The organism is Micromonospora costi (genome assembly GCF_003626655.1).
Lineage (GTDB): Bacteria > Actinomycetota > Actinomycetes > Mycobacteriales > Micromonosporaceae > Micromonospora > Micromonospora costi.
Map to the genome: position 1 here is coordinate 2230867 of NZ_RBAN01000001.1, position 114423 is coordinate 2345289.

The window sequence follows — 114423 nt, forward strand, 5'->3', positions numbered from 1 at the left end:
GTCTGGAGCAGCCGCTCCATGACCACCTGGGCCCGGGCCGAGTCGAGCGTGCCGACCAGCGGCACGGCGACCACGCCCTCCCAGAGCTTCACCACCGGCGTGGAGAGTTCGAGCAGCTGCTCCGCCTGGTCGGCGATCAGGCTCTCCCGGGTGCGGACGAAGCTCTCGAAGGTGAACAGGCCCATCTGGTCGATGAGGCCGGCGAACGCCACGTAGTCGCGCAGCGCGCCCTCGCCACCCCGGGCCTCGATCAACTCCAGGAGCGCATCCTTGAGGGCGAAGACCGCGATCGCGGTCTCGGTGGCCGAGAAGCCCTGCCGGGCCCAGCCCCGGGACAGTTCGGCGAGCACCGCGCGCAGCTCGGTGGCGTGCTCGGTGTCCAGGTCGATGGTCCCCTGCTCGCCGGTGGCGACCAGGGCGCGGTGCAGTTCCTCGAGCTGCCGGCGCAGCTCGGCCTGGCTGAGCCGGCCGCGGAGCGACGCTGCGACGATCTCCGTCCAGCGCTTCGTGACCTGCTCGGCGTTGTCCCTGAGCAGGGCCGCGAGCCGGCCGCTCGCCTCGGCACCCAATGCCATTACCAAACCCCCCTCGACCCGGACCGGCCGGACTCTATCACCGGGGCCTGCCGAACTACTTGCTCTGAGGCAACGGAATGACGAGAGCCACCAGATGACCGCTCCCGTTCTGCCTCAGACCCCGATCGTGGGATACCGTTCCACCGATAACAGGAGGTCTGGCGAATGTCCTTGACGGTGCACACGGAACAACGCGGCGACATGGTCGTCGTGTCGGTCGCGGGCGAGCTGGACATGGCGACCGCACCGCAACTGCAGGACCAGATCACCGACCTGCTCGACAAGGGGCGCAGCCGTCTGGTGTTCGACCTGGCGGAGGTCTCCTTCTGCGACTCGACCGGGCTGTCGGTGTTCGTACGGGCCAAGAACAGCTGCGACGAGGCCGGCGGCGTGGTCCGGCTGGCCGCCCCGCAGCGCGGGGTGCTGCGCATCCTCGAGGTCAGTGGCCTGGTCGAGGTGCTCCAGACGTACCCGACGGTCGAGCAGGCCGTCGCGGGCGATCCCACCCCGGCCTCCTCCTGACCGGTTCCGCTCAGCGCTCGTCCTCGATGTGCCGGGGACGGGCGATCACCATGCCCGCGGCCGTCTGCGCCGCGAGCGCGACGACAAGGAAGCCGATCGGCACGGTCCAGCCGCCGGTGGCCTGGTAGAGGATGCCGACCAGCAGAGGGCCGACGGCCGCGATCAGGTAGCCGGCGCCCTGGGTGAACGCGGAGAGGGCCACCGTGCCCTCCGTGGTCCGCGCCCGCATGCCGATGACGGCCAGGGCCAGCGGGAAGGCGCTCTGCCCGATCGCCAGCAGCACCACCCACAGCAGCGCCCCGCGGTGCGGCGCCACCACGATCCCGAGGTAGGCGATCGCCATCGCGGCGGAGAGCGTCAGCATCAGCGGGCGCAGCGAGCGGAGCCGGCCGGCGTACGTCGGCATGAGCAGCGCGATCGGCACGCCCAGCGCGGTCACACCGGCGAGCAGCAGACCGGCCTGCTCCGGCGCGAACCCGGCGTCCCGGAAGAGCTGGGCGAGCCAGCCCATGATCGCGTACGCGCTGAGCGACTGGGTCCCGAAGTAGATCGCCATGGCCCAGCCGAGCCGGGTCCGCGCCGGGCGGATCCGTGCCGGGGCGGACCCGGCCGCCGTCGCGGTGCCGGCCCGCCGGGCCGCGCCGCCCCGCAGCGCCAGCGGCAGCCACGGGAGTACGGCCACCGCGGCCAGCCCGGCCCACACAGCGAGCCCGGCCCGCCAGGAGCCGAGCAGGTGGGCGATCGGCACGGTCGTGGCGGCGGCGGCCGCCGCGCCGGTGGTGAGCGTCATCGAGTACGCCCCCGTGACCAGCCCGATCCGGTGCGGGAAGTACTGCTTGACCAGCAGCGGCAGCAGGACGTTCGCCACCGCGACCCCGGCCAGCGCCACGGCGCTGCCGGCGAAGAAGACCACCGTGGAGCCGGTGCCGACCCGGAGCAGCTGCCCGGCGGCGAGCAGGACCATCGCCACCACCAGCAGGCGGGCGGGCGGGTTCCGGCGGACCAGCCGGGGGGTGAGCGCGCCGAACACGCCGAAGGCGACGGCGGGCAGGGTGGTGATGACGCCGGCCATCGCCCCGGAGAGGCCCATGCCGTCGCGGACCTCGTCCAGCAGGGCGCCGAGGCTCGTGATGGCGGCGCGCAGGTTGAGCGCCACGAGCAGCATGCCGACCAGCACCAGGGCGGCGCCGGCCACCGGGCTCGACGGGCTGGTCGCAGACGCGCCCGGGCCGGCTGGAGCTGAGCCCGGGCGGGCCGGAGCTGACCCTGGGTCGGCCGCTGGAGGAACGAGCGTGGGGTCAGCGGTGCCCGTGGGTGGCGGAGTCATACCGTCGAACCTACAATCATGGGATGAATTTGGGGCCGGTGATGTAACCAGTGCCACGATCGGCAGATTCCCCACCCGTGCCCCCGCGCGGCCAGCGGATACGCGAGACGATCGCCCAGCTCAGGGAGCGGATCCTGGCCGGCGAGTGGCCCGTCGGCAGCCGCATCCCCACCGAGCCGCAGTTGGTCGCCGCGCTCGGGGTCGGGCGCAACACCGTCCGGGAGGCGGTCCGGGCGCTCCAGCACGCCGGGGTGCTCGAGTGCCGTCAGGGCTCCGGGACGTACGTGGTGTCGACCGACGAGCTGGCCCCCGTCGTGGCCCGCCGGCTCACCGACGACCGGATGACCGAGGTGATCGAGGTACGCCGCGCCTTCGAGGTGGAGGCGGCCCGACTCGCCGCGCTCCGGCGTACGCCCGAGGACCTGGCCGCCCTCGACGACGCGCTCGCGGCCCGCGAGGCGGCGTGGCGCGGCGGCCGTGCCGAGGAGTTCGTCGAGGCCGACCTCGTCCTGCACCGGGCGGTGGTCGCCGCCGCGCACAATCCCATGCTCGCCGAGCTGTACGCCTCGGTCGGCACCGCCCTGCGCAGCAGCCTCGCCCAGGCCATGGGTGGGGCCCTGACGCCGGAGCGGCACGTCGACCACTCGCGGATGGTGGACGCGATCCGGGCCGGCGATCCGGAGCGGGCGGCCCGTGAGGCCGGGGCTTTCCTGGAGCCGCCGGCCGGGGCATAGGTTGTCCCGGACGGAAAACCGGACAGCACGGGAGTGCGGATGCTCAAGGGCTTCAAAGACTTCATCATGCGCGGAAACGTCGTCGACCTGGCGGTCGGCGTCGTCATCGGTGCCGCGTTCACCGGCGTGGTCACCGCCTTCACCAACTCGTTCCTGAAGCCGATCATCAAGTTCGTGGGCGGCGGCGAGGATCAGTTCGCCGGGGCCTGGGAGATCAGCAAGGGCAACCTCGTGACCTGGGCCGATTTCCTCAATGCCCTGATCACGTTCCTGCTGACCGCCGCGGTGCTCTACTTCCTCGTGGTGTTCCCCATGAACAAGCTGGCCGAGCGGCGGCGCCGGGGCGAGGAGCCGCCGCCGGCGGCGCCCAGCGAGGAGATCAAGCTGCTCACCGAGATCCGAGACGCGCTGGTCGCAGCCGGTCACCGGACGCCCGGCCAGCAGCGCGGAGCGCTCGACGACGTGCTCGGACGGCGGAACGAACCCCCCATGCCGCGCTGAACCCGGCAACGGCACACCGGCCCCTGTGGGATTCCCGCAGGGGCCGCACATTCTCGTACGTGTGTTCGATAGAGTCCGCGCATGGAGCAGCGAAAGCACTGGTGGAACGGGAAATGGGGGCGGCTGGCGCGGCGGGACGTGTTCCTGCGCGTCGACGCCGACCGGTGGCACGTCGAGCAGCGGGCCGGCGGCGCCGAGGGGATCTCCCGTTTCTACGAGTACGGCAGTGCGGACGAGGCCGAGGAGACGGTCCGGGCGTTGCTCGAAGGCACCGACACCTGGCGGGAGCTATCGCCCCGGCCGCCCGGCGGGCGGTGGGACCGGGACGGCGTTTAGCGGCGAGCCACCCCGGGAACCGGCGCTGAATGGAGCAGAAGGGCAACCAGCAGGCGACCATCTCCCGGATCACCACCGGCATGCCGGTGATCGATGCCGACGGTACCGAGGTCGGCACGGTGGATCTCGTCCAGCGGGGTGACCCGAACGCGGTGACCGTGCAGACGCCGACGACCGACCCGGGCAGCAGCCTCGACGAGCTGATCGAGTCGACCGCGGTCGAGGAACCGGACGTGCCGGCCGACGTCGCGGCCCGGCTCCTGCACGGCGGGTACCTGAAGGTCACCACCGAGTTGAGCGACACCGGCGCGGTCTACGTACCGGCCGACTGGATCGCCACGGTCACCGACGGCCAGGTACGCCTGGACGTACCGGTCAGCGACCTACCCGAGGAGGAGTAACCCCGCCCTCCCCGTGACCCCGCCCCGTCCGACGGAAGCCCGGTCGATGGGAGCCCCGGCCGACGGAAGCCCCGGCCGACGGAAGCCCGGTCGATGGGAGCCGTGACACGGGGATTCCCGGCCGGGCGGGCCACGGCAGCGGTGCCGGGCCGGGTCCCCGGCATCTGCGCCAGCCGTGACCGCAACCCGTCATCGCGGAGACTGTCGAGCTGCCCCATTTCTGGGGCAGTTCGCCATCGCATCCTCACGCCGTACCCCCCCACCCCGCCGATCATGCAGTTATGGTTGGCGATTAGTTGCTGTATAGCCCTTTTATCCACCACCACAACTGCATGATCGGCGGGGTCGGGAGGCAAGGGCGGGGCTGGGCTGGCGTGCGGCACCATGCCCACGCCTCACGAACGCCGAGCGGGCTCTGGGTTGCGTGCCCCAGATCTGGGGCAGCTCGACAGTGCGCAGAGACCGGACCCGGTCGCCCGGTCGCCCGGTCGGACCACGTAGGTCACTGGGCCTGAGGTAGCCGCACCGGTCACGACTTGGTTTCGGCGAGGCGGGTCAGCGTCGGCTCAGCAGCGACGAGTCCGGGTCCGACGTGGACCCGGACGGCCCCGCGGACCCAGCAGGCCCCGTAGACCCTGCCGGACCCGCGGACTCGGTGGCCTCGGTGGGCCCGGGCTCGGTGGGGCCACGGGAGGCGGTGGTTCGGCGGCGGAAGAGCAGGAGCATCAGGCAGCCCGCGACCAGTCCCCAGAAGGCGCCGCCCACGCCCACGAGGGTCACCCCGGAGGCGGTGACCACGAACGTCACCACGGCTGCCTCGCGTCCCTCCGGCTCGGTCACCGCCGAGGCGAGCGCGGTGGCCAGCGCCCCGAGCAACGCCAGCCCGGCGACCGCCTCGATCAGCACGGGTGGCGCGGTCGTCACCAGCGCGGTGGCCACCCCGGCGCCCAGCCCGAGCAGTGCGAGCCCGCCACCGGCGGTCACCGAGGCGATCCACCGGCGGTCCGGGTCGGGGTGCGCGTCCGGGCCGGCCGCCAGGGCGGCGGTGATCGCCGCGAGGTTCACCCCGTGCCCGCCGGCCGGTGCGGCCAGCAGAGCGGCCAGCCCGGTGGCGCGCAGCGCGGCGCCGAACGGCGGCCGGTAGCCGTAGTTCACGAGCACCGCCATTCCGGGCACGTTCTGCGCGGCCATGGTGACCAGGAACAGCGGCAGCGCCACCCCCACGAGGGCGGACACGTTCCAGGCCGGCGCGGTCAGCTCGACCGACGGTCGCAGCCCGACCGCGCCCAGACCCGTGCCGCGGGCGGTCACGGCGATCGCCACCACCGCGACCACCAGGGCGCCGGGCACCGCCCAGCGTCGGGCGTACCGGTGCAGCAGCAGCCAGGCGACGACCACCGGGCCGGCCAGCCGGGGCACCTCGACGAGGGCGCGTACCGGCGCCGTGCACAGTGGCAGCAGCACACCGGCGAGCATCGCGCCGGCGACCGGCTTCGGGATGGCCGCCACCGCCCGGCCGAGCGGCGGGATGAGGCCGGCCGCCACGATCAGCAAACCGGAGACGAGGAACGCGCCGACGGCGACCGGCCAGCCGCCGGGCACCGGGCCGGTCGCCACAAGGAGCGCCGCACCCGGCGTGGACCAGGCGACGCTCATCGGCAGCCGGTGGCGCAGCCCCAGCCAGGCGGCGGCGAGCCCGGACGCCACGCAGAGCGCCAGCAACCCTGAGGCGGCCTGCCCGGCGTCCGCCCCGGCGGCGCGCAGCCCCGCGAGGACGACCGTGAACGAGCTCGCGAAACCGACCAGCGCGGTCACCACGCCAGCCAGCACCGGCTGGACACGTCCCGCCAACGCACACCTCCCAGGCCGGGCCCGTTCCGTTTACGGAACGATGGTCTGTAGCACCATAGCGGGGTGCCCCAGCCGCCACCAGACCGCCGCCCCCTCGACGCCGACCCCGCCATGATCGGCGCCCGGGTACGCGGCCTGCGCGAGGAGCGGGGAATCTCGCTCTCAGCCCTGGCCCGGCTCGCCGGCATAGGCAAGGCGACCCTCTCCGGCCTGGAGAACGGCACCCGCAACCCGACGATCGAGACGCTCTACGCGGTCACCGCCCAGCTCGGCGTGCCGCTGGCCACGGTGCTCGCCGAGCCGGCCGCCACGCCGACCGTGCACGGCGCCGCGGTGCACGCCACCCTGCTCGAGGTGTTCGCGGACGCCGACGCCACCTACGAGCTGTACCGGATGCGGGTCGCCCCCGGCCCGGGGCAGCTCTCCCCGGCGCACCAGCCCGGTGTCACCGAGCACATCACGGTGTTCTCCGGTGTGCTGCGCGCCGGGCCCGTGGACGCTCCGGCGACCGCCGCGGCGGGCGGGTACCTGCGCTGGACGTCGGACGTGCCGCACAGCTACACGGCGGTCGGCGACGAGGAGGTCGCCGCCAGCCTGCTGCTGCGCTACCCGCGCGCCTGACGAGAGCGGCGGAGCGCCGACCGCCGCCGGGGACGGTCAGCCGTCGACGGGCGCGGGCGTCGCGAGCCGATGCCGTACGGCCCAGAGCGCGACCTCCGTCCGGGACGACGAGCCGGTCTTGCGCAGCAGATTCGACACGTGCACGGTGACCGTCCGCACCGAGATGCCGAGCGCCTTCGCGGCCTGTTTGTTCGACATGCCGGCGACCAGGCAGCCGAGCACCTCGATCTCGCGGCCCGTCAGTTCCGCCTCCACCGGACCGGACTCCGCCGTTCGTGACGACGACCCCCGTGACGACGACCCAGGCAGTGGCGACACCGCAGTCCGTGACGACACCGCCGGCCGGGGTGCCGGCGCCGGCCGGAGCAGCGACTCGGGACCCTGGCCGGAGTGCGCGGCGAGCAGCTCGGTCAACGCGTACGGGTTGCCGCCGGTACGCCGCCAGACGGCGGTCACCAGCCGGGCGGGCGGGGGCGGCCCGCCGTACACCTGGGTCAGCACCTCGGCGACGTCGGCCGGGCGCAGCGGCCCGAGGTGCTGGCGGACGGCGCCGCGTACGCCGCAGAGCCGGGACAGCGCGCGGACCGCGAGGTCCGGTGCGAGCGCCTCCGCGGCGGGCCGGGTCGCCACCACCAGCAGGGCGGGCAGTTCGGCAGCGGTGGCCAGCTCGCCGATCAGGTTCAGGCTGGCCGGGTCGAGCGCGTGCAGGTCCTCCACCAGCAGGACGGCCGGCCCGGCGCCGACCAGCAGGCGGACGGTCCGCACGGCGAGACGCAGCAGGGCGCCCGGCGCGTACCGCTCGCGGGGCGCGGTGGGGTGCTGCGCCAGCCAGGCGAGCGCGTCCGGCGGAAGGTCGAGCCGGGCGGTGTCCCGCCCGCTGAGCACCGCGGCGAGCCAGTCGTAGGGGGCGGGGCTGTGCACCCGCGCCGTGCCGGAGAGCACCACGGCCGGGCGCGGGGCGAAGGCGTCCAGGGCGGCGGCGACCAGCAGACTCTTGCCGACGCCCGCGCCGCCGGTGATCACCGCGACGGTCGGTGCGGACCGCTTTCCGGCCACCACGGTGGACCACGCCCGGTCGAGCTCAGCCAGCTCACGGGCGCGCCCGACCATGGACACCGGCATCATTCCCCAACCCTACGCAGTAGTGCGTAGAGACGCGGGTGGGGTGTTCTTGGCAAGCTAGTCGCATGACGTTGATCCTCCGCTCGGCCATCCTCAACGACATCGGTCTGGTCCGGACCAACAACGAGGACTCCGCCCTCGCCGGTGACCGGCTGGTCGCCGTCGCCGACGGCATGGGCGGCCTGCCCGCGGGAGAGGTGGCGAGTGAGATCGTCATCCGGATCCTCGACGAGCTGACGCCGCCGACCGACCCGGACCCCGCCGCGGACGCGCTGCGCGCCGTCGTGAGCACCGCCAACCAGCGCATCCACGCCGCCATCACCGTCGACCCAGCGCGCGAGGGCATGGGTACGACGCTGACCGCCGCGCTGCTGGCCGGCGACACGCTGGTCCTCGCGCAGGTCGGCGACTCCCGCTGCTACCTGCTGCGGGACACGAAGCTGACCCAGCTCACCCGGGACGACACGTTCGTGCAGGCGCTGGTCGACCAGGGGGCGCTCACGCCCGAGCAGGCCCGCCACCATCCCCAACGATCCCTGGTGACCCGCGCCGTGCAGGGCGCGGACAGCACGCCGACGATCGGCACGCTCACCGTCCAGGCCGGTGACCGGCTGCTCCTGTGCAGCGACGGCCTCTCCGACTACGTGGAGGACGAGGCGATCGCGGTGACCCTCGGCGCGTACGGCGACCGGCAGCTGTGCGGCGAGCAGCTCGTCAAGCTCGCCCACCAGGCCGGCGCGCCGGACAACGTGACCGTGGTCGTCTCCGACGTCACCCTGGTGGCGTGACCGTGGGCGTCCGCCGGATCAGCTCCGAGGAGCGTCTCACCACCAGTTTCGCGCTCGGGGCGTACGCCTTCGAGGCGTCGCCGCGCAGCGCGCGCCGGGCCGAGGAGTTCCGCGGCTACCTGCCCTACAACGAGGGCAACCGGACGCTCATCGCCGAGGAGGACGGCACCACGCTGGCCGCCGCCACGGCAATTCCCATGCGGCAGAACCTGCGCGGCGCCGTGTTGCCGATGGCCGGTGTCGCCGGGGTGGCCAGCCACCCGCTGGCCCGCCGGCAGGGGCACGTACGCACGCTGCTGCACCAGCTCCTCGACGAGATGCGCGACGAGGGGCACCTGCTGACCGCGCTGTACCCGTTCCGGCCCAGCTTCTACGCCCGGTTCGGCTACGTCGGGCTGCCCAAGCCGCGTACGGTCACCTTCTCCCCGGCCGACCTCGGGCCGCTGCTCGGCGCCGACCTTCCCGGCGAGGTGGGCTGGGAGCGGATCGGCGCGGGGTACAAGGCGTGGCGCGAGTTCACCGAGCGCTGCCTGCGCGACCGGCACGGTTTCGCGCTCTTCCCCGACTACCGGGCCGCGCAGCTGCGCGACCTCGACGAGCGCTGGCTGCTGACGGCTCGCGTCGACGGGGTGGTGACCGGTGCGGTCACGTACCGGATCGACGACCACGGCGGCGAGCTGATCGCCGACGACCTGCTCGCCGACGACCCGTACGCCCGGTCGTTGCTGTTGCAGTTCTTCGCCCGGCACGTCGACCAGGTGGAGCGGGTCAGCGTCGGGGTGGCCGCCGACGAGCTGCCCGAACTCTGGCTCACCGACCTGGACGTGCACGTCGAGGCGCGGGTGGCCCGGCCCGGCTCGTCGGCTCCGATGGCGCGGCTGCTCGCGCTGGACGCGCTGACCGGGCTGCCGGCCGGCCCGGGCCGCGTACGGGTGGAGCTGACCGGTGACCGGTGGCTGGCCGGGGCGCACCTGCTGGACGGCACGACCGGTTCGCTGGAGCTGCGCGCCGCGACGGCCGGCGGCGCCACCCCGGCCGGTAGCGCCGCGCCGGCCGCCACGCTCACGGCCGCCGGACTGTCCGCCCTGGCGTACGGGGTGCTCGACCCGGTCGAGGTGCACCTGCGCGGGCTCGGTGACGTCCCGGCGGAAGCGGCCGCCGAGCTGCGCCGGATCTTCCCGCGCCGGGTCCCGTACCTGTTCGCCGACTTCTGACCGGCGATCTCCGGTTTGCCGCCGTCCACCCGGCGGGTACGGTCCCGGAGTGCCGGAGTGGTTGCAGGCGGGGGGCTGGGGGCTGCTGGCCGGGTCGGCCCTGCTGCTCGGGGCGGCGGGCGGCTGGTACGCCCGCGTGCCCCGGTGGATGATCGCGTCGATCATGGCGTTCGGCGCCGGCGTACTGCTCTCCGCCGTCTCGTTCGAACTGATCGCCGACGCGCACGAGCGGGGCGGGATCCTGCCGACCGCCCTCGGCGCGGCGGGCGGCGCCGTCGCGTACACCCTCGCCAACCTGGCCCTGGCCCGGCGCGGCGCGCGGCACCGAAAGCGCTCCGGCGACCGGCAGCCGTCCGAGAAGGAGCTTCCCGGTTCGGGCTCGGCCATCGCGATCGGCGCGGTGCTCGACGGCGTACCGGAATCGGTGGTGATCGGCGCGAGCCTGCTGGCCGGCAACGGGGTCAGCGTGGTCACGGTGGCCGCGGTGTTCCTCAGCAACGTGCCGGAGGGCCTGTCCAGCGCGGCGGGCATGCGGCGGGCGGGCCGCAGCGGGCGGTTCGTCTTCCTGCTGTGGACCGGGATCGCGCTGCTCAGCGGGCTGTCCGCGCTGGTCGGTCGGGCAGCGCTCGGCGACGCGCCGCCGGCCGTGCTGGCCGCGATCACCGCGCTCGCCGCCGGGGCGATCCTCGCGATGATCACCGACACGATGGTCCCCGAGGCGTTCGAGAACGCCCATCTGCTGGTCGGGCTCATCACGGTGGTCGGGTTCCTCGGCGTACGCCCTCTCGCTCCACTGAGCGGCGATCGGCACCGCGCGGTATGCGGCCGCTTTCGGCACTGCGCGCTGCGCGATCCTGCCCGGCCCCGCGCGGTGCGCAACCCGCGGCCGGCATCGATCCGGTCGCGGTCGGCTTAGCTTCGGGTTAAGCCAGCCCGGCGCGGCGCTGTTATGCCCCGTCCGCTCCTAGCATCGGTGCGTGCGCGCCAAGCCCGTCCTCGTCCTGCTCGCCCTCGGCGTCGCAGTGGCCGGCCTGCCGGCCTGCGGCTCGGGTGACCGCGGCGCCGCGCCGCCGCCCTCGGGCACGCCCTCGGCCACCGCCGGTTTCCCGACCGGCGAGCAGGCGGCGGCCCCGGTGGCCCGGACCGGGCTCGGCGGCCCGGGCGCGAGCCCGTCGCCGTCGCGGCGGCCGGCCACCACGTTCCGGGCCGGCAACCCGGCCGGTCGCGCGTCGGTGCCGGCGGAGGCGCGGGCGGTGGACACCTCCCGACCGACCCGGACCGTCGGCACCGGCACCCCGGCGAGCTGCACGTCGGCGGCCGTGGTGAAGGCCGTCGCGGCCGGCGGCGTCATCACGTTCGACTGCGGGCCGGACCCGGTGACGATCCGGATGACGGCCACCGCGAAGGTGCGCAACGCCAACGGGCCGAAGGTGGTGCTCGACGGCGGCGGCAAGGTCACCCTGAGCGGGCAGGGCAAGCGCCGGATCCTCTACATGAACACCTGCGACGAGGCACAGGGCTGGACCACCTCGCACTGCCAGAACCAGGACCACCCGCAGCTCACCGTCCAGAACATCACCTTCGCCGACGGCAACTCGACGGGCGAGCAGGCCGAGGGTGGCGGCGGTGGGGCGATCTTCGTACGGGGTGGCCGGGTCAAGGTGGTCAACAGCCGGTTCGTCAGCAACCGCTGCGACCGGACGGGGCCGGACCTGGGCGGCGCGGCGCTGCGGGTGCTGAGCCAGTACGACAACAAGCCGGTGTACGTCGTGAACAGCACCTTCGAGAAGGGTTCGTGCGCCAACGGCGGGGCGCTGAGCGGCATCGGCGTCTCGTGGACCGTGCTGAACAGCCTGTTCACCGGCAACGAGGCGATCGGCAACGGCGCCAATCCGGCGAAGGCTGGCACGCCCGGCGGCGGCAGCGGCGGCGCGATCTACTGCGACGGCAACCGGTTCACGGTGCGGATCGCCGGGACGGTGATCGAGAACAACCGGGCCAACGAGGGCGGCGGCGCGATCTTCTTCGTGAGCAACGACCGCACCGGCACCATGACCATCGAGAACTCCACGCTGCGACGCAACCGCAGCGGCCAGTTCGAGACGCGCGGCTACCCGGGGATCTTCTTCCTCGGCGCCCGCAACCCGTCCACCCCCGGCTCCCGCCTGAGCTGACCGGAGGCCGCCTCCGCCCGCGCGCCCTCGCTGGGGTTCGGTGGAGCCGGGCGGGGTCGGGCGGGGTCGGGCGGGGTTGGACGCGTTGATCATGAAGTTATTGCCCGCTGCTTCGGCGTGTCGCGGCAACAACTTCATGATCACCGGCGCCCGGCCCGGGTCGGGTGCTCAGTAGGGGTTGGTGTGGCCCGCCGGAGTGCCGCGGAGGAGGGCGCCGGGGCGGCCCGGCAGGTCGGGCGCGCCGGACATCGGCGGGCTCGCCGTGTGGGCACGTTCGGCCATGCCGGCGAACAGTTCCTTCAGGGCACTGAGGGCGTCGACGCGCGGCTGCCAGCCCAGCTCGCTCTCGGCCCGCTCGCTCGACATCAGCGGCACGTTCAACGCCAGCTCGACCCAGCCCCCGTCGACCGGCTGCAACCGGGCGCGCCAGCTCAGCGCCGCCGCGACACGCAGCAGCGGTGCCGCGACGGGCACCGTCCAGCCGTGGAAGTGGCGGGCAACCAGCTCCGGGGTCAGCACCGGGTCCGCGGCCAGGTTGAAGGCGCCGCGCGCGTCACCCAGGACCGCCCGGGCGTACGCCTCGGCGACGTCGTTCGTGTGCACCGCCTGCATCCGCAGCCGGCGGTTGGTGGGCACCAGCGGGATCCGGCCGTACCGGAGCAGCCGCACCGGCGCCAGCGGCCCCAGGAAGTAGCGGCTGATCTCCGTGGCGGCGTCGCGCTGGAAGTTGAGGCCGGGCCGCATCCGCACCACCCGCAGCTCCGGATGCTCCCGCTCGGCCCGGTCGAGCAGGGCCTCCACCTCGGCCTTGTCCCGGCTGTACGACGACGCGGCCACCCCGGTCGCCGGCCAGCGCTCGCTCACCGGATGATCCTTCGGGCCGGGCGCGTACACGCCGACCGACGACGCGTACACCAGGGCCGGCACCCTGGCCCGGACCACCGCGTCGATGACCGCGTGGCTGCCCCCGACGTTGGTCCGGTGCAGCACCCGCTGGTCGTGGCTGGGCTGGATCTGCCAGGCCAGGTGCACCACCGCGGCGGCGCCGGCGAACACCTCGGCGAGTTGGTCGGCCGCGCCGGGCAGCCCGACGTCGCAGGAGTGCCACTCCACCTGGTCGTACGGCTCACCGGCGTCCGCGCCGGGCAGCCGGCGGGCCACCCCCGCCAGCTCGACTCCCCGCTCCCGGCGCAGCCGACGCAGCAGGGCCGTTCCGGCGTTGCCGCTCGCACCGACCACCACGATCCGCATGTCCGCCCCGTACCCGCCCAGACCGCCCCTATACGTGCCCCATTGGTGGGTTGCCGTCAGGGACGCGGGGCGTGGCGCACCCAGCGATGCTTCTCGTCCCGGCGGCGGCCCTCCGTGGCGGCCAGGCAGCGCGGGCAGATCCGGCCGACCGCGTCCGCCGCGGTGAGCACATCCGTCGAGGAGAAGTCGAACCGGACGTGCGGAAAGCGGCGCAGTCGCGTACGGCTCAGCGGCAGCCCGCAGACGGTCTGGTTCTGCCCCGGCAGCCAGGCGTGCACCTCACCGCCCGGCGCCCGTGCCCCGTCCGGGCCGATCTCCTCGCTCGACGCCGCCACGGCCGGCGTGCTGGTCAACCGCATGTCCGGTCAGTTCCCCCGGCCGGTCGGTGTCATGCCTGGCGGCGGGCGGGTACGGCGCTGCCGGTACGGACACCCCCGGGTCCACGTCGAGGCGGCTTGGGAGGCGGTCCGGTAACCTGAGCGCGCGGGCCGCTAGCTCAATGGCAGAGCTGTGGACTTTTAATCCATAGGTTCAGGGTTCGAGTCCCTGGCGGCCCACCCATGGCACGTGAACTGGGAGAACGCGAAACCGGACGGGCATACGCGAACCGCCTTGGCAATCGCGCCGTGACCTGGGGGAACGTGGACGTCCGAGTGGCGCGCCCGTCGTCGTGCGCTGACGGCTGCTACGCCTCCGGGTTGGGCCCGGCTCGTGCAAGCGGTCCCGAAGCGGCGTCCCGGGATTTGTTTCTGGCGCTGCGCCGACGCCGGCCGTACGCTCGGTGGGCTGCTGGCGCCCTGACTGAACTGGTCCCGCGCCATATCCGCGCCGTGAGCGGACGTTTCTTTGTGGCAGTCTTCTGTCCGTGTCGCAGATGCCCGCATCGGAAGTCACCCTCTCCGCCGCTGATATCGCGAATCTGCTGTGCGAGCAGCATCCCGACCTCGCCGGGCAACCGGTCAGGCTCCTCGCGCATGGCTGGGACAACGTGATGGCCAGAGTCGGCGATGACCTGTTGGCGCGGCTGCCGCGTCGCGAGGCTTCGGCTCAACTGGTGGTGGCCGAGCAGGTATGGCTGCCAGTGCTGGCCCCGCACCTTCCGCTGCCGGTTCCTGTCCCGATCCGAACGGGGGCGCCTTCGAGCACCTACCCCTTTCCCTGGAGCCTGACACCGTACTTCCCCGGCGTTCCTGCGGTGTCCGACACGGGTAAGGATGCCGACGTCGCCCATGCCGCCGTCGCAGGTGCACTCGGAAGGTTCCTGGGTGCGCTGCATCAGCCCGCGCCGCCGAACGCGCCTCGGAACACATTTCGTGGCGTGCCGTTGGCTGACCGTGAACACGTCGACAGCCGCAACGCGTCCGCGGTGGCACGCGTCGAGGACGTCACGCACCTGCTCGAGGCGCTGGAGGCCGGACGTTCAGCACGCAGGTGGGCGGGCCCGCCCGCGTGGCTGCACGGGGATCTTCACCCAGCCAACCTCCTCGTGCATGACGGGCGGGTCCGGGCCGTCATCGACTTCGGCGACATCACCTCTGGCGATCCTGCGACGGACCTGGCGGTGGTCTGGATGCTCCTGCCCAGCCACGTTCGCGAACGCTTCTGGTCCGCCTACGCCTCGACCGCGACGCACGTCGACGGCGAACTCGTTCTTCGCGCACGAGCCTGGGCAGCCGCCTTCGCCCTAATATTCCTGGCGCATTCGGCGGACAACCGGCAGATGGCCGCGATCGGGAGAACCACATCCCAGGCCCTTAGAGACGACGGCTGATTTGAGCGAACGTCCGGGAACGTCGGTCACCAGTTGCCGGTTCGGGTGAGTTGGCGTGACATTGCCATGATCATGGCAATGTGGATCATGGTCTTGTGGCGGCCGGGCGTGGTCTCATAGTCGCGTGCGCAGCGGCGATGCTGCTGATCCAGGCGAACGTTCTCCCTACCGCCCACCAGCGCGGCAGTACGACGAAGCCCGGCTCGGTGCGTTTGACGATCTGGACGGTCAGGTACAGGACGTTGCGGGCCCAGACGAGCAGCGCCCGGCGCATCCGGCACCGGCCAAGACCCAGAGCGATGGATCAATCTCGCGGCGCTGTGGCCGGTGACCAGCGGTAAGCGGGCCAGGGCATGCGTCGGCGTACGGCTGATAGCGTCACGATCGGCCCCTGAGCTGCGGAAATGCGGTTCGGATTCTGCCACATTGAGTCCACATCAGGCGTCATCTATCCATGCAGCAGACCCGGCCGGGGCGGGTGACCGCGCGTGGACAAGTCGGCTCAAAGGCACGAAGCCAGTCAGACCAAGGGTCACACGCACGGCCACCAGACCACAGCCCGGCACGATCAGGCTGCGACAGCGATCCTCACAGTCAGCCCAGGATCGCTCGGATGACCGCGGTGCGCCCGTCCAGTTCCAGCAGGTGTACGACCCACCCTCCCGGGTCGGGCTCGGCTCCGGGTTGGTCGCATCCGACTCGCCCGCCGCCGTCGGCGTGTACCGCCACACTGCATCCGGGCCCTGCCATGAAGCCGCCACCGCCGCCCAAGCCATTGGCGCGGGTCAGTCGCACCCTCACACCGCCATCCTCCACGGAGGACGACACCGTCCACCCGGCGAGCGGGAATTCGACCGAACCGGAAAAGGACACTTTGCAGTCACCATCGGCACACGCCGCGTACTTGGTGCCGCCCCCGCTCGGCGCCCCCGTCTCCTGTGGCGCTTTGGGCTTCTGTGTCGTTGTGGGCTTCTGCGGCGCTTCGGCCTCCCGTGACCCGTCCACCGTGGGGGAGGACGATGCGGAAGGGTCGGCGTCACGGGTACTTGGGGAGGAAGCGGCGTGGGAGGCGGTCGCGGTAGCGGCGGTGTCAGGGCCCGACCACCTGGCATCGGCGGACGATTCCGCCTTGGAGTCACAGCCGGCCGCGCCCAAGACCAGCAGTAACGCCCCGACCGCTGTGCGTTTCACGAAGGAAATTCGGCAATGCTGCACGCGCGGAGTCTAGCGGCCGACTGTGCCGGAGCCTGGTCAGCGGCGGCTGATCCAGTCCAGGACGAAACACTCCCCGCCACCCTGGCGGTCGGCTCCGGTAGGAGTTCGACACGGAGGACGAGGATCACGCGATGGCACGGCGTCCCGTCCAGGCCAACGGCGGCCGGCGGCGCGGACAGCCGGGAGTCGGCCGGCCACCCAGCGGCCGAGGTGAGGCCCGGGAGGTCAGCCACCGAGGCGGGCCTGGTAGTCGCTGCGGCTGATCGCGTGGATGGCGACGGGTTGGTTGTGCTCCGGTACGACGGTGGTGAACTCGTACGAGAGTCCCAGCTTCTCCATGACCCGCGCCGATCTGATGTTCTCGACGTGGCGAATGCTGATGATGCGGTCCAGGCCTCGGTCGACGAAGCCGAACCGCAGGGCAGCACTGGCCGCCTCCGTGGCGTAGCCATGCCCCCAGGATCCTCGATCCAACCGCCAGCCGATCTCCACAGCGGGCATCACCTCCGGCAGGAACTCGGGTACCGCGAGCCCAGCCCAGCCGATCACCGCACCGGTCTCGCGAACCTCGACGGCGAACAGGCCATATCCCCGCTCTTCCCAGTGGCGCCTCATCTTCTGCAAGCCTTCGGCGCTCTGCCGACGGTCGCGCACCGAGCCATCCAGGATGAAGCGCATGACCTCCGGGTCGGCGTTGATGGCCGCGAGGGCGTCGAGGTCGTCGTCTCGCCAGCCGCGTAGTAACAACCGGTCGGTCCGCAGGGTGGTCATCGGACCATTGTCGACGCCGCGCGTTCCGGTCCGAGCAGTGAGGTCGAGATCAACGGGTGTGGTACCAAGCCGATGGTGGCCCGGCGCGGACCGGGCGCAGGCATGACAACTGTCACGGGTCCATTCACGACTGACGACACTTATGGCCGGACCTCGGCGCACCTAGCGTCAAGAGCATGACGAACGCGAACTCCCTCGAGCGGACCAGCTGGCAGATCTCCCTCATCGGCGGCCACCGGCAGCGCGGCGCCGCGGCCGCCAACACCGTGGTCGTCACCCCCATCGGTGGCGCCGACGTCGACCTCACCGGCGCGGACCTCGCGCCCGTGACGACCCTGACGAAGGTCTCGCTCGCCGGCGGCGTGAAGCTCCGGGTACCCGCCGAGACCAACGTGCGGATCGAGGGCTTCCACCTGTTCGGTGGGCGCCGGGTCGAGCCGGGCAGGCCGTCGCCGTCGGACCCGGTCGTCCGCGTCCGCGCGTACGGCATCTGGGGTGGGGTCCAGGTCAGGCGCGCGTGACCATGCGGACGACGGCGGGCCGGACAGCCGGGAGCCCGGCGCCCCGGCCTGATGGCCGAGGCACCGGGCTCCAGCAGTACGTCAGTAGCGGATCACGCCCGCGTCGACGACGGCCTCCTCGCCGCCGGCCAGGGTGAAGTAGTCGCTGCGGCCGTACTTGTTGTAGCCGCCGGTCTGGTTCAGGTAGTAGACGACGTCGGAGTCGGGCGAGCTGATGAAGCTGTACGGGTCACGGATGTAGAACTCGGTCTGGTAGGTGCCGGGCCGCACCGTCGCGGTGTACGTGCCGTCGGCGTTGACGGTGGCCACGGCACCGAAGCCCTGGCCGCCCACCGTGATCTGGTAGATGCCCTGCTCGCCGGGGGGCGCGCCCGGCTCGTCGGCGTCGCGGACGCCGTCCCGGTCGCTGTCCACCCAGACGGTGCCCCGCACGGTCGCCGGCTGGAGCACGGTGACGCGGGTGCGCAGGGTGTTGTTGTCCAGGTTGGTCTCGGGGGTGGTGGTGGACAGGGTGGCGGTCAGGTCGATCACGTCGCCGGGCTCCGCGCCGGAGATGGTCGCCGCGATGTCGATGCCGGCGCTGTTCTCGCCCGGACGCAGGGGCGCGTGGGTGCAGCGCCAGCCCGGCTGGCCGGCGGCCAGGTCGTCACCGAAGTCGCAGGCCCAGCCCTCGGTGGTCTCGCTGTAGCGGACGGTGCCGGCGGGCAGCGGCACGGTGACGGTCAGGTCGCCCGACGGCGAGGTGCCGTCGTTGATGACGTACGAGCTGAGGCCGGTCACCTCTCCGTTGATCTGCTGCTCCTCGCGTGACTCGCTGAGGAAGTGCAGGTCCACGGTGCCGGGGATGTAGCGCAGGCTCGCCTGGGCGGTGTTGTTGGCGGTGGAGGACTCGGCGCCGCCGCTGACCACGGCGGTCACCACCACGTCGTCGCCGACCGTGCCGGCGCCCACGCCGAACGGGATGCGCAGCGGCTCGGCGGCCTCGCCGGCCGCGAGCGGCGCGTGGGTGCAGATCGCGGAGTCGCCGTACGTGCAGCTCCAGCTCGGCGGGATGACGAACCCGTCGGTGAACCAGGTGCCGCTGGAGAGGGAGAGCACCAGGGTGATGTCCTGGCTGGCCCTGGTGCCGCTGTTCGTGAGGTCGACGGTGACGGCGGACGAGCCGCCGGTGTCGGGGACCTCGGTCGGGGCGAGGCTCGCGCCGACCACCAGGTCGGCCCGGGGCGGGGCCGCGCTGGCGGGGGTGGCGGCGAGCAGGCTCACCGTGGTCACGGCCAGTGCGCTCCCCGCGAGCCCGCTGAGCCAACGAACGCGGTGTCCGGAGGTGGAGGACATTGGATCCTTCCGTCGGAGGGACGAGCCGGGCCCTGCGGCCCGGCGCGGACAACAGCTGATCTTCGTTGTCCGCTCTGTTGAGCGCGGCGGGATCGACGACTGTTACTCGTATTCGAACATATGATCGGTGATGCCGGTCACACCTGAGGTCACCGCCCGCCACATCGAAAATCGCCGCCTACTCCCGAGGTATATACGCGAGGTATACCCTCGGGGTATGGTCTCGGCATGAGTGTTCCCATGGCCCTTCTCGGCCTGCTCGACCGCGAGCCCAGTCACGGTTACGACCTCAAGCGCGACTACGACACCTTCTTCAGCCGGGGCAAGCCGCTGCCGTTCGGCCAGGTCTACGCGACCCTCGGCCGCCTCGTGCGCGACGGGAAGATCGTGGTCGGCGAGGTTGAGCCGGGTGTCGGGCCCGAGCGCAAGCGGTACGTCATCACCGAACGCGGCGCCACCGAGGTCGACTCGTGGCTCACCGAGCCGGTCGAGGCCGAGCCGAACCTCCAGACGGTGCTGTTCACGAAGGTCGTGCTGGCGCTCATGCTCGGCCGGCCGGCCGAGGAGTACCTCGACCGGCAGCGCGCCGCGCACCTGCGCCGGATGAAGGAGCTGACCGACATCCGGCGCGGCGGTGACCTGGTCGACACGCTGCTCGCCGACCACGGCCTGTTCCACCTGGAGGCCGACCTGCACTGGATCGACACCACGGTCGCCCGGTTGGACGCCCTCCGGGAGGCGGTGACGCGGCGATGAAGGCGGTCGAGGCACGGGACGTCGTCCTCAACTTCGGTGAGACGCCGGCGCTGCGGGGCGCCAGCGTGGCGGTCGCCCCGGGCGAGATCGTCGCCATCATGGGCCCGAGCGGCTCCGGCAAGTCGACGTTGCTGCACTGCCTCGCGGGGATCCTGGTGCCGGACGCCGGTGAGATCCACTTCGACGGCCACCGGATCGACACCCTGAGCGAGGGCCAGCGCAGCGCCCTGCGCCGGGACCAGTTCGGGTTCGTGTTCCAGTTCGGCCAGCTCGTGCCGGAGCTGACCGCCGAGGAGAACGTCGCGCTGCCGCTGCTGCTCGGCGGCGTCAAGCGGGCTGCCGCGCTCAGGGAGGCGAGGCCGTGGTTCGCGCGGCTCGGCCTGGACGGGCTGGAGCAGCGCCGGTCCGGTGAGCTGTCCGGCGGGCAGGCGCAGCGGGTGGCGCTGGCCCGGGGGCTGGTCGCCCGGCCGGGGGCGCTGTTCGCCGACGAGCCGACCGGCGCGCTGGACTCGCTGACCGGGGAGCAGGTCATGGAGCTGCTGGTCTCGTCGGCCCGCGACCAGGGTACGACCGTCGTCCTGGTCACCCACGACGCCCGCGTCGCCGCGTACGCCGATCGCCAGGTCATCGTGCGCGACGGCCGGGTGAACGCGCTGGTGCACTCATGATCCGCTTCGCCCTGCGGCTGTCCCTGGCCGGTGGCCGGGAGGCGGCCGGCCGGCTCGTCATCATCGCCACGGCGGTGGCGCTCGGCGTGGGTATGCTCCTCGCGACGCTCGCCGGGATGAACGCGGTCGACGCGCAGAACGGGCGCTACGCGTGGCTCAACACGGCGGTCGAGGCGTCCTCTCCCGACGCGTCGGCCGATCCGATGTGGTGGCTGATCCGGGAGGACTTCCACCAGGGACGGTCCATCGGCCGGGTCGAGGTCGCGGCGCTCGGCCCGGACGCGCCGGTCCCGCCGGGCATCCCGCGCCTGCCCGGTCCGGGCGAGTTCTACGTCTCGCCCGCCCTCGGCGAGCTGCTGAGCAGCACGCCGGCCGCGGAACTCGGCGACCGCTTCCCCGGCCACGAGGTGGGCACGATCGGTCGGGCCGGGCTGCCGTCCCCCGATTCGCTGCTGATCGTCATCGGCCGCACCCCGGCCGAGCTGGAACCGCTCGGCGCGCAGCAGGTGACGCGGATCATGACGGTCTCCCCGAGCCAGTGCAGCAACGGGTGCTACGTGGGGATCAACCGCGACGGCATGGCGCTCGTCCTCTCCGTCGTGGCGGCCGCGCTGCTCTTCCCCGTGCTCATCTTCATCGGCACCGCGACCCGGCTGGCCGCGACCCGCCGCGAGCAGCGTTTCGCCGCCATGCGGCTCGTCGGCGCCACTCCGCGGCAGATCTCCGTCATCTCGGCCGTGGAGTCCACGATGGCCGCCGCGGCGGGCACCCTCGCCGGGTTCGGCCTGTTCTTCGCGATCCGGCCGGCACTCGCGGCGATCCCGTTCACCGGGGAACCCTTCTTCACCGCCGACCTGTCCCTCACCGTCGCCGACGTCCTGCTCGTCGCGCTCGGCACCCCGCTCGGCGCCGTGGTGGCGTCCTGGCTGGCCCTGCGACGGGTGCAGATCTCGCCGCTGGGCGTGAGCCGGCGGGTCACGCCGAAGCCGCCGCGCGCCTGGCGGCTCGTCCCCCTGGTCGCCGGGCTCGCCGAGCTGACGTACTTCATCGGCCGGCGTCCCGCCACGACCAACGGGCAGCTCACCGCGTACCTGTCGGGGTTCCTGCTGATCCTCGTCGGGCTCGTGCTGGCGGGGCCGTGGCTCACCATGGTCAGCGCGAGGGTGCTGGCCCGCCGGGCCGGCCGACCGGCGACGCTCATCGCGGCGCGCCGGCTGGCCGACAACCCGCGCGCCGGGTTCCGGTCGGTGAGCGGGTTGATCGTGGCGCTGTTCGTGACGAGCGTGGCGACCGGCACGATCACCACGTACGTCGCCAACCGGGGTGAGCCGCGCACCGACTCGGTGGCCGCCACCTCCCTGTCGAAGTCGTTCCGTCCCGAGGACGGCCCCCCGCCCACCGCGGAGCAGATCCCGGCCGAGCTGGCCGCGATTCCCGGAGTCCGCAGCGTGACGCTGGTGCACACCAACCCCGATCCGGACGGGTGGCGGGGCGTCGTCACCTGCGCCGAGCTGGAGCGCCTGGCCGTGTTCGGCAGCTGCCCCGCAGGGGCCCGGGTCGCGAGCGTGACCGACGACCTCATCGGCATGCGCGCGTTCGACCTCACCAACGACACGTACGTCTGGGACGCCGCCGACATCGACCCGGCGGCGGTCGACCGGCAGCCGATCCTGTCGGTGGTGGTCGACACGACCAGCCGCTCGGCGTTCGAACGGGCCCGGACCACGCTCATCGACGCGTTCCCGGCGGGCCGCTACCCGGTCAGCACGGCCGAGTGGGAGTCGAGCTCCGCGCGGCTCATGAGGCAGTTCCAGCAGCTCGCCAACGTGGTCATGCTGGCCAGCCTGCCGATCGCCGGGTGCAGCCTGGCGGTGAGCGTGGCCGGCGGGTTGAGCGACCGGAAACGACCGTTCAGCATGCTCCGGCTCACCGGCGTACGGCTGCGTACCCTGCGCCGGGTGGTCGCGCTGGAAACCGTGACGCCCCTGCTGCTCGTCGCGGCGGTGGCGATCGGGATGGGCCTCCTGGCCGCGCACCTCTTCCTGCGGGCGCAACTGGACTACACGCTGCGGGCGCCGGAGACGTCGTTCTACCTGATGGTGGCCGGTGGGCTGGCCGTGTCGCTGGGGATCATCGCCTCGACGCTGCCGCTGCTGCGCCGGATCACGGGCCCGGAGACGGCCCGCAACGAGTGAGCGCGGACGTGGCGGTGTCCGCGTGCGCGGGACACCGCCACGTCGGAAGTTAGTGCTGGTCGAGCCAGATCACGATGCCGGTCAGGCCGGTGAGCACGGCCGCGACGCCCGCCCGGACGGCGGCCGCGCAGCGGTCGGCCGTGAACGAGGCCGGGTCGTACGTCGAGGACATGCCGAGGCCCTCGCCCCGGAACGACGCGCCGGACCAGTCGGCCGCCGTCACGTTGTACGTGGGCTCGGCCAGCTCCGCGCCCACCACGAGGAAGTGCTGCGACAGGTGGTTCGGCGTGACCATCGCGAGCGCGTCGATGAGGTCGTTGCCCGCGGTGACGATCAGGTCGGGATGCATCTTGATGGCCCCGTCGATGCTGGCCACGAAATCGTGCGCGTCCTTCGGGACCACCGTCCTGAGGTCGACGTCCTCGGCCTCGGCCCAGTCCTTCACCGCCGCCACGAGCGCCTTCGTGGGGGCGTCGTCGCCCGCGGTGAGCAGCACCACCCGGTAGTCCTTCGGCGGGTGGACGCCGTCCCAGGAACCGGGCCGCGGCGTGACGGTCCCCTCGGGCTTCGGCGGGTCGGAGGGGTCGACGAACCCGGGGCCGAGCGAGCCGACGGGGGTGGGTGTGGGGCGCGGCCGCGACCAGTCGTCGCCGGAGCTGCATCCGGTGACCAGCGCGACGACCGCGGCCAGCGTGGCAACGGCCCGAAGCGGGGGGCGCACGTGGTGGTCCTCTCGAGGCGTGGCGGGGAGGTGCTGCTCCTTCCTATCCCACTTCGCGTCGCCGTCCACCGGCCCGGGGCTGACCTGGCGTTTTGTTCTTGAGCGGTTCGCCGACCGACCGGTTCCCGTTCACCCGCGGCATGCACCGTGCACTGGCCTAGTGGAGGAAAACTCGCATGCCGCAACGCGTACGCACCACCCTTGCCGCCGCCGTGGGGATCGCGGCGGCGGTGATCACCGTTCTGACCGCCGCGCCCGCGCTCGCCCACGGGTTCACGTCGACGGTGTACGCCGACGTCAGCTCCGGGGACCCGGGCCACGTCCGGACGAAGCTGGAACTCGAGTACGACCTGTTCGTCGTCTCGGCCGCCGACCAGGAGGACGACGACCCGCTGTTCCGGCAGGGCCAGCCCGCCTTCGAGGATCGCGACGGCCCGGCCATGGCCGCGGCGCTGAACGCCCACCAGAGGTCGACCATCGAGTACGTCCGCAAGCGCTTCTCGGTCACCTCCGAGGGTGCGGACTGCACGCCGACGCAGGTCGGCACGTTCACGATCGGCCAGCGCGAGGGTGTGCCGTACGCGAACCTGCTGCTGGACTGGGCCTGCCCCGAGGCCGGCGACGCGCACGCGGTGCGGAGCGGGCTGTTCCCCGACGGCGAGGACTACGTCAAGGGCACCAAGACGATCGTCACGTACGAGATCGACGGGCGCTCGGGCAGCGCGGCGCTCGACGCCGCCCACCCCTCCTTCTCGACCGCCCAGTCGTGGCACCAGCGGTTCTGGGAGTTCTTCCGCCTCGGTGCCGAGCACCTGCTGGGCGGCATCGACCACATCCTGTTCCTGCTGGCGCTCATCGCCGGTTCCCGCCGCCTGCGGGAGATCGTGCTCGCGGCCACCAGCTTCACCCTGGCGCACTCGGTGACGTTCATGCTCGCCGCCCTCGGCGTGGTCGACGTGCCCGGTGCCGTCGTGGAGCCGATCATCGCGCTGTCCATCGCCGTGGTGGCCGGCTGGCACCTGTGGCGGCTCTGGCGGCGCGGCGACCACGCCGGCGACCTGGAGACGCCCGGGCACAGCCATGTCAGCCTGGACCGGGCCGGCTGGATCCGGCTCGGGGTCGTGTTCTGCTTCGGCCTCGTGCACGGCCTGGGCTTCGCGGGCGCGCTGGGGATCGACGAGGCGTGGTCGTGGACGCTGCTCTGGTCGCTGCTCGTGTTCAACGTCGGCATCGAGGTCGTTCAACTGGCCATCATCGCGCTCGTGTTTCCGCTGCTGATGGTCCTGCGCCACCGCGCGCCGGCGGTTGGCCGCTGGGCCACCGGCGTCATTTCAGCGGGCGTATCCGTTATGGGCCTCATCTGGTTCGTCCAGCGCGTGTCGGGATCCTGAGGTTGGCTCAGGTCTTCCGGCAAGAGCAACGATTCCGCCGGATCGGCTTCATGATCGGTTCATCAAGCGGCGAAACGTTGAGGTCGCTCTCGCTACAGCTCTCATCCGGAAAAGGACGGAAATTGATGAGATTGAGCACCTCAGCGCAGGCCCGTGGGCTTGCGCGCCGCCGCGCGGCCGTCGGGGCCACCGCGGCACTCCTGGGCCTCGGCCTGGCCCTGGGTAGCGGTCTGGGGACCGCCGCCAGCGCCGCCGACGCCTCCACCTACAACGGCATCATCCTCGGGGTGGGCGCCAACGAGACCCAGCGGATCGTCACCTGGTACACCTCCGCCGACACGGCGCAGAAGGTCCAGGTCGCTCCGACCTCGGCGATCGTCAACGGCGAGTTCCCGGCGGACGCCATCACGTTCGACGCCGTGGGCGGCGCGAACATCGCGACCAGCGGCGGCTTCAACCGCCACGCCACGATCACCAACCTGAAGGAGAACACGGCCTACTCGTACCGTGTCGGCTCCGAGGGCAACTGGTCGACGGCGTACGCGTTCAAGACGCAGGACTTCGAGGGCAACTACGACTTCCTGTTCTTCGGCGACCCGCAGATCGGGTCCTCCGGCGACACGCTGAAGGACCAGGCCGGCTGGGAGGAGACCCTCAAGGTCGCCACCGGGGCCAACCCGAACGCCGAGCTGCTGGTGTCGGGCGGTGACCACGTCGAGACCGCCAACAACGAGACGATGTGGACGTCCTTCCTGGCGCCCGACCAGCTGCGCCAGTACCCGCTCGTCGCCACCATCGGTAACCACGACGTCGGTGGCAAGGCGTACGAGCAGCACCACTTCACCCCGAACACCGACCGGTCGGCCCCCTACTACAACGGGGACCCGTCGACGCGGTCCGGCGGTGACTACTGGTTCATCTACAAGGACGTGCTGTTCATCGACCTGAACAGCAACAGCTACGCCAACCCGTCGGACGGGTCCCTCGGCGGCGACGCGGCCCACGTCGCGTACGTCACCGACGTGATCAACAAGCACGGCTCCGAGGCGAAGTGGAAGGTGCTGGTCTACCACCACTCCATCTACTCGCCGGCCACCCACGCCACCGACGGCGACAACGTGCAGCGGCGGAAGGACTTCACCACCGCCTTCTCCGAGCTGGGCGTCGACCTGGTCCTCCAGGGACACGACCACAGCTACTCCCGTAGCTACTCCATCAAGAACGGGCAGAAGGAGAACCCGGCCGAGCAGCCCGGCGCGGCCGAGGTGTTCCCGGGCCCCGGAGGCGTCATCTACGTGACGGCGAACTCGGCCTCGGGCTCGAAGTACTACGACATCAAGAAGCCGAACCCGACCGACACCAACCCGCACGGCAACGGGCCGGACCCGCTGAACCCGGACAGCTACTGGTACAACTCCGTGCAGAACCAGGAGCACGTCCGCAGCTACGTCAAGGTGCAGGTCCAGGCCGACAAGCTGGTCCTGGAGAACCTGCGCAGCGGCACCTGCGCGGCGCCGAACGCGGCGGTCGAGAAGGGCCTCTCCTGCACCAACACCCCCGAGGGTCAGCCGATCGGCTCGATCGTCGACAAGGTGACGGTGCACCCGTACCACGGCAACGGCCAGGACATCCAGGTCAACGTGCCGACGGCCGCCCCGGGCGAGTTCGGCTGGACCATCGACGGTTACAACGGCCTCGTGGACCTGGGCACCGCCCAGGAGCACAACGGCCAGTACTTCGAGGCCACCGGCACGATCAACCCGATCCTCGTGTCGGACAGCCGCCGCACGCTCGCCCCGTGGTCGATCTCGGCCAGCGTGAGCGACTTCCGCGACGGTGACAAGACCATCGCCGGCTCGTACCTGGGCTGGACGCCGCAGGTGGTCCAGGCCGGTGCCGGCGCCGAGGCCGGTGCCGCCGTCCTCTCCGCGTACGACGACCAGGGCAAGGGTCTGTCCGTCGCGCGCGGCCTCGGTGCGGCCGACCAGGGCCACCCGAAGGGCACCGCCAAGCTCGGTGCCGACCTCGACCTGAAGTTCCCGAACGAGGTCGACAAGGGTAGCTACCGCGCCACCCTGACGATCACTGCCCTGAGCAGCTGATCGGAGCCGTTCCCGGCGGGGTAGGCGTCTTCGGGCGCCTACCCCGCCCCTGCTTCCGACCCTCCCAAGATCACCTCCCTCAAGGATCCGAGATGCACGCGCCCGCAACGCGCTGGAAGACCACCACCGCCACCCTCCTCCGTACCGCCGCCGCGGCCCTGCTCGCCGCCGTGGTGGCCACCGGCGTGAGCGCCGGCCCCGCCCTCGCGGCAGGCGGCGACGTCGCCTGGACGGTCCGGACGGCGTCGAACAGCTACGGCGCCGCTCGGTCCAGCTACAGCTACTCCGTCAACCCCGGCGGCACGATCTCCGACGCGATGGTCGTGGCCAACCGTGGCCCGGTCCCGCTCAACCTGTCGGTGTACGCCGCCGACGGCTTCACGACCGACGCCGGCCAACTCGACCTGGTCACCAGGGACGCGAAGTCCGTGGCCGTCGGCGCCTGGGTACGCGCCGACCGCGCGAGCGTGGCGGTCCAGCCGGGGAAGACCGTCCAGGTGCCCTTCTCCGTCACGATCCCCGACAACGCCACGCCCGGCGACTACGTGGGCGGCATCCTCACCTCGCTGACGCAGCCCGACCAGGCGCAGGGCATCAACGTGGACCGCCGCCTCGGTATCCGCATCAAGCTGCGCGTCGGCGGTGAGCTGAAGCCGACGCTCGCCATCGAGAACCTGCACGTGTCGTACGCCGGCACGGTCAACCCGTTCGGCACCGGCGACGCCACGGTCACGTACACGATCCACAACACCGGCAACGCCGCGCTGTCGAGCACCCAGAAGGTGTCGGTCTCGGGCCCGTTCGGGTCGCTGCGGGCCTCGGCGAGCGAGATCCCGGCGTCGCCGGAGCTGCTTCCGGGCGAGAGCTGGAAGGTCACGGTGCCCGTCCACGACGTGGCGCCCACGGTCCGGCTGGCCGCCACCGCGACCCTCACACCCATGCTCACCGACGCGTCGGGCTCCGTCACGCCGCTGAAGCCCGTCGAGACCACCGCGCACGGCTGGGCCGTGCCGTGGACGCTGACGGTGCTGGTCGTGGTGCTGATCGCGATCGTGGTCGCGGCGATCCTCCTGTCCCGCCGCAACCGTGAGCGGCGCAAGCAGCGCGAGGACGTCCGCGTGCAGGAGGCCGTCGAGCAGGCGCTGCGCGGCCAGACCGCGTAGCCGGGGACGGCGGCGGTGCCCGGGACAGCGGCGGACCGCTGTCCCGGGCACCCGTGCGTAGCTAGCGGAGGCTCGTCCAGAAGGCGTACTCGTGGTCGCGGGGAAAGTCCGTCGCCGTCCAGCGCCCGGAGGTCAGCGACTGGACGTACGGGCGACGCTGCGTGAACGCCTTCCAGCCGCCGTCGCCGTGGCCGTTCGGGTCGCCCGTGGCGGCGAAGCGCGTCCAGGCGCCGATCAACCGCTCGGCGAGCCGGTCCTGCGCCGGGGTGCGCGGTGCGAAGAGGTCCATGTCGAACAGGTACGCCAGCTCGGCCATGTGCTGGGCCCTCCACGGGAAGCTCGGTTCCGCGTAGCCCGCGAACCACGGCGTGTCCTCCTCGGCGAACTCGAACATGTACGTCGTCGTCCACCTCGACAGCAGCTTCGCCAGGTCGTACGTCGGAGTCGCCCAGGACTGGTCGGTGGCGACGGTGGCCAGGGCCAGCCCGGCGGAGTCGCCGTAGTCGGCGAGGGGGTAGCGGGCCAACACGGCGTCGGCGTCGGTGCCGTACTGGTCGCGGATCATCGGCTCGTACGCCTCGGCCGGGATCGGCGCGCCGCCCGGGTTCACCTCCTGCCCGCCGTACCGGCCGTTCTCCTCGTCGTGGTTCACCCCGACGAGGACGGGGACCCGGTTGAACCGGCCTGTGCGGAACGCCTCGGCCGGGTCGAGCGGCAGCAGCGCCGTGCCGGACACCGGGCGGGGCTCGCCCCACGGGCCGTACGCCTCCAGCAGCTCGGCGACCGTGGTCTCGTCCGACCGGAGGCACCCGGCCACGTCGGCCACGTCGGCGCACCCGACCGCCGCGATCACACCGGCGCTGTCCGCCTCGGCCTCGGCACGGGTGCGGGACCCGCCGGTCACGCACGGGCCGCTCTGGATGACGGCCCGGTCGAACAGACCCGCCGACATCGGGGACGCGAGGTGGTCGCAGACCGCGGCGCCGCCACCGGACTGACCCATGATCGTGACGTTGCGCGCGTCGCCGCCGAACTCGTCGACGTTGGCGCGTACCCAGCGCAGTGCCGCCTGCTGGTCCTCCAGTGCGAGGCTGCCGGACCCGTAGGCCGTGCCGGCGTCGAGGGCCGGGTCGGTGAGGAACGACATGATCCCGAGCCGGTAGTTCATCGACACCACGACCGCGTCGGCGGCGAGGCGGTCCGGCCCGTACATGTCGCCGGTGCCGTACATCAGGCTGCCGCCGTGGATCCACACGATGACCGGCAGGTCGTCGCCCTTCCGGCCCGGGGTGGTGACGTTCAGGTAGAGGCAGTCCTCGTCGTCGCTGGGCACGCCGACCGGCAGGCCGACGGGCTGCGCGCAGGCCGGACCCGGACGGGTGGCGTCGCGGACCCCGGTCCACGCCTCCGCGGGCTCCGGTGACGTCCAGCGCCCGGGCGGTGCCGCGTACGGGATGCCCTGGAAGGCCCGCAGACCACCGTGGACGGTGCCGCGGACCGCGCCCTTGTCGGTGTGGACGACGGCGCCGCCACCGGGTGCGGCGCTCGCCGGCCCGCTCGCGCCGGCGGTCGCCACGGTCAGCGCGGTCAGGAGCGTGGCCGCGAGGGCCCGCCGTGGGAGGGACGTGTTCATGGTGGTTCTCCTGCCTGGTCCTGGGACCGGAGGGGACGTTGGGAAGAACCGTAGGGCAGATTTGGGCAAGCGCGCAAGACGTTCGCCTAAGGCGATCGCCTAAGTCGTTCGATCCAGAGGCTTGCTAGCCTGTCGACCATGGGAAATCGCGAGGCCCTGCTCGCCGGGGCGCGGACCTGTCTGCTCGACAAGGGCTTCGACCGCACCACCGTGCGCGACATCGCCACCGCGGCGGGCGTCAGCATGGCGGCGATCGGCTACCACTTCGGTTCGCGGGAGAACCTGCTGTTCCAGGCCCTGTTCTCGATCCTCGACGAGTGGGGTGACCTCTCCGGCCGTGCGCTCGTGCCCGACGGGGCCTCCGACGCCAGCCCGGCCGAGGCGTACGAACGGATGTGGGACGACCTCCTCGCGCAGGCCCGCGCCCACCCGAAGATGTGGCTCGTCTCCATGGAGCTGTTCATGCAGGCACAGCGGCAGCCCGACCTCCTCCCCCACCTCACCGACGGGATCCGTCAGGGACGCAGCGGAATGGCGGCGATCCTGGAGAGCGTCCCCGAGTCGGACGTGTCGGAGCGCTCCGTACGCACCCTCGGCATGGTCCAGGTCGCGCTGATGTCCGGCGTGGTCATCCAGATGCTCTCCGACCCCGAGAACGCGCCCACCGGCGCCGACGTCGTGGCGGGGCTGCGCGCGCTCGCGCGGATCACCGGATAGGACGACCCGGCGGCCGGCCCTGTCGTTGATCTGGCTGCACCCCCCGACTCGCGCGGCTCACGGTGGGGGCACCGACCGTCGAGGAGGACGCCGATGACCCGTCAGCGGGAGACCGTGCCGGTCGATCCGGAACTGTTCCGTGCCGTCTACGACTCGCCGGCCGCGCTGCCGGGCCGGCACCGCTGGACCACCCCCGAGTCGGACGTCCGGCGGCTGGAGAAGCTGCTGGGCATCCCGGCGCGCAGCATCGGCGCCCCGCTCTGGGTCAGCGGCGACGATCCCGACTGCCCCAAGTGCGGCCGGCGGCTGACCTGGTACGACATCGTCTCGTCGGCGCTGAAGGGCGTACACGACCGGACGATGATCGCCATGGTGATCCTGGGCGACCGGAAGTACGTCAACACCGAGGTGCCCGACGCCATCCCCGGCGTCCGCTGCGCCGACTGCCACACCGCCATCGACGGGCTGCGCAGCTTCAAGTGCCACAACTGGGCGTACGCCTTCGAGGCGCTGGAGAAGGTCCGCGAGCGGATGAACGGCGGGCTCACCGCGGAGTGAGCGTCAGCCGGCGGCGCGCCGCGGAGGCCGCCGACCCGGCGGGCAGGGCGGCTCGGGGCCGGGATCGGGCACCGGAGGCATCGGTCGGGTGACCGGCGACGCGCCGACGCGGACCCGCTCGCCGTGGTGCCACAGCTCGACGGCGTCCTCCGGCCCGGCGTCCGGCAGCTCGTACCGGGCCTGTTCGCGGGTGAGCGTGACCCGCAGCCGGTGGCCGTGCCAGCGCAGGTGGAACGCGAGCCGGTCGATCCGGTCCGGCAGCCGCGGGTCGAAGGAGAGCACCGCCCGGTCGTCCCGCATCCCGCCAAAGCCCTGCACCAGCGCCAGCCAGGCGCCGGCCAGCGAGGCCAGGTGCAGACCGTCGGCGGTCTTGTCCCCGAGGTCGGCCAGATCCTGGAGGACCGACTCGGCGAACAGGTCGTACGCCATGTCGAGGTGCCCGACCTCGGCGGCGAGCACGGCCTCCGGCGCGGCCGACAGGGACGAGTCGCGGACCGTCCGGGGCTGGTAGTAAGCGACGTTGCGGGCCTTCTCGTCGGCGGTGAACTCGCCCGGGCAGCGCAGCATGGCCAGCACCAGATCGGCCTGCTTGACCACCTGCCGCCGGTACAGCTCCAGGTACGGGTGGTGCAGCAGGAGCGGGTAGTCGTCCTCGGCGGTGTCCGCGAAGTCCCACTCCGGCTGCCCCGTGAACCCGGCCGACTGCTGGTGCACACCCCGCTCGTGGTCGTACGGGACGGCCATCGCGTCGGCCGCGTCCCGCCAGCCGGCCACCTCGGCCGGCTGCACGCCGAGGCGCGCGGCCACGTCGGGATGGCGTTCGGCGGCGTCCGCCGCGCCCCGCAGGTTGCGCCGGGCCATGAGGTTGGTGAACACGTTGTCGTCGACCAGGGCGGTGTACTCGTCCGGGCCGGTCACGCCGTACAGGTGGAAGCCGCCGTCCGCCGCCCGGTGGCCGAACCCGTGCCACAGCCGCGCGGTCTCCACCAGCAGTTCCGTGCCCACCTCGGCGAGGAAATCGGGATCGCCGGTGGCCGCCACGTACCGCAGGACGGCGTCGGCGATGTCGGCGTTCAGGTGCAGCCCGGCGGTGCTGGCCGGCCAGTAGCCGGAGCACTCCCGCCCGCCGATGGTCCGCCACGGGAACGTCGCGCCCGCGAGCCCCAGCTCGGCGGCCCGCTCCCGGGCCTCGGGGAGGTGCGCGTGGCGCCACCGCAACGCGGACCGGGCGACCGCCGGCGCCAGGTACGTGAGCACCGGCAGCACGTAGCCCTCGGTGTCCCAGAGCACGTGCCCGTCGTAGCCGTTGCCGGTCAGCCCCTTCGCGGGGATGGTCCGGTCGCCGTCCGGCCGACCCGCCTGGAGCAGGTGGAAGATCGCGAACCGGGTCGCCTGCTGGAGTTCGGGGTCGCCGTCGAGTTCCACGTCGGCGGTCCGCCACGCGGCGCTCAGCACCGCTCGCTGCGCGCCCAGCAGGGCGTCGAATCCGTCCGCGCGTGCCGCGTCGGCCTCGGCGACGACCAGGTCGGCCAGCTCGTCCGGGGGCATGCCCGCCACGGGTGTGCATTCGTACGCGGCGAACTTGGTCAGCCGCAGCCGCTCGCCGGGAGCCAGCCGGCCGGTGAGGGTCAGCCGCAGCCGGTCCGGTGTGCAGTCGCCGTCGGTGCTGACCGTCGGCGGGGCGTCGACCAGGTGGGCGACCGCCACGGCGACGCGCTGCGCGCTGCGGTGGGTGCGGTGCACGAGCACGCCGTCGAGTCCCGCAGAACGGCGGGCCTCGGCGGTCAGCGGATCCTGGACCACCGACGCGGCGCGCGGGTCGTCGGAGTGTTCGGGCACGTGCTCGTTGGCCAGCAGGTCCGAGCAGATCCGCAGCTCGACCGCCGCGTCCAGCGGTTCGACCTCGTACCGCACGGCGGCCACCGGTCGTCGCGGCAGCGAGACGAGCCGGGTGCTGCGGACGCGTACGCCGTGCCCGCCCGGCGAGATCCAGACGGTCTCCCGGCGCAGCACGCCGGCCCGCAGGTCGAGCACCCGTTCGTGGGTGACCAGGGTGCCGGTGCGCACGTCGAGCGGCTCACCGTCGACCCACAGCCGGATCAGCGCGGCGTTCGGCGCGCTGACCACCGTGTCGCTGTGCTGCGGGAACCCGTACCCGTCCTCGGGGTAGGCGACGTCGCGGCGCTCGTAGAAGCCGTTGAGGTAGCTGCCCGGCGTCCCGTACGGCTTCCCCTCGTCGAGGGTGCCGCGCCAGCCGACCCAGCCGTTGCCCAACGCGAAGATCGATTCGGTCTCGGCGAGCCGGTCCAGGTCCGCCGCCGTACGCCGGATCCGCCAGCTCTCGTCGCCGTCGGATGCCGTCGCGCCGGGACTGCCGGCCGTGGCGGTGCGGTGCACGCAGCCTCCCGTGGTCGCGTCGTGTGGTGCCGTCCACCTCCACGGTGAACGCGGGTCGGACGAAGGTCAGGTGGATGTCCTGCCCTTCGTACGCGGCGGTGGAATGCCGGCGAACCGTACCTTTCTCCCAGGTGAACGGAGTATGAACGAACGGTGAGGTGAGTCATGGTGGAGATCGGCACGACCGGCGTACCGGAGATCAGCGCCGACTGGTACCAGGACATCGTCGACGTGGCGGCCGACAGCCCGCAACCGGTGCAGTGGTTCGCGGCGCACTTCACCGAAGGGGCCATCCTGCTGCTCGGTGCGCTGCTGCTGGTCGCCGCCCTCGTCCGGCTCCGCGGCGGACCGCGGGACCGGGCGTTCGCGCTGGTGTCGCCGGTGCCGGTCGTCCTCGCGTACGCGTGCAGCGAGTGGCTCAAGACCGTGGTGGACGAGGATCGGCCGTGCCGGGCCGCCACCCGGGCGATCATCGCGGGCACCTGTCCGCCGCACGGCGACTGGTCCTTCCCGAGCAACCACTCCACCATCGCCGGGGCGTTGGCGGTCGCCACCCTGCTGCTGTCGCGCCGGCTCGGGCTCGTCGCCCTTCCGCTGGCCGCGCTCGCCGCCTTCTCCCGCACCTTCGTCGGAGTGCACTACCCCCACGACGTGGCGGCCGGCGTACTGCTCGGTGCCGTCGTGGTCCTGGTGCTGCTCCCGGCGCTCGCGCGCCCGGCCGCGGAGGTGCTGCGCCGCCGATCGGGCGCCGACCGGCCCGTCCCGGACACGCTCGCGGGTCCGACCCGGCGCTGAGCCGTCCCGCACGCACTCGCCGCGCCGGCCCGGTTCGCGTGCGCGCCGGGCCACGCCGAATCGGTTGACAGGCCCGCCGACATGGTGCATATTCAACTCACGGGTTGATTAACCGAATGGTTGAGAAGGGCGGACGTGGTGGACCGGCTGAGCGAACTGTTCGGCGCCCTCGCCGATCCCACGCGGCGAGCCATCCTGGCTCGGCTCGCGGAGGGTGAGGCGACGGTCAACCAGCTCGCCGAGCCGTTCCCGATCAGCCTCCAGGCCATCTCGAAGCACCTGAAGGTGCTGGAGCGGGCCGGGCTGATCACCCGCGGCAAGGAGGCGCAGTGGCGACCGTGCCGGCTCGACGCCGGGCCGCTGCGCGAGGTGGCCGACTGGATCGCCGACTACCAGCGGTTCTGGGAGCAGCGCTACGACCGGCTCGGCGACTACCTGCACCAGCTTCAGAGGGACGAGACGAAACCGGAGGAGTGAGATGATCGACGACCTGACGGTGACCATGCCGTCCGACCTGGAAATCAAGATGGTGCGCGTGTTCGACGCGCCGCGCGCGCTCGTCTTCGAGGCGCACACGAAGTGCGAACACCTCAAGCACTGGTGGGGCCGGGGCAACCCGCTCGACTGCGAGGTCGACTTCCGGCCGGGCGGCACCTACCGGTTCGTCGAGCACGCGCCCGACGGCGAGGCGTACGCGTTCCACGGTGAGTACCGGGAGATCCAGGCGCCCGAACGGATCGTGCAGACCTTCGAGTTCGAGGGCATGCCGGGTCACGTGTGCGTGGAGACCCTGGAGCTGACCGAGGAGCAGGGCCGGACGACGGTCACCAGCGTCACCCGGTTCGACACGAAGGAGGAGCGCGACGGCATGGCGTCCTCCGGCATGGCGGACGGCGCCGCCGAGTCGTACCGGGCCCTGGCCGCCTACCTGGCGACGCTCTCCTGACCCAGCGCGGACGCCGAGGCACGGTCGCTCCCGAGGCACGCCCTACCGGGCGGCCAGCAGCAGGGCGGCGACCGTGCCGAGCACCAGGAACGGGCCGAACGGCACGTGGCTGGACCACCGGGCCCGGCGGGTCAGCAGCAGCGCGAGGCTGACCAGCGCCGCGAACCCGAGGGCGAGCAGGAGCCCGGCCACCAGCACCGGCCAGCCGTACCAGGCGAGCAACGCGCCCACGCCGAGCGCCAGCTTGGCATCACCCAGCCCGAAGCCCCGCGCGCCGAGCAGGAGCGTGGTGGCCGCGAAGAAGAGCCCCAGCCCGAGCCCACCGAGCCCCGCGCGTACCCAGGAACCCTCTCCCGACCCGGTCAGCGCGGCGAGCCCGAGCAGCGCCCAGACACCAGCCGCCGCCGGCCAGGTGAACCGGTCCGGCAGCCGGTGCACCGCGACGTCGACGAAGCAGAGCGGCACCGCCCAGCCGAGCCACCAGGCCACCGCCGCCAGCTCCGCGAGGGGCGGGCCGAGCAGCACCAGCACGGCCGCCGCCGCGAGGACGGCAAACTCGACGGTGGCCGGCGGCGCACCCACCCGACCTCCACACCGGCCGCAGCGCGCCGCCGGGCCGAGCGCCGGCCACGGCGCCCGAAGGGCGACGGCAGCGCCGCAGGTGGAGCAGCCGGCCTGGGGTGGCGCGTGCGGGGGTACGGCGTTCCGCAGCACCGCGAGCCGGAGCGGTGGCGCGACGGCGAGCGTCGCCAGCACTCCCGCCGCGCGGGGCGCCGCCTTGATGTCCGCCACCTCGTCCGCCCGGCGCGCGGCCGGCCCGGTCAGCGCCACGGTCGCCCCCTCCCCACGCCACCCGAGGCGCCGAGCGCGAACACGGACGGTAACTTAACGATCGCTCCGGAGTAGCGGATGGCGCGGAAAGTGACGTCACGCCGCACCGCCCGAAGCTGCGACCCGCACCGGCCGTCGGCCGTGGCCCGCGCCGGTCCGCGCCCCCACCGGCCGCAGGACGGATCGGGCCAGATGCCACGAGCAGGTCGAAGCGCCTCCGCCTTCCGGCCGGGGCGGCGTCCGCCCCTCCCCGGTCCGGGCGGCCCGCCCGGCCCGAGCCTCACCCCTCGACGTCCGCCCCGGCCCGATTCCGGCGTCGCCACCGCGCCACCACCACCTGTCATCACGCAGAGTGTTCGCATGAATTACCTCTGTTGCATCGGCGGACGTCAGCCTATGCTCGCCCCTTGGGTGCGACGCAAGCCTCACCGACAAGATGGGACGACACCGAACTTCGCTTTTGTAAAAGATCCGTAACGGTAAATGCGGCAGCGATTCCCCTGGCTCCGGATGTGACCATTCGGGCGCGCTTCCGCATGCCCGGCGGCCGACGACGAGGTTGCCGCCGGTCGCCACCGAGGAGGCACGGCGGTGCGAGGACGGCAGCTCAGCCGGGCGGCAATCTGCCTGATGACAGCCGCGACAGCGGCATCGACGACGGCCTGCGGCAGCGGTGGGGAGGCGGCGGTCCGGCCACCGGCCCCGCCGGCCGGCGACGTCGCGGCGCACCGGGACGGCGACGAACAGGCCGCGAGAAAAGCCGCGCTCGACGCCTATTCCGGCTATCTCGCCGCATCCCGTACGGCGAGTCGGCGCAGCGATCCACACGCCCCGGAACTGTCCCGGTTCCTCGCGGATCCGCTGTTGACGCGCGTCCGAGTGGCAATTCGGGAGACCAAGGAGCACGGCGCGATGCGTATCGGGACGTTGACGTCGGACCCCACCGTGACGGCGGTCAGCCTCGACTCCGTACCGGCCACGGTGGAGATCCAGGACTGCCTCGACGCGACCGGGTACCGGCTGGTCTACGTCAAGGACCGCCGGGTGGTGCCCGGCAGCGCCGGGAAGCGGTACCTGGCAACCGCCACCGCCACCCGCTACCCCGACGGGCGCTGGCTGATCAACTCCGGCGCCGCGCATCGGGACCAGCCGTGCTGACCTGGGGAGGAAGGGGTGCTCCGGCCCGACCCCCGGGGGCCGGAGCACCCCGCCGGGCGAGTCCGCCGCTGCCGACCACCGCACGCCGGCGCGTCCCGCTCGTCGCGGGCCTCGGCCTGACGGTCGCGCTGGTCGTGGCCGCCATCGCGCCGGCGACCGCCGCCCTCCGGGTCGGCCCGGGCGCCGAGTGCCCGCCCGAACAGCACGACTGCAGCGTCTGGGACGACGACCCGGGCACGCCCGGAGGACCGGGAGGTGGCGGGGACAACGGCGACGGAGGCGACTCCGGCGGGGGCGGCGGCACCGCGAAGTGCCAGTGGAACGGCCGCCCGGTGAAGTGCTACGACGACCTGCTCGGCTGGTTCGACAACGGCACCGGCTGCTACGCGAAGCCGCTGGAGTCGCCGCCGACGCCCGCTCCCGAGGGCAAGGAGTGGTACCTGCTCACCTGCAACGGCGGTGACCTCGGCGCCCAGCGTCCGGAACTGCTCGACGGCCCGCCGCCCGGCTACGGCGCCCCGCCCGACCCGGAGGAACTGGCCCGGCGGGCGCTCGCCTCGATCCGGCTGCTGCCACCGCGCATCGCCGTCGCACCGCGTCGCGCCAACGGGCCGGGCCTGGTGGGTCTGCCGGTCTGGATGTGGGCCCAACGGGACCCGGACGATGGCGCGAAGAACTACTTCGGTCCGCTCCACGCCCGCGCCAGCGACCGGGGGCTCACCGTCTCCATCGAGGCGAAGGTCGACCGCGTCCTCTGGAACATGGGCAACGGTGAGACGGTCCCCTGCGACGGCCCGGGCACGCCGTACACGGTGAACGGCCCGTACGCCGGCAAGCCGTCGCCGGACTGCGGCTACGACAGCGGATACGCGAAGGCCGGCACCTACACGGTCAGCGCCACCACGCACTGGACGGTGCGGTGGTGGACCGGCGACGGGGTCGAGGGCGACCCGATCACGCAGACCCGGACCAGCGGAACGGCCTCGATCCAGATCAACGAACTTCAGGTGGTGACGCGATGAGCGCGACGGACGGACGGACCGGGACGGCGGTGGCACGGTGAGCCTGGCGACGCGTAACGGGACCGGCCCGGTCGAGGCGCCGGTCAACCCGCCGAAGGTGGTCCGGCAGCGCCGCATGCGCCCCGGCCTGCTGGGCCTTGCCGTGCTGCTCATCGCCCTCGGCGGGCTCGGCGCCGCGTTCGCGGTCACCTCGGTCCGCGCCACCGGGACCTACCTCGCGGTGGCCCGCCCCGTGGAGGTGGGCCGGCAGCTCAGCGCCGACGACCTGGTGCCGGTGCAGGTCGCGGGCGGGCAGGGGCTCTCCCCGGTGGCCGCCGCCCGGCTCGACGAGGTGGTCGGCAAGCGGGCCGCCGTGTCGCTGACCCCGGGCACCCTGCTCACGATGGCGCAGCTGACCGACGACCCGCTGCTCGGCCCCGGCCAGCAGCAGGTGGCGCTCGGCCTCGACCCCGCCGAGGTGCCCGCCCGGCAGTTGCACCCCGGCGACAAGGTGCTGCTCGTCAGCACGCCGGACGACGACGCCAGCGGGTCGGCCGGCTCGGCCGGCACCCGGTTCTCCGCGACGGTGATCGACACGAGCACGTCCGACACGGACGACGAGGTGGTGGTCTACCTCGCGCTCGCCGTACGCGACGTGCCGGCCGTGGTGGCGCTGAACGCGCAGGAGCGGATCGCCGTCGTGCTCACCGGGGCGGCCTGACGATGGCGATCATCGCGTTGGTCTCCGCGAAGGGCTCGCCGGGCGTCACCACCACGGCGCTCGCCGCGGCGCTGACCTGGCACCGCCGGCTGGTCCTCGCCGAGTGCGACCCCGCGGGCGGCTCGATCCTCGCCGGCTTCCTCGGCGGGGCGCTCGACGGTCCGCGCGGCATCGGCGAACTGGCCGTGACCGAGCTGCGCGACGGCAACCTGGAGACCGCGTTCTGGTCGCAACTGGTCGACCTGGACGCGCCCCGCCGGGAGCGGCTGCTGCTGCCCGGGGTGGTGGACCCCGCCCAGTCGGGCAGCGTGACGCCACTGTGGCAGCGGTTCGCCGACTTCTTCACGGGGCTGGAGCGGGGCACACCCCCGTACGACGTGCTGGTCGACTGCGGCCGGCTCCACGTACTCAACCCGCCCTGGCCGCTGCTGCGCGCCGCGGCGGTGGTGCTCGTGGTGACCGGCTCCGAACTGCCCGACCTCTCCGGCGCGCGGGCGCTCGTGAAGGCGATCGAGCGGGACTTCGCCGAGCACCGGGTGCCGCCGGGCAACCTGCGGCTGCTGCTGGTCGGCGACGGGCACACGCGCGGCGAGATCAGCCGAGCGCTGCGGCTGCCGGTGATCGCGCGGCTGCCGCGCGACGCGCGTACCGCGAGGGTGCTCGCCCTCGGCGGGAACGTGCGGGCCGGACGCCCGCTGATGCGCGCGGCGGCCGCGCTGGAGGTGCCGGTCGGCGCGCTGCTCGACCGGCGCCGGGCGCGGCTCGCCTGGCCCGTCGGGCAGGGGGTGCCGGATGCGCTTTGAACCCGTCTCCACCGACCCGCGGGGGCAGCAACCCGCCCCCACCTCCACCGCGCCGCCGCTCCCCCCGGCGAACGGGTGGCACCAGCCATGGCCGGGGTCGCCCCCCGCGCCCGCCACCGCGCCGGCCGCGGAGGCGCCGCCCCGCCCGCGGGTCGACTTCCAGGCGGTACGGGACCTGCGCCGGCAGTTGACCGAACGGCTCACCCTCTGGCAGCGCGGGCGGGAGTTCACGGTCGACGAGGAGGACACCGAGCGGGCCCGGCTCGCCGTCGCCGTGGTGGCCGAGTACGCCGACTCGGTGCGCCGGGCCGGTACGCCGATGCCGGCCGGCGAGGAACGGTTGCTGCTCGACCAGGTGACCGCGGAGCTGGTCGGGCTGGGCCGGCTCCAGACCCTGCTGGTCGACGACACCATCGAGGAGGTGCACATCCTCGGCTGCGACCAGGTGCGCATCACCCGGCACGGCGGCGGCGTCGACTGGGGCGAGCCGATCGCCGACAGCGACGCCGAGCTGGTCGAGATCCTCCAGGCGGCGGCCCGCCGGGCCGGGGCCACCGAACGCTCGCTCTCCACCTCGAAGCCCACACTGGACCTGCAACTGCCCGACGGCAGCCGGCTGGCCGCCGTGTTCCTGGTCAGCCACCGGCCGTACGCGGTGATCCGCAAGCACAACACGCTCGACGTGAGCCTCGACGACATCGCCGGTTCCCGGGCCGACCTCGACGAGATGATCGACCCTCTGCTGCGCGACTTCCTCCGCGCGTCCATGCGGGCCGGGCTGAACATCATGGTGGCCGGGCTCGCCGGGGCCGGGAAGACCACGGTCATCCGCGCGCTCATGAGCGAGATCGCGCCGGACGAGCCGTACGTGCTGCTGGAGGAGAGCCGGGAGCTGCTGCCGGCCCGCCGGCAGGCGCGGCACCGGGCGGTGATGAGCTTCGAGGCCCGCGAGGGGCACGGGGAGCGCGGTCTGGACGGCCGCCCGGCCGGCGAGGTGACCATCGCCGACCTGATCCCCGTCTCGCTGCGGATGGGCGTGCTGCGGATCATCGTGGGTGAGGTCCGGTCCCGGGAGATCGTCCCGATGCTCCAGGCCATGACGACCAGCCGCGGCTCGATGTGCACCATCCACGCCCGTACCCCCGCCGGGGTGGGCGAACGGATCGTCGAGCTGGCGCTGGCGCACGGCCGGGAGATGACCGTGGACCAGGCTCGCCGGATGGCCGCCAACGCGCTGGACCTGATCGTGTACGTGACGGTGGAGGACGAGACCGCCATCGGCGGGCGCAAGCACCGGTTCGTCTCCCACGTCGAGGAGGTGATCGGGGCCAGCGACAACGGCCGGATCACCACGACCACGGTGTTCGGTCCCGGGCCGGACGGCCGGGCGGTCCCCCGCCACCTGCCGGAACGCGTCCGCGACCAGTTGCTCCGGGTCGGGTACGACGCGCGGCTGCTGACCCGGTGGGTCGAGGCCGGCACCGGCGCCTGGCGACGGCCCCGGCAGACCCGACTGGCGCGGCGGTGATCGGCGTGCCCGTCGGCATCGAACTCGTCGCGGTGGTCTCCGGCGCCGCCTGCGTGGCCGGCATCGTGCTGGCGGTCGTGGCCCTGGTGGGCACCCACCGGCCGCCCGGCCGCGCGCCCGGCGGCGGGCAGGGGCTGAGCCGCCTCTGGAACGGGTCGGGCGGCACCCCACGGGAGCGGCGCAACCACCAGGCGCTGCTGGTCGGCGCGCTCGCGGCCGGCGCCCTGGCGTTCCTGCTCACCGGCCTGCCGGTGGTCGGCCTGCTGGTGGCCGTGGCGGTGCCCGGCACACCGTGGCTGTTCAACGTGGGCCGCGCCGAGCAGCGGGCCATCGCCCGGGTCGAGGCCGTCGGCGAGTGGACCCGCCGGCTCAAGGACGTCTCCGCCACCGGGCAGGGACTGCAGCAGTCGATCGTCCACACCGTCGGCACCGCGCCCGAGGAGATCGAGGAGGAGGTACGCCTGCTCGCCGCCCGGCTCCAGGCCGGCTGGCTGGCGCGTTCCGCCCTGCTCGCGTTCGCCGACGAGATCGGCGACCCGGTCTGCGACCAGGTGGTGGCGGCGCTGATCCTGCACCTGACCGACCGGGGCGACCGCCTCGGCGACGTGCTCGGCGCGATCGCCGCCGCCGCGTCCGCCGAGGTGGCGACCCGGCGCGAGATCGAGGCGAAACGCACCCAGCCCCGGTTCGCGGTCCGTTTCCTCACCGGGATGACCCTCGCCACCCTCGTCTACGGGCTGCTCAACACCGAGTACATCCGCCCGTACGGCACGCCCACCGGGCAGATCGTGATGGCCGTCCTCGGCGCCGCGTTCATCGGCCTGCTGGCGTGGGTGCGCGCGATGAGCCAACCACGCCGGCCGGCCCGCTTCCTACCCGCCGCCGACCCGGAGGAGGCGATCGCGTGAGCGTTCCGGTGATCCTCAACTGGCATCTCGGCATCGCCGTCGGCGGCGGCGCGGCCGTCGGGTTGGGCGTGTTCCTCGTCGTACGCGAACTGGTGCCGGCGGCCCCCGCGCTCGGGCCGGCGCTGCGGCGACTGCACCAACCACCCGGCACCGGCCCGCTCGCCGCACCGGGCGGCCGGCGACTGGAATGGCTCAGCGGGGTGTCCCGGTGGCTGCGCCCTCCGCACCGGCAGCTCGCGCTGATCGACCAGACCCCCGAGCAGTACGCCCTGTCGGTGCTGCTCTCCGCGCTGGTCGGGCTGGCCATGCCGACGCTGCTCGGGGTGGCGTGTTTCGTGCTCGGCATCCACCTGCCGGTGGTGGTGCCGGTGCTGGGCAGCCTCGGCGTGGCCCTGGTCGCCGCCCTGCTCGCCCACCGGTCGGTGCTGGCCCGGGCCGCGCAGGCACGGGACGAGTTCCGCCAGGCGGTCTGCACGTACCTCGATCTCGTGGCGTTGCAGCTCTCCGCCGCGCACGGGCCGGTGCAGTCGCTCGAACGGGCCGCGGCGGTCTGCGACGGCTGGGTCTTCGACCGGATCGCGGAGGCGCTGCGGATCGCCCAGATGCAGATGCACTCCCCGTGGGACGAGCTGCGGGATCTCGCCGACCGGATCGGCATCCCCGAGCTGGGCGACGTGGGCGCGATCATGCGCTCCTCCGGGAGCGAGGGCGCGCAGGTGCACGAGACCCTGCGCAGCCGCGCCGACTCGCTGCGCGACCAGATCCGTACGGACAACCTGGCCCGCGCCGAGGCGGTGACCAGCCGCCTCGACATCCCGGGCGCGCTGCTCGTGTTCGTCCTGCTCGGCTTCGTCGTCTACCCGTTCATCGCCCGTGTGTGACCCGACCCCGAAGGAGCCACGCCATGCCCCTCTTCGCCTACCTGCACGTCGCCGTGACCACACGGCTGGCCGAACTGCGCCGCGCCGGCGAGCGCGGTGACAGCCCCGTCCCCACCGCCGTGATCATCTTCGGCCTGGTCTTCGTGGCGACGATCGTCACCGGCCTGGCCCTGAGCAAGGCACGGGACTGGATGAACGCCATCCCGAACCACACCAACCCGAAGTAAGCGGCATGCGTCGAGCCGCTCCCCGCCGGCCACACCGGACGGCCGCCGCCGTACGGCGGTGCGCGGCGCCCGCCGGCGTACGGCTGAGCGTCGCGGCCGTCGGTGGGCCGCCTTGCGTGGCGGTCGTCGCGGCGCGGCCTCGCGTAGCGGCGGGCCGCGGGCCTGGGGGCGGCGCCGGCCGGCGGGTGACGGGCGCGGCCGCACGGCGGCTGGCCCGTGCGGCGGTACGACGCCTCGCGGCGGGCGGCCGCGACCGTGGCGCCAACCCCGTCGAACTGGCCGTGGTGATGCCGCTGATCCTGGTGCTGCTGTTCGCGTCGGTGCAGGTGGCCGCCTGGTTCGTGGCGCGCTCGACGGCGTTGAACGCCGCGCAGAGCGCCGTGAACGCCCAACGGGTGTACGAGGCCCCCGAGGGCGCTGGCGTGCAACGGGCCACCCGCTTCCTCCGTACCTCCGGAGACTGGCTGGTGGGCTGGGACCGGCCCGGGCCGAGCTGTCAGCGCACCGCCACCGAGGTGACCTGCACCGTCACCGGGCGTTCCCTCTCGGTCATCCCGCTCGTGACCTTCCCCGTGACGCAGACCGCCCACGGGACGGTCGAACGGTGGACCACGTCGTGAGCCGCGACGCCGCGCGCGGGTCCGTCTCCGTCGAGGTGGCGGTGCTCGCACCCGCCTTCATCGCGCTGATCGTGCTGGCCGGGGTGGCCGGCCGTTCCGCGATGGCGGCCGAGGCGCTGGACACCGCCGCGCACGATGCCGCGCGAGCCGCCTCGATCTCCCGGGACGAGCGCACCGCCCGGACGGAGGCCCGGGACGCGGCCCGCCGGCAACTGGACTGGCGCGGGCTGGCCTGCACCGGTACCCCGCAACTCCAGATCAGCGGGACGGTGGACGGCCAGCCGGCGCGCCTCGACACCGTTTTCGGCAGCGGGCCCGGCCAGGAGGCGACGGTCACCGTCCAGGTCAGCTGCACGGTCTCCTACCGCGACCTGCGCCTGTCGATCCTGCCGGGCATGCCGCGCTACGACCGGGTGTCGGCGAGCTTCACGTCGCCACTGGACCGCTACCGGAGCCGCCGATGAACGCCACCACGGGCCGGGACGCGGGACGGGTGAGCATCTTCCTCGCCGTGGCGATGGTGGGCGTACTCGCCGTCATCGGCCTCTCCTTCGACGGGGCCGGTCAACTGCGCACACTGCAACGCGCCGACAACCTGGCCGCCGAGGCGGCCCGGGCCGGCGGGCAGGCGATCGACCGGGCCACGGCCATCGCCGGCGGCCCGAACCGGATCAACCAGCAGGAGGCACGCGCCGCCGTGGCCGACTACCTCGCGGCCGCCGGCACCACCGACCACACGGTCAGCTTCCCGGTCGTCGGCGGCGAAACGCTGGTCAACGTCCAGGTCACCATCACCTACCGCCGGTCGATGCTCGGCCTCTTCGGCTTCGACGACACCGTCTCCGTCACAGGTGAGGCGACCGCACGGGCCCTCACCGGAGCAGCGTAGGAAGGAAGGCAGCCATGGGTCGCTCGGCCGTACGCCGGATCGGACGCGTCCTCACCGGGCTCGGCGCGCTGATCGTGCTCTGCGCGGTGCTGGTGGGCGCCCCCGTCGCGCTGCTCGCGTTCGCCGGCAACCCGCTCCCCGACCACGTACCGACCCTCGCCGAGATCGGCACCGCCCTCACCAGCCGCGACGACGGGCAGCTCTTCCTGCGGGCCCTGGCGCTGGCCGGGTGGTTCGGCTGGGCCACGTTCGCCCTGTCGGTCCTCGTCGAGCTCGGCGCCCAGGCGGTGCGCCGGCCCGCACCCCGGCTGCCCGGCATGGGCCGACAGCAGCGGGCCGCCGCCGTCCTGGTCGGGTCGGTCGCGCTGATCGTCGCCACCGCGCCGGCGGCCAGCGCCGCCGTGGCCACCACCCAGGTGTACGCAGCACCGGCCACGGGGTACGCGCAGGCGGCTCCGGCGGCGGTGCCGTACGCCGCGGGCCCCGTCACGTACGCCGCGGGCCCGACCGGGCTCGCCGCCGGCCCGGTCGGGCTCGCGGTCAGCTCAGGCTCGGCGGCCCTCGCTTCCGGCCACGCCGCGACGGATGCCCCGACCGCGCGGGACGCACCGCCGGACTCCGCCGTCTACCGGGTCGCGAAGGGCGACTACCTCGGCGCGATCGCCGAACGCTACCTGGACGAGTTCTCCGACTACCGGGACCTGGCCCGGCTCAACCGGCTCGCCGACCCCGACCGGATCCGCCCGGGACAGCTGCTGAAACTCCCCGAACAGGCCACCGATCGGGGAGTCCGCCCGCACGCCACCGGCCGCCTGGTCGACCGTCCCGCACCGGCCCCCGAGCGGGCGACCCCGGAGCGCGACACTCGCCCGACGCCGGCACCGGCCACCGCCCCGCCAGCCGGTGAGGAGCCGGAGCCCGGGTCGCCGGACGGCGAGGCGCCGGCCATGACGGTCGGCGCTGCGCGGGTCACCGAGCCGGACCGGGTGAACCGTCCGCTCGCGGTCTCCGCAGTACTCGCCGTGGCGAGCATCGTCGGCGCGCAGATCGGGGCGGTGCTCGGACTGCGCCGCCGACCGGCCCCGGCGGGCGGGGTCAGTGGCGGCCGGCCGCGTACCGCCGGACGGGTCGGTGCGGCGGCAACCGGGTCCGCACGTGCGCTGCCGAGCGGCCAGGCGGGGGCTAACGCGCAGGCGGCCGGTGAGCTACCGACGGGGCGGCACCGGCGGGACTGACGCGACCCGCCCCGAGCGTGTCGGCCAACCGAACCCGGGCCGGGCTCGACGGAGGCGGGCGCCGGACGCCGGACGCCCACGATCGACTCGACTTCCTTGAAGTCGCGGCATCCGACCCGGCCGGACACCGCGAGATACGCGCAACCCGAGTCGATCACCCCGACCGACGGACCTGATCCACACCAGAACGCCGATACGGCGGCATCCAGGACGCGGGGACACCGCCACATCGGCGAAACGGAGTCGATCAACCGGCGGACCGGCGGGCGGCGGTCAGGGTAGGCGGGCCTCCAGCACGCCGTTGCGGATCCGCGTGGGCAGGACCTGCCCGTCGTTGCCGGACGGCCCGTGTACGACCTCGCCGCCGTTGAGCCGGAACGTACTGCCGTGCCACGGGCACACCACACAGTCGTGCCCGTCGATCTGTTGCACCTCGCCCTGGCCCAGGGGGCCGCTCTGGTGCGGGCAGCGCTCCAGCATGACGGTGACGTCGTCGCCGTGCCGGTACAGGATGACCGACACGTCGTCGATCTCCCGGGTGATCAGCTGCCGCTGCGGCAGGCTCGCCATGTCGCCCAGCTCGTGCCAGCCGGCGCTGATCAGGTGCAGCTCGGAGATGCTCTGGTTGACCTGCGCACCCTGCTTGTACGCGAGGTGCCCGCCGATGTAGGCGCCCATGCTCGCGGCGCTGAGCCCCGCCATGCCGAGCGTCCGCCCGAGGCGGTGCCGGCCGGAGAAGCGCGCGGCCAGCGAGCCGGCGTAGAGGCCCACCGCGACGCTGTTGGCGGCCGCGTGCACCAGCCCGACCCGGCGCTGGTCCGGGGAGAGTGCCGCCCAGTCGTTGAGCCCGGCGACCGCCGCGGGCACCGCGCTCACCGTCCCGACGGCGGTGAGCGTGGTCGCGGCGCGACGTTGCCCGGGCATCACGTCGAGGACCGCCGCGCTGATCCACGCGCCCACCGGCACCTGCACCATGGCCGGGTGCAGTGGATGGCCGAGGGGGACGCCGTGCAGCAGATCCTTCAACCACTGCGGGCGCAGGGTCGCCAGCACGGCGCGCTGCAGCCGGTCACCCACTCGGTCCAGCCGGGAGTTCTGCTCGATTCTCGTCAATAGGGCTCGCACGGGTACCGACTTCCCGCCAGGGGCGACGGCAAACCGGGCGGGAGGCAGATAACCCGATTGAGCGACCCACACCCGACACGCCGGCCGCGACCACCGGCAGGCACGGTCCCGGCCGTACCGGAGACACGCCGGACCGGCACCGGACGGGCAGCCCAGCGCCACACCGGCGACACCCCGGACCAGCACCGCAGCGGCAACGCGCCGGGACCAGCAACGCGCCGGCAGGGCGGCGGCGCACGCCGCCAGGCCCGCGAGCCTGGCGCGCCGGCGGCACGCCGGGCATGCTGTGCCGATGGGCGTACGGGTCGAGCGCGCCGGACCGGTCATCACCGTGATCCTGGAGCGGCCGGAGGCCCGCAACGCCGTCGACGGGCCGACCGCGCGGGCCCTCGCCGACGCGTTCCGCGCGTTCGACGCCGACCCCGACGCGGCGGTGGCGGTGCTCTGGGGAGCCGGCGGCACGTTCTGCGCGGGCGCCGACCTGAAAGCCATCGGTACGCCGCGCGGCAACCGGGTCGAGCCGGACGGGGACGGTCCGATGGGCCCCACCCGCATGGCCCTCAGCAAGCCGGTGATCGCGGCGATCTCCGGGTACGCGGTCGCGGGCGGTTTGGAGCTGGCGCTCTGGTGTGACCTCCGGGTCGCCGAGTCCGACGCGGTGCTCGGGGTGTTCTGCCGCCGCTGGGGGGTGCCGTTGATCGACGGGGGCACCGTACGGCTGCCCCGGTTGATCGGCGAGAGCCGGGCGATGGACCTGATCCTCACGGGCCGCCGGGTGGCGGCCGAGGAGGCGTACACGATGGGGCTGGTCAACCGGCTCGTGCCGCCCGGCGCGGCGCGGACCGCGGCCGAGGAACTGGCCGCGGAACTCGCCCGGCACCCGCAGACCTGCCTGCGCAACGACCGCGCGGCTGTGCTCGCCGGCGCGGGGCTGCCCGAGGCGGCGGCGATGGCGACCGAGCTGGCGTACGGGATGGAGTCGCTGGCGGTGGACGCGGCGGCCGGGGCGGCCCGGTTCTCGGGCGGGGCCGGCCGGCACGGCGCACCGGCCACCTGACGCCGCCCGACACGGCCCGCCGGCGCCGGCGCCCCGATCAACGGGCGGACGCCGCCGGGAGGGTGGGTCCTCCCGACGGCGTCCGTGGTGGGGATGGTCAGTTGCGGATGATGGTGAAGGTCGAGGTCGTGTTGCGGATGTCCTGGTCGTTGTCGCTCAGTCGGAGGTTGGTGAAGGTCGCCGAACCCACGGCCGGGCCCTGGCCGGGCTCCGGCATCTCGTTGACCCAGATGCCGATGCCGGACTTGGCGTCGAACGCGTCACCGCTGCGCCGCGCCCCGGAGATCGAGACGTTGGTGAAGACGGTGTCGGTCACCGGGTTCTCCGGCTGGCTGCCGTTGTACTTGGTCTGGAACATGATCCCGGAGTACGTCGGGTCGACGATGTCGACGTCCGAGACGCGGATGCCGCGGAACTCCTTCGACGCCGAGAAGACCCAGATCGCCGGGAACGTCTGCGCGCCCCAGAAGTGGCCGCCGGACCGGATCAGGGAGATGTTCTCGAACCGGGTCGGCGGGCTGGCTCCGAACCCGATGAACGGGTAGCCGAAGTCCAGCGAGCTGATCGTGATGCCGGAGTACGTCAACTGGTCCGCGATGTAGAGGTTGCGGAACACGTTGTCGTAGCCGCCGTACACCGCGATGCCCGCCGCCCGCCACGTCAGCGTGGCGGTCAGGTTCTCGAACACGTTGCCGTGGTTGCCGGTCGACGCGCCCTGGTCGGTCGCGGAGAAGAGCGCGAACGCGTCGTCACCGTTGGACCGGCCCTCCGAGTTGGCGACCCGGTTGTTGGTGCTGCCGTTGGTCATGTTGACCGCGTCGGCGAAGGTGTTGCGGAACCGGCTGTTCGTGATGGTGAGGCCGCTGACGCTGACGCCCCAGTACGCGCAGACGGTGTGCTCGACCCAGACGTTGTCCAGGGTCATGTTGTCGACGTCCTTCAGCTCACCCCAGACCTTGCCCGGCCCGTCGATGCGGTTGGTGTAGTTGCCGAAGAAGGCGAGGTGCTCGAAGGACGAGCCGCTGGCCGAGGACTCGACCCGGAAGCCGGCGTCGGTGTTCTGCTGGGAGGCCGGCGTCTGGAAGCGGGTGTACCACATGCCCGCGCCGACCACCTTGACCGCCTTGCCGTACACCTGGAACTTCTGCGCGGTCTCGTACGTGCCGGCCGGCAGGTAGACGCCGACGAGGGTGCCCGTGGTGTCCATCCGGACGGCGTCCAGGGCGTTCTGCACATCCTGGTGGCTGAACCCGTTCGGCACCCGGTACCGGGCCGGGTCCGGGTTGGCCCGCGGCGCCACCTGCTCCAGGTTGATGAAGTCGATGGCGTACGTGGTGCTGTTGGCCGGGTCCTTCTGGAGCCGGATCCGGCTGCCGGCCGGGATCGTGGAGTCCAGCAGGACGTTCGCCTCGTCGTAGAGGTGCCGCGGCGGGCCCGCGCTCGGCGAGTCGCTGGGGCCGGCCTCCGCGCCGTACAGCCAGATGTGCTTCGAGGTGAGGCTGATGGGCTTGTGCAGCACGCCGTTGACGTAGATGTTCAGCGTCGAGTTGATCCCGCCGCCGCCCGGCGCGTCCGGGATGGAGAAACGGGTCACGAGGGCGTTGGCCGCCGCCTTGGTGGTCCACTCGACGTACGCGCCGGTGGTGTTGAGAGTGACCGCCCGCCGGCCGGACGCCTCACCGGCCAGGTCGCCGATGGTCCGGTTCGGCCCGACCACCTGCGCCCCGCCGCCGACCGAGCCGTCCTCGGCCTCGTACATGTCGTACGGCAGGTTCGCGCCGCGGCCGACGAAGAGCGCCCGGTCGCTGGTGTTGTTCTGCCGCTTCACCGGCAGCTCGTTGGCGTCGTCGGCGAGCACCACCCGGACGGTGTACCGGCCGTTGGCCGCCGTCCAGGTGCCGAGGTTGACCGGACCGGCGCTCGCGCCGGCGGCGATGGTGCCGCTGTACGAGCCGGTCAGGGTGCGGACCACGCTGCCCGAGTCGTTGAGCACGGTCAGCGTGATGCCGTGCGCGCCGCTCGCCGAGGCGACCGTGCCCTGGTTGCGGATGGTCACCGCGAAGCTGACCGTGGCGCCGGCGCTCGGTGTGCCGGGCGACCAGGTCACCGCGGAGGCGACCAGGTCGGAGCTGGCCACCGGGCTGACCGTGAGCGAGGTCGGGCTGGTGTAGGTGTTGTTCGCCTCGTTCTGCTCGATCACCGCGTTCGACTCGTCGACCTTGGCGACGAGCTGGTAGCTGCCGGCGTTGCGCGGGCCGATGTTCGCCGAGACGGTGGTGGACGCCCCGGCGGCCAGCGCGCCGACGTTCGCGGTGCCGACCTTGGTCGTACCCAGGTAGAGGCCGACGGCGGTGGCCGCGGAGGCCGCGGTGCCGGCGTTGCGGACCGTGGCGGACAGGGTGATCGCGTCGGTCTCGACGGGCGCCGCGGGTGACGCCGTGATGCCGGTGACGGTCAGGTCCGGGTTCGGTGCCGGCACGCCGATCACCTGAAGTTCGGCGACCTGCCCGTTGGACGAGCCGGAGTTCGCGGTGAACTGGAGCCGGACGTCCGCGGCGGTCGCCGAGACCGGGATGGTCACGGTGTTGCCGCTGGACGGGCTGAACGAGTACGTGGCCGAGCCGACCAGCGTCGTGAACCCGCTGGCCGACTGCTCCCGGCCGAGCACCTGGAAGGTCTGGGTACGCGGACCCCAGGCCGGGTCGGGGTTGAGCTTCACGACCAGCGAGCTGATGGTGGCGTTCGCGCCCAACGCGACGGTGAGGGTGCTCGGGTACGCGCCCGGTGCCCCCTCCCAGTAGGTGGTGACGTCGTCGTCGTTGGCGTTGACCGCGTTGAAGATGTGCACCACCGAGGAGGCGGTGATCGGCTTGCCGACGGCGAGGTTGCTGCCGCCGGTGGTGCTGCCGGTGCGGGTCACCGTGTTGCTGTTCGCCGACACGTTGCCCGCCGCGTCCCGGGCCCGCACGAAGTAGGAGACCGTGGCCGACGCCGGCTGGGTGTCCGTGTAGGTGAGGGTGGAACCGTTCACGCTGCCGCGGAGCGAGCCGTTGGCGTACACGTCGTAGCCGGTCACCCCGACGTTGTCCGTCGAGGCGGTCCAGGTCAGCCGGATCTGGTCGCTGGCCGGCTGCGTGTACGCCAGGTTGCCGGGCGCCGTGGGCGCCGTCGTGTCACCGGTGTTGCCGGTGCGGGTGACCGTGTTGCTGTTCGCCGACACGTTGCCCGCCGCGTCCCGGGCGCGGACGTAGTAGGAGACGGTCGCTCCGGCCGGCTGGGTATCGGTCCAGGTGAGCGTCGAACCGCCGACGCTGGTGCGCAGGGTGCCGTTGGCGTAGATGTCGTAGCCGGTCACGCCGACGTTGTCGGTCGACGCGTTCCAGGTCAGCCGGATCTGGTCGGTGGCCGGCTCGGTGAAGGCGAGGTTGCCCGGCGCGGAGGGCGGCTGCGTGTCGCCGGTCGCCGGGCCGTACACCTCCAGCTCGGAGAGCTGCCCGGCGGGCCAGCCGGTGTTCCCGGTCACCAGCAGCCGGACGTACCGGGTGGCCGCGGTGGGCACGGTCACGGTGACCGTGTTGCCGGTGCCCGGGTTGAAGGCGTACGACGCCGAGGCGACCAGCGTCGTGAACGTCGACCCGTTCGTGCTGCCCTGCACCGTGATCGTCTGGTTGCGGGCGCCCCAGCCGGCGGGGAGCTTGAGCACCAGCCGGTTGACGTTCACCGTGGCGGCGAGGTCGACCTGGATCCACTGCGGGAACGCGTTGTTGGCGCTCTCCCAGTAGCTGGCCGCGTTGCCGTCGTTGGCGTTGCCGGCGCCGTACACGTCGGCGTGGCTGCTCTCGGCCATCGCCTTGCCAAGCGCGAGGTTGGTCGACGAGGTGGCGGCGCCGTACACCTCCAGCTCGGCCAGCTGGGCGGCGCTCCAGCCGGTGTTCGCGGTGATGGCGACCCGGACGAACCGCGTGCTGGTGGCCGGGAAGCTGAGGGTGACGGTGTTGCCGCTGGCCGGGCTGAACGAGCGGCCCGCGGAGGAGACGATGGTGCTGAAGCCGCTGCCGTCGGCGCTGCCCTGGACGGAGAGCGTCTGCGTCCGCGCCTCCCAGGCACCGGGCAGTTTGAGCGTCACCTGATCGATGGACTGGCTGCCGCCCAGGTCGACCTGGGCCCACTGCGGGAGGGCGGCGCTGCTCTCCCAGTAGCTGCCCTGGTTGCCGTCGGTGAGGTTGCTGGCGGCGTACGGTCCGTTGGTGCTGCTGGCCGAGGCGGGCCGGCCGGCGGCCAGGTTCGGGCCGCCCGCGGCGGCGGCGGGTGGCGCCGGGGCCGCGGTGACGGCCAGGCCGACCGCGGCGAGCACCGCGATCACTCGGGTACGGAGTCTGGACATGGTTGCGGACACCTTCTTCCCGGGGGACGTGGAGAGGCGTGTGCGGTGGTGCGGTTGTTCGGTGCGGGTGGTGCGGGTACGCCGGTGGGGCTCCGATCGGCGTGCGGAGCCCCACCGGCGCACGTCAGGTGGCGTAGACCTCGAACTCGGCGAGCTGGCCGGCCGGCCAGCCGGTGTTGCCGGTGAAGGTCAGCCGGACGAACCGGCGGTCGCCGGCCGGCAGGGGGATGGCGACGGTGTTGCCGCTGGCCGGGTTGAAGGTGTAGCCGGCCGAGCCCTTCAGCGTGCTGAACGAGGTGCCGTCGGTGGAGCCGAGGACGGTCACCGTCTGCGTACGCGTCTGCCAGGCCGAGGCGGGCGGCAGCTTCAGCACGAGCCGCGACACCGGGCGGGGGCTGCCCAGGTCGACGGTCACCGACTGGGGGAAGGCGTTGTTGGCGCTCTCCCAGTAGGTGTTCGGGTTGCCGTCGACCGTGTTGCCGGCGACGTACACGTCGGCGTGGCTGGTCTCGGCGACCGGCCGACCCGCCGCCAGGTTGCCGGTGGGAGGCGGGGTGGTCGGGGGCGGGGTCGAGCCGCCGTACACCTCGAACTCGGCGACCTGCGCGGCCGGCCACCCGGTGTTGCCGGTGACGGTGAGCCGCAGGTAGCGGCGGTCGCCGGCCGGCAGGGCGATGGTGACCGTGTTGCCGCTGGCCGGGTCGAACACGTGACCGGCGGAGCCCGCGAGCGTGGTCCAGGACGACCCGTCGGTCGAGCCGAGCACCGACAACGTCTCGGTACGCCGCTCCCAGCCGGCCGGCAGCTTCAGCACCACCCGGTCCACGGTGCGCGCGGCGCCGAGGTCCACGGTGAGCGACTGGGGGAAGGCGTTGTTGGCGCTCTCCCAGTAGGTGGCGGCGTTGCCGTCGGCCGCGTTGGCCGGCGCGTACGTCTGGTTGGAGCTGGTCGCGGTGACCGGCCGACCCAGGGCCAGGTTGCCACCGGTGGGCGGCGGGTCGGTGGGCGGCGGGTCCGTCGGCGGGGGGTCGGTGGGCGGCGGGTCGGTCGGGCCGCCGCCCCACTGCGGCTCCGGCCAGGGACCGCAGTACGGGGTGGGCGTGTACCAGCCGGAGTTGCCGGAGCCCTGGGTGATCTGGAAGCCGCTGCCCACGCAGTTGTGGATCGGGACCGGCTGGGCGATCCCGGTGGCCCGGACGTTCGTGAAGGTGACCTGGCTGGGCGCCTGCACCTGGAGCGCGTACGTGCCGGCCCCGTCGATGCGGACGTTGGTGAAGCTGATCCCGCTGGTGGCGCCCTCGATCCAGTGCAGCGCCGCGTACGAGCTGTCCAGGATGTCGGTGTCGGTGACGGCGATCGTGGCGTTCTGGATCGGCTCGTTGAGCGCGGAGAACCAGATCGCGCCGACGCCGAACCGCCAGTTGTAGTCGGAGTTGCCGTTGCGGATCAGGGTGTTGCGGGCCACGGTGATCGTGCCGGAGACGGCCGTGGGGCCGTTCACGCCGGGGTAGCGGTTCGCGACGTGGATGCCGCCGCCGTTGGTGACCGAGTCGGCGGTCACGTTGTCGGTGATCTTGATGTCCCGCCCGCCGTAGGTGACCAGGTGGTTGGCGAGGATCGTCACCCCGATGGTGTTGAACGTGAACGAGTTGTTGACGTTCGGGACGTTCTGGGCCCACATGGCGAGCGCGTCGTCACCCGTGTTGCGGACGAACGTGTTGGTCACCGTCGAGTTGGTGACGCCCCAGTGGAAGTTCACCCCGTCCGCGGTCTGGTCCAGGATCCGGCTGTTGCGGATGGTGAAGTTGTCCATCGGGCCGTCCATCCAGGCGCCGACCTTCGTGTGCTGGAGCCAGACGTTGTCGACGACCGAGTTCGACATGGCCCCGCCGATCGCGTTGACCTGGTGCTCGTCGACCCGCTCGCGGATGTCGCCGATGATGGCGAAGTCGCGCAGCGTCACGTTGCGACTCGGGCCACCGGCCTCGTGCGGACGGATCTCGCCGCTGTAGCCGCCACCGGGGACGTACTTGCCGTAGATGCCGGCGGCGCGCTTGCGGTCGGTGGGGTGCCGGCCGCCGAGCACCGAGTACCACGGCCCGGCGCCGCGCAGCGTGACCCCGTCCACCACGACGTGGTCCCAGAGCGTGAAGGTGCCGGCCGGGATCCACACGGCGCGCCCCTGCGCGCGGCCCGCGTCCACCGCGGCCTGGAACTTCGCCGTCGAGTCGGTCGCTCCCGTCGGGTCCGCGCCGAAGTCGGTGACCACGTCCAGCACACCGGCGGGCTTCGGGATCTGCTGACCGACCTGCTCGAAGTCGGCCAGGTCGATGGTGAAGCTCGGTGACTGCGCGGTCGAGGAGACCTGAAGCCGGATCTTCGTACCGGCCGGGTAGGTGGTGCCGAACATCGTCCGGGTCTCGTCGTAGAAGTGGTGCGGGTTGGTGTCGCCCGGGTTGTTGTTGAACGGGTAGCCGCCGTAGTACCAGCCGTACCGGGACGTCACCGGCACCGCCTTGACGAGGTTGCCGTTGGCCCGCAGGTCGATGCTGGCGTCCCGGCCGGTGCCGGCGGAGTTGTCCGGGATGCTGTAGCGGAAAGTGACGGCGTTGGCCGGCGCGGTGAGCGTGAACTCGACATACTCGCCGACGGCGTCGAGGGTGACCGCCTCGCGGCCGGACGCCTCGGACGGCAGTGTGCCGTAGTGCCGGTCGGGGCCGATCTTCGTGCCGTTGTGGGCGACCTTCTCCGCCTCCTGTTCGACGAACGGGACGGTGGCGCCGCGGCCCGGGATGTCGAACGGCGAGAGCCCGGCCGCCTGGGCCGGAACGGCGGTGCTGGTCAGCGCGATGACGGTGAGCGAGGTGGCGGTGAGGGCGGCGGCGACGACGGCGGCGCCGGTACGGATCCGGACTTTTCGGGGTGGCTGCGGGGTGGTGTGGTCGGGCATGAGCGAGGCTCTCCCTTTCGTCGTAGTCCAGGTCCCCCGTGCGTTGCGGCGTGGCGCTGGGGTGTGCCTCCTTCTCGGGTCGAGCCGGTCAGGGGCCGGCCGGGTGCGGTGCCGGCGGCCGGGACGGGCCGCCGGCGAGGTTTGCGCCGGGCCGGCGACCCGGGCGGGCCGCCGGCGGGGTGGGCGCGGGGCCGGCGGCCGGGACGGGCCGCCGGCACCACGCGTCCGGTCAGGCCGTTTCGGGTCCGGCCGGTGTTCCGGTGGTACGCAGCCAGACGGCGGTGTCCGGCGGGAGCAGGTCGTCGTCGAGCGGGCCGCTGGCGAGCAGCCGCTCGGTGTGGGGCGGCAGCGGCACGGCCGCCCCGGAGAGGTTGACCAGGCAGGTGAAGCCGGGCGGGCGGTGGTAGGCGAGCACCCCCTCCGGGGCGGGGAGCCAGGTCATCGTCCCGTCGCCGAGCCCCGGCTCGGCCCGGCGGATCCGGATCGCCTCCCGGTACAGCTCGAGCATCGAACGCTCGTCACCGGTCTGGGCACGGACGGTCCGGTCCTTCCAGTCGGCGGGCTGCGGCAGCCAGGGCGCCGAGGCGGCGTCGTCGGGGCTGAAGCCGAACGGTGGCGTCTCACCCGACCACGGGATGGGGACGCGGCAGCCGTCCCGGCCCGGGTCGACCCCGCCGGAGCGGTAGTACATCGGGTCCTGGCGCAGCTCGCGCGGGATGTCCTCGACCTCCCACAGGCCCAGCTCCTCGCCCTGGTAGACGTAGGCGGCACCGGGCAGGGAGAGGGAGAGCAGGGCGCCGGCACGGGCCCGCCGGGTGCCGAGTTCCAGGTCGCTCGGCACCCCCTCGCGCTTGGCCGCGAAGCTGAACGTCGTGTCCTCCCGGCCGTACCGGGTGACGTGCCGGGTGACGTCGTGGTTGGAGAGCACCCAGGTGGCCGGCGCGTCCACGAGGGAGTGGGCGGCCAGCGTCGTGTCGATGCACGCCCGCAGCGCGTCGGCGTCCCAGGCACACCCGAGGAAGTCGAAGTTGAACGCCGCGTGCAGCTCGTCCGGGCGGAGGTAGTTGGCGAACCGCTGGTGGTCGGGGAGCCACACCTCGCCGATGAGCGCCCGGTCGCCCGGGTAGCTGTCGGTGATCCGCCGCCAGCTCCGGTAGATCTCGTGCACCGCGTCCACGTCGACGAACGGGCTCGGGCCGTCCGGCGTCGCCTCCGGCAGGGTCGGATCCTTGGCCAGCATCGCCGCCGAGTCGATCCGGATGCCGTCCACGCCCCGGTCGAGCCAGAACCGCAGGATGTCCTCGAATTCGGCGCGTACCCGCGGGTGGTCCCAGTTGAAGTCGGGCTGCTCCGGCGCGAACAGGTGCAGGTACCAGTCGCCGGGCGTCCCGTCCGGGTTGGTGGTCCGGGTCCAGGTGTCGCCGGCGAACGGCGAGACCCAGTCGGTGGGCTTCTGCGCGCCGTCCGGGCCGCGGCCGGGGCGGAACCAGAACAGCTCCCGTTCCGGCGCGTCCGGGCTGGCCAGCGCCGCCTGGAACCAGGGGTGCGCGTCGGAGCAGTGGTTCGGCACCACGTCGACGATGGTCCTGATGCCGAGGGCGTGCGCCTCCGCGATCAGCGCCTCCGCCTCGGCGAGGGTGCCGAAGACGGGGTCGATGTCGCGGTAGTCGGCCACGTCGTAGCCCGCGTCGGCCATCGGGGAGGGGTACCAGGGGCTGAACCAGATCGCGTCGACACCGAGCGCGGCCAGGTGGTTCAGCCGGGACCGGATGCCGGCGATGTCGCCGATGCCGTCGCCGTTGCCGTCGGCGAAGCTACGCGGGTACACCTGGTAGATCACCGCGCCACGCCACCACGGACTAACGTCTCCTGTGGACACGAGCACCTGCTTTCTTGCGTCGGTACGTCGGCGGGTTCGCCGGACCTGGATGTGTAGCGGCGAACGGTCGTTGTTCGCCGGGGGCGGGTCGGTGGTGGTGTGCCGGCGGGCTATCCCTTGAGGCTGCCGGTGGTCAGGCCGGACATGATGTTCCGCTGGAAGATCAGGAAGATGACGACGGTCGGGATCGCGGCGATGACCGACGCGGCGACCACGACGTTCATGGGTGTCCCACCGGCGAAGGCGTAGATGCCGACGCTGACCGTCCGGGTCTCGGGCGACGGCATGACGAGCTTCGGCCAGAGGAAGTCCTTCCAGACCGCCGTCACCGCGAAGATCGAGACCACGCCGAGGATCGGGCGCGACATCGGCAGGATGATCGACCAGAGCGTGCGCAGGGGCGTCGCCCCGTCCACCAGGGCGGCCGCCATCAGGTCCTCCGGGATCGAGTCGAAGAACCGTTTCAGCAGGAAGATGTTGAACGCGTTCGCGACCAGCGGCAGCCAGATCGCGAACGGCGAGTCGAGGAGGTTGATGTGCAGGATCGGCAGGTCGATCACGGTCACGTACTGCGGGACGATGAGGACCATCGCCGGGATCATGAGGGTCGCCAGCATGAGGCCGAGGATCGCGTTGCCGAAGACCGGTCGTAGCTTCGACAGGGAGTACGCGGCCGCGGTGTCGAGGACGAGCTGGAACAGCACGGCGCCGGTCGCGTAGTAGAACGTGTTGAACAGCAGCTTGGCGAGGTCCAGGTTGTTCCACGCGTCGACGTAGTTCTGCGGCTGCGGATCGGCCGGGAACAGGGTCGGCGGGGTCTGCGCGATCTCCTGGCCGGACTTGAGCGCGCCCGTGACCATCCAGTAGAGCGGCCCGAGGAAGACGAGCGTGAACACCGCCACGACGACGGTGAGCAGCGTCCAGTAGATCGCCTTGCCCCGCCCCCGCCGGAGCTGGGCGTGGGAGATGAGGGTCCGGGTTCCGGAGTCCTGTGCCATGGCTCGCCTGTCCTAGTCCTGTTTCGCGGTCAGCCGCGCGTAGGCGGCGGAGAAGCCGGCCAGCACCACGAGCATGATCACGCCGAGTGCCGCGGCGCCGTTGAGGTCGTTCTGGAAGAACCCGTGCTGGTAGATGAGGTACGCGACCGAGGTCGCCGAGTCCTCCGCGCCCGCGCCGTTGGCGAGGATCAGCGGCTCGATGAAGAGCTGCATGGTGGCGACGATCTGGAGCATCGCCAGGAGCAGCAGGATCAGCCGGGTCTGCGGGATGGTCACGTTGACGATCCGTCGCCAGATCCCGGCGCCGTCCAGCTCGGCCGCCTCGTACAGCTCTCCCGGGATGTTCTGTAGCGCGGCCAGATAGATCAGCACGGCGCTGCCCATGTTCATCCAGGTCGACGCGAGCACCATCGCGGGCATCGTCATCTCCGGGGACTGCATCCACTGCGACGTGGGCAGGTGCAGCGCCTTGAGGATCGCGTTGAAGAGACCCGCCTCGCTGGGGTCGTACGCGTAGAACTTGAAGAGGAACAGCGCCGACGCCGGCGGCAGCATCACCGGCAGGTAGACGAGGATCCGCAGGTACCCCCTGGCGTGGCGGAACTCGTTGAGCAGGATCGCCACGAAGAACGGGACCACGTACCCGACGACGAGCGCGAGGACCGTGAAGTAGAAGGTGTTCTTCCAGGCGGTCCAGAAGCTCGGGTCGTTGACGATCCGGATGTAGTTGTCCCAGCCCACCCAGCTCGTCACGCCGCGCCGCGTGCGCTGGAAGCTCATGACGATGCCGCGGATCATCGGGTACCAGGAGAAGACCGCGAAGCAGAGCACGGCGCCGATCAGGAACGCGTGCCCGGTGAGGTTGTCCCGTACCTTGCGGCCCAGGCCCGTGCGCGCTGGCCGTGCGGGGGACGCGGGGCGAGGTGCTTCCCGGACGCTCCCCGGGGCGGTGGTGATCGCCAAGGCAACTCCTGCTGAATCGAAGACCGGACGGTGGGGCGCGGCGGGTGTGGGGGCCGTCGTGCCGGCCCCCACACCACCGGATCAGCCCTCGGCGGCGAGGAGCTGGTTGACCTTGTCCTCGGCCGTCTTGAGGAGCGCGTCGATGTTCGAGTTCGGGTTGGTGAGCACACCCGACATCGCGGCGTCGAGCACCGCGTAGATCGCCTGCGCGTTGCGCGGCTCACCCTTGATCGGGATCGGGTTCGCCTCGAAGAGCGCGAAGTTCGCGGTGTCGACGTTCGCGTTCGCCTTGCGCAGCTCCAGCTCCTGCTTCTGCGCCTCGCTGCCGTTGGCGAAGAGCAGCGGCTGGGGCAGACCCACCGGGTAGTTCTGCGGCTTGGCCCGGACGTAGTCGAACTGGCCCTTGCCCGGCGTCAGCTTCTGGTACGCGACCCACTTCAGGCCGGCCTTGACCTGCTCCGGCGTGAGGCCCTTCTTGAAGAAGTAGCCCTCGCCACCGCCGAGCGTGCCCTTCGCCGGGCCGTCCTGGCCGGGCAGCGGGCCCATCGCCCAGTCCTGGAACTTGCCCTGGAACTGGCTGACGATCGCCTGGGTGGTGTCCGGCGCGCCGATGAACATGCCGACCTTGCCGGCGGCGGCGTTGGTCAGCAGGTCGCCCCACTGCAGGAGCTGCCGGCTGCCCATGCTGTTGTCGCCGTACCGCATGTCCTTGAGGTTCTGGAGGACCTGCTTGCCCATCGGGTTGTTGAAGTCGGCCTTCTTGCCGTCCGGCGTGAGCACCTGGCCGCCCTGGGAGTAGAGCAGCGAGGTGAAGTGCCAGCCACCGGTGTTGCCCGCGCTGTACTCCGCGTAGCCGGCGATGCCGTTGCCCAGCGCGGAGATCTTCTTGGCGGCCTCCCGGACCTCGGGCCACGTCTTCGGCGGGTTGTTCACGTCGAGCCCGGCCTGCTGGAACAGGACCTTGTTGTAGACGAGGCCCATCGAGTAGTTCTTCACCGGCACCGCGTAGAGCTTGCCGTTGTCGGTGAAGACCTCCTTGAGCGCCGGGTCGACGCTGTCCCAGGTCGGGATGCTGTCCTTGTTGGCGTACCCGCTGATGTCCATCGCCTGACCGGAGTCGAGCACCTGCTGGAGATCGGTCATGTACCCGTAGAAGACGTCGGTCATCGTGCCGCCGGAGAGGCGGGCCGTGAAGTCCGGCGGGTTGTTGCACTGCTCACCGACGCTGACGCTCTTGATGGTGATGTCGGGGTTCTGCTTCTGGAACTCGACGACGTCGGCGTTCCAGTTCTGCAGCAGCTCCTTCTGCGCGCCGACCGGCTGGCAGTCGACCGTGATGGTGACCTTGCCGCCGGCGTTCGCGTCGTCGTCGTCACTCTTCGTGGAGCATGCCGTGAGGCTCAGCCCCAGGCCGGCCACGAGCGCTAGCGCCGCAGCCTTCCGGTACTGCGGTACGGACATCTGTCCATCCCTTCGGGAACGGGTGTCTCCATGACCTTCGCTGACCTGCGGTGAACGTCACCGCGACGATGCCCTGCTACGTGATCTGAATTCGCTGTACGACCTGACCCCGAGTAGTTGCGTCGGGGCCCGGTGTGAGTGGAGTCACTGTAACGAGGCGTACTCATTTCAGCAAGGTAGCGATCCGGTTTTGAAAGGACGCGACTTTGTAACGAGAAATATTGACAGGATCTTGGAATCCGCCCGAGTTGTGGCTTCTCGCCGCTTTTGCCGGTACCCCGGCTCCACAGCGGACGCGCCGCCCACTCCATCGGCTGACGTCGATCAGCGAGGGCGGGGGTTCACCCGCGGTGGTACGGCAGGGAACGGCCGCCCCGCCGACCGGCATCCACGGAAACGGCCGCCGACCGCGGGAGGCGGTCGACGGCCGGAGCGTCGTCAACGGCGGCCACGGTGGACGGTGGCCGGATGGAACGGAGGTCAGCTACGGACCCGTGGCGGGGCTCGACGGCGACGGGGTGACCGAGTCGCGCCGGCCCGGCGGGTCAGCGACCGGGAGCGGGCGCGGTGGAGCCGCGTACCACGAGTTCGGGCTCGAACAGCAGCTCGTCGTGCAGGACGCCGGCCCCCTCGATCTGGGTGACCAGCAGATCCACGGCGGCCTGTCCCATCATCTCGATCGGCTGCCGCACGGTGGTCAGCGGCGGGTCGGTGCAGGTCATGAACGCGGAGTCGTCGTAGCCCACCACCGACACGTCCGTCGGCACGGCGCGGCCCAGCCGCCGGGCGGCCCGGATGGTGCCCAGCGCCAGCACGTCGCTGGCGCAGATGATGCCGGTCACGCCCCGCTCGACCAGCTTGGTCGCGGCGACCCGCGCACCCTCCATGGAGAAGCTGGAACGCTCGACGTACTCCGTGTCCTCACCCCACCCCGCAGCCTGGACCATCGCGTCCAGTTTGCGCCGGGACGGCACGTGGCCCTCGGGGCCGAGCACCATCCCGATCCGCTCGTGGCCGAGCGAGCGCAGGTGCCCGTACGCCTGCTCGACCGCCACCGCGTCGTCGGTCGACACCCGGGGGAAGCCCAGCTCGTCCACACCCGCATTGACCAGCACGACCGGCAGGCCCCGGTCGGTCAGCCGGCGGTAGTGGTCGTGCCGCGCGTCGGCGAGCGCGTACGAACCGCCGGCGAAGATCACCCCGGAGACCTGGTGGTCGAGGAGCATCTCGACGTAGTCCATCTCGGAGACGCCGCCGATGGTGCGGGCGCACAGGGCCGGCGTGAAGCCGCGCTGGGCGAGGGACCCGGTGACCACCTCGGCGAGCGCCGGGAAGATCGGGTTCTGCAGCTCGGGCAGCACCAGGCCGACCAGCCGGGCGCGCTCGCCGCGCAGCTTGGTGGGCCGCTCGTAGCCGAGCACGTCCAGCGCGGTCAGCACGGCCGTCCGGGTCGCCTCGGAGACACCGTCGCGGCCGTTGAGCACTCGGCTGACGGTGGCCTCGCTGACGCCCGCCTTCCTGGCGACTTCGGTCAACCGTTTCGTCACGGCCGCAATCCTATGTCAGTTGACTGCAAGAATTGAACAGCGGTATGCCGCCGGACGTCAGCGCCCGTCAGATCGACCGGAGGTTGCGCAGCGCGTCCTCGATGGCCCGGTGGAACGTCGGGTACGCGTAGATCATGTGCCGCAGCTGGCTCAGCGGCACCGCGGCGTGCACGGCGACGACCAGGCCGGACAGCACCTCGCCACCGGCCGGCCCCGCCGAGGTCGCCCCGATCAGCACCCCCTGGTCGGCGTCCGCGACCAGCTTGATGAAGCCCTCGTCGCCGACCCCGTGGATCCAGCCCCGCGTCGAGCTGCCCAGCTTCGTGAAGCCCACCTGCACGTTGATCCCGCGGTCCCGGGCCTGCTGCTCGGTGAGGCCGACCGCCCCGACCTCCGGGTCGGTGAAGGTGACCCGGGGCAGCGCCCGGTAGTCGGCGCGCGGCACCGTGCCGGCGGACCCGCTCGACCCGCTGGCGCCGAGACGGCTGGCCGCGCCCATGGCGCCGCCGACGACGCTCGCGGTGCCGCTCGGGTCCGCGCCGGCCCGCGCGTGCCGGGCCCGGTCCAGGATGTCGGCGATCACGATGGCCGCCTGGTACATCGCGATGTGGGTGAACGCGCCCTCGCCGGTCACGTCGCCGACCGCCCAGATGTCGTCGGCCACGTGCATCCGATCGTCCACCGGCAGGAAGCGCCGGGTCGCGTCGATTCCCACCGTGTCGAGGCCCAGCTCGTCCAGGTGGGCCCGGCGACCGGTCACCACCAGCAGCCGCTCCGCCGTGAACTCGGAGCCGCCGGCACGTACCGTGAACGCCCGGCCGTCGTGGTCGACCCGCTCCGCGCGTACCCCGGTGTGGATCTCCACCCCGTCCGCGCGCAGCGCGGCGGCGGCCACCTCGGACGCCTCCGGCTCCTCGACGGCCAACACCCGGTCGAGCGCCTCCAGCACGGTGACCCGGACGCCGAACCGGGCGAACACCTGCGACAGCTCCAGACCGATCGCACCGCCACCCAGCACCAGCAGCGAGTCGGGCAGTTCCTCGACCTCGATCGCCTGGTGGTTCGTCCAGTACGGCGTGTCGGCCAGACCCTCGATCGGCGGCACCGACGGCCGGGTACCGGTGCCCAGCACGACGCCGTACCGGGCCTCGAACACCTGGTCGCCGACCCGTACCCGGCCGGGGCCCTCGAACCGGCCGCTGCCCCGGACGAACCGGCCGCCGCGCCCGGTGAACCGCTCGACCGCCACGCGGTCGTCCCAGGTGTCGGTGGCCTCCTCGCGGATCCGCTTGGCCACCGGGGCCCAGTCGGGCTGGACCTGGGCGGTGCCGGCGAGGCCGTTGACGCGGCGCGCCTCGGCGAGGGCGTTCGCGGCCCTGATCATCATCTTGCTCGGGATGCAGCCCCAGTAGGGGCACTCCCCTCCGACCAGGTCCCGCTCGATCCCGACGACGCTGAGGCCGGCCTCGGCGAGCCGCCCGGCCACCTCCTCGCCGCCGACGCCGAGCCCGACCACCACCACGTCCACCTGCTCCGGCTCCGCCACCCGCACAGCATCCCCCAGTCCGGGCCGACCCGGCCACAGGGGGCCGGAAAGTCCCGCCCCCCACCGTTGATCATGAAGTTATTGCCCGGGAACACGGCGTGTCGCGACAACAACTTCATGATCAACGCGGTGGGCGCGGCCGCGCGGTCGCGCGAGCCACGCGTGGGCCTACCGTGTTCGGATGCACGACGCACGGTTCGCGCCCGTCCACGACTGCTTCCGCGATCTGCTCGCCGACGGCCGGGAGACCGGCGCGGGCCTGGCGATCTGGTACGACGGCCGGCCCGTGGTCGACATCGTCGGCGGCGAGCGGTCACCGGGGCGACAGTGGCTGCCGGACACGCTGGTGAACGTCTACTCGGTCGGCAAACCGGTGGCCGCGCTCTGCCTGCTCACGCTCGTCGACCGCGGTCGGCTCGACCTCGACGACCCGGTCGCCCGCCACTGGCCCGGCTTCCGCGCGCCGGCCACCGTCCGGCAGGTGCTCGCGCACACGGCGGGCCTCCCGGCCTTCCCCGTCCCCCGGCCGGCCGACGCGGTCGCCGACTGGGACCTGCTCTGCGCCGACCTCGCCGCCGCCGAGCCGGAGTGGCCGCCCGGGTCCGCGGCGGCCGAGCACGCCTGGACGTACGGGCACCTGGTCGGCGAGCTGGTGCGGCGGGTGGACGGCCGGCCGCTGGGCCGGTTCCTGGCCGAGGAGATCGCCGGCCCGTGGAGGCTCGACCTCGGCTTCGGCCTGGCCGAGGCGGACCAGCGGCGCTGCGCCGACCTGTCGTACGGCGACCCGGACTGGCCCGTCCGGGCACCCGGCGAGCCGGGGTCGCTGCGCTTCCGGGCGATGACCAACCCGGCGGGCGGGCTCGACCTCGCGGTGCTCAACAGCGCGCTCTGGCGCGGCGCGGAGGTGCCCGCGGTCAACCTGCACGCCACGGCGACCGGGCTGGCCCGGTTGTACGCGGGACTGCTCGCCGGCGGCGTCCTCGACGACGTCCGGCTGTTCGACCCCGACCTGGTGGCCGAGGCCACCCGCGCCCAGTACGACGGCGACGACCTGCTGCTGGGCCGGCGGGTCCAGTGGACGTTGGGCATGCAGCGGGAGGACGACGGCAGCTGGGGCATGGGCGGGCTGGGCGGCAGCTGCGGGTGGGCGGACCCGGTGCGCGGGTACGCCTTCGCCTACGTCACCGCCCGGCTCGCCGAGTTCGACCGGGTCGAGGCGCTGGTGGACGCCCTGCACGGCTGCCTCTGACGCGGGCGGGCCGTCAGGTCGCGGCCGGCCCGGGAACGACGACGGGCGTGCCGGTGGGAGCGAGCAGGGCGCGGGCCGCCACGGAGAGCCGCCGCCGCTGCGGCACCACGGCCCGGCGGGCGAAGACGTCGTAGTCCTGGGCGGCCACCTCGTCGAGGATCCCGCCATAGAGCGAGTACGCGGTCCGGATACAGGCCTGCGACGCGGGCGCGAGCAGGGTGATGCCGGGCGCCGCGGCCGCGTAGTGGGCCTGGGCCCGGGCCACCTCGTACGCGATCAGCCCGCGAATGGCTGGCGTGGCGCGCCCCCGCGCGCGGGCCTCGGCCAGCTCGTGGCGGGTGACCCCGAACCGGGTCAGGTCCTCGTCGGGCAGGTAGGTCCGGCCCCGGTCCAGGTCCTCGGCCACGTCCCGGATGAAGTTGGTCAACTGGAAGGCGAAGCCGAGTTGGCGGGCCGGCTCCCGGGCCGCGACGGGGTCGGAGCTCTCCAGGACGGGCAGCATCATCGTGCCGATGGCCGCCGCCGAACCCTCCATGTAGTCGAGCAGGTGCGCGTACGTGGGGTACGAGGTCACCGTCAGGTCCATCGCCATGCTCTTCAGGAACGACGCGAAGTCGTCCCGGTCGAGGTCGAAGACGGCGATGGTGTGCAGCACGGCCGGGAGCAGCGGATCGTCGACCCGTTCGCCGTGCAGCCCGGCCATGAACCGGCCCGCCCAGTCGTCGAGCCGTACGGCGCGCTCGGCCGGCGGCAGGTCGTCGGTGCGATCGACGATCTCGTCGGCGTACCGGGTGAAGCCGTAGAGGGCGTGCACATGTCGCCGTTTCCACGCGGGAAGCAGGCGAGTGGCGAGATAGTAGGTGCGACCGTGGCGTCTGTGCAGCTCACGGCACCGGTCGTAGGCGACGGTGAGGTCCGTGTCCACTCGACCCTCCTCGGTTAATCGACGCACCAATCGACGCAACTCGTAACTCTAGGGTACGCTCGGCCGCATGGCCAACAATGCGGTTGCGGCAGAGACGCGCCCGGTCGCGCCGGCACGACACTCCCGGCACGCCGACCTCGTCGGTCGGACCGCGAACGCCGCGCCCGCCCGACCGGCCACCACCGCGGCGGATCGGCGGGCATGATGGGCACGCTCGGGCGAGGAGGTGCCGGCGTGCGGACGGTGGACGGGCGGACGGACCGGGTGGTCGTCGTGGGTGCCGGGCTGGGCGGCCTGGCCTGCGCGCTCCACCTCGCGGGCAGCGGCCGGCAGGTGACCGTGCTCGAACGGGAGCCGGTGCCCGGGGGCCGGGCCGGCCGGCTCGCCGTGGACGGCTACGAGTTCGACACCGGTCCCACCGTGCTCACCATGCCGGAGCTGATCGCCGAGGCACTCGCGGCGGTCGGTGAGGACCTGGACGACTGGCTCGACCTGACCCCGCTCGACCCGGCCTACCGGGCGTACTACCCGGACGGTTCCACGCTCGACGTCATCACCGACACCACCCGGATGGCCGCCGAGATCTCCCGCGTGTGCGGCCCGCGCGAGGCGGACGGCTACCTGCGTTTCGTCGACTACGCCCGCCGGCTGTGGCGGCTCGAACGCGCGGACTTCATCGAACGCAACCTGGACACACCCGTCGACCTGCTCACGGGCAACCTTCTGCGGCTGCTTGCGGGCGGCGCCTTCCGCCGGCTGCACACCAAGATCGGTCAGTTCTTCCGCGACCCGCGCACCCAGCGGATCTTCTCCTTCCAGGCCATGTACGCCGGCCTCGCCCCGCACGACGCGCTGGCCATCTACACCGTCATCGCGTACCTGGACTCGGTGGCCGGCGTCTGGTTCCCCCGGGGCGGCATCCACGCGGTCTCCCGGGCGATGGCCGGCGCCGCCGAGAAGCACGGCGTGCAGATCCGCTACGACACCACCGTGACCCGGGTGCAGACCTCGAACGGCCGAGCGACCGGCGTACTCACCGCGGACGACGAGCTGATCGAAGCCGACGTGGTGGTCCTCAACCCGGACCTGCCGGTCGCGTACCGGGACCTGCTCCCGCCCGGCCCCCGACGCCGGCTCACCTACTCACCCTCCTGCGTCGTGCTGCACGTCGGTTCGACGCAGGGGTACGCGCGGATCGCCCACCACAACATCCACTTCGGACGATCCTGGAAGGGCACGTTCGACGAGGTCATCCGCCGGGGTGAGCTGATGTCCGACCCGTCTCTCCTGGTCACGAACCCGAGCCGGACGGACCCGTCGGTCGCGCCGGCGGGCCGGCACGCCTACTACGTGCTCGCCCCCGTCCCCAACCTCGACCGGGCCCCGCTCGACTGGCGGGGCGACCTCACCCGCCGCTACACCGACCAACTCGTCGGCACGCTGGAGGAGCGCGGCTACGTCGGCTTCGGCGCGGGCGTCGAGGTGCTGCGCACCGTGACCCCGGCGGACTGGGCCGACCAGGGCATGGCCGCCGGCACCCCCTTCGCGGCCGCGCACAGCTTCCTCCAGACCGGGCCGTTCCGCCCCTCCAACCTGCACCGGACGCTCCCCAACGTGGTCTTCGTCGGCTCGGGCACCCAGCCCGGGGTGGGCGTGCCGATGGTGTTGATCTCCGGCAAGCTGGCCGCCGGCCGTGTCACGGGCAGCATCCGATGAGCGACCGTAGTGAGGTGTGGGCATGAGCGACCGTGAGGCGCACCTGGTCGAGCTGGTCGACGACGGCGGGCGTCCCTGCGGCGAGACCACCGTCGCGGCCGCCCACCAGCCACCCGGCCAGCTGCACCGGGCCTTCTCCGTCATGCTGGTCGACCCGGACGGCCAGGTGCTGCTCCAGCGCCGGGCCGCCGTCAAGACCCGCTTCCCGCTGCGCTGGGCCAACTCCTGCTGCGGGCACCCGCTGCCGGGCGAGTCCCTGGACGAGGCGGCCAACCGCCGGCTGCGCGAGGAGCTGGGCGCCGGCCCGGTCGAGCTGACCGAGGTCGGGGTGTACGTCTACTACGCCGAGGACCCGGCCAGCGGCCGCGTGGAGTTCGAGTACGACCACGTCCTGCGGGGGGAGTTCCGGCCGGGGGCGCCACTGCTGCCCGACCCGGCCGAGGTCGCCGAGCTGCGCTGGGCGGATCCCGCCGCGCTGGCGGCCGACCTCGAAGCCGACCCGCGGGCGTACTCACCCTGGCTCGGCGGCGTGGTGAACTGCCTGCTGCGTCCCGCCGACCCGGCCCCGTCCGCCGCGGTCCCGTCGGGTGTGCCGACCGACGACGCGCCGGAGCGGTCGGGTGGCCGATGAGGCACTGAGCGCGGGGGCGGTGGCTCGCCGGCTCGGCGTAGCGGTGACCACGCTGCGCACCTGGCACCAGCGTTACGGGCTCGGGCCCAGCCAGCACGAACCGGGCCAGCACCGCCGCTACACGTCGGCCGACCTCGCCCGGCTGGAGGTGATGCGCCGCCTCACCGCCGAGGGGGTCAGCCCCGCCGAGGCCGCGCGGTGGGCACGCGGGGCCGCCGGGACGGTGCGCGCCGAGGAGCTGGCCGGCGCCCGTCGTGCCGGCGCCCGCGACGGGGGCGGCACGAGCATCCCCGTCGGCCGGGCCGGACCGGCCGCACGCGGGCTGGCCCGGGCCGCGATGCGGCTGGACTCCGCGGCGATCGGCGAGACCATCGCCCGTACGCTCGCCGACCAGGGCGTGGTCGCCACCTGGGACGGGCTGATCCGGCCGGTGCTGGCCGGCATCGGCGAGCGGCACGCCGCCACGTCCGGCCTGGTCGAGGTGGAGCACCTGATGTCCCGCTGCGTCTCCGAGGCGTTGGCGGCGGTCAGCCGGTCGGCCCCGCCGGGCGGCCCGCAGCGGATCCTGCTGTCCTGCGCGGACGAGGAGCAGCACACGCTGCCGCTCGAGGCGCTCGCCGCCGCGCTCGCCGAGGTGGGGGTCGGTTACCGGATGCTCGGCGCCCGGGTGCCCCTTCCGGCGCTGCTGGAGGCGGTCGACCGCACCGGCCCGGCGGCCGTGGTCCTCTGGTCGCACACGCCGGCCACCGCCGACCCGGCCCAGCTGAGCGCGTTGCTCGCCGCCCGCAGGCGGCCGCTGCTGGTACTCGCCGCCGGCCCGGGCTGGTCGCCGTCGGCGCTGCCCGCCGGAGTGACGCATCCCACCCGGCTCGCCGAGACGGTCGGGCTGGCGGTCGCGGTGCACGACTCGCTGGAGCCGGCCGCCGGGCGGTGAACCGGGGGTGTCGGGACCCGACGCCGTCCACTAGCGTCGGGTGGTCCGCGGACCCCGACCCCCCTTCGGGAGCGAACAGATGAAACCCCGCGCCGCGCTGGCGTACGCCCTGGCCCTGGTCCTGGCTCTCGCCGGGTGCGCCCAGCCAGCCCGGACGGTCGTCGCCGCCCGCAGCCCTGCCCCGTCGACCACCCCGCCGCCCAGCCCCAAACCGGCGGCCTCGCCGAAGCCGACGCGCGTCACACCGACGAAGCGACCGTTGCGGCCCCGGCCCACCACCATGCCGGCCGGCCTGCGCCGCACGACCGGCGTACGACCGGTGGCGCTCACGTTCGACGACGGGCCGAGCCCGGCCTGGACGCCGAAGATCCTCGACCGCCTGCGGGCGGCCCGGGTGACGGCCACCTTCTGCCTGGTCGGCATCGAGGTCCAGCGCCACCCGGAACTGGTCCGGCGGATCGTCCGCGAGGGGCACCAGCTCTGCAACCACAGTTGGCGGCACGACATCGACCTCGGGCGGCGGCCCGTGGACGAGATCCGCGCCGACCTGGCCCGCACCAAGAAGGCGATCCAGGCGGCCGCCCCCGGTGCGCCGGTCACCTTCTACCGCCAGCCCGGCGGGCAGTGGACGCCGGAGGTCGTGGCGGTCGCCAAGGATCTCGGAATGCGGCCGCTGCACTGGAGCGTCGACCCCCAGGACTGGGACAAGCCGCCCGCGGCCACCATCGCCAAGCGGGTGCTGAAGGCGGTCAAGCCCGGATCCATCGTGCTGCTGCACGACGGGGGCGGCGATCGGGCCGCCACGTTCGCCGCCTGCCCCGGCGTGATCGCCGACCTGAAGCGGCGCTTCGGCATCACCCGCCTCCGCTGACCCCTCCTGACCTGCGGTTTCGCGGGCCGGCTCGGATCGAGCCATACCGGTTTGGTCGACCGCCGGGGCATCACGTATGCTTTCCAAGCCTCCGGCGGGGCCGGATGGGAGCAAGTCCGCTTGACGTTGCAGATGTGCAATGATGGCGGGGCCGCCCTCATCGTCTAGCGGCCCAGGACGCCGCCCTTTCAAGGCGGTAGCACGGGTTCGAATCCCGTTGGGGGCACGACCGGCGCAAGCCGGAGCAACAGAGCTAGGTCCTGTGGAGCAGTCGGAGTGCTCGCCGCCCTGTCAAGGCGGAGGTCGCGGGTTCAAGTCCCGTCAGGACCGCAGCGCCGACGCCGCGCTCAGTGCGCGGCGTTCTGCGTATCGGATCGGGTGCCCTTCCGGCGGATCATCCGCCCTCCGGGTAGCATGGTTCGAGCGACGCGGCCAGGTAGCTCAGTTGGTACGAGCGTCCGACTGAAAATCGGAAGGTCGGCGGTTCGACCCCGCCCCTGGCCACATAGCCTTTCGCCGGGCTACAGCAACGCCGACCAGCGGAAACGCCGGTCGGCGTTTTGCTTTGCAGGGGGCTTCCTCGGAGAACGTGAAGTCCGGCGAGTCGGTGCACGTGCCCTTCCGTGCCGCGAACAATGGAAGCAGCAAGGAAGCCATCCGACCCCGGCCTGAGCGAGACCTTCGAAGCCCTCCGCTTCACGTTCCCTGGCGCCAGCCCTGGGTGGTTCCCTCGGGTCGGCCGACGGGCCGGACAGTACCGCCGGGCTGGCCGATGTCACCCGGCGCACCGGGCCCGGTGCGCTCGGCGCCCTTGCGGCGCCGTACCGCCGCGGCGCCGGCCGCTCCCGCGGCACCCCCGGCCGCGAGCAGCGCCGCCATCAGCGGCCACCGGGAGTGCGGACGGGCTGGTTGCTTCTTGGGAGCACGACGACGAGCCGCGGCTTCTTGAGCCTTCTGCAGGAACCTCTGCTGTCTCATGCCCTCATTGTCGGCGCCCGCGCCGGACCGGACGGCGAAATCGAGGACTCCTCTGGTTGGCTACTCCGCCAGGTATCCGGTGGCGGGGTCGATCTGGGCGAGGAAGTCGCGGATCGCCTCCTCCATCTCGGGCCGGCTCATCGTGGAGCGGTCGGACCTGCTGATCCCGAAGCCGTAGTCGTGCGGCCCGCTGAGCCAGTCGAAGTCGTACGTCCCGGGCGCACCGGCACGGGTACGGACGCGGAACTCCTGCCCGTCCACCGTCAGCAGGACGGGATCGCCCACGTACCTGGTCCGCAGGTGTTCGGGCACGAGGCCCGGCTCCGGCTCCCCCGACACGCCGCCCCTCCCGCGCTAGATCTGCTGAAGCCAGGCTACGACGAAGAGCCCCATGGCCGCGCCGATCAGCAGCGCCGCCGCCAGGGCCCACACCCGCTGCCGCTCGCCGTCGAGCGCCGCCGTGAACCGCCGGTGCAGCGCGGCGATGGCGATCAGCAGGGCGAGCCCGGCCACGGACGTCGGCACGGCCACGAGGAAGTGCACGAGCCAGGCGCCGGCGAGGGTGGGCCCACCCCAGGCCGTGTCGTACGGGCCGGGTTCCACGAGGCCGTAGAGGGCGCCCCGCAGCACCATGAGGAGCTGCACCCCGAGCGGCGGCAACGCCGCCACGCCGAGCAGCAGGCTCAGCAGCGTGTGGCCGGTCACGGCGAGGACGCCCGGCCGCCGTGGCGCCGCGACGGAGGGCACGCCGAGCACCCGGGCCCGCAGTCCACGCCACATCGCCACGACGGTTCCCGTGCGACCCACGAGGAGGGGAGGCAGCGTCGCGAGGGCCACCGGCAGCAACAGCGCGGCGTACGCCAGGCTGCGCCCCGTCAGGGCCGCGAGCCGACGCACGCGGCCGCGGCCGGACCTCTCCGACGCCGTGATGGGACGGGACGGCTGTTCAATATTCGGTACGACGGACACGGCTCCCCCTCGCCTGGTCGGGACTTGCGGTGACCGTATGGAGGAAGCGACGGGCGGGCGTCACACCACGGGGCCACATCCGCGTACCCCCTCGGTACGACCCGGACCGCGACCGCTGCACCCGTGGAGCCGGCCGCAGTTGCGGCCGGCCCGTTCGGGCACCATGTTCGCCGCGAGCGTGATGACTCAGAGGCATATTTATGCCTCTGAGTCATCAGGCTCAGCGAGAGAGATCCCCTGGCGGCCTCCGGCGGGTACCGCCCCGGTTCGGCCGAGCTGCCGGCCCCACAGGCAACCCTTCCGTGGCCCGTGATCGGGCCGTAGCCCGTGATCGGCTCGGCGTCGGGGGCGCTGGGCCGCGCCACCCGGATGTCAGCCCTTCGACTGCGGCCCGTGCTGCGTCATCCCGGCCCGGATCACGTCCCACACGCTCCGGCCGGCCTGCCGCAGCACCTCCCCGGCCTGCCCGGCGAGGTCCGCAGGATTAGGCATCGGCCAGCCGGGCCCGCCGCCCTCCTGCTGACCGGCCTGCTGCTGGCCGCCCTTCTGTCCACCGCCCGCCGGCTGACCGGCCTGCGGCTGACCGCCCGCCGGCTGACCGGCCTTCTGCTCACCGGGCTGCTGCCGCCCACCGCCCGGCTGGGCCTGACCGCCCGGCTGTTCCCCACCCTTGGCGATCGCGCCAGGCCCGCTCCACTCGGCCCGTGCGGTCACCGAACCGATGTCCCGGCCGAGCCGGTCCACCATGCCGCCCAGCCGTTCGCTGCTGCCGCTGATGCGCTGGGCGGCCCGGCCCACGTCGCTGGCGGCGCCGGTCGCGTTCCGGGCCACCGACTCGATGACCTGCGGGTTCTGGTCGATGGTTTCGAGAGCCCGGTCCAGGATCTCCGCGAGCCGCTCCAGCCGCACCTTCAGCAGCGCCTCCGCCTGCACGCCGCTGATGTCCAGCTCGACGGCGTCCAGGCGCACGTGGACACCGGCGTCCAGTTGGATCAGATTGGCCAGCCGGGCGCGGAGGGACAGGTCGACGTCCAGCCCGTCCACGGCCAGCCGGATCGACTCGACCCGCAGGTCCGGCACGTCCAGCAGGACGTCCGGTTCCCCGCCCCGCCGCTCCCCCTCGGCCGGCCACCGGCCCTCGCGTACGTGCCGTTCCGGCGCGGCGTCCCGGCCGTGCTGAGCCGGACCCTCCCGGCTTTCCCGGTCCTCGCCCGGCTGTTCCAGCCCGTGGCCCGGCCGTCCGCGCCCGCCCGACTCGCTACCGCTGCCCATCTGCCCCGCTCCCGGCTCGGCTGGCCCGGCTCGCGCCGGCCACGACCGGGCGCGCTTACCCGAATCGCCGCACCCCATCCCTTACCACCAACCGCCGGGTTGCCGCGGAACAGCGGGGACGGGCGGGCCTCGCCGGCCGGGGAAGCCGGGCACCATCTGTCCGGAACCGGGCAGCTCGGCCCGCTGCACATCGAGGCATCAGCCGGTATGGTCCGGGCCTATGGGACAGGAGATGGCGGATCCGGCCGACATCCGGCAGGACGTCGAGCAGTTCTCCCTGCGGTGCAGCCTCCTCGTCTCCGCACCCACCGAGCGGGCCTTCGCGGTCTTCACCGGTGCGCTCACCGACTGGTGGGTGAGGGAGTACACGTGGTCCGGCCCGGAGGCGCTGGCCGAGCTGGGCATGGAGCCACGGGCCGGCGGCATGCTCTACGAGATCGGTCCCTACGGCTTCCGCTCCGACTGGGGCCGGGTGCTCACCTGGGACCCGCCCCGCCGGCTGGTCTTCACCTGGCAGATCGGTCCGGACCGGGTGCCGGTGCCGGATCCGGCGCGGGCCAGCGAGGTCGAAGCGGTGTTCCTGCCCGAGGCGGCGGAGCAGACCCGAGTGGAACTGGAACACCGCCACTTCGACCGGCACGGCGACGCGGCCGAGGGCTACCGGCAGGCGCTCACCGCCGGCTGGCACGAACTCCTCTCCCGGTACGTCGCCACGCTCGACGGCCACCGCCCGCCGCTGAACTGAGTCAGCGACCGAGGCCGCGCTCGGGTCCCGTCCCCGTGCCCACGACCGGACCGCCCAGATCGGCTCGACGCCCGGCGTCGGCCCCGGAGGCGAACCCGGTGCCGGCGAGCCGCCGCCGGGGCGCCGCCCGCAGGCGCGGGTAGACCTCCGCGAGCCGCCGCTGGACCCGGTCGGACCGGTCCGCCAGGACGAGGGCCACGCCCGGTTCGCCCGCACCGCTCGCCGCCTGCGCCTCGGCGGCCCGCAGCCGCGCCCCGATCACCTGCGCGAACCCGGCCAGCCAGGAACGGCGGAAGGCGCCCGGCTGCTCGCCGGGCGGCACCGGCGTACCGGCCAGCCCGTGCGCGGCCTGCACCAGCAGCGAGGTGAAGAGCACGTCGACCCGTTCCAGGTCGCTCGCGAAACCGAACAGGTGCATGGCGAAGCCGCTGCCGTGCCGCCGGCGTACGCACCGGCAGCGCATCGGGTCGGCGACGGCCGCGAGCAGGCCGGCCTTGTCCCGGGCGTACGGGGCCACCACCTCCACCACCCGGTCGCCCACCGGGTCGGTGGCCGGGTCCCGGGCGGCGAGCAGCGCCCTGTCCACGCCGTAGCGGGCGATCAGCTCGGTGGCCTTGGCGGTGAACGCCGCGGACTCGGCGGGCGTGCAGGCCGGGTCCTCCGCCTGGGCGAGCAGCTTGCGGACCTTGCTGAGCATGGCCTGGGACATGCCACCAGAGCTATCACACGCCGCCGTCGCCGGCCGGCGTCAGTCGCGGCGACTGCGCAGCGTGGCGACCGTCGAACCGGCGAGGGTGAGCAGGCAGTCCGGGAGCAGGCCGTCGGCCGCCGCCGCGCCGAACAGCGCCTGCCCGGTGTCGGCGTCGCGGTTGGCGTACGCGCTCACGAACCGCGCCACCCAGCGAGCGTCGTAGCCCGCCTCCTCGATGCCGGGAAAGTCGAGCGCGCACGACCCCGGCGGGCCCGGGTCGCCCACCATGGTGGCGGCCAGGCACCATGCCACCCCGTATGCCCCGGCCAGGCCGGACCGGTCGACCACCTCGTCGAACCTGCCCACCACGGCGTCCCCGTCACCGGCCAGCGCCGACCGGAGCACGGCGGTCGCGTCGTCGAATGTCTGCTGTGGCAGGTCCGTCACGCACCGCACAGTAGGCGGGCTGGTCAAGCGTCGATCGGCGACCGCGACGGCGATTACTCAGCGTGACCGATGCGGGCGACCTGCGGAGTGTGCCGGCTCCACGGTCCCGCGCACGGCGGCGGCACGCTATCGTGCCCAGCGGACCTTCGCCGATGGAAGGACGACCATGCTCGTATCACGCGGCTCGCGGGTGGCCACCCTGGCCGCCTGCGCCACGTTCCTGCTCGCCACCAGCGCCTGCGGGACTGACAAGCCCGAGGAGACGACCGCCCAACAGGCGCGCCTCTACGGGACCGACGGCAACATGCTCAACACCTTCCCCGCGGAGCTGAAGGATCGTGCCGACCTCGTCGACGGCATGAAGGGCACGACGCCGTTGACGCCGCTGCCCGAGGACTTCAAGAATCGGCTACGGTCCGTCGATCCGAAGCTGACCGACTACCTCTACGCGGCCGAGACGTACGACGCCGTCGCCATCAGCGCGCTCGCCGCGCAGCTGGCCGGCAGCACCGATCCCGCGGCGATCGCCCGGCAGATCGTCGGTGTGACGAACGGCGGCCAGCGCTGCGAGGACATGGCGACCTGCCTGAGCCTGGCCCGGAACGGGCAGGACATCGAGTACCGCAGTGTCTCGCTGACCCGCGCCGGGTTCACCGACGCCGGCGAGCCGGCCACCGCGAGCTACGCGACCCTGCACTTCGACGGTCAGCAGATCAACGACGCGAAGACCGAGTTCGTGGGTGCCGGCGAGGAGAACGCCGCGAGCACCAAGACGCCGCCGAAGGGTCGGAAGCAGCCCACCGGCGCCGCCGACCGCGAGGACGGCTCGCCGCTGGTCATCGGCGGGCTGCTGCCCAAGACCGGTGACCTGGCGCTGGCGTACCCGCCGATGGCCGCCGCGGCCGGGCTGGCGATCAAGGAGATCAACGCCGCCGGTGGCGTGCTCGGCGACCCGGTGACCTGGATCGACGGCGACGACGGCACCAGCCCCACGGTGGCGAAGGCGACCGTGGCCAGCCACATCGAGGCCGGGGTGGACGTCATCATCGGCGCCGGCGGTTCGGGCATCTCCCTGGAGGTGCTGCCGGACGTGGTGAAGGCGGGCCGGATCCTCTTCTCCCCGTCGAACACCGACGACGGCCTGACCACGGCCGAGGACAAGGGCCTCTACTTCCGCACCGCGCCGCCGGACAGCCTCCAGGGGCGGGCGCTGGCCGACGTGATCCTCCGCGACGGGTCGCAGCGCATCGCGATCGTCGCCCGCAAGGACTCGTACGGTGAGGGCCTCCAGGCGGTGGTGAAGGCCGAGCTGGAGAAGGCCGGCATCACCACCGACCGGCTCAAGCTGCTCACGTACGACCCGCCGGAGGCACCGAGCGACCCGCCGGTGAACTTCAGCGACGGCGCCACGCAGATCAAGGACTTCGGCGCCGACGCCGTGCTGGTGATCGGCTTCGCCGAGTCGGCACAGGTGATCCGGGCGCTCGCGGACGCCGGGGTGCAGATCCGGCACTGAGCCGATCCGAACGACGCACGACCGCACGGCGACGGCCGCACCGGGGACACCGGTGCGGCCGTCGCCGTTCTCCGTGCGGGTCCGGCGGGCGCCCGGCTCAGCGGGCGCGCCGCCGGTCGAGAAACTCGGTCATCCGGCGGTGCTTCTCCTCGTCCTCGAAGAGCACCGCCTGGCTCACCAGGTCGAGCTGGGGGTGAGCGGCGGCCGGGGCGTCCACGGCGAGCTTGGTCAGCCGCAGCGCCAGCGCCGACCCCTTGGCCATCTCGTCGAGCAGCCCGTGTGCGGCCGGCAGCAGCTCCTCCGGCTCGGCCACCACGCGGTTCACGAGCCCGATCCGCAGGGCCTCCGCGGCGTCCACCCGCCGGCCGGTGAAGAGCAGCTCCTTGGCCCGGGCCTCACCGATCAGGGCGGGAAGCCGGTGGGTCGCGCCGGCGCCGGCCAGGATGCCCAACCGCACCTCGGGCTGGCCGAAGACCGCCCGCTGGGTGCAGACGCGCAGGTCGCAGGCGTACGCCAGCTCGGCGCCGCCGCCGAGCGCGGGGCCGTCCACGGCCGCGACGCTGGGCATGGGCAGCGCCCGGATCCGGGCGAACGCGGCCGAGTTGATGGCGGCGAGCGCGTCCAGCCGCCCGCGCTCGCGGAGCTGGCCGATGTCGGCGCCACCGGCGAAGATGCCGTCCGCCCCGCCGGTGAGCAGCAGCAGCCGGGGCCGGGCCTCCAGCTCGGCGCAGACCGCGTGCAGCTCGCCGATGAGGTCGGCGTCGATCGCGTTGCGCTTCTCCGGCCGGTCGAGCGTGACCACGAGCCGGTCCGGGTGCTCCTCGACCCGCAGCCCGCTCACGACCGCACCCCGTCCGTCCACGTGTAGAAGCCCCGCCCGGACTTCTTGCCCAGCCGCCCGGCGGCCACCATCTCCTCGAGCAGCGGCGGCGGCGCGAAACGGTCCCCGTACGCGGCCTGGAGGGTGCGGGCGATGTCCAGCCGGACGTCCAGCCCCACGAGGTCGGTGAGTTCCAGCGGGCCCACCGGGTGCCGGTAGCCGAGCACCATGGCCTTGTCGATGTCGGCGGGGCTGGCCACCCCGTCGGCCACCATCCGGATCGCCTCCAGCCCGAGCGTGACGCCGAGCCGGGAGGTGGCGAAGCCCGGCATGTCGCGTACGACGACGGGGTCCTTGCCGAGCCGGCCGGCGAGCGCGACGGCCGCGGCGGTGGTCTCCTCGGCGGTGGCCGGGCCGACCACGATCTCCAGCAGGGCCATCGCCCAGACCGGGTTGAAGAAGTGCAGCCCCAGGAAGCGGTCCGGCCGCTCCAGGCCGGCGGCCAGCTCGCCGATCGGGATGCTGGACGTGTTGCTGCCCAGCAGCGTCGGGATCAGGGCCTCGGCGTCGCGCAGCACGGCCCGCTTGAGGTCGAGCCGTTCCGGCACCGCCTCCACCACTACGTCCGGCCCCTCGGCGACGTCGGCCAGCGCGGCGCGCAGCGTCACCCGCTCGCGGTTGGCCGCGGCCTCGTCGGCGGTCAGCTTGCCGCGTCCCACGGCCCGGTCCCACAGTTCGCCCAGCCGGGTCAGGGCCGCGGTGCCCCGGGCCGGATCCACCTCCACCACCTCGACGGCGTGGCCGGCGCCCGCCGCCACGTACGCGATGCCGAGCCCCATCGTGCCGGCCCCGACGACCACGAACCGATCGCTCACCACGCCTCCCCGCTGCGCCCGGCGGCGTCACGGGGGTCGCCCGTGCCCGACGGTCCGCTCCACTCGGTCATGGTGCGACCCTAAGAGCCCCCGGCGGCGCGACCATGCGTGGGGGCGCTGCGGATCGGGTACAGACGGCGGTCAACCGAGGGAAGGACCAGTCGAGATGAGCCAGGCACCGGACAGCTCCCCCGGCGCGGAGACGGTGGAGACCCGCGGCGACGAGCGGGTCGACCTGCTGCGTGCGGACACCAACAACGACGGCCGGACGGACGTGTGGGTGGTGGACACCGACGGCGACGGCAAGGCCGACCTGTTCCAGTTCGACACCGACCACGACGGCAAGGTGGACGTCACGATGGTCGACCTCGACGAGGACGGGACGCCGGACGAGGTGATCGACGGCGACGGCGGGCTGCCGCCCGAGCAGCTTCCGCCGACCGTGCAGGTCTGAGCCGCTGCTCCGGCGCCCCCCGACGGAGGGGCGCCGGAGCGGGGCAGCTCCACATCGGCCCGCGCGACGGCCCCCGGCAGATCGCCCCTTCCGGCGTTCCCGCAGCTCACCGGCCGGATCTTCGTTCGCGCCACGCCGGTGCCGGGTTCGCGCTACTGGCCGGTCAGTCAGCGTTCCGGCCGTATCCTGGCGGCGTGACCACGCTGGATCGCCTGTCGGCGGAGAAGTACCTGCTCCTCACGACCTTCCGCAGGGACGGTCGCGCGGTGCCGACCCCCGTCTGGGCGGTGCGGGACGGCGACGGGCTGGCGGTGTGGACGGCGGCGGACTCGGGGAAGGTGAAGCGGATCCGGAACAACGGCGAGGTGACCGTCGCGCCCTGCGACGTGCGGGGTCGACCGCACGGCGCCCCGGTGCCGGCCCACGCGGCGCTGTACGACCTGGCCGGCAGCCGCCGGATCCGGGGGTTGATCAAACACAAGTACCGGGTGTTCGGCCGGCTCACGCTGCTCGGCAGCCGGCTGCGCCGGGGCGAGGGCGGCACGGTCGGCATCCGGATCACGTTGACGGAGGGCCGGACATGAAAAAGGACGGCGGACCGAAGCCCACCGCCCTGATTCCTGAATACGTGGTGCCGGCTCAGTCCCCCTGGCGCTGCTGGGGGATCTGCCCCTGCAGCAGGGCCCTGACCTCCGACTCGCGGTACCGGCGGTGACCGCCGAGGGTGCGGATGGCGGACAGCTTGCCCGCCTTGGCCCACCGGGTCACCGTCTTCGGGTCGACACGGAACATCGACGCCACCTCGGCCGGTGTGAGTAGCGGCTCTGGTTCGTGCGTTCGCGATGCCATCGGTCACTCCTCCACATGTATAGACATCGGCCGGGGTCCCGCCGGCCGACGCGTCTCCCATGGTCCGGCTAGTCCCCGATGTCCGACATGGGCCGAACGGCCGAACGTCCCTAGACGGACGGATGAACCATGCCCGATTTATGCGACTTTTACACGGCAGAAAGTACCTTATTCGGACTCATGATCACGGTTCGTGAAGCGTCGACTACGAGCGACCCTCACCTTGGGAGCGCTCGCTGAACCAAATGTCCTAGTTGCAGCGTTCCAGCAACTGCACGGCCCGCCAGCGCGCCACGAGCTTGTCGTACGCGGCCGACGCCTCCTCGGCCTCGCCCTTGGACAGGCCGGCCAGACCCGTCGCGACCAGCTCGGGCGAGTCGTCCGCGGCGAGCGTCTCGTCAGGCAGCAACTCGACCAGGCCGCCGTAGTCCAGTTCCACGACCGAACGCGGGTGGAACTCCTCCAGCCAGCGGGCGGCCTCCTCGACCGCCTCGGTGATCGGGGCCTCGCCGACGGACTTGCGCAGCACCGACAGCGCCCGCGAGGAGCGGCGCCGGGCCTTCGAGATCTCCGTCCGGTAGCGCAGCGACCGGCGGCCCGGCCGGGTCACCAGGTCCCGCTCCTCCGGATCGAAGAGCACGAACCAGCGCAGCGGGACACCCCACGTGGCGATCTGCTCGTGCACCCGGGGCACGCCGTGCTCCAGGACCCGGGCGCCGCTGCGCCAGTCGTCCACCACCGCCTTGGCCTGGCCGGCGAGCACCGGCGGCACGAACGCGTCGGCGAGCACCGAGGGCACGCCGTCCCGGGCGCTCAGGGCCGCCTCGGCGACCCGGATCCGCAGGTTCCACGGGCACACCAGCAGCGTGTCGTCCGTCTCCAGGACGTACGCCTCCTCGGGCAGGTCCGGCAGGCGCGTCCAGCCGGCGCCGAGCGCCTCGATCACCGCCGTCCGCTGCCGGCCGGGCCCCTCCACCGGGGCGACGGCCCGCCCCTCGGACACGTAGCGCCGCCAGTACGACTGGCGGTCCCGGTCGAAGGCGGTCAGCGGCTCGTACACGCGCAGGTATGAAGCGAAGAGCGACGGCACGGCGCGATCCTCCCACGAACGACGCCCGGTCGCCGCCAGCGCCCGCCAGCACGCGTGCCGTGGTCGCCGGCCCCGCGGCGGCCGATATTAGGCTCAACGTCACCGGCAGCATCCCCGCCGGCGTCCATCAGGTCCGCGTCCCACAAGGACACACCGACACCAGGAGCCAGTCATGGGCGTATTCGCCAGCACCGACGACCCGGGATCCACCGGCCACGAACAGGTCGTCTTCTGCCAGGACAAGCAGAGCGGCCTCAAGGCGATCATCGGGATCTACTCCACCGCGCTGGGGCCGGCGCTCGGCGGGACCCGCTTCTACCCGTACGACAGCGAGGAGGCGGCCCTCGCCGACGTGCTCGACCTGTCCCGGGGGATGGCGTACAAGAACGCGCTCGCCGGGCTGGACCTGGGCGGCGGCAAAGCGGTCATCTGGGGTGACCCGGAGCAGATCAAGACCGAGGCGCTGCTGCGGGCGTACGGCCGCTTCGTCGAGTCGCTGGCCGGCCGCTACTACACCGCCTGCGACGTCGGCACCTACGTGCCGGACATGGACGTGATCGCCCGCGAGACCCGCTACGTGACGGGCCGCAGCGTGGAGCACGGCGGCGCCGGGGACTCCTCGATCCTCACCGCCTGGGGCGTGTTCCAGGGCATGCGGGCCGCCGCCGAGCACGTCTGGGGCGTCCCGACGCTGCACGGCCGGCGGGTCGGCGTGGCCGGGCTCGGCAAGGTCGGCAAGTACCTGGTGGGCCACCTGCTCGACGACGGCGCGGAGGTCGTGGCCACCGACGTCAACCCGCGGGCGCTGGAGTGGGCGCGCACCACCCACCCGCAGGTCACCCTGGTCGACGACGCCGCGCTGCTGGTCGCCTCGGACATCGACGTGTACGCCCCCTGCGCCCTCGGCGGCGCGCTGAACGACGACACCGTGCCCGCGCTGCAGGCGAAGGTGGTGGCCGGCGCCGCCAACAACCAGCTGGCCCACCCCGGCATCGAGAAGCTGCTCGCCGACCGCGGCATCCTCTACGCCCCGGACTACGTGGTGAACGCCGGCGGTGTGATCCAGGTCGCCGACGAGATCGAGGGCTTCAACTTCGAGCGCGCCAAGCTGCGCGCCACCCGGATCTACGACACCACCCGGGAGATCCTCCAGCTCGCCGACGCCGAGGGCGTCCCGCCCGCGGTGGCGGCGGACCGGCTGGCCGAGCGCCGGATGGCCGACGTCGGCCGCCTGCGCACCATCCACCTGCGCTGATCCCCCAACCCGGGAGCGGACCCCACGGATCCGCTCCCGGGGCCACCCGTGGCGGCGGCGGGCCGTTAAGCTGGGCGTGGGGTCAGTTCGTGCCGTTTCGTCCGGTGTCATGGGCGGTCACGGTTCCGCTCCTTACCGGGTACACTGGGTGACGGCCGGACCATCGCGACGCGCGGTGGCGGCTGACGGTAACCCGAGGTGCCGAACGGTGGCATCCCCATGTACCGTAAGAGCCACGAGAGATGCCTGACGTCATCGGGGCCCGCCTTCGGGCTGCCCCGCATTCTGTGCGAGGGGGTCGAGCCATGGGGCGCGGCCGTGCTAAGGCCAAGCAGACAAAGGTGGCCCGGGAGTTGAAGTACCACTCCCCGAACACCGACCTCGCCGCCTTGCAGCGAGAACTCGGCGGAGGCGGCAAGTCGAGCCACGACTTCGACGACGACTACAAAGAGTATGTCGACGACGATGACGAGGACCACGCGGACGACGACCCGGACACCTGGGTCCGTCCCACCCGCTGACCCCGGTCACATCTGAGCACGCGGGTGAGCCCCGCGTGCTCACGCATGTGGCCGCCGAAAGCGGCCTGCCGATTGATGGTCAGGGGCCCTGCCAGGCGCCACGCGCCGGAGGGCCCCTGATCCGGATGCCGCAGGGTCAGCGCGGCCGATTGTTCCAGTTGTAGAACGTCGGGATGTTCTCGAAGTGGTTCCAGGCGCAGACCGCGCCGTCGCCACTCCCGCCCGCCACCTCCGCCCGGAGCCGTCGCGCGGCCTCGGCCTCGCGCAACAGTGCGACGAGCCCCGGGGCGGCGTCCCGCACCCTCTCGGCGATCACGGTCGGGCCCGCGATCTCCGCGCGCTCAGGCTGCCGGTGACTGGTGGTCTCGGGCATGCTCCAACACTCCCTCCAATAGGCGGATCTTGCTGTTGCGGCAGTGCTCGGTCTCCGTACCGTCGAAACGCCCCAGCTCGAAGTAGCGGTTGGCGGCGTGGCCGCCACCACAGAAGCCGAAGTACGGGCACCGGGAACGGCACGCCTCGACCCCGTCGAGGTACTCGCCCACCCACGGTGTGCCGGCCGCGCCGGCCAGGATCTCCGCGAGCGGGCTCTCCAGCACGTTGCCGCTGCTGAAGTCGCCGTACCTCGGGTCGGTGAAGCCGGCCAGCTCCGGGGACAGCACGGTGACCGAGCCGTCGTGCCCGATCGTGGGGATCGGGTCGAGCTGCCGGGGCAGCACGTCGTCCGCCACGCCGTCCAGGACCGCCGCGGCGTACCGCAACGACCACTCGACCTCCCGCAGGTGGATCCGGGGGTCGCGGCGCCACGCCGCCACCAGCTCCGCCCAGAACGCGGTCACGTCGGCCGGGGGGTGTGCGTTGTCGCGCGTGTTGACGCCCTCGGTCTCCTCGATGTTGACGCCGAGCACGTCGCAGCCCAGGTCGAGGAAGTAGTCGTACAGCTCGGTGGCGAGCCCGGGCGCGGGCCGGGAGACGACGGCGAGCGCCGAGAACGGCAGCCCTCGCCGGCGCAGCGCCGCCACCCCGCGCACGATCCGGTCGTACGCCGGGCGCCCGCCCCTCGTCACCCGGTCGCCGTTGCGCTCCCGCGGCCCGTCCACACTCACGCTCACGCGCATCCGGTGCTCGGCGAAGAAGTCGCACCACGCGTCGTCGATGAGCGTGGCGTTGGTCTGCACGTGGTGCTCCACCTCGGGCCCGAACGGCGCCAGCAGGGCGGCCAGGTGGTCCCGGCCGGCCGCGAGGGGCTCACCGCCGTGCCACACCACCGAGAACCGGCCGGCCGCCGCCCACACGTTCGCCGAGGCGGCCACCGCCTCGGCGACCGGCACCGGCATCCGCCGGTCGGCCGCCCGCAGCGGCAGGTAGCAGTACGCGCAGTCGAGGTTGCAGAGGGTGGTGGGCTGCATCACGACGTACGACGGAACGGTGGCCACGCCACGCATCCCGTTGAACGACTGTCCCCGAGCAGCCATTGCCCTCCCTTGCCGCGCCTGAGGGTGCCCTTCAGGCTAGGCGGCATTGGCTACTCGGGTGAACCCCCGATCAGGTGCTCGTATGATCAGCAGAGCGTGATCAGCCGCGCGTGTGCTGGCCGATCATCTGAACGTTCCCGGAGCCCTCGATGATCTCGCCGGCCTGCCACGCCTCGACGCCCCGGCCGGTGAGCGTGGCCAGCGCGCGGTCCGCGTCCTCCGGGGAGACGATGGCGAACATGCCGACGCCCATGTTGAACGTCGCCTCCATCTCCGGGTCCTCGATCCGGCCCTTGGACTGGATGAGGTCGAAGACCGGCTGCGGACGCCAGGTGGAGCGGTTGACCACGGCGTCGACGTGCTCGGGCAGGATCCGCACCAGGTTGCCGGGGATGCCGCCGCCCGTCACGTGGGCCAGCGCCCGCACCTCGGCCTCGGCGATCAGCTTGAGGCAGTCCTGCGCGTAGATCTTCGTGGGGGTGAGCAGTTCCTCGCCCAGGGTGCGCTGCCGGCCGAAGTCGTCGATCACCACGTCGAGCCGCATCCGACCCGCGCCGAGCAGCACGTGCCGCACCAGCGAGTAGCCGTTGGAGTGCAGACCCGAGGAGCGCATGGCGATCACCACGTCGCCCACCTCGACCCGCTCGGGGCTGAGGATCTCGCTCTCCTCGACCACGCCGACGCCGGTGGCCGAGATGTCGTACTCGTCGGGGCGCAGCACGCCCGGGTGCTCGGCCGTCTCACCGCCGAGCAGCGCGCAGCCCGCGTACCGGCAGCCGTCCGCGATACCGGCGCCGATCTCGGCCACCTTGTCCGGCACGACCTCGCCGGTCGCGATGTAGTCGAGCAGGAACAGCGGCTCCGCGCCGCAGGCGACCAGGTCGTCGACGACCATCGCCACCAGGTCGATGCCGACCGTGTCGTGGATGTCCATCTGCTGGGCGATCACCAGCTTCGTGCCGACGCCGTCGGTCGAGGACGCGAGGATCGGGTTCTTGTACTTCTGCGTGTCGAGCCGGAAGAGGCCGGCGAAGCCGCCCAGGTCGCCGAGCACCTCCGGACGCCGGGTCTGCCGCACCTTCGACTTGAGCAGCTCGACCGCGCGGTCGCCCGCCTCGATGGACACACCCGCGTCGGCGTACGAGACCGAGCGTTTGCGCGCCTGGCGGCTGGTGCCGGCCGTCCAGGGCTGGCGGTCGCCGCCGGCTCCGGTCGGGCTGGTTCCTGCGCCGCTGCGCTCGGACACGTGCGTCACGGTTCTCCCCTTTGTGGTTCTCGGGTGCGGCGCCGGAGGTGACCGGGCCGGCCCGGGCGGTGCTACGGGCGGTGGACGGTCGCGCCGCCCGGAGTGGCGACGAGAGGGAGGTTGCTGCGCTCCGGGGCGTCCGGGGCGCTGGTGGCGACCCGCCGGCCCACCCCCTCGAGCACGTGCTTGCCGATCAGGTTGCCCTCCGGCAGCTCGATGGGGTACTCCCCATCGAAACACGCGCGGCAGAGCCGGGTCTTCGGCTGCTCGGTCGCGGCGATCAGGCCGGACAGTGAGACGTAGCCCAGCGTGTCGGCGCCGATCGAGCGCCGGACGCCCTCGTTGTCGAGCCCGTTGGCGAGCAGTTCCGCCCGGGTGGCGAAGTCGATGCCGTAGAAGCACGGCCACTTGACCGGCGGCGACGAGATCCGGACGTGCACCTCGAGGGCGCCCGCCTCACGCAGCATCCGCACGATGGCCCGCTGCGTGTTGCCGCGCACGATCGAGTCGTCGACCACGACGATCCGCTTGCCGCGCACGTTCTCCCGCAGCGGGTTGAGCTTGAGTCGGATACCGAGCTGGCGCAGGGTCTGCGACGGCTGGATGAAGGTGCGCCCGACGTACGGGTTCTTCATGAGGCCGGCGCCGTAGGTGATGCCGGACTCCTCGGCGTAGCCGATCGCGGCCGGGGTGCCGGACTCCGGCACCGGGATGACCAGGTCGGCCTCGACCGGGTGCTCCTTGGCGAGCTGGCGACCGATCTGCACCCGGGCGGCGTGCACGTTCCGGCCGGCGATCGTGGCGTCCGGGCGGGCCACGTAGACGTACTCGAACAGGCAGCCCTTCGGCTCCGGCACGGCGAACCGCGTGGAGCGCAGGCCGTCCTCGTCGATCGCGATGAGCTCACCCGGCTCGACCTCGCGGACCACGCTGGCGCCCACGATGTCGAGCGCCGCGGTCTCGCTGGCCACCACCCAGCCACGCTCCAGCCGGCCGAGCACCAGCGGGCGTACGCCGTGCGCGTCCCGGGCCGCGTAGAGCGTCGACTCGTCCATGAAGACGAAGCTGAACGCGCCGCGCAGCCGCGGCAGCACCTCCAGCGCGGCCGCCTCCACGGAGAGATCCGGCCGGCTGGCCAGCAGCATCGTCACCAGGGACGTGTCGTTGGTCGAACCGTCGGCCGAGAGGCCCCGCTCGGCGACCTCGCGCTGAAGCTCGGCCGTGTTGACCAGGTTGCCGTTGTGGGCGAGCGCGATGGTCGTGCCGGCGCTGGTCGACCGGAGGGTCGGCTGGGCGTTCTCCCAGGTCGAGCCGCCGGTCGTGGAGTAGCGGGCGTGCCCGATCGCCACGTGCCCGCGCAGGCTCGCCAGGGTCGGCTCGTCGAACACCTGGGCGACGAGGCCCAGGTCCTTGTAGACCACCACGCCCGAGCCGTCGCTCACCGCGATGCCGGCCGCCTCCTGGCCCCGGTGCTGGAGTGCGTAGAGACCGAAGTAGGTCAGATTGGCGACCTCCTCCCCCGGGGCCCAGACTCCGAAGACGCCACACGCGTCCTGGGGGCCGGGTCGTTGGGGGTCAAGGTCGTGGCTCAGCCGGCCGTCGCCTCGGGGCACCTGCCTGCTCCAATGCTGGGTCTGGACTGGCCGGGCGAACCACGGGGTCGGGATTCGCGCTCCTCGGCCGGGACCACTGTTGTCGCCTGACAGTGTACGCGAATCGCCGTCAATACAGAAAGTCACGATCCGCGTGCAGGTAGTCACCGGGGTGGGTTCGTACCCGCAGCTAGAGCGGAAGGTGCTCGGAGAGGTCGGCCCGGATCCCGCTCACCCGTACGCGACCCTCCGTGACCGCCTGCGCCCAGTCCAGGCGTCCCACGGCCACCGCCAGCCACGTCTGCGGGTCCATCTCCACCACATTCGGCGGCGTGCCACGGGTGTGTCGGGGACCGGGGATGCACTGGACCGCGCCGTATGGTGGGACACGCACCTCCACCGATCGGCCGGGGGCGCGCTCCGCGAGGACGGCCAACAGCGTCCGGACCGCCTCCCGGAGGACCGGCCGATCGGGCGTACGCCCCTCGTCGAGCGCCGACAACGCGGCCGCGACAGCGGCGGACTTTACGTGCGGAGAGGACACGACGGGACGATACGACCCGAGATGCCGGGGTCGGACACCGGCCCTGGGTCGCGCAGGGACAGCCGGACAAGGCATAGTTGCCGACGGCGTATTCGAACCGTAATCATCCCCGGCCCGGCGCGAGGAAGCCGGTGAGGGAAGTCAGCCCGGAAGGCGGTGGACGTGTCAACACACCGACGTGCCTGGAAGCAGCGGGCCGGTGTGGTCGTAGCGCTGGTTGCCGGCGCCCTGCTCGCCCTCCCCGCCACACCAGCCGCGGCCGCGAAGATCACCTCCGCTGGGGACTCGGTCACTCTCGATGCGGGCCGTAGCGCCTCCGTGCAGGTCGAGATCACCCCGGACAACGACGAGAAGTCCGCCCGAATCAGCGTCACCGGCCTTCCGCAGGGAGTCAGCTGCACCGGAGGCTGCGGCACCGTCGAGTTCGAGGACGGGCTGCCCGGCGTGCAGAGGCCGGCGAGGGTCACGCTGACGCTGTCGGCGAACGGGAACGCGCCGGCCGCGAACAACACGCAGGCGTCGATCCGCGTCGAGGGCGACTCGTCCGACTCCAGCAACCTCAGGGTGACCGTCAAGGCGGCTGAGGCGCCTCCGTCGCCGCAGGTGCAGACCGTGCGGTCAGTCTCCGGCAAGGTGGTCGTCCAGGCCAATGGCAAGGCGGTTCCGAACGCCTACGTCATGCTCCAGGACGGCAGCGGCAAGCGGTTCGAGACCACGAGTGACGGCAGCGGCAACTTCCGCTTCACCGGCACCACCGACAAGCCGATCGTTCCCGGGCAACTCGCCCTGGGCGCGAGCTTCGACAACATCACCAACACCAAGAGCTTCAACGCGAGCGCCGGTCAGGCCATCACGGGCCAGCGGATCAGCCTCGCCATCAAGGTCGAGGTGACGCCGAGCCCCACCCCGTCGGCCTCCGAGGAGGCGCTGCCCAGCGAGGAGCCGACGGAGGAGGAGACCACCGAGGAGACGCCGGAGGCGACCGAGGGCGCGCCGGCCAACGCCTCGAACGAGGACTCGGGCGGCGGCTTCGGCTCGTACCTCATCATCCTGCTCGGCGGCCTGCTCGTGGCCGCCGGCGTGGGCACCATCGTGCTGCTCTGGATGAAGCGCAAGGAGAACCCGGACGACGCCGACGGCGCGGTCGCGGGCGACGGTCCCGCCGGCCCGGCCGGGCCGGTGCCGGGGGCCCGTGGCGCGTTCCGCGGTGCGGACGACCAGACCCGGGTGGTCAACCGGGCCGGCGTCGGGGCGGACCCGACGATGGTCGGTGGCGCCGCGCTGAGCGAGGCACCCACGATGATGCACCGCCCGGTGGTCGACGACGTTCCGCCCGACCCGTACGGCGCCCCCGCGCAGCCGTACGGCGCCGGCGCCGCTGCGGGCGGCGGCTGGGGCGGCAACGGCTACGGTGACGAGCCGGCCGGCTACGGCGGCTACGGCAACTCCCCGTCCTCCGGCGGCGGCTACGGCGGTGCCGACGGCGGCTACGGGAACGCGCCGGGATCGGGCGGCGGCTACGGTGCCGGCGACGGCGGCTACGGCGCCACTCCTTCCTCCGGCGGCGGCTACGGCGCCACCCCCTCCTCCGGCGGCGGCTACGGCGGCACCCCGCCCGCTGACGGGGGCTACGGCGGCCGCGACTACGGCGCCGGCTACGGCGGCGAGCAGCGCTACGACGAGCCGACCGGCCGGTACACCGGAGACAGCACGCAGTACCCGGCGCCGGCCGACCCGTACGCGACCGGCCTCTACCAGCAGGACCAGGGCCAGGGCTACGGCCAGTCGGAGCCCGCGCCGTACGGCCGCGGGTCCGAGCCGACCGGTGGCTACGGTCAGGGCGGCTACGACCAGGGCGGCGGGTACGGCCAGCAGGGTGGCTACGGCCAGGAGCCGCCCACCCAGCGCGGCGGCTACGACGACCGGGGCTACGACCAGGGTGCCGGCTACGGCGACCAGGGCGGCTACGGCGGCCAGCAGGGCGGTTACGGTCAGGAGCCGTCGACCCAGCGGGGTGGCTACGGCCAGGAGCCGCCCACCCAGCGCGGCGGCTACGACGACCGGGGCTACGACCAGGCCGGCGGCTACGGCGACCAGGGTGGCTACGGCGGCCGGGGCCGTGACGGCGCCGGGCAGCAGGACCGCGGCACCCGCCGGCTGGACTGGCTGGACGACTGACCCGGCGGCACCGCCGCCGACCGCACCACGTACGAGAAGGGGCCGCCCGGGATAACCGGGCGGCCCCTTCTCGTCGTGCTGCAGTGGGACCTGCGTGCCGGGCTCGCCAGCCCGACGAGGGCGTCAGGCGGCGGAGAAGACGCCCTGGTACAGGAGCGGCACCACGTCCGAGACGTCGAGCTGCACGGCGACGTCCACGTCCCCCGCGAAGCCACCCTCGACGAGTTCCCGGCCGGAGACGCTGCCCCGGACAGCGGCCGGCACGTCCGGCGTGCTGGCCAGCGCGGCGAGCGCCATGGCCGCCTCGACGGAGAGCCCGCCCGGTGCGCCGGCGGCGAGCGCGTCGAGCACACTCGCCGCGCCCAGCTGGTCCTCGACCGACGGGCGCAGCGACCCGTCCGGCCACCGTTCCCCGGCGGCGATGACGCCGATCGGCGCGTCCGTCGAGCCGTACCCCTGGCGGAGCAGCCATTGCCCGACGGCGCGGGCGTTGCGCAGGCAGGCCGCCACCACCGGCAGGCCGGTGGCGCTGGCCGCCGCGCTGATCGCCGAGCCGTTGGGCGAGGGGAGGACCAGGTCGGTCACGACGGGGGCGGCGTTCAGGGCCGCCGGCGAGAGCGACCACGGCTGCTCCGGGGTCGTCCGGCGGCGGCCCACGGCGACGGTCGCGCCGACCCGCTGCGCGTAGTCGGCGGCCTGCTCGCCCCACGGGAACGGGTGCACCCGCATGCCCCGGCTCACCGCGACCTCGACGGCGGTGGTGAACGAGAGCACGTCCACCACCACCAGCGCGGCGCAGACCCGGCCGAGTTCGGCCGCGCCCGCCAGCCCCCAGTCGAACCGGGCGCCGGAGCCGGGTTGGGCGTATACGGCCGCGGCCAACGCCTCAGCGCTCGTCAGGCGCCGACGGCTGCTCGGTGTCACCGGATCGGGGCTCGGTCGGCCCGTCGCCCTCGGCCGCGGGAGCGACCGCCTCGTCCGGTGCCTGCGTGGCCGGCTCGTCCGCCGGCGTGACCGGCTCGACCGGGCCGGCCGGTGCGATCGGGCCAGCCGAGGCGATCGGCTCCGACTCGACGCTCTCCGGGTCCACCGGCGCCACCTCGGCCGACGGCTCCTCGACCGGCAGCGGGACGGCCTCGACGGCGCCCGCCACGCCGGCCGCGGGAGCCGGCACCTCGACCAGCTCCGCGCCGCCGAACAGCCGCGGCAGGGTGCCGGTGTGGGCGGTACGCAGCTCGTCCAGGCCGATCCGGAACTGCCCGTGCACCTCCAGCGCACCGCCGGCCGGGTCGGTGACCCCGATCAGCTCGAACGGCACGCCGCGCTCCGCGCAGAGCGCCGTGAACGCCTTCTCGTGACCGCGCGGCACCGACACCAGCACGCGGCCCGCGGACTCGCTGAACAGGTACACGAACGGCATCGAGCCGCCCGCGAACTGCTCCGGCACCGCGATCCGGGCGCCGACGCCGCGGCGCAGGCACGACTCCACCAGGCTCTGCGCGAGGCCGCCGTCGGAGAGGTCGTGCGCCGAGCTGAGGTGGCCCACGCGGGCCGCCGCCGCCAGCAGGTCGGCGAGCGCCTTCTCGCGGGCGAGGTCGACCTGCGGCGGGATGCCGCCCAGGTGCTCGTGCGTCACCCAGGCCCACTCGGAGCCGGAGAGCTCGACGTGCGTCTCGCCCAGCAGGAAGAGCTGGTCGTGGTCGCCGTTGGGCCGCGGCACGAAGCCCATCGGCACCCGGTCGGCCACGTTGTCGAGCACGCCCAGCACGCCGACGACCGGGGTCGGGTGGATCGCGGCGGCACCGGTCTGGTTGTAGAAACTCACGTTGCCGCCGGTCACCGGGATGCCCAGCTCGGCGCAGCCGTCCGCGAGACCGCGTACGGCCTCGGCGAACTGCCACATCACGCCCGGGTCCTCCGGCGAGCCGAAGTTCAGGCAGTTGGTGACCGCGATCGGGGTCGCGCCGGTGACGGCCACGTTCCGGTACGCCTCGGCGAGGGCCAGCTTGGTGCCGTGGTACGGGTCGAGCCGGGCGTACCGGCCGTTGCCGTCCACGGAGAGCGCCACGCCGAGACCGGTCCGCTCGTCGATCCGGATCACGCCGGAGTCCTCCGGCTGGGCGAGCACGGTGTTGCCCAGCACGTACCGGTCGTACTGCTCGGTGACCCAGGTCTTGTCGGCCAGGTTCGGCGAGGCGATCATGCGCAGCACGGTCTCCCGCAGGGCCTCCGGGTCGGCGGGACGCGGCAGCGTCTCGGCCCGGTCGGCCTGGAGCAGGATCAGGTCGGCCGGCTCGCGCATCGGGCGGGCGTAGACCGGACCGTCGTCGACCAGCGAGCCCGGCGGCACGTCGACCACGAGGTGGTCCCGCCAGGTGATGACGAGGCGGCCCGGCCGGCCGTCCGGGGCCGGCGGGGTGACCTCGCCGATCGGGGTGGCGAGCACGCCCCACTTCTCGGCGGTCTTGAGCACCGCCTCCAGCTTGTCGGGGGCGACGACCAGGAGCATCCGCTCCTGGGACTCGCTGGCCAGGATCTCGTGCGGCTCCATGGACGGCTCGCGCAGCGGCACCCGCTCGAGCCAGACCCGCATGCCCGTGCCGGCCGCCGCGGCGGTCTCAGTGAGCGCACAGGTGAGCCCGGCGCCGCCGAGGTCCTGGATGCCGACCACCAGTTCGGCGTCGTACAGCTCCAGGCAGGCCTCGATGAGCAGCTTCTCGGTGAACGGGTCACCCACCTGCACCGACGGGCGGCGCTGCTCGCTGCCCTCGTCGAAGGTGGCGCTGGCCAGCACCGACACACCGCCGATGCCGTCCCGGCCGGTCTTGGCGCCCATCAGCACCACGACGTTGCCGGGGCCGGCGGCCTCCTTCTTCTGCAGCCGGTTCACCGGCAGCACACCGAGGCAGAGCGCGTTGACCAGCGGGTTGCCCTGGTAGGTGGGGTCGAAGACGACCTCGCCACCGATGTTGGGCAGGCCGAGGCAGTTGCCGTAGCCGCCGACGCCGGCCACCACGCCGGGCAGCACCCGGGCGGTGTCGGGGTGGTCGGCGGCACCGAACCGCAGCGGGTCCATCACGGCGACCGGGCGGGCGCCCATCGCGAGGATGTCCCGGACGATGCCGCCGACGCCGGTGGCCGCACCCTGGTACGGCTCGACGAAGCTCGGGTGGTTGTGGGACTCGACCTTGAAGGTGACGGCGAGGTCGTCGGAGACCCGCACCACGCCCGCGTTCTCACCGATGCCGGCGAGGAGCCGGTCGCTCGGCGGCGCCTTCTCGCCGAACTGCCGCAGGTGCACCTTGCTGGACTTGTAGGAGCAGTGCTCGCTCCACATGATCGAGTACATGCCCAGCTCGGCCTGGGTGGGCCGCCGGCCGAGGATCTGCCGGATGCGGTCGTACTCGTCGTCCCGAAGGCCCAGTTCGGGGTACGGCTGGAGCTCGCCGGGCGTGCCGGCGGCGCGCGGCACGGTGTCCACGCCGTCGATCCAGGTCTCGCCCGCCTGCTCGGCGGGGCGGGCCGGCTGCGCCGGAGCGGCGGGCGCGGCGGCGGCCGGGCCTGACTCCGCCGGCTGCGGCGGGGCGGCCGGGAAGGCCTCCGGTGTCTCCCTTACCGGGTCCGGATGGGTGGTCATGACCTCTCCTCGCTGCGCTCGTGACCGCCCGCCGGGCGGTTGAGCTGACCGATGATCCTGTCGCCGCCGGTCACGCCGGCGTCCCCACCAGGTGCTTGAGGACCGAGGTGAAGAAGCCGAGGCCGTCCAGCGAGGGGCCGGTGAGCGCCTCCACGGCGTGCTCGGGGTGCGGCATGATGCCGACCACGTTCCCGGCCTCGTTGGTGACCGCGGCGATGTCGCGCTGCGAACCGTTCGGGTTCCCGCTGATGTAGCGGGCGACCACCCGGCCCTCGGCCTCGAGCTGGTCCAGCGTGGCGGGGTCGGCGACGTAGCAGCCCTCGCCGTTCTTGACCGGGATCAGCACCTCCTGGCCCGGCTGGAACGCGTTGGTCCAGGCGGTGCCGGCCGTCTCGATGCGCAGGAACTGGTCCCGGTTACGGAAGTGCAGATGCTGGTTGCGGGTGAGCGCGCCGGGCAGCAGGTGGGCCTCGCAGAGGATCTGGAAGCCGTTGCAGATGCCGAGCACCGGCAGCCCGCCGCGGGCCGCGTCGACGAGGGTCTCCATGACCGGGGCGAACCGGGCGATGGCACCGCAGCGCAGGTAGTCGCCGTACGAGAAGCCACCGGGCAGCACCACCGCGTCCACCCCGTGCAGCGACGGGTCGCCGTGCCAGAGCCGGACCGGCTCGGCGCCGGCGACCCGGACGGCCCGGGCCGCGTCCCCGTCGTCGAGCGAGCCGGGGAAGGTGACCACTCCGACGCGCGCGGTCACGAGCGGGCGCCCGCGGTCTCGTCGGCCTCGACCAGGCGGACGGTGAAGTCCTCGATGACCGGGTTGGCGAGCAGCTTGTCGGCGATCTCCCGGGCGCGGTCCAGGTCCGGTTCACCGGTGAACTCGATCTCGATCCGCCGGCCGATCCGCACCGAGGCGACGTCGCTGACGCCGAGCCGCGGCAGCGCGTTTGCGACGGCCTGGCCCTGCGGATCGAGGATCTCGGGCTTGAGCATGACGTCGACGACGACGCGAGGCACTGGGCACTCCTGACTGTGTACGCAGTTGGGTGCCGACCCACAACGGGCGAGCGCAGCCAGCCTACCTGGCAGATCCGGCTGCACCCGCACCGGCCGGAGCGCGTTCAGGCAGTGATCGACATTCACAGCGTGAGGTCCGGGACCTTGATGCGGAGTCGTTGTGATCCCGATGCGCGTTCGTTGCCGCCCGGCCCGGTTCGTCCGGTTCGGATGATCTCCACGAGCGGCCCGGGAGCCGTTCGGTCGAGCCGGTCACCGCATCGCCTTTTTTCGATGAAACACTTGTGAACGACATCTCAGGGGCCCTACCGTACATCGTCGTACGTCGATACGTCCCCCGGCCGTCGGGCCACCCCCGTCGGCCGGCAGCCCGGGCCCGGCGAACCCGGGTCCCCCTCCAGAAGGAGCCCCGCATGCGCATCCGTTCCCTGCTCGTGGCGATCAGCACCGCGCTGGTCGGCGTCGTCGGCGCCGCCTCGGGCGCCACCGCCGCACCGGAAGGGCCGCAGCCGATCATCGGTGGCGGCACCGTCTCCTCCGCCCCGTGGGCGGCTGCCGTCTTCAGCAACGGCTCCTTCACCTGCTCCGGCAGCGTGATCGCCCCGCAGTGGGTGCTGACCGCCCGGCACTGCATCAGCGGCACCATGTCCGTCCGGGTCGGCAGTGTCAACCGCACCTCCGGCGGCGTCACCCGCACGGTGAGCGCCACCTACACCCGCTACGACCTGGCCCTCATGCGCCTCTCCAGCACCGTGAGCACGTCCGCGGTGACCCTGGCCACGAGCAACCCGCCCATCGGCTCCACCAACTCGATCTACGGCTGGGGCATGACCTGCTACAGCGGCTGCTCGGCGTCGACCACCCTGAAGACCGCGAACGTCCAGGTGACCAGCCTCAGCGCGACCGACGCGTACGGCGGGCAGGCCATCCGCAGCAGCCGGATCACCGGCAACGCGTGGCGGGGCGACTCCGGCGGCCCGCAGTTCTACAACGGCCGGCAGGTCGGCGTCGCCTCGACCGCCGACGGCCAGAGCATCCAGAACTACGGCAGCGTCGCGTACAACCGGTCCTGGATCACCTCGGTGGCCGGTGTCTGACGGTTAGCGCCACCTGCGGCGCGGATGGCCGGCCGAGTGCCGGGCGTCCGCGCCGCGCCGTTTTTCAGCATCCGATCAGGTGAACAATGCTCACGATCGGCGTGCGGTGGCCCTGACAGCATCGGAAACGTGCTGGTCGTGACGACGGACGAACTGCCCGGCTACGAGATCCGCCAGATCCTCGGTGAGGTGGTGTCATCGATGGCCAGGACGCGAAACCCGTACCGCGAGGGCGTGAAGAACCTGCGCGGTGGGGCGTACGACCCGATGGCACCGGACAACCTCACCCGGTGGCGCACCGACTCGGTCGCCCGGCTCGGCGAGGAGGCACGCCGGCTCGGCGCGAACGCGGTGATCGGCATGCGCTTCGACAGCCGGGACTGCGGCGAGATGTGGATGGAGATCTGCGCGTACGGCACGGCGGTGATCGTCGTACCCAAGGTGCCCGACGTCATGCCATCCGACCAGCCGCTGGTCGCCGCGGAGACCGCGCACGATTCGGAGATCGCGGAGGCCCCCGGCGGCATCGCCGAACCCGCGAGCGCCCCCAACCTCCGCACGGCCGCCGAAACCCCAACCCGCGAAGGCTGACCCCCCGCGCGGGCCACTCACCCCGGCCCCACCCGGCCTCACCCTGTTGATCATGAAGTTATTGCCCGCCGCCTCGGCGTGTCGCGGCAATAACTTCATGATCAACGGGGTCCCCGGCCGGGGTGAGGCCGGCGCGTGGGGGGTTAGAGGATTGGGGGTGGGCTGTAGGCGGCGGCTTCGGGGTGGGCTTCGACGATCCTGGTGATCCGGCGGGTGACGGCCTGGACCTGGGCGGGGGCCGCGCCGACGAACGAGCCGCGGTCGGCCACCAGCTCGTCGATCTCGGCCCGGGTGAGGCCGAGGCGGCTGTCGGCGGCCAGCCGGTCGAAGAGGTCGTTCTCCAGAGCGCCCTTCTCGCGCATCCCGAGCGCCACGGCCACCGCGTGCTCCTTGATCACCTCGTGCGCGACCTCCCGGCCGACGCCCCGGCGGACGGCCGCCACCAGGATCTTGGTGGTGGCGAGGAAGGGCAGGAAGCGCTCCAGCTCCCGGTTGATGACCGCCGGGTACGCGCCGAACTCGTCGAGCACCGTGAGGAAGGTCTGGAACAGCCCGTCGGCGGCGAAGAACGCGTCCGGCAGGGCCACCCGGCGGACCACCGAGCAGGAGACGTCACCCTCGTTCCACTGGTCGCCGGCCAGCTCGCCGACCATCGACAGGTAACCCCGGATGATCACCGCGAAGCCGTTGACGCGCTCGCTGGAGCGGGTGTTCATCTTGTGCGGCATCGCGCTGGAGCCCACCTGACCGGGCTTGAAGCCCTCGGTCACCAGCTCCTGACCCACCATGAGGCGGATCGTGGTGGCCAGCGAGGAGGGGCCGGCGGCCACCTGGGCCAGCGCGGAGAGCACGTCGAAGTCGAGCGAACGGGGGTAGACCTGGCCCACGCTGTCCAGCACCCGGGTGAAGCCGAGGTGATCGGCGACCCGCCGCTCCAGCTCGGCCACCTTCTCCGCGTCCCCGTCGAAGAGGTCGAGCTGGTCGGCGGCGGTGCCCACCGGGCCCTTGATCCCGCGCAGCGGGTACCGGGCGATCAGGTCCTCGAGCCGCTCGTACGCGATGAGCAGCTCCTCGGCCGCCGACGCGAAGCGCTTGCCCAGCGTGGTGGCCTGCGCCGCCACGTTGTGCGACCGGCCCGCCATCACCACGCCCGAGTACTCGTTGGCGTGCCACGCGAGCCGGACCAGCGTGGCGACGACGCGGTCACGGATCAGCTCCAGCGAGCGGCGCACCTGGAGCTGCTCGACGTTCTCGGTGAGATCCCGGGAGGTCATCCCCTTGTGCACGTGCTCGTGCCCGGCGAGCGCGCTGAACTCCTCGATCCGGGCCTTCACATCGTGCCGGGTGACCCGCTCACGCTCGGCGATCGAGGCCAGGTCGACCTGGTCGAGCACCCGCTCGTACGCCTCGACCACCCCGTCCGGCACCGGTACGCCCAGGTCGCGCTGCGCCCGCAGCACGGCGAGCCAGAGCCGCCGCTCCAGGCGGATCTTCTCCTCCGGTGACCAGAGGGCGACCAGTTCGGGCGAGGCGTACCGGTTGGCGAGCACGTTCGGGATCGTCGTCACCCGTCCATTGTCCGGCACCCCGGCCCGGACACCCCCGGAGGGACCAGGCCGTGCGCCACGCCGGGACCGTTCAGCGCTCCAGGATCGCGGTGACGCCCTGCCCGCCGGCCGCGCAGATCGAGATCAGCCCTCGCCCGCCGCCCTTCTCGGCGAGCAGCTTGGCGAGGGTCGCCACGATCCGGCCGCCGGTCGCCGCGAAGGGGTGACCGGCCGCCAGCGAGGAACCGTTGACGTTGAGCCGGTCCCGGTCGATCGCGCCGAGCGGGGCGTCCAGGCCGAGCCGGTCCTTGCAGAACTCCGGCGACTCCCAGGCGGCGAGCGTGGCGAGCACCTGCGAGGCGAACGCCTCGTGGATCTCGTAGAAGTCGAAGTCCTGGAGCGTCAGGCCGGCCCGGTCGAGCATCCGGGGAACGGCGTACGCGGGCGCCATGAGCAGCCCCTCGTCGCCGTGCACGAAGTCCACGGCGGCCGTCTCCGACCAGCTGAACCAGGCCAGCACCGGCAGGCTGTGCTCGCGGGCCCACTCCTCGGACGCGAGCAGCACGGTCGACGCCCCGTCGGTGAGCGGTGACGAGTTGCCGGCGGTCATGGTGGCCCGCTCGGCGTCCGCGCCGCGAGCGCCGAAGACCGGCTTCAGCGCGCCCAGCTTCTCCAGGGTCGTGTCCGGGCGGAGGTTCTGGTCGCGGGTCAGCCCGAGGTACGGCGTCAGGAGGTCGTCGAAGAAACCCCGGTCGTACGCGGCGGCCAGCCGCTGGTGCGAGCGGAGGGCCAGCTCGTCCTGGGACCGCCGGTCGACGTTCCAGCGCAGCGCGGTGCGGGCGGCGTGCTCGCCCATCGACAGCCCCGTGCGCGGCTCGGCGTTGCGCGGGATCTCCGGCTTGAACGGCTGGAGCGGGCGCAGCTTCGCGGCCACCCTGAGCCGCTCGCCGAGCGTACGGGCGCTGTTGAGCTTGATCAGCGTGCGCCGCAGGTCCTCGTTGACGGCGAGCGGGGCGTCCGAGGTGGTGTCGACCCCGCCGGCGATGCCGACGTCGATCTGCCCGAGGGCGATCTTGTTGGCGACCAGGATCGCGGCCTCGAGGCCGGTGCCGCAGGCCTGCTGGATGTCGTACGCCGGGGTGTGCGGGTCGAGGCGGGAGCCGAGCACCACCTCGCGGGTGAGGTTGAAGTCCCGGGAGTGCTTGAGCACCGCCCCGGCGACCACCTCGCCGACCCGCTGGCCGGCCAGGCCGTACCGGGCCACCAGGCCGTCCAGGGCCGCGCCGAGCATGTCGGCGTTGGACGCGCTCGCGTACCGCGAGTTGGAGCGGGCGAAGGGGATGCGGTTGCCGCCGATGACCGCCACCCGCCGGATGCTCTGCACGATCCGCCTCCTCGAGAGTGTTGCCCGTACCCTACTCGCCAGTAGGCTACGCCTATGACCGACAGGTACGCGAGCTTCGTCCAATCGGGGGCCGGCCGCGCGCTGGTCAAGCGCCTCGGCCTGCCCGACCCGCCGCGACTGCGCCGGCACCGCCCCGGCGACCCCCTCCTCCCCGGACCGGTCCTGCTCGGCGCGGCCGCCGGCGGCCGGCTCGTCGAGCCGGTCGGCAAGCTGCTGACCGCCGCCGGGGTCGAGCTGCGCGAGCCGGCGACGGCCACGTCCGGTGACGGCACCGGCCAGCGGTACGGCGCGCTGGTCTACGACGCCACCGGGATCACCGACTCGACCGGGCTGCGGCAGCTGTACGACTTCTTCCACCCGGCGGCCCGGTCCGTCACGCCCAGCGGGCGGGTCGTGGTGCTCGGCACCCCGCCGGCCGAGTGCGCCGCGCCACGGGAGGCCACCGCCCAGCGGGCGCTGGAGGGCCTGACCCGCAGCATCGGCAAGGAGTTCGGCCGTGGGGTCACCGCCCAGCTCGTCCACGTCACCCGCGACGGCGACGACGGGACGCTCACCAGCCTGGAGGCCACCCTGCGCTTCCTGCTCTCCGGCCGGTCCGCGTACGTCTCCGGGCAGGTGATCCGGATCGGTGCCGGCCGCGCGACCGCGCCGGCCGACTGGGAGCGTCCGCTCGACGGCCAGGTCGTCCTGGTGACCGGGGCGGCCCGGGGCATCGGGGCGGCGCTGGCCGGGGTGCTCGCCCGCGACGGCGCGCGGGTGGTGGCGCTGGACGTGCCATCGGCCGGTGACGCGCTGGCCGCCGTGGCCAACGAGATCGGCGGCACCGCCGTCCAGCTCGACCTGACCGCGCCGGACGCCCCGCCCCGGCTCGCCGACCACCTCGCGAGCCGGCACGGCCGCGTCGACGTGGTGGTGCACAACGCCGGCATCACCCGGGACCGGACGCTCGGCCGCATGGACGCCGACCGGTGGGACCAGGTCATCGACGTCAACCTGTCCAGCCAGGAGCGGATCAACGACGTGCTGCTGGAACGGGAGCTGATCCCCACCGGCGGCCGGATCGTCTCGGTCTCCTCCATCGCGGGCATCGCCGGCAACCGCGGCCAGACCAACTACGCCACCAGCAAGGCCGGCGTCATCGGCCTCGTCGACTCCCTCGCCCCCGCGCTGCGCGACCGGGGCATCAGCGTCAACGCCGTCGCGCCCGGCTTCATCGAGACCCGGCTGACCGCCCGGATCCCGCTGGTGATCCGCGAGGCCGGACGCCGCATGAACAGCATGGCCCAGGGCGGGCTCCCGGTGGACGTGGCCGAGACGATCGGCTGGCTGGCCTGGCCTGCGAGCGGCGCGGTCAGCGGCAACGTGGTCCGGGTCTGCGGCCAGAGCCTGCTGGGGGCGTGATGACCGAGCCCTCCGCCACCGAGCCCTCGGCCGCCGCGCCCTCCGCCACCGAGCCCGCCGCCGCGCCTCCGGCCACCGAGCCCTCCGCCGTGCCGCCCGTGCCGGCCGCCGAAGGCCGGGCGACCGTCGAGCTGCCCCGGATGCCGGCGGCCGGCGCCCTCTACCGCCGGGCGCTCCTCGGCGCGTTCCCCGGCACCGGAAGTCGCCGCTCGACCGAGCCGCCGCCGGTCCGGCTGGTCGTCTCCGGGGTGCCCGTCGACCTGGACCACCTGGCCGACTACGACCGGGTGTGCGGGTTCCGGCTGGCCGACCGGCTGCCGCCCACGTACCCGCACGTCATGGGCTTCCCGCTGGCGCTGCGCCTGATGACCGCGCCGGAGTTCCCCGTACCGCTGACCGGCGTCGTGCACGTGGCCAACCGGATCACCGTGCACCGCCCGGTCGCCGTCGGCGAGACGCTGGACTTCGAGGCGTACGCGGAGAACCTGCGACCGCACGACCGGGGGCGGCAGCTCGACGTGGTGCTCGTCGGCTCGGTCGACGGGGAGGAGGTGTGGCGGGGCGTCTCGACGTACCTCAGCCGGGAGCGGCGTGGCGGCGGCGGTGAGCGGCGCGACCGGGGTGCGGAGGCGGTACGGCCGGCCGCCTCGGCGACGTGGCGGCTGACCCCGCGCGTCGGCACCGACTACGCGCGGGTCTCCGGCGACCACAACCCCATCCACACCTCGCGGCTCGGGGCGCGGCTGTTCGGGTTCCCGCGCCCCATCGCGCACGGCATGTGGAGCAAGGCCCGGTGCCTCGCCGCCCTGGAGAACCGGCTCCCCGACGCGTTCACCGTGGCGGTGGCGTTCAAGCTGCCGGTGCCGCTGCCCAGCACGGTGGCGTTCAGCGCCACCCCGGCCGGCGAGGGCTGGGACTTCGCCCTGCACGACGCCCGTACGCCCCGCCCCCACCTCACGGGCACGGTGCGCTGACCGGACCCCGGACGCCGCTATTTGCGACGAAGGGGCTCTTACCGACATCCCGGCCAGGAGCATGAGGGCATGGACGCCGTGCTCGACCTGCTGCGGGAGACGGTCACGTCGCCGTGGGTGTACGTCGTGCTCTTCGTGGCGACGGCGATCGACGGCTTCTTCCCGGCCATCCCCGCCGAGGCGGCGGTGATCACGGCGGCCGTCCTGTCCGCGGACAGCGGGCACCCCAACCTGGTCGGTGTCATCGTGGCGGCCGCCCTCGGGGCGCTGGCCGGCGACCACATCTCGTACGCCATCGGCCGCGGCGGCGGGTCCCGACGGTTGGCCCGCCTGCCTGAGCGCAGCCGCCGGCGCGCCGGGTCGGAATGGGCCCGGCGCGCCGTGGACCGGCGCGGAGGGCTGATCCTGACCACGGCCCGGTACGTGCCGGGTGGCCGCACGGCGGTCACCCTCACCATGGGCGCGATCCGGTACCCGCGCCGGTCCTTCCTGTTCTTCGACGCGATCGCGACCACCACGTGGGGGCTCTACTGCGGCCTGCTCGGCTACTTTGGCGGGCTGGCGTTCGAGCGCGACCCGATCAAGGGCGTGGTGGCCGGCGTGGGTCTGGCCATCGCCATCACGATCCTCATCGAGGCGGTCCGGGTGCTGCGCCGCCGGGCCCACCGCCGCGCCGCCTCCCGCTGAGCCGCCTCCCGCTGAGCCGCCTCCCGCTGAGCCGCCTCCCGATGATCATGAAGTTATAGCCGCGACACGCCGAGGTTCGGCGCAATAACTTCATGATCACCGGGGTCAGGGGGCGGGTAGGTCGGCGTCGTGTACGAGGATCGCCACCTGCACCCGGTTGGCCAGCTGGAGCTTGGCCAGGGCGCGGCTGACGTGCGCCTTCACGGTGGCCTCGCTCATCGCCAGTCGGCGGGCGATCTCACCGTTGGCGTACCCACGCGCCACCTCTCGGACGATCTCCCGCTCGCGCCCGGTGAGCAGGTCGAGCCGGCGGCGGGCCGCCTCCCGCCGGGCCGGGCCGCGTTCGGCGAAGGAGCTGATGAGACGCCGGGTCACGGTCGGGGCGAGCATGGCGTTCCCCGCCGCCACCGTCCGCACCGCGGCGGCCAGCTCGCGGGGCGGGGTGTCCTTCAGCAGGAAGCCCACCGCCCCGGCGCGCAGCGCCTGGTGCACGTACTCGTCGAGGTCGAACGTGGTCAGCATGACGACCTTCGGGCCGGCGGCCACCACCTCGGGCGCGGCGGTCAGACCGTCGGTGCCCGGCATCCGTACGTCGAGCAGCACCACGTCGGGCCGGAGCCGGTGCGCCTCGACCAGCGCCTCGGCGCCGTCCGCCGCCTCGCCCACCACCGTGATGTCCGGCGCCGCTTCCAGGATCAGCCGCAGCCCCGAGCGGACCAGGTGCTCGTCGTCGACGACCAGGACCCGGATCACGACGGCTCCACGGGGATCAGGGCCCGGACCAGGAACCCGCCGCCCGCCGGGCCCGCCTCCAGGCGGCCGCCCAGCAGCTCGACCCGCTCACGCAGACCGAGCAGGCCCAGCCCCGCGCCGGGCAGGTCCAGGCCGGCACCGGGCAGGCCGGGCCCCCCGCCGGGGCCGGGCTGGCGTGGCTCACCGGCTGGCGGGCCGTTGCGGACCGCGACCTCCACGCCGTCGGGCAGGTACCGCAGGCAGACCGCCGTCTCGGCGCCGGGGGCGTGCTTGCGTACGTTGGTCAGCGCCTCCCGCACCACCCGGTGCACGGTACGGGCCACGGTCGCCGGCAACGGGCGCGGCGTGCCCTCGTCCCGCCGCCGGATCGGCAGGCCGGCCGCCCGGGACTCGCGGACCAGCTCGTCGAGCCCGGCGAGCGGGTCGCCCGCGTACTCGGCCACGCGCGGCGGGGTGGCCTGGCGCAGCACGCCGAGCACGTCCCGCAGGTCGGTGAGCGCCTGCCGGCCGGTGGACCGGATCAGAGCGGCCGCCTCGACGGTCGCCGGCTCGGTGGCGGTGACCTCCAGCGCGCCGGCGTGCACCACCATCAGCGACACCCGGTGCGCCACCACGTCGTGCATCTCCCGGGCGATCCGGGCGCGCTCCTCGGCCCGTACCCGCTCGGCCCGCTCCTCCTGCTCCCGTTCCAGGCGTTCGGCGCGGTCGCGCAGGGCGGCGAACACGTCCCGCCGCGACCGCACCAGGAGCCCGGCGCCCAGCGGGAACCCCACCAGCCACGCGGCGGTGGCCGCCGCGTTGGCCGGGGTCGCCGTGGTGATCCGCCGGGGTCCGCCCACCGCGAGCCCGACGAGGACCCCGGCGGCCATCACGAGGGCGGCGCCGACCAGGTACGCCGTCAGGCGGCGCCGGTCCCGCAGGTGGAGACCCGCGTGGAACGAGGCCACCAGCCCGGCCGGCCAGGCGGCCAGCACCAGCCACCCGAGGGCCGCTGCCACGAACAACGGCCAGCGGCGCGGCCGTACGGCGCCGGCCGGCCAGCCCGACGCCACCACGACCGCCCAACCCGACGCCAGCGCGATCACCAGCAGCAGGCCGCCCGGAAGCGGCGAGCGCACGCCGAGCGCGCCGGTGCCGGACGCCCAGACGCCGGCGGCCACGGTCGCGGCGGCCAGCGGTGGTGCGTACCGGTCGACGACCCGCTGGAGCACGACGGCGCTGAAGGCCACGGGCCGAGCCTAGGCCCGACGGCCGCCGGGGTCACCGCGCGGGAAGCGGAACCCGGGTCGGATGGGGGTGACCCCCGATCCGCCTCGGGGCCGCCCGCTACGAAAGTCAACGTCCGCGGCTCACGAAGGGCCGATGGCAGGATCGGCGCGCGCGACCAGCATCGGGATCATGGACCTGCTCGAACTGCTGCACCAGACCATGTCCTCGCCCTGGGTGTACCTGGCGATCTTCGGGATCGCGGTGCTCGACGGGTTCTTCCCGGTCGTACCGAGCGAGACCGCCGTGATCACGGCTGGCGTGTTCGCGGCGTCGGGCACGCCGGACCTCCCGGCCGTGATCCTCGTGGCCGCCGCCGGCGCGCTGGTCGGCGACCACGTGTCGTACGCCCTCGGGCGGGCCGGCGGTTCCCGGCTGCTCGGCCGGTTGCCGGCGCGCGGGCGACGGCGGGCCGGTGTCGAGTGGGCGCGGCGTGGCATCGCGCTGCGGGGCGGGCTGATCCTGACCGTGGCCCGGTACGTCCCGGGTGGACGGACGGCCGTGACGCTCACCATGGGCGCGGTGGGCTACCCGCGTCGGCGCTTCCTCGCGTTCGACGCCCTGGCGGCGGGCTCCTGGGGGCTGTACTCGGCGCTCGTCGGTTACCTGGGCGGGCTCGCCTTCGAGCAGGACCCGCTGCGCGGCCTGCTGTTCGGTCTGGGTCTGGCGCTGGCGGTCACGGCCGTGGTCGAGGGCGTACGCGTGCTGCGCCGCCGCCGGGCCACGCCGGCGCGACCCGCGCGGGCGGCGGCCGACCGGTCGCCGGGAGCGGTCCGCTGACGCCGCGCCCCAGCCGGTCAGCTCGCGGGCTGCTCTGGGCCGCGGGCTGGGCGCTGGGGCGCGGGGCCGCGGGGCGACAGGCCGCGGGTCAGCTCGCGGGCGGGCGCCAGGTGGCGCCGCGCAGCAACTGGCCGGCGCCGAGCCAGGCGACGTTCATCATCCGGGTCGCGGTCTTCTCCGGGTCGGCGTCGGGGTGGTCGGCCAGCCAGTCGGCCAGGGACTCGGTGGCGCCGACCAGGGCGTACGCGACCACCTCCAGGTCGGTGCCCGCGACCTCGCGCCCCTCGGCGCGCAGCGCGTGGTCGAGCATGCCGGCCACCACCTCGACGAGCCGGGCCCGCATGGCGGCCAGCTCACCCGCGAACGGCTGCTCACCCCGGGCCTGCCGGTAGAGCACGGCCCAGCCGTCGCGGTGCGCGCCCACGAAACCGAAGAACGCGCGCAGGCCGCGCCAGAGCCGCTCGTCGGCCGGCAGGTCCGGTGCGGCGGCACCGGCGATCGCCTCCATCATCCGGGTGCCCTCGCGGTGCAGGCACGCCACGAACAACTCCTCCTTGGTGCCCAGGTACGCGTAGACCATGGGCTTGGAGATGCCGGCGTCCTCGGCGATCTCGTCCATGCTGGCCGCGTGGAAGCCGCGCCGGGAGAAGACCCGGACGGCGGCGTCGAGCATCTGCTGCTCGCGTACGGCCCGGGGCAGACGCTTGAAGGTGGGGGCGCTGGACACCTTGCGAGCATACCTACTCGTGCGTAAGGTTACGCCAGAGTAACCAAACTGGCCCGCCCGGAAGGTGTTTCCCCCATGACTGACTTCGACCCGGCCAACTTCGCCAACGTCGGCCCCAAGGAGTTCGCCCAGTTGGTCAAGTCCACCCCGGACGACAAGATCGCCGAGGTGATGTCCGGCGACATGCGCGGCAAGGTCCTCAGCGAGGTCTTCAACCGGATGCCGTCGCTGTTCCGGGCCGACCGCGCCGGCTCCACGAACGCGGTCATCCACTGGACCATCACCGGGCGCCCGGACGGCGGCAGCGACACCTACGAGGTGGTCATCGAGAACGGCACCTGCACGGTGTCGGAGACCCCGCAGCGCGACCCGAAGCTGACCCTCACCATGGGCCCGGTCGAGTTCCTGAAGATCGTGTCCGGCGGCGCCAACCCGGTGATGATGTTCATGACCGGCAAGCTCAAGGCCAAGGGCGACCTGGGCCTCGCCGCCAACATCGCCAACCTGTTCGACATCCCCAAGGCCTGACATGGCCGAGTTCTCGCTCGACCTGTCGGAGGAACAGCGGGATCTCCGCGACTGGGTGCACGGCTTCGCGGCCGAGGTCGTGCGTCCGGCCGCGGCCGAGTGGGACGCCCGGGAGGAGACTCCCTGGCCGGTCATCCAGGAGGCGGCGAAGGTCGGCCTCTACGGCTTCGAGTTCCTCGCCACCTGCTGGGCCGACCCCACCGGGCTCTCGCTGCCGATCGCCAGCGAGGAGCTGTTCTGGGGCGACGCGGGCATCGGCCTGAGCATCTTCGGGACGTCGCTCGCGGTGGCCGCCATCTACGGTGCCGGCACGCCCGACCAGCTCGTCGAATGGGTGCCGCAGTGCTTCGGTGACGTCGACGAGCCGGCGGTCGCCGCGTTCTGCACCACCGAACCGGAGGCCGGCTCCGACGTGGGCGCCATGCGCACCCGGGCCGTCTACGACGAGGCCACCGACGAGTGGGTGCTGAACGGGCAGAAGGCGTACGCCACCAACGGCGGCATCGCCGGGGTGCACGTGGTCACCGCCTCGATCCAGCCCGAGCTGGGTTCGCGGGGGCAGGCCGCGTTCGTCGTACCGCCCGGAACGCCGGGGCTCAGCGCGACCCGCAAGCTGCGCAAGCTGGGCCTGCGCGCGTCGCACACCGCCGACGTCTTCCTCGACGACGTACGGGTGCCGGGGCGCTGCCTGCTCGGCGGCAAGGAGGCCCTGGACGAGCGGTTGGCCCGGGCCCGCTCCGGGCAGCGCGCCTCGGGCCAGGCGGCCATGCGCACGTTCGAACTGTCCCGGCCCACGGTCGGCGCGCAGGCGCTCGGCGTGGCCCGCGCCGCGTACGAGTACGCCCTCGACTACGCCAAGGAGCGCGTCCAGTTCGGACGGCCGATCATCGAGAACCAGGCGGTCGCGTTCGCGCTGGCCGACATGAGGACCGAGATCGACGCCGCCCGGCTGCTCGTGTGGCGGGCGTCCTGGATGGGGCGCAACAACCGGCCGTTCACGGCCGGCGAGGGCTCGATGTCCAAGCTGAAGGCCGGCGAGGTGGCCGTGTCGGTCACCGAGAAGGCCGTGCAGCTGCTCGGCGGGGCCGGTTTCCTCCGCGACCACCCGGTCGAGCGCTGGTACCGGGACGCGAAGATCTACACCATCTTCGAGGGCACCTCGGAGATCCAGCGGCTGGTCATCTCGCGCGCGATCTCCGGCGCGCAGATCCGCTGACCGATCGGGCCACCGACGACGCCGGCCCGGGGCGGCTCTCCGGGCCGGCGTCCCCGGCTCGCACGATCCGTGCCGTCTTCGTCACGTGATGCCGCCGCCGAGTGGGCGTCGCTCGGCGCCCCATGCATGATCAAGGCAGACGCCCGGACGGGCGGGGCCCTCCCTCGGCTCCGCCCGCGCACCACCCCCTAGGAGGTCTGCGACATGGACCTGCCCTTCGTCGTCACCACGCTGACCCGCCGCGGGCTGCTCAGCCCCGGCCGGCCCATCCGGGTCGCCTCGCAGCTGAACGCGCTGCGCCGGTGGGGCTGGAGCCTCGCCGGCGAGCTGCGCCAGGCGGCCGCCCGCGACCCGGGCCGGACGGCCGTCATCGACGAGCACGGCGCCGAGCTGACCTATCAGGAGCTGCTCGACCGGGCCGAGCGGATGGCCCGGGCGCTGCGGACCGGGTTCGGCGTGCAGGCCGGCGACCGCATCGGCGTGCTCTGCCGCAACCACCACGGTCTCATCGAGACGGTCGTGGCGGCCACCCTGCTCGGCGTCGACGCCGTACTCGTCAACACCGGCCTCTCGGCGGCCCAACTGGCCACCGTCGCCGAGGAACAGCGGCTGCGGCTGCTGGCGCATGACGACGAGTTCGCCGAACGGGTCGTCGGCCTGCCCGCCGACCTGCCGCGCCTCGACGAACACGCCCGCGAGGAGCTGGTCGCCGTCGCGCTCCCCGGCGAGCTGCGCCCGCCCGAGCGCGACGGGCGGATCATCGTCCTCACCTCGGGCACCACCGGCGCGCCGAAGGGCGCCCGCCGACCCACACCGAACGGCTTCGGCCCGCTCGTGTCCATCATCGACCGGATCCCGCTGCACACCCGGGACCGGGTGATGATCGCCGCGCCGATCTTCCACACCTGGGGCTTCGCCGCACTCCAGGTGTGCTTCGCGTTGCGGGCCACGATCGTGCTGCACCGCCGCTTCGACCCGGCTGCCACGCTGGCCGCCCTCGTGACGCACCGCTGCGACGCGCTCTTCGCCGTACCCGTGATGGTGCAGCGGCTCATGGAGGTGCCGCCGCCGGACCCGCGCCCACCGCTCAAGGTCGTGGCGGTGAGCGGCTCGGCGCTGCCGGGCGGGCTGGCCCCGCGGTTCATGGACGTGTACGGCGACGTGCTCTACAACCTGTACGGCTCGACCGAGGTCTCGTGGGCGTCCATCGCCGGCCCGGCCGACCTACGGGCGGCGCCCACCACCTCCGGCCGCCCGCCCCACGGCACGCGGCTCCGGATCCTCGACGCCGACGGCGCGCCGGTGCCGGACGGGCAGGTCGGCCGGATCTTCGTCGGCAACGAGATGCTGTTCGAGGGCTACACCTCCGGCGCGACCCGGCCGAGCCTCGACGGCCTCCTCGACACCGGTGACCTCGGGCGGCTCACCGCCGACGGCCTGCTCTTCGTCGACGGCCGCGCGGACGACATGATCGTCTCCGGTGGTGAGAACGTCTTCCCGTCCGAGGTGGAGAACCTGCTCGCCCAGCTGCCGCAGGTCCGCGAGGCGGCCGTCATCGGCGTACCGGACCCGGAGTACGGCCAGCGCCTCGCCGCGTTCCTGGCCCTGCACCCCGGCGAGACGCTCGACCCGGAGGCCGTCCGCGAGTACGTCCGGCACTACCTGGCCCGCTTCTCCGTACCCCGGGACGTCGTGTTCGTGAAGTACCTGCCCCGCAACGCGACCGGCAAGGTGCTCACCCGCGAACTGCGCCGCTACTACGGCTGACGGGTCACGGGTAGAGCGTCAGCCCCGGGGCGCGGGCGATCGCCAGCAGCTGGTCGACGGTGAGCAGCGGCTCCGGCGCCGTCAGCGTGACCTCCGGCCCACTCGGGTCGGACCCGAGCGTGAAGTTGTTGGCGCTCGCGTTCACCGAGGTGCCGTCGGGCTTCCGGACCAGAACCCAGCGCTGCACACCCGAGCCCTCCGGCCATGTCGTTATGCTCACCAGGGCCGTACTGCCGTCCCCGAGGTCCCGCACCTCGCAGTCACGCAGAACGGGCGCCTGTGCACACGACGTCCCGTTGTCGACGGCCGACGGCCGTAGGCCCACGGTCAGGTCACCCCGCTCCTCACCCCGGCTCAGCGACACGATCGCCTCGTACTCCCGGTAGCTCGGGTGGTACCCGAACTGGGGAAGCCCGCACTCCGGCACCTTGCCCGCCGGGACGACGTCCTCCGGCAGGACGCCGGTCAGGGTGTTCCGCAGCGCCGCGGTCAGGCGCGCCACGCCGTCCTCGGGACGCTCCGTCGGGCGGGCGCGCACCGTGCCGTACGTCTGCAGGGGCGGCTCGGGACCGCTCGGCTCCGGCCTGACCACCGCGCAGAGCGAAGCCGTCGGACCCGGCCCTCCGTCGATCGGTGGCAGCGTGAGCCCAGGTCCGTCGGTCCCGGGGCCGGCGACCAGAGCCGGCACCAGCGCGACGGCCGCGAGGGCGGCGGCGATCCCGCTGCCGCCCAGGGTCCAAGCGCGGTGGCGGCGGTGCTGCCGGTCGTCGGCGATCAGGCGGTCCACGTCGATCCGGGTCGGCGGGGCGTCCGCGACGGCCGCCCGGAGCTGCCCGCTGATGTCATCCATCGGTCCGTACCTCCTCCGCCCGCGCGGGCGCGCCGACCAGGCGGCCCCGCAGCGTCTCGATCGCCCGTGCCGACTGGCTCTTCACGGTGCCGGGGGTGCAGCCGAGTTCCCGCGCGGTCTCCTCGACCGACAGGTCGCAGAAGTACCGAAGCACGAGGACGGCGCGCCGCCGCGGCGGCAGCTCGGCCAGCAGGGCGAGGATGGTGAGCCGGTCCGCGGCGCCCTCGGTGGCGCCGGCCGTCCCCGGCCGGTCCGGCACCTCCGACCAGGCGGCCTCCCGCCGCCACGGCCGACGCCGCTCGTCGAGCCAGACCCGCAGCAGGGTACGCCGGACCCAGGCGTCCGGATTGTCCATGGTGGAGACGCGTCGCCAGTGCCGCAGCAGCTTGACCAGCGCCGTCGACGCCAGGTCGTCGGCGGTGTGCCAGTCACCGCAGAGCAGGTACGCCGTCCGCCGCAACGGCTCCAGCCGTGCGACGACGTACTCGCGGTAGCCCTCGACGTCCCCCCGCACCCGCCACCCCCTTCACCTCACCGTTCAAACGGAGGCGGGCGGGTGGGCGGTTGCCCGGGATCAGCCGGGAATGGTGATCCGACCCTCGATCGCCGCGGCGGCGATGTCCGTCCGGTGCTGCGAGTCGGCCAGCCCGACACCGCGTACCAGCTCGTAGGCGGCGTTCCGGGCGGCGGCCAGGTCGGGGCCGGTGGCCGTACCGCAGAGGACCCGGCCGCCGGCGGAGAGCAACGCGCCGTCGTCGGCCCGGCGGGCGGTGCCGGCGTGGATGATGCCCGGGCCGTCCGCGCCGGTGATCACGTCGCCGGTGCGCGGGGTGCCCGGGTAACCGGCGGAGGCGACCACGACGGTGACCGCGGCGCCGTCCCGCCACCGCAGCGGCGGGTGGGCGGCCAGGGTGCCGGTGGCCGCCGCGTGCAGCAACCCGCCCAGCGGCGACTCCAGCAGGGCGAGCACCACCTGGGTCTCCGGGTCGCCGAAGCGGGCGTTGAACTCGATCACTCGCGGGCCGTCGGCGGTGATGGCGAGCCCGACGTAGAGCAGGCCGGCGAACGGGGCGCCCCGGCGGCGCAGCTCAGCCAGGGTCGGGTGGACCACGTCCCGCATGACCTCGTCCACGAGGCCCGGCGGCGCCCAGGGCAGCGGTGCGTACGCCCCCATGCCGCCCGTGTTCGGGCCGGTGTCGCCGTCGCCGATCCGCTTGAAGTCCTGCGCCGGCAGCAGCGGGACCGCGGCCTCGCCGTCGGTGACCACGAAGAGGGAGACCTCCGGACCGGCCAGGTACTCCTCGACGACGACCCGGCCGCACTCCCGCGCGTGCTCCTCGGCGCGGGCCCGGTCGTCGGTGACCACCACGCCCTTACCGGCGGCGAGACCGTCGTTCTTCACCACGTACGGCGGGCCGAACTCGTCCAGCGCCCGGCCGGCGCTCGCCACGTCCGTGCAGGTGTACGCCCGGGCGGTCGGCACGCCGGCCGCCGTCATCACGTCCTTCGCGAACGCCTTGGAACCCTCCAGCCGAGCCGCCTCGGCGGACGGGCCGAACACCGCGATGCCCTTGGCGCGGACCGCGTCGGCGACCCCGGCGACCAGCGGGGCCTCCGGCCCGATCACCACGAGGTCGACGCCGGTCTCCACGGCGAGCGCGGCCACCGCCGACGGGTCGTTCGCGTCGACGGCCCGCAGCTCGGCGACCTGGCCGATACCCGGATTACCGGGCGCCGCGATCAGCTGCGTGACGGCCGGATCGGCCGCGAGCCCGAGAGCGAGCGCGTGCTCGCGCCCCCCACCACCCACCAGAAGAACCCGCACGGAGAAATCCTACGCGGCCCCCACCCCCACACCACGCCCCCGGGTTTGCCCCGGCCTCCGCCCCGGCCCCGGCCTCCGCCCCGGTTTCCTCTCGGTGATCATGAAGTTATTGCCCCTCGGCTCGGCGTGTCGGGGCAATAACTTCATGATCACCGAGAACTGCGGGCGGTTGCGATGGCTTGACGGACCGTCCAGGGGATGTAGTCGGGTCGGAGGGTGTCGGCCCACGTGAACCGGAGGACGGTCCACCCGGCGTTGATCAGGCGGTTCTGCCGGTGGCGGTCGGCGAAGGCAGCGTCCGGAGTGTCGTGCGCCTCGCGGCCGTCCGCCTCGGCGATGACACGCGGTGCCCGCCAGCCCAGATCGCCGATGCCGAGCAGGTAGCCGTCGTCGTCCCGTACCTCCAGTTGGAGCGCGTCCGGCGGCACCCGCCCGTCGACGCACCGCAACCGGGTACGCGTCTCCAGCGGCGACTGCGCCCGTCCGTCCGCCTCGGCGAGGTATCCCCGCGCGGCCACCGCCCCCCGCCGCCCTCGGATGAGCCGCGGCACCGCCAGCAGGTCGTCAGCACTCACGAGGCCACGGTTCAACGCCGAGTCGAGTACGCAGATCGCCGGATAGCGCTGCTCACGCAGGATGAGGTCGGTGATCGTCCGCAACGGCGTCGTGGCGGGGATGCCCCGGAACGCGACGATCTGCTCCGGGGTGACGTCCAGTTGGTGGACGACCACGTCGGGGTGCGCGGCCCGGGCCGGCCGGGCGACGGCACCGGGCACCGACAGGTGGATCTGGTCCGTGGGGCGAAACCCGGCGATCCCCTGCAACTCGGCTGCGGTCGCGAGGACCGCTACGGCACCGGGGCCGAAGGACGCCACGGCCGCCCTGATCCGGGCCCTGCTGGAGATGCCGCCGCTGACGTCGGCGTCGACCAGGTAACTACCCCTGGCGAGCGGTCGCCAGCGACCCGTCCGACACAAGCGCTGCACCTCGTGCACGGTGAGACCGGCACCGCGCGCGTCCGCCAGCGTCACGATTCCGTCCTGCGTGGCAGCGACCCGCCGCGCCAGGGTCAGAGCATCCATGCCGACCCACTCTCCCGGCCGGCGGCACCCCCCGAAGCCCCCTGTGGATAACTCCCGTCGCCCTGTGGACAACGCCCCGCCGACTGGCGGCGTTGATCATGAAGTTATTGCCCCTCGACACGGCGTGTCGGGGCAATAACTTCATGATCACCGGGGGAAGCGGGCGGGGCCGCGGCCGGGCGGGCCGGCCCTTACGGGAGGAGGGGGTGTTGGACTACGTTTTCGTCGCGGCCGGGGCCTACGCCGATGACGCTCACGCGGGTGCCGCACAGCTCCTCGATGCGGGCGATGTACCGGCGGGCGTTCTCCGGCAGCTCATCGACGCTCCGGGCCTTCGTGATGTCCTCCCACCAGCCGTCCAGCTCCTCGTAGACAGGGGTGGCGTGGTGGAAGTCGGTCTGCGTCATCGGCATGTCGTCGACCCGCTGGCCGTTGATCTCGTACCCGACGCAGATCGGCACCTTCGGCAGGCCGGTGAGCACGTCCAGCTTGGTGATCACCAGGTCGGTGACGCCGTTGAGGCGGCAGGCGTACCGGGCCACGACCGCGTCGAACCAGCCGCAACGGCGTTCCCGGCCCGTGGTCGTGCCGTACTCGTGGCCGATCTTGCGCAGGTGGGCGCCGTTGTCGTCGAACAGCTCGGTGGGGAACGGCCCGGAGCCGACCCGCGTGGTGTACGCCTTGCTCACGGCGATCACCCGGGTGATCGCGGTCGGCGGGATGCCCGCGCCCACGCACGCCCCGCCGGCCGTCGGGTTCGACGAGGTCACGAAGGGGTAGGTGCCGTGGTCCATGTCGAGCATGGTGGCCTGGGCGCCCTCCAGCAGGACGATCTCGCCCCGGTCCAGGGCGTCCCAGAGCAGGCCCCGGGTCTCCGCGATGTACGGCTTCAGCCGCTCCGCGTACGCCAGGTACTCCTCGACGGTCGCCTCGACGTCGATCGCCTTGCGGTTGTAGACCTTGAACAGGATCTGGTTCTTCTCGCGCAGGGCGAGTTCCAGCTTCTTGCGCAGGATGCCCGGGTCGAGCAGGTCCTGCAGGCGGATGCCCATCCGGGCGACCTTGTCGCCGTACGCCGGGCCGATGCCCCGGCCGGTCGTGCCGATCCGGGCCGAGCCGAGGTACCGCTCGACCACCCGGTCCAGCGCCCGGTGGTGCGGCATGATCAGGTGCGCGTCGCCGGAGATCCGCAGCCGCGAAACGTCCACGCCGCGCTCGGCGAGGCCGTCGATCTCGGTGAGCAGCACCTTCGGATCGACCACGACGCCGTTGCCGATGACGATCTTGGCGTTCGGGGAGAGCGCGCCGGAGGGCATGAGGTGCAGCGCGTACTTCTGGCCGTCCGGCGTGATCACCGTGTGCCCGGCGTTGTTGCCGCCCGAGTAGCGCACCACGTAGTCGACCCGCTCGCCGAGCAGGTCGGTAACCTTGCCCTTGCCCTCGTCGCCCCACTGAGCGCCGATGAGCACGATCGCTGGCATCTTCTCCGCCTCCAGAAGGCTCGGGTGCCAGGTGGCGACCGGTTGGCGAGCCCGGGGTGTCAGGCTAACAAGAGGTTACGGCGCGGCCGGCGGGGGCCGTGTCGAGAGGCAGGAGGCTCCTTCGTGTACGACGTGGTGCTGCTCACCCTCGGCTCGGAGCGCGACGCT

Annotated in this window: 108 protein-coding genes, 4 tRNA genes and 1 pseudogene (2 of these 113 cut by a window edge); 62 read left to right on the forward strand and 51 right to left on the reverse strand. The window is 73.0% G+C overall.

Annotation, left to right across the window (positions count from 1 at the left end; genetic code table 11):
* Positions 1 to 575 carry the 5' portion of an STAS domain-containing protein gene (locus D7193_RS10165; RefSeq protein WP_120779017.1) on the reverse strand. Its footprint begins 286 nt before the window's first position, so 575 of the gene's 861 nt are visible here — the first part of the coding sequence; its start codon is at positions 573 to 575; its stop codon lies off the left edge, out of view.
* Positions 576 to 740: 165 nt separating this feature from the next.
* Here D7193_RS10165 and D7193_RS10170 point away from each other — a divergent pair, with 165 nt between their 5' ends.
* Positions 741 to 1097 carry an STAS domain-containing protein gene (locus D7193_RS10170; protein ID WP_120779018.1) on the forward strand — a complete coding sequence of 119 codons (357 nt, stop codon included), beginning with the start codon at positions 741 to 743 and terminating at the stop codon, positions 1095 to 1097.
* Positions 1098 to 1107: 10 nt separating this feature from the next.
* Here D7193_RS10170 and D7193_RS10175 read toward each other — a convergent pair whose 3' ends face one another.
* Positions 1108 to 2424 (reverse strand): MFS transporter, encoded by a 1317-nt coding sequence (locus D7193_RS10175; protein ID WP_120779019.1) that lies wholly within the window; start codon positions 2422 to 2424, stop codon positions 1108 to 1110.
* Between the two features lie 50 nt (positions 2425 to 2474).
* Here D7193_RS10175 and D7193_RS10180 point away from each other — a divergent pair, with 50 nt between their 5' ends.
* The 4 genes from D7193_RS10180 to D7193_RS10195 all read left to right on the forward strand — a co-directional run bounded on the left by D7193_RS10180 (position 2475) and on the right by D7193_RS10195 (position 4396).
* Positions 2475 to 3158: a FadR/GntR family transcriptional regulator gene (locus tag D7193_RS10180; RefSeq protein ID WP_120779020.1), complete on the forward strand. Its 684-nt coding sequence runs from the start codon at positions 2475 to 2477 to the stop codon at positions 3156 to 3158.
* A gap of 39 nt (positions 3159 to 3197) precedes the next feature.
* Complete coding sequence (mscL, locus tag D7193_RS10185; protein WP_120779384.1) at positions 3198 to 3659, forward strand: large conductance mechanosensitive channel protein MscL; 462 nt, start codon at positions 3198 to 3200, stop codon at positions 3657 to 3659.
* An 81-nt stretch (positions 3660 to 3740) separates the two neighbouring features.
* Positions 3741 to 3995 carry a hypothetical protein gene (locus D7193_RS10190; protein WP_120779021.1) on the forward strand — a complete coding sequence of 85 codons (255 nt, stop codon included), beginning with the start codon at positions 3741 to 3743 and terminating at the stop codon, positions 3993 to 3995.
* 29 nt (positions 3996 to 4024) lie between these two features.
* Positions 4025 to 4396, forward strand: coding sequence for a hypothetical protein (locus D7193_RS10195; protein WP_120779022.1), 372 nt, complete (start codon positions 4025 to 4027; stop codon positions 4394 to 4396).
* A 555-nt stretch (positions 4397 to 4951) separates the two neighbouring features.
* Here the strand turns inward: D7193_RS10195 and D7193_RS10200 are convergent.
* A complete protein-coding gene (locus D7193_RS10200; RefSeq protein ID WP_206611858.1) occupies positions 4952 to 6247 on the reverse strand; it encodes a benzoate/H(+) symporter BenE family transporter in 1296 nt (431 codons plus the stop codon).
* Positions 6248 to 6310: 63 nt separating this feature from the next.
* On the opposite strand from D7193_RS10200, the gene D7193_RS10205 reads away from it, so the two are divergent.
* Positions 6311 to 6868, forward strand: a complete 558-nt coding sequence (locus D7193_RS10205; protein WP_241562870.1) for a helix-turn-helix domain-containing protein — start codon at positions 6311 to 6313, stop codon at positions 6866 to 6868.
* A 36-nt stretch (positions 6869 to 6904) separates the two neighbouring features.
* On the opposite strand, the gene D7193_RS10210 is transcribed toward D7193_RS10205, so the two are convergent.
* A complete protein-coding gene (locus D7193_RS10210; RefSeq protein ID WP_120779024.1) occupies positions 6905 to 7993 on the reverse strand; it encodes an AAA family ATPase in 1089 nt (362 codons plus the stop codon).
* A gap of 62 nt (positions 7994 to 8055) precedes the next feature.
* Here D7193_RS10210 and D7193_RS10215 point away from each other — a divergent pair, with 62 nt between their 5' ends.
* From D7193_RS10215 to D7193_RS10230, 4 genes are all read left to right on the forward strand, one after another.
* On the forward strand, positions 8056 to 8778 hold the full coding sequence (locus tag D7193_RS10215; RefSeq protein WP_120779025.1) for a PP2C family protein-serine/threonine phosphatase: 723 nt from the start codon (positions 8056 to 8058) through the stop codon (positions 8776 to 8778).
* 2 nt (positions 8779 to 8780) lie between these two features.
* Positions 8781 to 9992, forward strand: coding sequence for a GNAT family N-acetyltransferase (locus tag D7193_RS10220; protein WP_120779385.1), 1212 nt, complete (start codon positions 8781 to 8783; stop codon positions 9990 to 9992).
* A 49-nt stretch (positions 9993 to 10041) separates the two neighbouring features.
* Positions 10042 to 10908 (forward strand): ZIP family metal transporter, encoded by an 867-nt coding sequence (locus D7193_RS10225; protein ID WP_241562871.1) that lies wholly within the window; start codon positions 10042 to 10044, stop codon positions 10906 to 10908.
* A gap of 61 nt (positions 10909 to 10969) precedes the next feature.
* Positions 10970 to 12166 carry a hypothetical protein gene (locus tag D7193_RS10230; protein ID WP_120779026.1) on the forward strand — a complete coding sequence of 399 codons (1197 nt, stop codon included), beginning with the start codon at positions 10970 to 10972 and terminating at the stop codon, positions 12164 to 12166.
* Between the two features lie 168 nt (positions 12167 to 12334).
* Here D7193_RS10230 and D7193_RS10235 read toward each other — a convergent pair whose 3' ends face one another.
* Positions 12335 to 13417, reverse strand: a complete 1083-nt coding sequence (locus D7193_RS10235; protein ID WP_120779027.1) for an NAD-dependent epimerase/dehydratase family protein — start codon at positions 13415 to 13417, stop codon at positions 12335 to 12337.
* A gap of 56 nt (positions 13418 to 13473) precedes the next feature.
* Positions 13474 to 13776, reverse strand: coding sequence for a hypothetical protein (locus D7193_RS10240; protein ID WP_120779028.1), 303 nt, complete (start codon positions 13774 to 13776; stop codon positions 13474 to 13476).
* 126 nt (positions 13777 to 13902) lie between these two features.
* Between D7193_RS10240 and D7193_RS10245 the strand changes: the two genes are divergently transcribed.
* A tRNA-Lys gene (locus tag D7193_RS10245) sits at positions 13903 to 13974 on the forward strand.
* Positions 13975 to 14291: 317 nt separating this feature from the next.
* A complete protein-coding gene (locus tag D7193_RS10250) occupies positions 14292 to 15188 on the forward strand; it encodes an aminoglycoside phosphotransferase family protein (RefSeq protein ID WP_174242606.1) in 897 nt (298 codons plus the stop codon).
* Between the two features lie 1440 nt (positions 15189 to 16628).
* Here D7193_RS10250 and D7193_RS10255 read toward each other — a convergent pair.
* Positions 16629 to 17174, reverse strand: coding sequence for a GNAT family N-acetyltransferase (locus D7193_RS10255; protein ID WP_120779029.1), 546 nt, complete (start codon positions 17172 to 17174; stop codon positions 16629 to 16631).
* Between the two features lie 176 nt (positions 17175 to 17350).
* On the opposite strand from D7193_RS10255, the gene D7193_RS10260 reads away from it, so the two are divergent.
* Positions 17351 to 17695, forward strand: a complete 345-nt coding sequence (locus tag D7193_RS10260; protein WP_120779030.1) for a hypothetical protein — start codon at positions 17351 to 17353, stop codon at positions 17693 to 17695.
* An 81-nt stretch (positions 17696 to 17776) separates the two neighbouring features.
* Here D7193_RS10260 and D7193_RS10265 read toward each other — a convergent pair whose 3' ends face one another.
* Positions 17777 to 18967 (reverse strand): DUF11 domain-containing protein, encoded by a 1191-nt coding sequence (locus D7193_RS10265; RefSeq protein WP_147434353.1) that lies wholly within the window; start codon positions 18965 to 18967, stop codon positions 17777 to 17779.
* Between the two features lie 291 nt (positions 18968 to 19258).
* Between D7193_RS10265 and D7193_RS10270 the strand changes: the two genes are divergently transcribed.
* From D7193_RS10270 to D7193_RS10280, 3 genes are read left to right on the forward strand one after another with little or no spacing between them, the layout of a single operon-like run.
* A complete protein-coding gene (locus D7193_RS10270) occupies positions 19259 to 19786 on the forward strand; it encodes a PadR family transcriptional regulator (RefSeq protein WP_120779032.1) in 528 nt (175 codons plus the stop codon).
* Positions 19783 to 20454, forward strand: a complete 672-nt coding sequence (locus D7193_RS10275; protein ID WP_120779033.1) for an ABC transporter ATP-binding protein — start codon at positions 19783 to 19785, stop codon at positions 20452 to 20454. The genes D7193_RS10270 and D7193_RS10275 overlap by 4 nt, the downstream gene beginning before the upstream one ends.
* Entirely contained in the window at positions 20451 to 22649 is a 2199-nt protein-coding gene (locus tag D7193_RS10280) for an FtsX-like permease family protein (RefSeq protein ID WP_120779034.1), read from the forward strand. The genes D7193_RS10275 and D7193_RS10280 overlap by 4 nt, the downstream gene beginning before the upstream one ends.
* Positions 22650 to 22698: 49 nt before the next feature.
* On the opposite strand, the gene D7193_RS10285 is transcribed toward D7193_RS10280, so the two are convergent.
* Complete coding sequence (locus D7193_RS10285; RefSeq protein ID WP_120779035.1) at positions 22699 to 23370, reverse strand: type 1 periplasmic-binding domain-containing protein; 672 nt, start codon at positions 23368 to 23370, stop codon at positions 22699 to 22701.
* A 176-nt stretch (positions 23371 to 23546) separates the two neighbouring features.
* Between D7193_RS10285 and D7193_RS10290 the strand changes: the two genes are divergently transcribed.
* From D7193_RS10290 to D7193_RS10300, 3 genes are all read left to right on the forward strand, one after another.
* Positions 23547 to 24761: a HupE/UreJ family protein gene (locus D7193_RS10290; protein WP_120779036.1), complete on the forward strand. Its 1215-nt coding sequence runs from the start codon at positions 23547 to 23549 to the stop codon at positions 24759 to 24761.
* Positions 24762 to 24886: 125 nt separating this feature from the next.
* On the forward strand, positions 24887 to 26863 hold the full coding sequence (locus D7193_RS10295) for a purple acid phosphatase family protein (RefSeq protein ID WP_120779037.1): 1977 nt from the start codon (positions 24887 to 24889) through the stop codon (positions 26861 to 26863).
* A gap of 92 nt (positions 26864 to 26955) precedes the next feature.
* On the forward strand, positions 26956 to 28026 hold the full coding sequence (locus tag D7193_RS10300) for a WxL protein peptidoglycan domain-containing protein (protein ID WP_120779038.1): 1071 nt from the start codon (positions 26956 to 26958) through the stop codon (positions 28024 to 28026).
* A gap of 61 nt (positions 28027 to 28087) precedes the next feature.
* Here D7193_RS10300 and D7193_RS10305 read toward each other — a convergent pair whose 3' ends face one another.
* Positions 28088 to 29659 (reverse strand): carboxylesterase/lipase family protein, encoded by a 1572-nt coding sequence (locus D7193_RS10305; RefSeq protein WP_120779039.1) that lies wholly within the window; start codon positions 29657 to 29659, stop codon positions 28088 to 28090.
* A gap of 138 nt (positions 29660 to 29797) precedes the next feature.
* Between D7193_RS10305 and D7193_RS10310 the strand changes: the two genes are divergently transcribed.
* Both D7193_RS10310 and D7193_RS10315 read left to right on the forward strand, forming a co-directional pair.
* A complete protein-coding gene (locus D7193_RS10310) occupies positions 29798 to 30376 on the forward strand; it encodes a TetR/AcrR family transcriptional regulator (protein WP_120779040.1) in 579 nt (192 codons plus the stop codon).
* 93 nt (positions 30377 to 30469) lie between these two features.
* Positions 30470 to 30934 (forward strand): hypothetical protein, encoded by a 465-nt coding sequence (locus D7193_RS10315; RefSeq protein WP_120779041.1) that lies wholly within the window; start codon positions 30470 to 30472, stop codon positions 30932 to 30934.
* Between the two features lie 3 nt (positions 30935 to 30937).
* Here D7193_RS10315 and D7193_RS10320 read toward each other — a convergent pair whose 3' ends face one another.
* A complete protein-coding gene (locus D7193_RS10320; protein ID WP_120779042.1) occupies positions 30938 to 33331 on the reverse strand; it encodes a glycoside hydrolase family 65 protein in 2394 nt (797 codons plus the stop codon).
* 165 nt (positions 33332 to 33496) lie between these two features.
* Between D7193_RS10320 and D7193_RS10325 the strand changes: the two genes are divergently transcribed.
* The 3 genes from D7193_RS10325 to D7193_RS10335 all read left to right on the forward strand — a co-directional run bounded on the left by D7193_RS10325 (position 33497) and on the right by D7193_RS10335 (position 35072).
* Positions 33497 to 34126: a phosphatase PAP2 family protein gene (locus tag D7193_RS10325; RefSeq protein WP_120779043.1), complete on the forward strand. Its 630-nt coding sequence runs from the start codon at positions 33497 to 33499 to the stop codon at positions 34124 to 34126.
* A 135-nt stretch (positions 34127 to 34261) separates the two neighbouring features.
* Complete coding sequence (locus tag D7193_RS10330; RefSeq protein ID WP_206611859.1) at positions 34262 to 34603, forward strand: ArsR/SmtB family transcription factor; 342 nt, start codon at positions 34262 to 34264, stop codon at positions 34601 to 34603.
* A gap of 1 nt (position 34604) precedes the next feature.
* A complete protein-coding gene (locus tag D7193_RS10335) occupies positions 34605 to 35072 on the forward strand; it encodes an SRPBCC family protein (protein ID WP_120779044.1) in 468 nt (155 codons plus the stop codon).
* A gap of 42 nt (positions 35073 to 35114) precedes the next feature.
* On the opposite strand, the gene D7193_RS10340 is transcribed toward D7193_RS10335, so the two are convergent.
* Complete coding sequence (locus tag D7193_RS10340) at positions 35115 to 35864, reverse strand: prepilin peptidase (protein WP_241562928.1); 750 nt, start codon at positions 35862 to 35864, stop codon at positions 35115 to 35117.
* Positions 35865 to 36533: 669 nt separating this feature from the next.
* Between D7193_RS10340 and D7193_RS10345 the strand changes: the two genes are divergently transcribed.
* The 12 genes from D7193_RS10345 to D7193_RS10400 all read left to right on the forward strand — a co-directional run bounded on the left by D7193_RS10345 (position 36534) and on the right by D7193_RS10400 (position 45874).
* Positions 36534 to 37061, forward strand: coding sequence for a hypothetical protein (locus D7193_RS10345; RefSeq protein WP_241562872.1), 528 nt, complete (start codon positions 36534 to 36536; stop codon positions 37059 to 37061).
* Positions 37062 to 37129: 68 nt separating this feature from the next.
* On the forward strand, positions 37130 to 38083 hold the full coding sequence (locus D7193_RS10350; RefSeq protein WP_174242607.1) for a hypothetical protein: 954 nt from the start codon (positions 37130 to 37132) through the stop codon (positions 38081 to 38083).
* A gap of 37 nt (positions 38084 to 38120) precedes the next feature.
* Complete coding sequence (locus tag D7193_RS10355; RefSeq protein WP_120779047.1) at positions 38121 to 38783, forward strand: SAF domain-containing protein; 663 nt, start codon at positions 38121 to 38123, stop codon at positions 38781 to 38783.
* 2 nt (positions 38784 to 38785) lie between these two features.
* A complete protein-coding gene (locus D7193_RS10360) occupies positions 38786 to 39586 on the forward strand; it encodes a CpaE/TadZ family protein (RefSeq protein ID WP_120779048.1) in 801 nt (266 codons plus the stop codon).
* Positions 39576 to 41114 carry a TadA family conjugal transfer-associated ATPase gene (locus D7193_RS10365; RefSeq protein WP_120779049.1) on the forward strand — a complete coding sequence of 513 codons (1539 nt, stop codon included), beginning with the start codon at positions 39576 to 39578 and terminating at the stop codon, positions 41112 to 41114. Before D7193_RS10360 ends, D7193_RS10365 begins: the two co-directional genes overlap by 11 nt.
* The gene (locus D7193_RS10370; RefSeq protein WP_120779389.1) at positions 41075 to 42022 is read left to right on the forward strand and encodes a type II secretion system F family protein; all 948 of its coding nucleotides are present in this window, start codon (positions 41075 to 41077) and stop codon (positions 42020 to 42022) included. The genes D7193_RS10365 and D7193_RS10370 overlap by 40 nt, the downstream gene beginning before the upstream one ends.
* An 11-nt stretch (positions 42023 to 42033) precedes the next feature.
* Positions 42034 to 42903: a type II secretion system F family protein gene (locus tag D7193_RS10375; RefSeq protein WP_120779390.1), complete on the forward strand. Its 870-nt coding sequence runs from the start codon at positions 42034 to 42036 to the stop codon at positions 42901 to 42903.
* Positions 42904 to 42926: 23 nt separating this feature from the next.
* Positions 42927 to 43130: a hypothetical protein gene (locus D7193_RS10380; protein WP_120779050.1), complete on the forward strand. Its 204-nt coding sequence runs from the start codon at positions 42927 to 42929 to the stop codon at positions 43128 to 43130.
* Between the two features lie 185 nt (positions 43131 to 43315).
* On the forward strand, positions 43316 to 43750 hold the full coding sequence (locus D7193_RS10385) for a TadE family protein (protein WP_241562874.1): 435 nt from the start codon (positions 43316 to 43318) through the stop codon (positions 43748 to 43750).
* On the forward strand, positions 43735 to 44214 hold the full coding sequence (locus D7193_RS10390) for a TadE/TadG family type IV pilus assembly protein (RefSeq protein ID WP_120779052.1): 480 nt from the start codon (positions 43735 to 43737) through the stop codon (positions 44212 to 44214). Before D7193_RS10385 ends, D7193_RS10390 begins: the two co-directional genes overlap by 16 nt.
* On the forward strand, positions 44211 to 44639 hold the full coding sequence (locus D7193_RS10395) for a pilus assembly protein TadG-related protein (protein ID WP_120779053.1): 429 nt from the start codon (positions 44211 to 44213) through the stop codon (positions 44637 to 44639). Before D7193_RS10390 ends, D7193_RS10395 begins: the two co-directional genes overlap by 4 nt.
* 14 nt (positions 44640 to 44653) lie before the next feature.
* Complete coding sequence (locus D7193_RS10400; protein ID WP_120779054.1) at positions 44654 to 45874, forward strand: LysM peptidoglycan-binding domain-containing protein; 1221 nt, start codon at positions 44654 to 44656, stop codon at positions 45872 to 45874.
* 273 nt (positions 45875 to 46147) lie between these two features.
* On the opposite strand, the gene D7193_RS10405 is transcribed toward D7193_RS10400, so the two are convergent.
* Entirely contained in the window at positions 46148 to 46999 is an 852-nt protein-coding gene (locus D7193_RS10405) for a Rieske (2Fe-2S) protein (protein WP_120779055.1), read from the reverse strand.
* Between the two features lie 292 nt (positions 47000 to 47291).
* Between D7193_RS10405 and D7193_RS10410 the strand changes: the two genes are divergently transcribed.
* Positions 47292 to 48056, forward strand: coding sequence for a crotonase/enoyl-CoA hydratase family protein (locus tag D7193_RS10410; protein WP_120779056.1), 765 nt, complete (start codon positions 47292 to 47294; stop codon positions 48054 to 48056).
* A gap of 97 nt (positions 48057 to 48153) precedes the next feature.
* Here the strand turns inward: D7193_RS10410 and D7193_RS10415 are convergent, their stop codons facing one another.
* The 8 genes from D7193_RS10415 to D7193_RS10450 form a co-directional block, all read right to left on the reverse strand.
* A complete protein-coding gene (locus tag D7193_RS10415) occupies positions 48154 to 52440 on the reverse strand; it encodes a discoidin domain-containing protein (RefSeq protein WP_120779057.1) in 4287 nt (1428 codons plus the stop codon).
* Between the two features lie 124 nt (positions 52441 to 52564).
* Positions 52565 to 55390 carry a discoidin domain-containing protein gene (locus tag D7193_RS10420; protein ID WP_120779058.1) on the reverse strand — a complete coding sequence of 942 codons (2826 nt, stop codon included), beginning with the start codon at positions 55388 to 55390 and terminating at the stop codon, positions 52565 to 52567.
* A gap of 229 nt (positions 55391 to 55619) precedes the next feature.
* Entirely contained in the window at positions 55620 to 57230 is a 1611-nt protein-coding gene (locus tag D7193_RS10425) for a glycoside hydrolase family 13 protein (RefSeq protein WP_241562875.1), read from the reverse strand.
* Between the two features lie 149 nt (positions 57231 to 57379).
* Positions 57380 to 58267 (reverse strand): carbohydrate ABC transporter permease, encoded by an 888-nt coding sequence (locus tag D7193_RS10430; RefSeq protein WP_120779059.1) that lies wholly within the window; start codon positions 58265 to 58267, stop codon positions 57380 to 57382.
* A gap of 12 nt (positions 58268 to 58279) precedes the next feature.
* Positions 58280 to 59230, reverse strand: a complete 951-nt coding sequence (locus D7193_RS10435) for a carbohydrate ABC transporter permease (RefSeq protein ID WP_120779060.1) — start codon at positions 59228 to 59230, stop codon at positions 58280 to 58282.
* An 81-nt stretch (positions 59231 to 59311) separates the two neighbouring features.
* A complete protein-coding gene (locus D7193_RS10440) occupies positions 59312 to 60691 on the reverse strand; it encodes an ABC transporter substrate-binding protein (protein WP_120779061.1) in 1380 nt (459 codons plus the stop codon).
* Between the two features lie 545 nt (positions 60692 to 61236).
* The gene (locus D7193_RS10445; protein ID WP_120779062.1) at positions 61237 to 62238 is read right to left on the reverse strand and encodes a LacI family DNA-binding transcriptional regulator; all 1002 of its coding nucleotides are present in this window, start codon (positions 62236 to 62238) and stop codon (positions 61237 to 61239) included.
* Positions 62239 to 62305: 67 nt separating this feature from the next.
* Positions 62306 to 63784 (reverse strand): dihydrolipoyl dehydrogenase family protein, encoded by a 1479-nt coding sequence (locus tag D7193_RS10450; RefSeq protein WP_120779392.1) that lies wholly within the window; start codon positions 63782 to 63784, stop codon positions 62306 to 62308.
* Positions 63785 to 63965: 181 nt separating this feature from the next.
* On the opposite strand from D7193_RS10450, the gene D7193_RS10455 reads away from it, so the two are divergent.
* Complete coding sequence (locus D7193_RS10455) at positions 63966 to 65033, forward strand: serine hydrolase domain-containing protein (protein ID WP_120779063.1); 1068 nt, start codon at positions 63966 to 63968, stop codon at positions 65031 to 65033.
* 13 nt (positions 65034 to 65046) lie between these two features.
* On the opposite strand, the gene D7193_RS10460 is transcribed toward D7193_RS10455, so the two are convergent.
* Positions 65047 to 65958, reverse strand: a complete 912-nt coding sequence (locus tag D7193_RS10460) for a phytoene/squalene synthase family protein (RefSeq protein ID WP_120779064.1) — start codon at positions 65956 to 65958, stop codon at positions 65047 to 65049.
* 234 nt (positions 65959 to 66192) lie between these two features.
* Between D7193_RS10460 and crtI the strand changes: the two genes are divergently transcribed.
* The 7 genes from crtI to D7193_RS10495 all read left to right on the forward strand — a co-directional run bounded on the left by crtI (position 66193) and on the right by D7193_RS10495 (position 70614).
* Complete coding sequence (gene crtI / locus D7193_RS10465; protein ID WP_174242572.1) at positions 66193 to 67674, forward strand: phytoene desaturase family protein; 1482 nt, start codon at positions 66193 to 66195, stop codon at positions 67672 to 67674.
* A 22-nt stretch (positions 67675 to 67696) separates the two neighbouring features.
* Positions 67697 to 68305, forward strand: a complete 609-nt coding sequence (gene idi, locus D7193_RS10470) for an isopentenyl-diphosphate Delta-isomerase (RefSeq protein WP_120779065.1) — start codon at positions 67697 to 67699, stop codon at positions 68303 to 68305.
* On the forward strand, positions 68295 to 69239 hold the full coding sequence (locus D7193_RS10475) for a MerR family transcriptional regulator (protein ID WP_120779066.1): 945 nt from the start codon (positions 68295 to 68297) through the stop codon (positions 69237 to 69239). Before idi ends, D7193_RS10475 begins: the two co-directional genes overlap by 11 nt.
* Before the next feature lie 79 nt (positions 69240 to 69318).
* The gene (locus tag D7193_RS10480; RefSeq protein WP_120779067.1) at positions 69319 to 70110 is read left to right on the forward strand and encodes a polysaccharide deacetylase family protein; all 792 of its coding nucleotides are present in this window, start codon (positions 69319 to 69321) and stop codon (positions 70108 to 70110) included.
* A gap of 153 nt (positions 70111 to 70263) precedes the next feature.
* Positions 70264 to 70336 (forward strand) — tRNA-Glu (locus D7193_RS10485).
* Positions 70337 to 70366: 30 nt separating this feature from the next.
* A tRNA-Asp gene (locus D7193_RS10490) sits at positions 70367 to 70440 on the forward strand.
* A 100-nt stretch (positions 70441 to 70540) separates the two neighbouring features.
* A tRNA-Phe gene (locus D7193_RS10495) sits at positions 70541 to 70614 on the forward strand.
* A gap of 192 nt (positions 70615 to 70806) precedes the next feature.
* Here D7193_RS10495 and D7193_RS33190 read toward each other — a convergent pair.
* The 4 genes from D7193_RS33190 to D7193_RS33395 form a co-directional block, all read right to left on the reverse strand.
* A complete protein-coding gene (locus D7193_RS33190; protein WP_147434354.1) occupies positions 70807 to 71088 on the reverse strand; it encodes a hypothetical protein in 282 nt (93 codons plus the stop codon).
* Between the two features lie 60 nt (positions 71089 to 71148).
* On the reverse strand, positions 71149 to 71427 hold the full coding sequence (locus D7193_RS10505) for a hypothetical protein (RefSeq protein WP_206611860.1): 279 nt from the start codon (positions 71425 to 71427) through the stop codon (positions 71149 to 71151).
* Between the two features lie 15 nt (positions 71428 to 71442).
* A complete protein-coding gene (locus D7193_RS10510; protein WP_120779069.1) occupies positions 71443 to 71985 on the reverse strand; it encodes a hypothetical protein in 543 nt (180 codons plus the stop codon).
* 444 nt (positions 71986 to 72429) lie between these two features.
* Positions 72430 to 73329 (reverse strand): hypothetical protein, encoded by a 900-nt coding sequence (locus tag D7193_RS33395; protein WP_158674788.1) that lies wholly within the window; start codon positions 73327 to 73329, stop codon positions 72430 to 72432.
* A 220-nt stretch (positions 73330 to 73549) separates the two neighbouring features.
* On the opposite strand from D7193_RS33395, the gene D7193_RS10520 reads away from it, so the two are divergent.
* Complete coding sequence (locus tag D7193_RS10520; RefSeq protein WP_120779070.1) at positions 73550 to 74074, forward strand: SRPBCC family protein; 525 nt, start codon at positions 73550 to 73552, stop codon at positions 74072 to 74074.
* Between the two features lies 1 nt (position 74075).
* Here D7193_RS10520 and D7193_RS10525 read toward each other — a convergent pair whose 3' ends face one another.
* Both D7193_RS10525 and D7193_RS10530 read right to left on the reverse strand, forming a co-directional pair.
* Positions 74076 to 74783, reverse strand: coding sequence for a DUF2786 domain-containing protein (locus tag D7193_RS10525; protein ID WP_120779071.1), 708 nt, complete (start codon positions 74781 to 74783; stop codon positions 74076 to 74078).
* A gap of 39 nt (positions 74784 to 74822) precedes the next feature.
* Entirely contained in the window at positions 74823 to 75212 is a 390-nt protein-coding gene (locus tag D7193_RS10530; RefSeq protein WP_120779072.1) for a hypothetical protein, read from the reverse strand.
* Between the two features lie 166 nt (positions 75213 to 75378).
* On the opposite strand from D7193_RS10530, the gene D7193_RS10535 reads away from it, so the two are divergent.
* Positions 75379 to 76728 carry an ABC transporter substrate-binding protein gene (locus D7193_RS10535; protein ID WP_120779073.1) on the forward strand — a complete coding sequence of 450 codons (1350 nt, stop codon included), beginning with the start codon at positions 75379 to 75381 and terminating at the stop codon, positions 76726 to 76728.
* 97 nt (positions 76729 to 76825) lie between these two features.
* Here D7193_RS10535 and D7193_RS10540 read toward each other — a convergent pair whose 3' ends face one another.
* Together D7193_RS10540 and D7193_RS10545 are read right to left on the reverse strand one after the other, a co-directional pair.
* Positions 76826 to 77569, reverse strand: coding sequence for an enoyl-CoA hydratase/isomerase family protein (locus D7193_RS10540; protein ID WP_174242573.1), 744 nt, complete (start codon positions 77567 to 77569; stop codon positions 76826 to 76828).
* Positions 77566 to 78423, reverse strand: coding sequence for a 3-hydroxyacyl-CoA dehydrogenase family protein (locus D7193_RS10545; RefSeq protein WP_120779075.1), 858 nt, complete (start codon positions 78421 to 78423; stop codon positions 77566 to 77568). The genes D7193_RS10540 and D7193_RS10545 overlap by 4 nt, the downstream gene beginning before the upstream one ends.
* A 166-nt stretch (positions 78424 to 78589) precedes the next feature.
* Between D7193_RS10545 and D7193_RS10550 the strand changes: the two genes are divergently transcribed.
* Positions 78590 to 78877: a hypothetical protein gene (locus D7193_RS10550; RefSeq protein ID WP_120779076.1), complete on the forward strand. Its 288-nt coding sequence runs from the start codon at positions 78590 to 78592 to the stop codon at positions 78875 to 78877.
* Positions 78878 to 79071: 194 nt separating this feature from the next.
* Entirely contained in the window at positions 79072 to 79461 is a 390-nt protein-coding gene (locus D7193_RS10555; protein ID WP_120779077.1) for a PPOX class F420-dependent oxidoreductase, read from the forward strand.
* Between the two features lie 55 nt (positions 79462 to 79516).
* On the opposite strand, the gene D7193_RS10560 is transcribed toward D7193_RS10555, so the two are convergent.
* Both D7193_RS10560 and D7193_RS10565 read right to left on the reverse strand, forming a co-directional pair.
* The gene (locus D7193_RS10560) at positions 79517 to 79726 is read right to left on the reverse strand and encodes a BldC family transcriptional regulator (protein WP_007073996.1); all 210 of its coding nucleotides are present in this window, start codon (positions 79724 to 79726) and stop codon (positions 79517 to 79519) included.
* A 250-nt stretch (positions 79727 to 79976) separates the two neighbouring features.
* Positions 79977 to 80816, reverse strand: a complete 840-nt coding sequence (locus D7193_RS10565) for a DUF8083 family protein (protein ID WP_120779078.1) — start codon at positions 80814 to 80816, stop codon at positions 79977 to 79979.
* Between the two features lie 172 nt (positions 80817 to 80988).
* On the opposite strand from D7193_RS10565, the gene D7193_RS10570 reads away from it, so the two are divergent.
* Positions 80989 to 82071 carry a Glu/Leu/Phe/Val family dehydrogenase gene (locus D7193_RS10570; protein ID WP_120779079.1) on the forward strand — a complete coding sequence of 361 codons (1083 nt, stop codon included), beginning with the start codon at positions 80989 to 80991 and terminating at the stop codon, positions 82069 to 82071.
* 305 nt (positions 82072 to 82376) lie between these two features.
* Complete coding sequence (locus D7193_RS10575) at positions 82377 to 82592, forward strand: DUF3073 domain-containing protein (RefSeq protein ID WP_120779080.1); 216 nt, start codon at positions 82377 to 82379, stop codon at positions 82590 to 82592.
* A gap of 136 nt (positions 82593 to 82728) precedes the next feature.
* On the opposite strand, the gene amcA is transcribed toward D7193_RS10575, so the two are convergent.
* From amcA to D7193_RS10600, 5 genes are all read right to left on the reverse strand, one after another.
* The gene (amcA, locus tag D7193_RS10580) at positions 82729 to 82965 is read right to left on the reverse strand and encodes a multiple cyclophane-containing RiPP AmcA (RefSeq protein WP_120779081.1); all 237 of its coding nucleotides are present in this window, start codon (positions 82963 to 82965) and stop codon (positions 82729 to 82731) included.
* Entirely contained in the window at positions 82934 to 84037 is a 1104-nt protein-coding gene (gene amcB / locus D7193_RS10585) for a cyclophane-forming radical SAM peptide maturase AmcB (RefSeq protein ID WP_338324085.1), read from the reverse strand. The genes amcA and amcB overlap by 32 nt, the downstream gene beginning before the upstream one ends.
* A 130-nt stretch (positions 84038 to 84167) precedes the next feature.
* The gene (purM, locus tag D7193_RS10590) at positions 84168 to 85322 is read right to left on the reverse strand and encodes a phosphoribosylformylglycinamidine cyclo-ligase (RefSeq protein ID WP_120779083.1); all 1155 of its coding nucleotides are present in this window, start codon (positions 85320 to 85322) and stop codon (positions 84168 to 84170) included.
* 62 nt (positions 85323 to 85384) lie between these two features.
* Positions 85385 to 86926, reverse strand: coding sequence for an amidophosphoribosyltransferase (gene purF / locus D7193_RS10595; protein WP_120779084.1), 1542 nt, complete (start codon positions 86924 to 86926; stop codon positions 85385 to 85387).
* A 169-nt stretch (positions 86927 to 87095) separates the two neighbouring features.
* Positions 87096 to 87449 (reverse strand): sterol carrier family protein, encoded by a 354-nt coding sequence (locus tag D7193_RS10600; RefSeq protein WP_120779085.1) that lies wholly within the window; start codon positions 87447 to 87449, stop codon positions 87096 to 87098.
* A gap of 112 nt (positions 87450 to 87561) precedes the next feature.
* On the opposite strand from D7193_RS10600, the pseudogene D7193_RS10605 reads away from it, so the two are divergent.
* Positions 87562 to 89627: pseudogene (locus D7193_RS10605) on the forward strand (carboxypeptidase-like regulatory domain-containing protein); the annotation flags it as partial.
* Positions 89628 to 89750: 123 nt separating this feature from the next.
* Here D7193_RS10605 and D7193_RS10610 read toward each other — a convergent pair.
* From D7193_RS10610 to purS, 4 genes are all read right to left on the reverse strand, one after another.
* Positions 89751 to 90509: a 2-phosphosulfolactate phosphatase gene (locus D7193_RS10610; RefSeq protein WP_120779086.1), complete on the reverse strand. Its 759-nt coding sequence runs from the start codon at positions 90507 to 90509 to the stop codon at positions 89751 to 89753.
* Positions 90510 to 90513: 4 nt separating this feature from the next.
* Entirely contained in the window at positions 90514 to 93264 is a 2751-nt protein-coding gene (gene purL / locus D7193_RS10615; protein WP_241562876.1) for a phosphoribosylformylglycinamidine synthase subunit PurL, read from the reverse strand.
* Between the two features lie 70 nt (positions 93265 to 93334).
* The gene (gene purQ / locus D7193_RS10620; RefSeq protein WP_120779087.1) at positions 93335 to 94018 is read right to left on the reverse strand and encodes a phosphoribosylformylglycinamidine synthase subunit PurQ; all 684 of its coding nucleotides are present in this window, start codon (positions 94016 to 94018) and stop codon (positions 93335 to 93337) included.
* On the reverse strand, positions 94015 to 94278 hold the full coding sequence (gene purS, locus D7193_RS10625; RefSeq protein WP_120779088.1) for a phosphoribosylformylglycinamidine synthase subunit PurS: 264 nt from the start codon (positions 94276 to 94278) through the stop codon (positions 94015 to 94017). Before purS ends, purQ begins: the two co-directional genes overlap by 4 nt.
* 413 nt (positions 94279 to 94691) lie before the next feature.
* Here purS and D7193_RS10630 point away from each other — a divergent pair, with 413 nt between their 5' ends.
* The gene (locus D7193_RS10630; RefSeq protein WP_120779089.1) at positions 94692 to 95375 is read left to right on the forward strand and encodes a S1 family peptidase; all 684 of its coding nucleotides are present in this window, start codon (positions 94692 to 94694) and stop codon (positions 95373 to 95375) included.
* 24 nt (positions 95376 to 95399) lie between these two features.
* Positions 95400 to 95966: a YbjQ family protein gene (locus tag D7193_RS10635; protein ID WP_120779090.1), complete on the forward strand. Its 567-nt coding sequence runs from the start codon at positions 95400 to 95402 to the stop codon at positions 95964 to 95966.
* Between the two features lie 143 nt (positions 95967 to 96109).
* Here the strand turns inward: D7193_RS10635 and purB are convergent, their stop codons facing one another.
* Positions 96110 to 97534, reverse strand: a complete 1425-nt coding sequence (gene purB, locus D7193_RS10640) for an adenylosuccinate lyase (protein WP_120779091.1) — start codon at positions 97532 to 97534, stop codon at positions 96110 to 96112.
* A 70-nt stretch (positions 97535 to 97604) separates the two neighbouring features.
* Positions 97605 to 98897: an acetyl-CoA C-acetyltransferase gene (locus D7193_RS10645; protein ID WP_120779092.1), complete on the reverse strand. Its 1293-nt coding sequence runs from the start codon at positions 98895 to 98897 to the stop codon at positions 97605 to 97607.
* Positions 98898 to 98951: 54 nt separating this feature from the next.
* On the opposite strand from D7193_RS10645, the gene D7193_RS10650 reads away from it, so the two are divergent.
* The 3 genes from D7193_RS10650 to D7193_RS10660 all read left to right on the forward strand — a co-directional run bounded on the left by D7193_RS10650 (position 98952) and on the right by D7193_RS10660 (position 101980).
* The gene (locus D7193_RS10650; protein ID WP_120779093.1) at positions 98952 to 100319 is read left to right on the forward strand and encodes a 3-oxoacyl-ACP reductase; all 1368 of its coding nucleotides are present in this window, start codon (positions 98952 to 98954) and stop codon (positions 100317 to 100319) included.
* Between the two features lie 140 nt (positions 100320 to 100459).
* Entirely contained in the window at positions 100460 to 101293 is an 834-nt protein-coding gene (locus D7193_RS10655; RefSeq protein WP_241562929.1) for a MaoC/PaaZ C-terminal domain-containing protein, read from the forward strand.
* A 69-nt stretch (positions 101294 to 101362) separates the two neighbouring features.
* On the forward strand, positions 101363 to 101980 hold the full coding sequence (locus tag D7193_RS10660) for a DedA family protein (RefSeq protein WP_120779094.1): 618 nt from the start codon (positions 101363 to 101365) through the stop codon (positions 101978 to 101980).
* 105 nt (positions 101981 to 102085) lie between these two features.
* Here the strand turns inward: D7193_RS10660 and D7193_RS10665 are convergent, their stop codons facing one another.
* On the reverse strand, positions 102086 to 102733 hold the full coding sequence (locus tag D7193_RS10665) for a response regulator (RefSeq protein ID WP_120779095.1): 648 nt from the start codon (positions 102731 to 102733) through the stop codon (positions 102086 to 102088).
* Positions 102730 to 103962: a sensor histidine kinase gene (locus tag D7193_RS10670; protein WP_120779096.1), complete on the reverse strand. Its 1233-nt coding sequence runs from the start codon at positions 103960 to 103962 to the stop codon at positions 102730 to 102732. Before D7193_RS10670 ends, D7193_RS10665 begins: the two co-directional genes overlap by 4 nt.
* Positions 103963 to 104128: 166 nt before the next feature.
* On the opposite strand from D7193_RS10670, the gene D7193_RS10675 reads away from it, so the two are divergent.
* Positions 104129 to 104779, forward strand: coding sequence for a DedA family protein (locus D7193_RS10675; protein ID WP_120779397.1), 651 nt, complete (start codon positions 104129 to 104131; stop codon positions 104777 to 104779).
* 88 nt (positions 104780 to 104867) lie between these two features.
* On the opposite strand, the gene D7193_RS10680 is transcribed toward D7193_RS10675, so the two are convergent.
* Positions 104868 to 105506: a TetR/AcrR family transcriptional regulator gene (locus D7193_RS10680; RefSeq protein WP_120779097.1), complete on the reverse strand. Its 639-nt coding sequence runs from the start codon at positions 105504 to 105506 to the stop codon at positions 104868 to 104870.
* Between the two features lie 75 nt (positions 105507 to 105581).
* Between D7193_RS10680 and D7193_RS10685 the strand changes: the two genes are divergently transcribed.
* The 3 genes from D7193_RS10685 (at position 105582) to D7193_RS10695 (ending at position 109017) form a co-directional block, all read left to right on the forward strand.
* A complete protein-coding gene (locus tag D7193_RS10685) occupies positions 105582 to 106034 on the forward strand; it encodes an SCP2 sterol-binding domain-containing protein (RefSeq protein ID WP_120779098.1) in 453 nt (150 codons plus the stop codon).
* 1 nt (position 106035) lies between these two features.
* Positions 106036 to 107250: an acyl-CoA dehydrogenase family protein gene (locus D7193_RS10690; protein ID WP_120779099.1), complete on the forward strand. Its 1215-nt coding sequence runs from the start codon at positions 106036 to 106038 to the stop codon at positions 107248 to 107250.
* Positions 107251 to 107454: 204 nt separating this feature from the next.
* On the forward strand, positions 107455 to 109017 hold the full coding sequence (locus D7193_RS10695) for an AMP-binding protein (RefSeq protein ID WP_120779100.1): 1563 nt from the start codon (positions 107455 to 107457) through the stop codon (positions 109015 to 109017).
* A gap of 4 nt (positions 109018 to 109021) precedes the next feature.
* Here the strand turns inward: D7193_RS10695 and D7193_RS10700 are convergent, their stop codons facing one another.
* The 5 genes from D7193_RS10700 to D7193_RS10720 all read right to left on the reverse strand — a co-directional run bounded on the left by D7193_RS10700 (position 109022) and on the right by D7193_RS10720 (position 114255).
* Positions 109022 to 109867, reverse strand: coding sequence for a hypothetical protein (locus tag D7193_RS10700; RefSeq protein WP_120779101.1), 846 nt, complete (start codon positions 109865 to 109867; stop codon positions 109022 to 109024).
* Positions 109860 to 110381, reverse strand: coding sequence for a SigE family RNA polymerase sigma factor (locus D7193_RS10705; RefSeq protein ID WP_120779102.1), 522 nt, complete (start codon positions 110379 to 110381; stop codon positions 109860 to 109862). Before D7193_RS10705 ends, D7193_RS10700 begins: the two co-directional genes overlap by 8 nt.
* A 60-nt stretch (positions 110382 to 110441) precedes the next feature.
* Complete coding sequence (purD, locus tag D7193_RS10710; RefSeq protein ID WP_120779103.1) at positions 110442 to 111692, reverse strand: phosphoribosylamine--glycine ligase; 1251 nt, start codon at positions 111690 to 111692, stop codon at positions 110442 to 110444.
* Between the two features lie 149 nt (positions 111693 to 111841).
* Positions 111842 to 112774 (reverse strand): type IV toxin-antitoxin system AbiEi family antitoxin domain-containing protein, encoded by a 933-nt coding sequence (locus D7193_RS10715; RefSeq protein ID WP_120779104.1) that lies wholly within the window; start codon positions 112772 to 112774, stop codon positions 111842 to 111844.
* A 191-nt stretch (positions 112775 to 112965) separates the two neighbouring features.
* Complete coding sequence (locus D7193_RS10720) at positions 112966 to 114255, reverse strand: adenylosuccinate synthase (protein ID WP_120779105.1); 1290 nt, start codon at positions 114253 to 114255, stop codon at positions 112966 to 112968.
* 123 nt (positions 114256 to 114378) lie between these two features.
* Between D7193_RS10720 and D7193_RS10725 the strand changes: the two genes are divergently transcribed.
* Positions 114379 to 114423: the 5' portion of a diacylglycerol kinase family protein gene (locus D7193_RS10725; protein WP_120779106.1), read on the forward strand. Its footprint extends 999 nt past the window's final position; 45 of the gene's 1044 nt are visible here — the first part of the coding sequence; it begins with the start codon at positions 114379 to 114381; the stop codon falls past the right edge of the window.

Coding starts and splice junctions, on each gene's coding strand:
- D7193_RS10170 (WP_120779018.1), top strand. CDS start 741: ATGTCCTTGACGGTGCACACGGAACAACGCGGCGACATGGTCGTCGTG.
- D7193_RS10175 (WP_120779019.1), bottom strand. CDS start 2,424: ATGACTCCGCCACCCACGGGCACCGCTGACCCCACGCTCGTTCCTCCA.
- mscL (WP_120779384.1), top strand. CDS start 3,198: ATGCTCAAGGGCTTCAAAGACTTCATCATGCGCGGAAACGTCGTCGAC.
- D7193_RS10190 (WP_120779021.1), top strand. CDS start 3,741: ATGGAGCAGCGAAAGCACTGGTGGAACGGGAAATGGGGGCGGCTGGCG.
- D7193_RS10195 (WP_120779022.1), top strand. CDS start 4,025: ATGGAGCAGAAGGGCAACCAGCAGGCGACCATCTCCCGGATCACCACC.
- D7193_RS10210 (WP_120779024.1), bottom strand. CDS start 7,993: ATGATGCCGGTGTCCATGGTCGGGCGCGCCCGTGAGCTGGCTGAGCTC.
- D7193_RS10215 (WP_120779025.1), top strand. CDS start 8,056: ATGACGTTGATCCTCCGCTCGGCCATCCTCAACGACATCGGTCTGGTC.
- D7193_RS10235 (WP_120779027.1), bottom strand. CDS start 13,417: ATGCGGATCGTGGTGGTCGGTGCGAGCGGCAACGCCGGAACGGCCCTG.
- D7193_RS10240 (WP_120779028.1), bottom strand. CDS start 13,776: ATGCGGTTGACCAGCACGCCGGCCGTGGCGGCGTCGAGCGAGGAGATC.
- D7193_RS10250 (WP_174242606.1), top strand. CDS start 14,292: ATGCCCGCATCGGAAGTCACCCTCTCCGCCGCTGATATCGCGAATCTG.
- D7193_RS10255 (WP_120779029.1), bottom strand. CDS start 17,174: ATGACCACCCTGCGGACCGACCGGTTGTTACTACGCGGCTGGCGAGAC.
- D7193_RS10260 (WP_120779030.1), top strand. CDS start 17,351: ATGACGAACGCGAACTCCCTCGAGCGGACCAGCTGGCAGATCTCCCTC.
- D7193_RS10270 (WP_120779032.1), top strand. CDS start 19,259: ATGAGTGTTCCCATGGCCCTTCTCGGCCTGCTCGACCGCGAGCCCAGT.
- D7193_RS10275 (WP_120779033.1), top strand. CDS start 19,783: ATGAAGGCGGTCGAGGCACGGGACGTCGTCCTCAACTTCGGTGAGACG.
- D7193_RS10280 (WP_120779034.1), top strand. CDS start 20,451: ATGATCCGCTTCGCCCTGCGGCTGTCCCTGGCCGGTGGCCGGGAGGCG.
- D7193_RS10290 (WP_120779036.1), top strand. CDS start 23,547: ATGCCGCAACGCGTACGCACCACCCTTGCCGCCGCCGTGGGGATCGCG.
- D7193_RS10295 (WP_120779037.1), top strand. CDS start 24,887: ATGAGATTGAGCACCTCAGCGCAGGCCCGTGGGCTTGCGCGCCGCCGC.
- D7193_RS10300 (WP_120779038.1), top strand. CDS start 26,956: ATGCACGCGCCCGCAACGCGCTGGAAGACCACCACCGCCACCCTCCTC.
- D7193_RS10305 (WP_120779039.1), bottom strand. CDS start 29,659: ATGAACACGTCCCTCCCACGGCGGGCCCTCGCGGCCACGCTCCTGACC.
- D7193_RS10310 (WP_120779040.1), top strand. CDS start 29,798: ATGGGAAATCGCGAGGCCCTGCTCGCCGGGGCGCGGACCTGTCTGCTC.
- D7193_RS10315 (WP_120779041.1), top strand. CDS start 30,470: ATGACCCGTCAGCGGGAGACCGTGCCGGTCGATCCGGAACTGTTCCGT.
- D7193_RS10325 (WP_120779043.1), top strand. CDS start 33,497: ATGGTGGAGATCGGCACGACCGGCGTACCGGAGATCAGCGCCGACTGG.
- D7193_RS10335 (WP_120779044.1), top strand. CDS start 34,605: ATGATCGACGACCTGACGGTGACCATGCCGTCCGACCTGGAAATCAAG.
- D7193_RS10345 (WP_241562872.1), top strand. CDS start 36,534: ATGACAGCCGCGACAGCGGCATCGACGACGGCCTGCGGCAGCGGTGGG.
- D7193_RS10360 (WP_120779048.1), top strand. CDS start 38,786: ATGGCGATCATCGCGTTGGTCTCCGCGAAGGGCTCGCCGGGCGTCACC.
- D7193_RS10365 (WP_120779049.1), top strand. CDS start 39,576: ATGCGCTTTGAACCCGTCTCCACCGACCCGCGGGGGCAGCAACCCGCC.
- D7193_RS10380 (WP_120779050.1), top strand. CDS start 42,927: ATGCCCCTCTTCGCCTACCTGCACGTCGCCGTGACCACACGGCTGGCC.
- D7193_RS10395 (WP_120779053.1), top strand. CDS start 44,211: ATGAACGCCACCACGGGCCGGGACGCGGGACGGGTGAGCATCTTCCTC.
- D7193_RS10400 (WP_120779054.1), top strand. CDS start 44,654: ATGGGTCGCTCGGCCGTACGCCGGATCGGACGCGTCCTCACCGGGCTC.
- D7193_RS10410 (WP_120779056.1), top strand. CDS start 47,292: ATGGGCGTACGGGTCGAGCGCGCCGGACCGGTCATCACCGTGATCCTG.
- D7193_RS10415 (WP_120779057.1), bottom strand. CDS start 52,440: ATGTCCAGACTCCGTACCCGAGTGATCGCGGTGCTCGCCGCGGTCGGC.
- D7193_RS10420 (WP_120779058.1), bottom strand. CDS start 55,390: ATGCCCGACCACACCACCCCGCAGCCACCCCGAAAAGTCCGGATCCGT.
- D7193_RS10430 (WP_120779059.1), bottom strand. CDS start 58,267: ATGGCACAGGACTCCGGAACCCGGACCCTCATCTCCCACGCCCAGCTC.
- D7193_RS10440 (WP_120779061.1), bottom strand. CDS start 60,691: ATGTCCGTACCGCAGTACCGGAAGGCTGCGGCGCTAGCGCTCGTGGCC.
- D7193_RS10455 (WP_120779063.1), top strand. CDS start 63,966: ATGCACGACGCACGGTTCGCGCCCGTCCACGACTGCTTCCGCGATCTG.
- idi (WP_120779065.1), top strand. CDS start 67,697: ATGAGCGACCGTGAGGCGCACCTGGTCGAGCTGGTCGACGACGGCGGG.
- D7193_RS10480 (WP_120779067.1), top strand. CDS start 69,319: ATGAAACCCCGCGCCGCGCTGGCGTACGCCCTGGCCCTGGTCCTGGCT.
- D7193_RS33190 (WP_147434354.1), bottom strand. CDS start 71,088: ATGAGACAGCAGAGGTTCCTGCAGAAGGCTCAAGAAGCCGCGGCTCGT.
- D7193_RS33395 (WP_158674788.1), bottom strand. CDS start 73,329: ATGGGCAGCGGTAGCGAGTCGGGCGGGCGCGGACGGCCGGGCCACGGG.
- D7193_RS10520 (WP_120779070.1), top strand. CDS start 73,550: ATGGGACAGGAGATGGCGGATCCGGCCGACATCCGGCAGGACGTCGAG.
- D7193_RS10525 (WP_120779071.1), bottom strand. CDS start 74,783: ATGTCCCAGGCCATGCTCAGCAAGGTCCGCAAGCTGCTCGCCCAGGCG.
- D7193_RS10535 (WP_120779073.1), top strand. CDS start 75,379: ATGCTCGTATCACGCGGCTCGCGGGTGGCCACCCTGGCCGCCTGCGCC.
- D7193_RS10550 (WP_120779076.1), top strand. CDS start 78,590: ATGAGCCAGGCACCGGACAGCTCCCCCGGCGCGGAGACGGTGGAGACC.
- D7193_RS10560 (WP_007073996.1), bottom strand. CDS start 79,726: ATGGCATCGCGAACGCACGAACCAGAGCCGCTACTCACACCGGCCGAG.
- D7193_RS10570 (WP_120779079.1), top strand. CDS start 80,989: ATGGGCGTATTCGCCAGCACCGACGACCCGGGATCCACCGGCCACGAA.
- D7193_RS10575 (WP_120779080.1), top strand. CDS start 82,377: ATGGGGCGCGGCCGTGCTAAGGCCAAGCAGACAAAGGTGGCCCGGGAG.
- amcA (WP_120779081.1), bottom strand. CDS start 82,965: ATGCCCGAGACCACCAGTCACCGGCAGCCTGAGCGCGCGGAGATCGCG.
- amcB (WP_338324085.1), bottom strand. CDS start 84,037: ATGCGTGGCGTGGCCACCGTTCCGTCGTACGTCGTGATGCAGCCCACC.
- purL (WP_241562876.1), bottom strand. CDS start 93,264: ATGACCACCCATCCGGACCCGGTAAGGGAGACACCGGAGGCCTTCCCG.
- D7193_RS10630 (WP_120779089.1), top strand. CDS start 94,692: ATGCGCATCCGTTCCCTGCTCGTGGCGATCAGCACCGCGCTGGTCGGC.
- D7193_RS10635 (WP_120779090.1), top strand. CDS start 95,400: ATGGCCGGCCGAGTGCCGGGCGTCCGCGCCGCGCCGTTTTTCAGCATC.
- D7193_RS10650 (WP_120779093.1), top strand. CDS start 98,952: ATGACCGACAGGTACGCGAGCTTCGTCCAATCGGGGGCCGGCCGCGCG.
- D7193_RS10655 (WP_241562929.1), top strand. CDS start 100,460: ATGCCGGCGGCCGGCGCCCTCTACCGCCGGGCGCTCCTCGGCGCGTTC.
- D7193_RS10660 (WP_120779094.1), top strand. CDS start 101,363: ATGGACGCCGTGCTCGACCTGCTGCGGGAGACGGTCACGTCGCCGTGG.
- D7193_RS10685 (WP_120779098.1), top strand. CDS start 105,582: ATGACTGACTTCGACCCGGCCAACTTCGCCAACGTCGGCCCCAAGGAG.
- D7193_RS10690 (WP_120779099.1), top strand. CDS start 106,036: ATGGCCGAGTTCTCGCTCGACCTGTCGGAGGAACAGCGGGATCTCCGC.
- D7193_RS10695 (WP_120779100.1), top strand. CDS start 107,455: ATGGACCTGCCCTTCGTCGTCACCACGCTGACCCGCCGCGGGCTGCTC.
- D7193_RS10700 (WP_120779101.1), bottom strand. CDS start 109,867: ATGGATGACATCAGCGGGCAGCTCCGGGCGGCCGTCGCGGACGCCCCG.
- D7193_RS10715 (WP_120779104.1), bottom strand. CDS start 112,774: ATGGATGCTCTGACCCTGGCGCGGCGGGTCGCTGCCACGCAGGACGGA.
- D7193_RS10720 (WP_120779105.1), bottom strand. CDS start 114,255: ATGCCAGCGATCGTGCTCATCGGCGCTCAGTGGGGCGACGAGGGCAAG.